Here is a 115,343-nt window from a genome sequence, read left to right on the forward strand (position 1 = left end):
TTCCGCCACGTAGGCCGCCACCGGATCGCCCCCACCGCCGCGGCGGCTCAGGAAATCACGGCCGATGTGGTCGGCGATCGTTTGCGCGGCGAGATTGTCCGAACCGAGCAGGGCCGAGGCCAGCGCGTCCCGCAGGCTGAGGCGGTCGCCCGGCTGGAGACGCATCGGGTTCGGGCCGCCGATGGTGGCCACGGAGTCCGGCACGGTGAGCATGACCGTGGCGATGTCGGTCTGGCTGGCATTCGCCCAGTCCACGGCGAGAGCGCCGGTGGCGATCTTGGTGAGGCTGGCGACCGGGCGCTTCGTGCCCGCGTTCGCGGCGACCAGGATTTTGCCCGACCACGCCTCCACGACCATCACGCTTTCAGGCGCTTGCGCGGCGACAAAGGAGGGGGCTGAGAGCATCAGCAATGGCACCAGACGGGAGAAAAAGGGCTTGAGCATGGCTGTCCGGCGCGAATCTATCGACCGCCGCCCCCGACTCAACCCCAAAGGCGACCGATTGGGAGGTTGAATATCAGGAAAGGCAAATTTCCACCCGATTGAGGGGGCATTTTGCATGCCAGCCCCCCTGCTCATCTTCTCGCGCGTGTTGTAGAAGGGCGGTTAATGCCTTGCCAATCTTTCTCGAAGCCTTAGCTTCCCGCGGCAGCAGGATCTTTCCCACCACCCCGGATGCCCGAAACCGGCCCCATGACCATCCTATTGGCCGCCCCGAGTGGAGCGCCCGCCGGTCGCCGCATCCTTGGAACTGGAAAGATTTCTGCCCACGGGCGGCGGCGCAAGCCGGCCGGCACGGATTCCCAGGAACGCCCATGTACTCCAGCGGCAGTTCCTCCCGGCACCAAAAAGCCGGACCATCCCTGCCTCGCCGGTCCGCACGCTGGACCCTCCCAACACCGCCGGGCCTCATCCGCCCGCCGCGCCGGTCCGCCCGCAACCCCGACCCACGCGACAACACCATGTCCAACGCAACACAAGACTCCCAGAATCCGGGACGCAAGCGTCGCCGCCGCAACCGCGGTGGCCAGAACCGCAACAACAACCAACAGAATCCCCAGAACCGCCAGGGCGGTCAGGGTGGCCCACGCCGTGAAGGCGGAAACCGCGAAGGTGGCAACCGTGACGGCGGCCGCCGCGAAGGTGGCACCCGCGATGGCGGCAACCGCGGCTTCCGCGAACGCCGCCCGATGCCCCAGCCAGCCAAGCTGACCTGGTGGCAGAAGATCCTGAAGGCCATCGGCCTCTACAAGGAGCCCGTCCGCCCCACCCGCCAGGAGCGCCAGCAGGACCGCACCAAGGATGCGCCGCAGCAGGAGCGCGCGGCCCAGCCGGTGAAGTCCAACATCCGCATCGCCCGCCCGCAGGAGCGCAAGGAACAAGGCCCGGTCGAATCCCCGCGCCTCTACCTCGGCAACCTCTCCTACGAGGTCACTGAAAGCGACCTGACCGACCTCTTCAAGGGCATCGGCGGCGTCCGCAACGTCGAAGTCGTCTACAACCGCAACACCCACCGCTCCAAGGGCTACGGGTTCGTTGAAATGCTCCACGTCGATGACGCCAAGCGCGCCATTGAGGTTCTCCACGACCAATTCTTCATGGGCCGCAAGCTCAGCGTCTCCGGCGCGAAGTCGAAGGGCTTCGACGAACGCGAGGACAAGGAAGAGCGTGAGGAACGCCAGGAGCGCCGCCAAGAGCGCCCGCAGAAGCCGACCGGTGCCGTCGTTTCCGCTGCCTCCGCCGTCGCCGCCGTGGCCGCCGCCCCGGCTGTCGTCGCTGCCGTCGAAACTCCCGCCGCCGAAGCTGCCGCTCCGGTGACCGAGCCCGCCCCCGCTCCGGTGACCGAAGCCGCCCCCGCCCCGGTGGTGGAGGAAGCCGCTCCGGTCGTGGCCGAGGTGACGGAAGCCGCTCCGGTGGAAACCGCCCCGGTGGTGGCCGAAGCCGCCCCTGCCGAGGAGGCCGCTCCCGCCGAGCAGAAGAACGAGATCGCCTGATCCCGATCGTTTCATTCAAAGCCCCCGCCCGGTTCGTCCGCGGCGGGGGTTTTTGTTTTTGAATCCGGAGCCCGGCACGGACCATGGTCGCTCGAGATTTGAGCGCCGCCCCACCAACCCCCATTTACGTCTGCGGCCCCACCGCCTCCGGAAAAACCGCGCTCGCGCTGGAACTCGCCGCACGCCACGACGGCGAGATCGTCAATGCCGACGCATTCCAGCTTTACCACGGGCTGGAGATCCTGACCGCCGCGCCCTCGGCGGAGGAGCGCGCGGTCGTGCCGCACCATTTGTTCAGCGTGCTCGACCCCGCCACTCCGAATGACGCGCAGTCCTACGTCCGGCTGGCCACTCCGGTGATCGCGGAAATCGCCTCGCGCGGCCGCACCCCGATCGTCACCGGCGGCTCCGGGCTTTATCTGAAATTCCTCACCCACGGTGCCTCGCCCCTCCCCACCGGCGACGCCGCGCTGCGGGCGGAACTGGACGCCCTGCCGCTGGAAGATCTGGTGGAGGAACTCCGGAGACTCGATCCCGTGGAAGCCTCCCGCACTCCTCTCCAGAACCGCCGCTACGTGAGCCGTGCCGTGGAGATCTGCCGCCTCACCGGCGGGAAGGCCTCGGAACTCCGCGACCAGTGGGAAACGGCCACCGCCTCGAAAACCGCCGCCCTTCACGGCTACGTCATCCATCGTAGCCGGCCGGACCTGCACGCCCGGATCGCCCGGCGGACGCGGGCTATGCTCGAGGGCGGAGCCATCGACGAAGTCGCCGCGCTGGAATCGGTTTCCACCACCTTTGAGAAAGCGATCGGCTTCCGCGAGATTCGCGCGCTGATCCGTGGCGAGATCGACCGCGCCACGTGCGAGGAACAGATCAATGCCGCCACCCGCCAGTATGCGAAGCGGCAGGAGACGTGGTTCAAGCGCGAGAGCTGGCTCACGCCTCACACGCCCGAGCTATGATCGGAGCTGGAGCTTTAATTTTCCATCCGTCAACCTGCGCGGGATGTCCTCCTCTCGTTTCCGCCGGGTAAAAGCCGTGCTGTGGCTCGCCGTGCTTCTCATGGCCCTCGCCCAATGCCTGCCGTGGGAACACGTGCCACTGAAGTTCTGGCGTAGTGAATCCATCGCGGAGGGAGAGACTGCCACCAAACAGGTTCTTCATCGCTGGAGATTCGTCCAATCTCCGATCCTCCCACCAAGCACCGGACACAGCGTCTGGTACGGAGTCATCGATTCCCGCATTGTCTCAGCACAAAAACATCCGAAGGCATTCCCCACCTATCAGATACCGGATCTCTGGTTCTACGCCCGCAGCCTGATTGACCAACGGCCCAATCTGGCGTGGCTGGTCTCAAGCCCCTTCCCCCTCATGTTGCTCGTCATCTGGCCCGTCGCCTTCATCGCCCTGATCGCGATGCCATTCCTCGCCGGTCCGCTCGGACACTCACGCGCCACACTCTGGCTCTTCCGCGCGCTCGCGGCAATCATGCTGGTCTGGCTCATCCGGAATCTTTTCATCGCCTTCACCGGCATCTCCGCCCTGCAGGAATACGAGCGCATCGGCTCCGGCTATTACCTGACCCTGGCGGCACTGGTGGTGGAAATCGTGGGACTCTTCCTCATCCCGGACTCCTCCGGAATGCATCCACCCGCACGCGATGACAATTTACTACATCTATAGTAGCCAAACCGCCCCCTCACCCCCTCCCCTCATGCCTGGCCCGGTATTCCTTCGTGGTCTGGCCGGTGTATTTCTTGAAGACCCGGTAGAAATGCAGCGCGTCCGGGAAGCCCACGCGCCCCGCCACCATCGCCGCGCTGTCGTCCTCCTCCCGCAGCAGCTTCGCCGCCCGGTCCATCTTGATCCGCAGGATCTCCCGCCCCACGCCGCGGCCGCACGCCTTCTCGAACCTCCGCTGCAGCGAGGCCCGTGACACCCCCACCGCCGCCGCGACCTCCTCCACCCCCAGTGGGCGGTGCATCTGGTTCTCGATGAAATGCACCGCCTGCACCACCACGCTGTCGCGGGACGAGTGCAGGCTCGTGCTGGCCCGCTCGATGACCCCCTTCACCGGTGAATACAGCGGTTCGGAGGACATCTCCCCTCCCGCCATCAGATAGCGCAGCAGGGCCGCCGCTTGATAGCCGCGGTCCTCCAGGCCCATGTCGATCGTCGAAAGCGGGATCTCGGCGAACACCGAATGCACCTCATGGTTGTAGCATCCCAGGATCGCCACGTCCTGCGGCACGGCCCATCCGGCATCGAGACACACCTCCAGCACTTGCTCCGAGTAGTGGTCGAAGGAGCAAAAGACCCCCAGCGGTTTCGGCAGCGCCTCCAGTTGCCGACGGATCTCCACCATCCGGGCCGCCTTGTGGTCGCGGATCTCCAGCAGTGTCCACGGAATCTCCCGGTCTTCCGCCACCTCGCGGAACCCCGCGATGCGGAGATCGTCGTGCCACGTCCGCCCCCAGCACACGTGCAGCCAGTGGCGGCGTTCCAAGCCAGCCAGGTACTCCCCCGCCAACCGCCCGGAAGCCCGCGCGTCCGGCAGCAACCGCAGTGCCGGCATTCCTGGTCGGCTCAAGCTCAGTTCCACCGTGGGCAACCCCAGCGACATCAGGTGGTCGGTCATTCCGCTGCCGGCATCCTCCTCCGGCTCCACCATCGATATGATCCCGTCCGCCTGAAGCATTTCCGCGTGCTGCCAGGAGTGCGGCAGCAGCAGCCGCACCCGCCAACCGTGCTGCCGACCGAAGCGCAGGATGCCGCGGTGCATGCGCTCATCATACACATACGTCCCGTAGAGGATCGTGGGGCGGCCCTTTTTCATGAGACGAATATGCATGAAATAAAGACGTAGGTCCATACTCCGCATGCAATTTCTGTGCGATGAACAGGCTCGCATGCATCAGACCCGCAGAATCCCCCTCACCGCCGTCGGCCTGCTCCTGACGGCACCCCTCACCGTTCACGCGAAAACGTGGACCGGCACCACTTCCGCCGCTTGGAACGTGGACACCAACTGGCTGGAAGGAACGCAACCCGCGTCCGGAGAAGCCGTCACCTTTGATTCCAATTCGACCGCGAACCTCTCCAACACCTTGGAAGGCGCGTTCACCGTCTCCGGTGTCTCCGTGGCCAGCCCCACCGGAAAGGTCACCATCGCCAATGGCACCGGAGGCACCCTTGCCATCGGCGCCAGCGGAATCGACCTAAGCGCCGCCACCCAGGATCTGGCGTTCAGCTTCACCGCGAACAGCCTGGTGTCCTTCGGGGCCGACCAGACCTTCAACGTCGCCGCGTCCCGGACGCTCTCGTTCACCGGCACCGCCAACAACCGCACCTTCGGCCTCGGCTCGCGCACGCTCACCAAGACCGGCACCGGCTCGCTGACCTTCGGCCCGGGCGTGAGCCTCGCCAGCGGCACCTTCGATCTCCAAGGCGGCACCACCACCCTTACCGCAGGGAACAACATCAGCACCACCACCGCCTCCACCGTATCCTACAAGGTGGGCAGCGGCGCGACCCTCGCCCTCATCTGGAACTCCGGCACGCTGACCTCCGCCAGTCCGATCACGCTGAATGGCGGGGCGATCGCCACCAGCGGCGGTTCCAGCCCGGTGCTCTCCGGCCAGATCACCGGCACCGGCGGCACCATCACCGCCACCCAAAGCTCCACCGGCACGATCACGGACACGTTTTCCGGCGGCTTCAGCGGCTCGGGCACCTTCGACCTGAAGTGCCACCTGACCAGCAGCACCACCCACGCGTTCGTCTTCTCCGGAAACAACAGCGGCTTCAGCGGCACCTTCAACCTCAACGGAACCACCGGCACCCGCACGGTGCGGCTCACCAACGCCAACGCGGGCAGCACCACCGCCACCTGGAACGTCCAGGCCGGAAACACCCTGCAGGTGAACAATGTCTCGGTGGGCCTCGGCAATCTCAGCATCCTTTCCGGCGGAACGGGCACGTTCCTCACCGGCAGCACCGTCGCCTTCGGCGCGACCAAGACCGTGCTGGTGGACGCCCAGGCCACCACCACCAACACCACGCTGACCGTGGCGGGCACGGTCAATCACGCCGGTGCCTTCACCGCTGGCCGGGCTTCCGTGGTGAATCTGAACTCCGGCGCGGCCTGGAACCATTCCGGGGATTTCACGGTCGCAGGAAACGGCGGCTTCGGGGCCAACACCACCGTGAACACCGGGGCTACCCTGACCTACACGGGAGCTAACACGATCAAGCTCAACCCCGGCACCTCCAGCAACGGCACGCTCACGGTGAACGGTGGAACACTTTCCACCCTCGCTCCCTTCCAGAGCACCGTGGCCTCGACCACCCCGGGCGCTTTCAATGGCGTGGTGGTGCTCCAGAACGCCGGCACGCTGAAACTCGGAGCGGACGTCGCGGACGTGACCACCGCTCCCACCGGCACCGCCACCAAGGTGCTCTTCCAGCTCGGCACCGGTGGCGGCACGATCGATACCAACGGGTTCACCGCCACCGTCAGCCAGAACATCACCGGCGCGGGCGCGCTCACCAAGGCGGGCACCGGCACCCTCTTCCTCACCGGCACCAACACCTACACCGGGGACACCACGGTGAGCGCCGGCACGCTGTCGCTCGGCACGGCCTCGCTGGCCAATGCCTCCAAGGTCAACCTCGCCGCCACGGCCACGCTCGACCTCACTCACGCCGCCACGGACACCATCGACCAGCTCTTCATCGATGGTGTCCAGCAGGTCGCGGGCATCTGGGGCAGCCCCACCTCCGGCGCGGCCCACACGTCACCGCGCATCACCGGCACCGGCCTGCTCAATGTCGCCACCGGCCCTCCGGGCTACGCTTCATGGGCGGCGGGCAAAGGGCTGACGACCGGTGTCAACGACGGCTTCGCGGACGATCCGGACGGCGACGGCCGGATCAACCTCGCGGAGTTCGCGCTCGATGGCTCGCCGCTTTCGGGAGCGTCCACCGGCAAGGTCGTGGGCAAGGTCGCCACGCTGACCATTTCGTCCGTTTCCCAAACGGTGCAAACCCTCACCCTCCCCGTGCGTGGCACTCCGGCCTTCAGCGGCAACCCGCAACTCGTGTCCGAAGCCGTCGATGGCGTGATCTACCAGATCGAGTCGGCGGTGGATCTCGTCCACTGGAACCTCGTTCCCGTGCAAGAAGTTCCCTCCGCGGATGCCTCCACCTTCCAAGGCACCTTGAATCTACCGGCGCTTTCCACCGGTTGGACCTACCGCACGTTCTACGTGCCCTCGTCCGACCCCGCTTCCAACTCCGCGCTCTTCATCCGAGCCAAGCTCAGCAGCACGCCCTGATCCCTTTCCCGGGTAATGCAATAAGACCTGGCGACCGGGGGGACGGCAGCTCTCCCGGTCGCCTTGCCCAACCGTTGCATTCCTGCTTGCAGGCACCTGCCGCGGACGCTCGACTGATCGCGTATGTTTGTCTCCTTTGGCCAGTTGTCTGGCGGTCGCTCCGGCCGCATTCTCGCCGCCGCCCTGTGCGGGCTCACGGCCTGTGGTTCCCTTCACGCCCAGGAACCGTCCCCGGTCTCCGGCAAGCACACCTTCGCCCTCGGAACGGAGGATTTCCTGCTCGATGGAAAGCCGATCCAGATCCGCAGCGGCGAGCTCCATCCCGGCCGCATCCCGAAGGAATACTGGCGCCACCGCCTCCAGATGGTGAAGGCCTCCGGCATGAACACCGTGGCCGTCTACCTGTTCTGGAACCAGTTCGAGGAAACCCAGGGCACGTTCGATTTCAAAACCGGCGAGCGCGACATCGCCGCCTTCCTGAAGATGGCCCAGGAGGAAGGCCTGTGGGTGCTGCTCCGCCCCGGTCCATACGTCTGCGGCGAGTGGGACCTGGGCGGCATCCCCGCCTACCTGATGCGGGATCCGAAGGTGCAGCTCCGCTCCTCCGCGGATCAGGCTTACATGAGCGCCGTCCAGCGCTACGTCGAGCACCTCGTTCCGGTGGTGAAGCCGTTCCTCGTCACCCAGGGCGGCCCGGTCGTGATGGTCCAGGTGGAGAACGAGTTCGGCAGCTACGGTGAAGACCGTAAATACCTCGAAACCCTCCACGGCCTGTGGAAGCAGAACGGCATCGATGTCCCCTTCTACACCGCGGACGGCCCCTCGGACAAGATGATGAAGAACGGCACCGTGCCCGGCTGCGCCGTGGGCCTGGACGCCGGCACCGATGAGAAGCACTGGGAGATCGCGCGGAAATACAACCCAGGGGTGCCCGTCTTCAGCAGCGAGACCTACCCCGGCTGGCTCACCCACTGGGGCGAGAAATGGCAGAACGTCCCCGCGCCGAAGGTCGTCGGCTACACCAAGTGGTACATGGAGAAGAAGAAGTCCTTCAACTTCTACGTCTTCCACGGCGGCACCAACTTCGGCTTCACCGCCGGGGCCAACGACGGCGGCAAGGGCAAGTACCAGGCGGACATCACCAGCTACGACTACGACGCCATCCTCACCGAGCAGGGCCGCCCGACGGAGAAGTTCAACGGCATCCGCGAGACCATCGCCGCCGCGCTGCCCGACCTGAAGCTCCCGCCCGTACCGGAACCGATCCCGGCCATCGACGTGCCGGAGTTCAAGCTCGAGGCCTACGCCACCCTCCAGGACAACGTCCCGCCGCTCAAGCCCACGTCCCTCGACCAACCGAAGTCCTTCGAGGAGCTCGGCGAGTTCCACCAGGGCCTGATGCTCTACGGCACCACCCTGCCCGGCAATCAGGGCGGCAAGCTCGACTTCGGTGCCACCGGCGTGCGCGACTACGGCCTCGTCTTCCTCGATGGCAAGTTCATCGGCAAGCTCGACCGCAACCTCGCCGAGACCACGATCGACCTCCCCGCCACCACCACCGACAAGCCACAGCTCACCGTGCTGGTCGAAGCCATGGGCCACATCAACTTCGGCCGCCAGATGTCCGGCGACCGCAAGGGCCTTCTCGGTCCCGTGAAGCTCGGTGACGCCGCCCTCACCGGTTGGACCGCCCGCCCGATCCCGCTCGCGGATTCCCACATCGCCGCGCTCAAGCCCGGCAAGGTGGAGGCCGATGCCAAGGGCGTGTTCTTCAAGGGCAGCTTCACGCTGGAGAAGCCCGCCGACACCTTCCTCGACCTCTCCGCCTACAAGAAAGGCGTCGTCTGGGTGAACGGCCACAACCTCGGCCGCTTCTGGGAAATCGGGCCGCAAAAACGCCTTTTCTGCCCGGCCCCGTGGCTGAAGGCCGGCAAGAACGAGGTGATCGTCCTCGACCTGCTCCAGGCCACGCCCGCCACGATCAGCGGCAAGACCACGCTGCGCTGAAGCCATTCACACGAAAGCCGCGGCCAGAACAGGCCGCGGCTTTCTTGTATCGCATGGTCTGTATCAAACCTCGTCCCCCGCGCTCTGCGGTTTGAAGATCAGGGTCAGCCCTAGGATGATGGCGAGATAAGGACGGCTACCCGCGAAATGGGTCGCCACGCCCCAGCCCACTCCGGAGAGCACGGCGATGATTCCCACGATCCGTGGCAGTTTCATCCCGGGCCGCCGGGAGCCGATCTCACGGCCCGCCCGTGCCTGATGGTAGATCCGCTCGATGTCGGACTGGGGAAGTTGGTTCTCGAGTCCCTTCGCCTTCAATTGCTCGCGGATGCCGAAAAGCGAGTCGCCTTTCAAAGTGAGGTTCTGGACCAGCTCGATGGTCTCCTTCTCACGGTTGTCGTCCACCAGCGGACCGGGAAATGATTGCATGCCCTCTCATCCTGCAACGGTCCGCTGGAGACGAGTCCAAAAGGCAACCGGACGCTTATCCGGCGGCCTCCATTTCATCCGCCGCGGTCTCCAGCACCACCGCCAGGCGGCGCAGGTCGCGGGAACGGCGGACATGCAGCACCTCCTCCGCGCCGATCGTCAGCGCGGCGTGGCCGCTCTTGCTGACCTCGACGCGGACCGGGGTATTCGTACCCACCGTTTCGCGGAAGGACACGAGGCGCTCGACGCCGCCGGAATCAACCGGGCCTCGTCCTTGATTCAAGCGCACGATCTCCGAGTCGAAGGGCGCGGCATAGTGGTTCGATTCAACCCGCCCGCCCGGGCGCAGCGAGGACGCCCACACGGTGGAATTCTCGTCCGCCACCCAGCCATCGAAGTGGCCGTTCGGATGCGGACGTTTGAAGGAACCTCCCCGGCCCAGATACACCGCCCCCGCGGGAAGCGGCGGCAGGAACGAAGGCACGGGTGGCAACTCGGGTGCAATGGTGGTTTCAGTCATGGTTCGATGGATGTTCAGGATTCAAGCCGCCACAGCGGCAGGAAGGGGTTGGACGCGGCAGGCCGGGCAGAACGAGCCCGCCTCCTCGCCGGCGATCGCCAGCTCCCGGGCGAGGGAGGCGCGGTCGGCCTCCACGTCGTGCTCGATCTCGGTTTCATGGAGCGCCCCGCAGCAGGAGCAGGCCTGTTTGAGGGAAAAGCCGTGGATGATGTAGAACGGGTTCATGATTGGGGTGTGGTGGATGGGATCGCTTCCAGTCGGATATGGGCGGTCCGCCGCTCCAGCAGCTGCTCCGCCACCCAGCGCTCCAGCAAGGCCGAGAGGCTGCAACCGCGCTCCCCGGCCTCCCGCCGCGCCGCGGCCAGGAGTTCACGGTCCAGCGACAAGGTGGTGGCGGTCTTCTTCGGGAGCTGGTTCATGGCGGGAGAGGGCGGGAAAGGCGGTCCGGGGACCCGGGTGATGTCGTCCGTCAAGCGGACATTGGTGTGATACACCAAATCCGATCGTCCGGGCGATGATTTTTCTTCGGTATTTTATAGGATGGTGTATTAGTCACCGCATGAGCAACGAATCGCGTCACGGCAAACGGGCGACGGGCAAGACCCAGACCAGCATCAGCATGCGGGAGGACCTGCTGGAGGCGGCGAAGCGTCAGGCCGAGACGGAGGGAAGATCGCTCTCGAACTGGATCGAGCAGATGCTCAAGGAGCGCTTCCCCGAGTCCGTCACGCCCCCACTCCCCACGTCAGCGAAGCGTGGTAAGAAGTGACTTCGGAACGCGCGGCATCCATGTATTCAATTGAACACCCGGAAGCCTCCGCGACCAGGCCGAAAAGGTAATAACTTCGGTAATACGCTTCGTACCGCCGAAGGATCGGCTACGCCACCAGCCGCGCCAGTTTCTCTGGATTCCGCACCACGTAGACCGAGCGGATCGCCCCCTCCTCGATCCCGAAGAGCAGGACATCCGTGGCCTTGCCGGCGGAGAAATAGGCGAAGCCGGGCAGGCCATTGAACACCACCTCCCGCGCCTCGTCCGGGAGCGCCTTCCGCCGCGTGAGGCTCTCGAACATCCGCGCGATCTTGTCGTGTCCGAAGATGCGCCTGCGGGCCGCCCGCACCGGGCCGCCATCGGAAAACAACACCGCACCCGGCTGGAGCAGCTTCTTCAGCCCCGCCAGATCGCCGTTCCGCGCCGCGTTCAGGAACGCCCGCGACAAGCGGCTCCCCTCCTCCGCCCCGACCTTGAAGCGCGGAGCCTCGTCCTTCAGATGCGAACGCGCCCGCGACGCCAGTTGCCGACAGGTCGCCTCCGGTTTCTCCAAAAAATCCGCCACCTGCGCGAAGCTCTCGCCGAACACATCGTGCAGCAGGAAGGCGGCACGCTCCAGGGGCGAAAGCCGCTCCATCGCGTGCAGGACCGCGTATCCCACGTCCTCCGTGGCCTCGCCACCCGCCGACCACAGATCGTCCGGCATGGGTTCCGGCAGCCATTCGCCGACGTACGTCTCACGCCTTACCCGCGCCGATTTCCGGTGGTCCAGGCACAACCGCGTGACGATCTTCGCCAGGAATGCCTTCGGAGACTCCACGCTGGTGTCGGCCGCCGACCACCGCAGCCACGCGTCCTGCACCACATCCTCGGCATCGCTGAGCGTGCCGAGCATGCGGTAGGCGAGCGACCGCAGGAACGGCCGGTGTTCTTCGAAGACGGCGGCTGGATCGGGCATCAGGCTTGCGCCGCAGGATGGATGGCGCGGAACGAGATCGCCAGTCGATTCCAGAGATTGATCATGCCGATCGCGATGGTGAGTTGAGCCTGCTGTCCATCGGAGAAATGGCGGGCCAGCTCCTCATACACGTCATCCGGCGCGTGGGTTTCGGAGATCAGCGTCACGGCCTCCGTCCACGCCAGCGCCGCGCGCTCGGCATCGGTGTAGAGCGGGGACTCGCGCCAAGCGCTGAGCAGGTAGATACGCTGTTCGGTCTCGCCCTTGGCACGGGCTTCCTTCGTGTGCATGTCGATGCAATAGGCGCAGCCATTGATCTGGGAGGCACGGATCTTGACCAGTTCCCACAGCGTGGGATCGATGCCGGAGTTGCGCACGTGCATCTCCAGCTTCAGCACGGCCTGGTATCCGGCCGGGTCGGCCTTCGAGTAGTCCAATCGAGGTTGCATGATCGTCGTCAGGTTCGCCATTCAGCGGCGTTCAAGGACAGGACGAGACAGCCTCCGAAAACGTGACACGCGGGATGAAAAAAATCTGCTGCTCAGGGTTTGATCCCGATCACCATCGAGTCCGGTCCCAGCAGCGGCTCCACCCGGCAATCGGTGAAACCCGCCTCCGTCAGCCAGCCGATGCAATCGGCCCCGGTGTAATCGAACCCGCCCTGGGTCTCGATCAGCATGTTCAGGCTCATCATCAGACCGAAGGCGTTGCGCGAGCGGTCGTCGTCGATGATCGAGTCGTAGATCACCACCGCTCCGCCGGACGGCAGGGCACGGTAGGCCTTTTCCAACAGCATCCGCTTCGTCGGCAGGTCCCAATCGTGGAGGATGTGGCCCATCAGGATCACGTCCGCCTGCGGCAGTTCATCGGTGAAGAAACTCCCGGCCTTGAATTCCACCCGGCCGACCAGATGGTTCTCCGCGATGTAGTCCTCGAAAATCGGTGCCACCTCCGGCAAGTCATAACCGATGCCGTGCATGTGGGGGTTCGCCAGCCCGATCTGGGTGACGAGATCGCCCTGAGCCGAGCCAATGTCCGCGCAGGTCCTGTAGCCGCTCCACGGGAACTGCCGCGCGATGGCCAGGTTCGCGCCGCGGCTCACCCCGGTCATCGCGCACAGGAACTCACGGAGCTTGAGCGGGTCCTCGTAAAGGGCGGGGAAGAGATCGACCTCCCCCTTCACCTCGTTCTGCGGCTCGCCGGTACGGAGCCCGGTGGTCAGGGCACCCCAGAACGGATACAGCCGGTTGTTCGCCATCTCCAGGATACCGCCGATGTAGGAAGGCTTCGCCTTGTCGAGGAACAGCTCGGTTTCCGGCGTGTTCGCATACACCCCGCCATCCCGCTTCAGGAAACCGAGCGCCACCAGCGTGTCGAAAAAATCACGCGCCCCGCGCGGATGCAGGCCATGTCGGCCCACCAGGGTTTCGAGCGTAGCCGGCTCCTTGGCCAGGCCAGTGAAGACTTCCAGTTCCACGGCACTGAGCAGCGTTTTCGCCGGCCAGAACGCGAAGCCGGTCTGCAGGATATGATCGGGAGAAAGGGACATGATTGCCCCTAACAAAAACCGACGCCGCGAGCAAGATACCCGTTTCCACCGCCGCACGCCCACATTCGCTTCGCCCTTCCGCAGGTGGACGGTAATATGACCACATGGATCCCTTGGAACGCGGACGCCTGCGGGTGGTGGTGGCGACGATCGTCCTCGATGTCGTCGCGGTGGCGCTGTTCACCCTGCTGCCGTGGTCGGACTGGCGCACGGGGGTCACGCTCAATCTGGTGGGAAACGCCATGCTCCTCGGATTCATCTGGCGCACCGGTGACAAGCTCCTGCCGCGGTTCATGCTCTACGGCCTCGTGGCCGGTCTCGTCGAACTCGCGGCGGACGCGTGGCTGGTCGGCGTCACCCGCACGCTCGATTACTCGGTCGGCGGCGGCCCGATGTTGTGGAAATCCCCGCTGTGGATGCCGCTGGCCTGGGAAGTGGTGGTCGTGCAGCTCGGCTACGTCGGTCTGCGTCTGTGGGAGCGGTTTGGCGCGAAGGGCCTGCTGGCCATCGGCGTGATGGGCGCGATCAATATTCCCTACTACGAGGAAATGGCCCGCCACATCCACTGGTGGACCTACAGCGGCTGCCGCATGATCGCTCATACGCCCTGGTATATCATCTTGGGAGAGTTCGGCATCGCCATCGGCCTGGCCGTGCTGGCGAAGCCCCTGCGGACCGGCAACGCTCGCACGGCCATCCTAGCCGGCATCGCGGGAGGCGCGGCGATCTTCCTCTGCTACGCGCTGGCCTTCCTCGCCATCGACGGCTGGCCGCGCTGAATCACCGGCCCGGATCCTTGTACACCGGTGGGGGAGCCACGGGTGGCTTCACCGGCTTTCGAACGGTGGGAGCCGGCATGGCGGGCGAGGGCGCCCCCGGGCTCGCGTCCTCCTCCGCCGCCTTCGGCGTGGCCAACCGCATCTGTGGACGCGTGAATCCGGGCAGTTCCTCCTGCGGCTTCAACGGCGGAAAAATAAGACTCCACAGCAGATAGGCCACGAAGAACAGCGCGAGCACGCCGAACAGGACCATCCCGAGTTTGGAGCCGGTGGATTTCAACACCCGGCGAAGGTGTCTGCCACCCGGCCCGTGGGGAAGCCCGAATCCACCGTGCCCCGATCGTTCTTCATCGCCGGAACATCCGGAATCGCGTAGCAGGACACCGATGCCTCAAGACCCCATCCCCGGGCCCTCGCGGCGCGCGTTCATGCTGGTGGCAGGACTCACCGGCCTGACCGGGCTGGTCATCCAAGCCCACGTCACCTGGCACCTCGCCTTTTTCCGCGGCTGGTCCACCGCCACCGTGGTGGCGAAGTATCTCAGCTACTTCACGATCCTCACAAACATCCTGCTCGCCGTCTCCTTCCTCATCGGAAGTCTCGCTCCACGGACCCGAGCCGGGACCTTCGCCAACCGCCCCGCCACCGCCTCCGCCTTGCTCGTTTACATCGCCATCGTCGGCATCGTTTACGTCCTCGTGCTGGCCGGGCTGTGGAAACCCCAGGGCTTGCAATGGTGGGCAGACATTCTCCTCCACTACGCCACTCCGGTCCTTTGTTTGATCCACTGGATCCTGTTCGTTCCCAAAACCCGGCTGCCCTGGACAGCACCGCTGCGCTGGTTGGGCTATCCGGCGCTCTATCTCGTCTGGGCGCTGATCCATGGCGGCCAGACTGGCCACTACGCCTATCCCTTCATCGACCTGAAGGCCCTCGGCGCGGGCCGCGTCTTGGTGAACTGCCTGGCCATGACCGGAGCGTTCCTGCTCGTCGGGCTCCTGCTCACCACCATCAGCCGGAAACTCTCCGACCGGAACTCCAGCTCCTGAAAACAAGAAAGGGCACCGTGAGGTGCCCTTTCCGTTCGAATTCGTTTCAAGGCGTCGTCGCCTGGATCGTGTACCCGCCGATCGAGCCGTAGTCGCTATAACCGGGACTCGTGGGATCGCCGATTCCATCCACATCGACCCGATAGGTGCCAGCCGCAAGCACGCCGGTCCATTTCACCTCACCGCCGTCATCGGTCCAGCCGGTTCCGCTTGGCACCGCGACTGCGCCCGCGCTGGTGTAGATCTTCATCCCCGGAGCCAGCGAATACGAGCCATCCTGATCGGAGTTCAACGTGATGGTCACCGTCTGGCTTGCATCGAGCACGAGGCGGTAGCTGTCGACATCCGTGCGGGAGGTGATGTTCGCGGTGATCGCGGGCAGCGCGCCGGTCGATTGGATCGGCAGATCGACGGCGATGTTCAGGGTGTCCCCCGCTTCATCCGCCCGCACCGGCAGGTAGCCACCGATGATCGCGAGGTCGTCCTCAGGGTTGGACGCTCCCGCGTAGTCGCCAATCGAAAACTGGCGGTAGAACTTGTAATACGGCGTCCCCATCCACGGGCCCCACGAGAAGCGCGCGCCACTGTGGCCCTCGTAGTACTCCTCCGTCTTCGTGCCATCGTGGCTGAGTCCCAGATTGTGGCCGAGTTCGTGAACCGCGATGGTGCCGTATGAATCGATCGTGTAGTCGCCCGTCGTGAATGCCAGGGCGGGCTGATACGCCGGCTCGCCAAAGACGCCCACGTAGCCGAGCCCCGCCGCGCTCGAGTTGAACTTCGCCGGTTCCGAGTTGAACAAGCACCACGTCCGGTTCGCCGACGGAGTCGCGTCGAACACGCTCTTGTCGGTGGTCACGTTCACATCGAACGCCCGATAGGCCTCCGCCACCATGATCCAGATGTCATGGCATCCCTGATCGCCGAATTTCGAATACACCGAGGCGGTCGTGATCGGCGCGCTGGTCTTGTTCCAAGCCGTGCCGGTCAGGGTCGTGCCATTGAACTCCAGATAAATCACCTTCGTGGCTCCCGGCTTGCTCTGCAGGGCCGGCACCGGAGAGGGCGGGCCCGTCGTCACCACCGGCGGCGCGCTGATCGTCACCGTGGCAGCCGGCGCGGTGACCATCACCGGCAGTTTGGAAAACTGGATCGAAAACGCCTCCTCGCCCTCCAACGTCGCATCCCCCAGGATGGAGACGGGCACCACGAAGGTTCCTTGCCCGGCCGCCAGCTTGATCGTACCCGAGGTGCCGGTGAAATCGGTGCCAGCCACGGCCGAGCCCGATACGAGCTTCCACGAAAAGCTGACTGCCTCCTGAACCGGCGGCGTCACCGTAAAGGGCACGGAGTACGTCGCCTTCTGCTTCGCCACGTCACCGCTTGGCTCGGACAACACCTGGGGTGCGTCCACCGACACCGTGGATGTCCACTCGTCATCGAAAATCGTGCCGGTCCCCTCCGCCTTGCCAACGGTCGCGTTCACCGGGCTGGAAAGCACCACCTTGAAAGTCTCGTCCCCCTCGGACACACGGTCCGGCATGGTGGTCACGGAGATCACCCCGGAGGTCTGGCCGCTGCGCAGCGTCAGCTTGCCGCTGGCCTTCTTGTAATCGGAGCCCCCCGTCGCGGTGACGTCCACCAGTGTCCACTGCACCGAGATCGCAGCCTTGCCCGAACCGGACGCCACGCCGCACACCACCGGAAACTTCATCACATTCCCCTTCGTCTGCCCTTCCGCCATGCTGACGTCTCCCACCGAGATAACCGCACTGCCAGCGGGCACATCCGGAGTCACCACCGAAGTGGGCGGCAAGACCGCCGCCGGAGTGGTCGCTTCCGCCGGGGTGAGCATCCCGTCCGGGCGCTCCACGCCATAGGAACACACCAGATCCGCGACCGGCATCCGGCTTACGGCGAGCTCATCCGAACCCGCCGCCACCTTCAGTCGGTAGACGTTCTCATCGCCGCGATAGCGGATGTGGCCTTGGAAGCCGCCATCCGGATCCAAGTTGCCGAAAAGTTCACCGGTCGATTCACCCGATTCCGCATCGGTGCCCAGGTCCAGACGGATGGCTCGCCCCCCATCCTCGCGCACCACATTCATCACCACTTCGCCGTCCACCGGAAGCATCCCCTTGCCAAGGGACAACGAAATCCGGTGTCCGGTTTCCCAAGACGCCACGCCCTGCTTGCCGGTAATCGGTAGTGCGGAAACCACACGCCGCGAGTCCGGCAGCCCGGCCTCCACCGGCCACAATCTGACCTCACGGGGACGTTCTTCCCGCCCCGATGGAACGTCGTCGCCAAGGTTTCCAGCAGCAAGCTTGGCATCGCCTCCGGAATGGACGCGGGCGCTCACCGGCGCGGACGGTGACGCGGACTGATGGGTGGTGATTTTCCAGACAGTGAGGCCAGTCGCCGCCAAGGCGACAAAACCGCACAGCCAGGCACGCAAGTGACTGGAGTGTTTCATAGGGACAGCAGCAAGGGTGAGGCACCCGAAGACAAAGCAACCGCTGGGTGGGCGGCCAAGGGGATGGATGCCACGGGAAAATAAACCATCCTAGATCACGTATAGCAAGACAGTTAGAAAGATTCCGTCTTGGCGAACTTATGGCCGTTTTTACTTCCTTGCACGCAAGTAGGGGCGGCCACCGCTGCTTGGAATGACACTCGCTCTCCCAAAGCAGGCCTTCTACGGTCCCGGCAATGCTTTCCCACCTCCCCGCTCTCCTTCAATTTCTCACCACCGGGGCCATCTGGCTGGTCGTCCTTGTCTGCCTGCTACGAGCCTGCAAGCGGATCGAATCCGCGGCCGCCCTCCGGCTTCTCACTCCAGCCCTGTGGCTGCTCGCCGCAGCGGGCGCGTGGGAAGTCCTCTCCCTTCTGATCGATTTGAAAAACGCGGTGGCCCACCGCGGCGGCAATGGATTGAAACTGCCGCCTCCTCATTCCAAAGGCGGCCCCGCGTGGTGGGAGTGGCTGCGTTTCGCCGCTCAAACCTCGGGTGTGTTGTTTTTCTGCCCGAAAATCCGGAAATCCCTGATCGCCGTGGCCATCCTTGGCACGCTGCTGTTCTGGTTCGAACATCAGGCGTTCCTCTCCGGGTTGGTTCGCTAGCAGGCCCGCGGCGGCCGGTCATTCCCACGGCCGCCGGTGCCCGGCCAAGAAGTGGCAGGAGACCCGTGCCTTCGTCCAGCTCGCCATCTTGTAGGCCAAGGTCAGCACGATGGCCGCCATCGCCGCCATCGCCGCGAAGCTCTGGCTGCCGCGGTCCATGAGCTGATTGATCAGGACAAAGACGAGGATCGTGATCACCCCCGCCGCGAGAAACCCCAAGCTCTCCGCGATCGCCCATTGGCACCGGGTCATCCGGGCGGGACACTCTTCACACCGTCGGCGCTCCAGACCGCCACCGTGTGCGGTGGCCATGGAATCCTTGAGGAAAGTTTCGCCGCGGGTGTCCGAAGTGTCGTTCGATGGACCGGTCATGTGATGCCTCCGTTTCCGATGAAACCGCGCCATGAAAAAAAGGCGCTCTAGTATCGGGAACTCTATGAATCCCGGGCATCACTTGCAAGAAGATGTCTGCCCCACACCGCAAAAAACGCGGATCGCACCCGCCCGATCACCCAGTCAATTGACCGGCGGCAAGGGCAAGCCGGCTTCCAGCAACTGCTCCACCGGACTCCAGCCCATGGGCGGCTTCACCGTGGCGCTCCACCACACCCCCTGCCGATCCACCAGCCACTGGCGGCGCAATTCGATCAGGCGATCTTCCTCGGTCTCCCCGCCATATTCATCTCCCGATTCCGCGCTGCACGAGGGGCAAACCTCGTGGGTCACGTCTCCCCTCTCCAGCACGTCAATGCCTGGATACCCGCAGACCGGACAGCCGTGGGACCGAATTTTCATCCGCCTTTCTAACCATTAGACAGCGGGATCCATTCTGGCGAGCCCTTTTCCGCTCAGCGCTTCTCGTCCCATTTCCGTCCCCACGCCCACCCTCCGCTGGAGGTCAGGGAATCCCGGTCCTTGGCTCCTTGGTCGCTACCCTTGGGAGGCAGGGACACGTCCTTGTCTTCGGGGAAGCCGTCGTTGGGACCTTCTGGAGGCGTCTGGAAGCGATCGGGCTCCCCCTCATACCAGTAGGGCAATCCGCTCATCTCCCACCCTTCCCTTGGATTCCAGCAATTGCAAATGACCAAAGGCCGCCACCGGGCGCATTTTGCAGCGCCCCATCTCTGGCAGGCCGATTAAACGCAAAATGCAACGCGTCCGATGCACTCCACAGCGCCCGTCATGGCGGCGGCCCAGAGCCCGCGATTGCAAGTGCTTGATCCGTCGACAACTGGATGAAATCGCCGCCGACTCCCACCGAGCGGCACGCGGTCTGCATTTTCACCATCGTCTGAATCCGCACTCCGTTGTCCGTCCCCCACACACTCCAGTGAAGGAGATGGGCACGCCGCGCGTCGAACATCTGGAAGCGCCCCTCGTGGGCCGCGCCATCCGCACCGCCAACCCAATCCCTTGCCATGAAACCCAAAACACGCCTCGGGCTCCCCTTCGAGGGAGCGGTCTTGTCCATGGTGAACCACGACTGGATCAGCATGGTCGCCTTCAACGGTGCGGACCTCTGTGTCCTCTGGACTCCGCATGGAGCCGAATGCGCCTCCACCCTCTACAAGGTGATGCAGCACTTCCGCATCCGCACGCTTTCCGACCTCGCCGAGTTCGACCGCTCGTGCCAAGGGTGCTCCTCCGCCAGGATTTCGATGAACATCGGTCCTCGCGTGCGCTCCTTCTGGAACCAGTGCAGTCAGGAACTCTCCTTCAGCGGAAACCTGCGCGGGCTCTGCGAAATGGTGCAGCTCGCGATGCTGGCCCGGGTGCCATAGCGGGTTACGGCACCCCGGACCGCGTGTGGGCCTCCAAAGCAGGAGCCGTCTCGCCGTCAGCGCGGCAAGACGAATCCGGGCGCAGGCCCACCACCCCGGACTGCCCCATGCCTCCATCCGGAGTTGGTGCCGGGAAGCTCGTTCCCATCACACAGACGGTAGCAAACCCGAGGATCAAAGAGCATTCATAGGCGAGTTCGCGAATTCGGGCGGTCAAACGCATGGAGGTCCCTTCGCAGGCGGCGGACCAGCCACAATCCCTTGGAATTGCAAGGAACATGGATCCAGCCGGAGGGTAATCTGCACTCGCACCGCGCAAATCGCCCCTCCCGTCCCGATGCCGGACGGCGGCCCGATGGACCACCGTCCGGCTTGAACGAGGTCAATTCGACGACGCCTTGATCTGGAGGAAACCCTTGCCCGCCAATCCTTCCGACTCATCGAGCCGGAAAGTCTGGAGTTCGTAACCGGGATCGCCCGAAGGAACCGTGTTCACGTGGCTCACCTGCCGGGTGAAGGTGACGAGATCGAGGCTCCCCCGAACCGTGTAGTGCACCCCATCCACCGTGGCGGTCTGGCTGCCATCGCCTGCCGCTGAAAATACCGCTCCCGCCCGCACCGCCACCGTGAGGGTCAATTCCTGATGGCTATCCGAGTTGGTATCGGTGAGCGAAGTCGTGATCAGACCACGGGACGAGGCATCGAGCGGCTCTCCCGCGAACGCGAATTCGTTGAAGTTGCTCACTCCATCATGATCCGCATCGCCGGCAGGATCGGCGAGGAGATTGCCGAACTTCGCAAGCTCCCACGAATCCAGCATTCCATCGTGGTCGGTGTCCGTGGTGGACGGAGTGGCGTCGTAGCAAACGGCACTGAAGCTATCCAGAATCGCCGTCTTCGCACCGTCCGAGAACAGATGGCAACCGTATACTCCCACCACCAGGTCCGTGAGCGGATCCAGGAAAGTCGGTTGCACCGTGGGAGTGGCATCCACCCCGTTCGCCGTGAGATGCCAGACACCGCCGATCCGGCTGATCTCCACCGTGAGGGAGATCCCGGCGCGCAATGCCCCGTTTCCTCCAATGAAGGCGGCATCGGAATCGTTCGCCCCGTTCGTGTTCACGCCGAGGGCCGTGTCGGTTCCGATCACCCCGCCACGCACCACGGCCGTGGAGCTGCCACCGGCGAAGATTCCGATCTGATCCGCACCCGCGGTGGCGGGCAGATTGATGAATTTCGCCCGAGCCTTGAAGTCCTGGGTTCCCGTGAAGCCGAGCGACGACAGCCGGATGCCAATCATCTCCGCTTCGCCCAGATTGTTCTGGCCGTTGAGGTCCGAGTTGGTGGTGGTCATCCGCAGGGTGCCATTCAGGGTGTCCAGCACGAGGTTCGGATCATTGGCGGCCAGCGTCGTTCCCGTTCCTGGAAGCCGGGTATCGAATCCGACACCGGTGCCGGCCGCATCCTTCAACCCGTTCTCCGCCGCGGTGAACCCGAGGAATTTCACCGTGTCCGGAGCCCCCGTACCGTTGACGTTCGTCGGGGTGGACTGGGTGTTCATCGGGTTCGAGTTCGCTTGGTATTCCGCCAGGTTGTTCGCGCCATCACCGTCCGGATCGCCGGTGGCCGATTGGGCCATCGCGCTGCCGAACATCGCCACCTCCCATTTGTCGTCGAGGCCGTCCTGATCATAGTCTCCGTTCGGCGCGCCCGGAGTGAGCGGGTCGGCAGGATCGGTGCCCATGTTGAACTCGGCGATGTTGGTCCAGCCATCGTGATCGAAATCCCCAAGCTTGCCGTCATCGCCCGCCGCGCTGTTCGGGTTCAACCCATGGAGTGTTTCCCACGCGTCCGGCAGGTCGTCGCCATCCTGGTCGTTGCTCCCCGCCACTCCCAGCAGGGCAGTGGGCGGCAGCGCCACGTTGCTGATGCGCACTTCATCGATCGAACCGATCCAGCGATCCCCGTGGTTGTCATTGGGATTCCGGCTCGTGCCGTAGCGGCCACGCCCCAGGGTCCATCCCCAGGCATCTCCGTTCACGTCCGTGCCCGGGTTCACCAACGCCGAATTGGTGCTGGAACTCACATCGGTGGATGCCACGAGCCGATAGGCGGCATCGGTGGCGTCCTTGCGGTAAAGCTTCAATGTGGTGCCATCGCAACTGGCCGCGAAACTGTGCCATGCTCCGAAGGTGATCGCGGTGGTATCCACCGCCTGCCAGAAATGACCGGCGACATCGGCATAGGCGATCCGCACCCGGTTCGATCCATCCCCCATTTTCTGGAAGTAAATCGGAGCGGCGGCGGGATCTGGGGAAACGGTGTTGCCCTCCCGGCCCACGAACGTCCTCCAGCCACCGAGATTCGTGCACTTGATGGACGCCTCGATGGTCCACGTCGAGGACGTCCAGGTATCGAGGTTGGTTCCGCCGGGGGAAGACTGCGCGGACCAGGTGAACATGGCGGGGTAGTCCCCGCTGTTGGTCACGCTGAAGGCATTCGCGGCACCGCTCTGCGGCACCGTGGCAAACGGCACATCCGCCGTGTAGACGTGGCCGGCCCACGGATGCTCCCACGCCCAGACGGTGTTGCCGTTGCCGGACACATCGATCACCTTGATTCCCTCGCCGGTGGCGGTGGTGGTCCTTCCATTGGTGTCTTCCACCTGGGTGGTTCCCCCGGCGTCCGGGACATTGGTGCCATCTCCTTCAAACCGCCAGTAGGCGATCGTGTTGGCGTCAACGCCAGCCGTCATCAGCCATAAACTGACAAGGGTGGCGCGCTTCAAGGGATTTGCGGGTAGGTTAGCGGTCATCTCTCAGGTTTTTGCAATGGCACCGCAGCCCCGTTCCGGTGGTTCATCCTTGGATGATTTTCCCCCGGCACGGACTCCACGGCGTGTAAGGGGAATTATCTAGGAAGCGCCCTCTTGTATGATTCCGATATCTTTGGGCATGAATCCGACTCGATGACTTCCGACTCACCCAGTTGCCTCCAACAACCTCGTCAGGCGACCGCGCCCCTGACCGAAATTGCAGTCAAATTCCCCGTTTCGAACCTGGATTCCAAAAGACCCGGACGATCCTTTCCGCCGCCCTCACCAGCGGCACAAACACCAACACAACCAATTGTTTTTCAATCCATTAAATCACCACCACCTCCTCCAAATCATTCTCCACCAAACCTCTCCACTCAGACGAAACATCCGGCCAAACCATCGCCATTTTTGCTGGAACGCGACTTTATCGACCTCCCTGCCTCTTCGGCACACCGTCTTCGAAACGACGATCCTCAAGGAGACGGAAAAAGAAGCTCCAACCAGATGTCCATTTTGTAGACATTCGGAATTCATGGCTGCTGGCTGACGTTCATTTCCTGGATACCGATCAAGGATTGCCGAAGTGAATTCCTTTGCTAGTGGTGTAGCTCCTCATTTCCGCCGTGGAGCCCCTTCCGTCACGAATCTCACTCCAGAAGCACCTCCTCACGGTGTTGAGGAACGGTATTCAATCGGGGCGATGGACCGGAGAACTTCCGCCCGAGTCGGATCTCTGCCGTGAACTCCACGTCAGCCGCATGACCCTGCGCAAGGCGCTGTCCGAACTCGCGCGCGAGCAATGGATCTCCCTCGGCGGACGCGGGCGGCTCCACCGCATCGAACAGGCGACCGTGAGAGCCCCCTCCGGCCAAGGCCGCACCATCCGGGTCCTGACTCCCTACACCTTCGCGGGCCTCGGCACCACCGGCCACGTTATCTTGGAAACCGTGGCGGAGCAGGTTTCCGCGTCGGGTTTCCGGCTTGAGATCGAGCATCATCCCGGCGTGTTCGAGGGCTTTCAAACGGGCAAGCTGGCCCGCTTGCACGCGCTCCCGGACACCGCCGCGTGGTTGCTGTTCTACACCACGTCCGAAATGCAGCGCTGGTTCGAGGAACGCGGCACACCGGCGCTGGTGGTCGGGCGCACCCACGAAGGCGTTTCCCTGCCCTCCGTCTATCCGGACCTGCCCGCGGCGGCCCGCCATGCCGCCGGGTTGTTCTGTGCACGGGGACACCGGGACCTCGTGTATCTGATCGCGTCCTTCACCAGCCTTGGCGACCGCATGGCTTCCGAAGCCTTCGCCGCGGAAGGACATCGGCTCGGAGCGAATGTCCGGATCGTGGAGCATGATCCGGATGTCCACTCGGTGGCCCGGGCAGTGGTGCGGACGCTCGCCGAACGACCGCGGCCCACCGCCTACTACTGCGCCTGCCCCGAACACGTGGTGACGGCGCTCTGCCGGTTGCAATCCGCGGGAATCCCGGTGCCGGACGCGGTCTCGATCATCTCGGGATGGGACGACCATTGCCTGGACTTCACCTATCCACCGGTTTCCCGTTACCGGGTCAGCGGTGGCCGGATGGGCCGCCGCATCGCCCGCAGCATCCTGAAGATGATCCACGGTGAACGGGAACCCTCGGCCGCACGCGCGATCCTGCCGGAGTTCCTCGAAGGAGCCACCTTGGGATACGCACCCCAATCCCTCCCGAGGAGGCTGCCGGTTCGCGCCGCCAACACGCTCGACTGAAATCAGAACGCGGTGCCTGCGGCGACCAGCGCCTCACGGGTGCGCCGCGTGATTTCCGCCCAATGGCCATCGTTCACGAGCTGCCTCTCGACGATCCACGAAGCGCCCACCGCCGCGACGGCTGGCACATCGAGATAGCTGCGGAGATTCGTCGTGGTGATGCCTCCCGTCGGGATGAACTTCACGCCAGTATGGCCATAGGGACCCGAGAGGGCCTTGAGCATCGGCACGCCACCCGCTGTTTCCGCGGGGAAAAATTTCAGGACCCCGCAACCGAGCGACAAAGCCATTTCGATCTCGCTCGGAGTCATAACACCGGGCGAGAACTGAAGGCCCACCTCAGCCGCCTTCACGATCGTCCGGGGATTCAATCCCGGAGCCAGTCCGAAGGATGCGCCCGCATCCTTCGCCTGCTGGACCTGATCGGCGTCCAGCAGCGTGCCCGCTCCCAACAGGATCTCGGGGAAGCGTTCCGAAATGCGCCGGATCGACCCGGCCGCCGCTGGAGTCCGGAAGGTGACCTCCATGATGTCCAGCCCACCGGCCAGCAAGGCTTCCGCCAGCGGCAAGGCATCGTCCACCCGGTCCAGGACCACGACCGGGACCACTCGTTTCGCTAGGATACGTTCCAACATGATTGAAAAGGTTTATACGGCCGGGCTCACAGCGAATGACGCAGGCCGAGCGCGAGGCCGCGCAGCTCGGACAGGCCGCGCATGCGGCCGAGGCAGGAATAGCCGGGCGTGATGCCAGGCGGCTTGCCCAGATCATCCATCATCGTGTGGCCGTGGTCGGGGCGGATGGAAAGCTGCCAATCCGCGCGCCCTTCCCCGCGGCGGCGGTCCTGTTCGCGGATCAAGTTCGCCATCACCGCCGGCATGTCGACCGAGCCCGCGAGGTGATCGGCTTCGTAAAAGGTGCCGTCGGGCAACAGCTTCGTGCTGCGCAGGTGGGCGGCATGGATGCGTGGAGCGAAGCGTTCCACCATCGCGGGCAGATCGTTGTCCGGGCGCGCGCTGAACGAACCGGTGCAGAAGCACAGGCCATTCACCGGGCTGTCCACCATCCGGAAGATCGTGTCGACATCGTCCGCGGTGGAAACGATCCGCGGCAAGCCCAGCACCGGAAACGGCGGGTCGTCCGGGTGAATGGCGAGCCGTATTCCCAAGGCTTCGGCCGCGGGCACCACCGCCTCCAGGAAACGGGCGAGATTCGCCCGCAACTCCGCGGCGTCGATGTCGCGATAGCGGGCAAGCATGGCCCGGATGTCATCGATGGTCAGCGACCACTTCACCCCAGGGAACACGTCGATGATCGTGCGGATGAACTCATCCCGCGCCCCGTCATCGAGGCCCCTCCACCACGCGGCCGCCTGCTCGCGCTGGGAATCCGTGTATTCCTCCGCGGCTTCGGGACGCTGGAGGGCATGAAGCTCGAACGCTGCGAACTTCACCGGATCATAGAGCAGGCACTCCGATCCATCCGGCAGGCGATGGCGCATGTCCGTTCTGACCCAATCGAGCACGGGCATGAAATTGTAGATCACGGTGGTGATCCCCTCGCCCGCCAGGTTCCGCAGGCTGTCCACGTAGTTGGCGAAGAGTGTCTTCAGGTCGCCGCTCGCGGTCTTGATGTCCTCGTGGACCGGCACCGATTCGACCACCGACCATGTCAGCCCCGCGGCCTCGATCTCCCGCTTGCGTTCGCGGATCGCCTCGACCGGCCAGCGTTCGCCATATGGGATCTGGTGGAGCGAGCTGAATACCGCGGTCGCCCCCGCTTGGCGGATGTAAGCCAGCGGCACCGGATCATTCGGCCCGAACCAGCGGAAGCATTCCTGGAACAGGAACAGATTGGGATTCTCCAAGTTCATCGCCGCTCAATCGCGTTTGTTGGGGATGATCACCACCGGTCCGAGTTGGGACGGTTTGAGATCCCCGAGGTCGACCACCACCTTGTCGAAGACCACACCCGGATCGAGCGGACGGAGAACCAGCGTGTGCTTGCCGGGTTTCGCAATCATGTGGTCGCTGACTCCGACGGTGATCTGGCTCACCACGTTCGTGGCCCATTCCCCGCCATTCACCTTGGCCGAAAGATCGACCTCCTGCTCCGAGCCGCCATCGATGGCTGCGGCGTAGCGGAGCTTGACGGTGCGGTTCAGCGGGAAGGTCGGAATGCAATCGACGCGGACCTTCCCGGGCCCATCCTTGACGGTGGTGAACTCATAGGTGAGCGAGGCCCCGGCCGGAGCCACGGTGGTGGGCAGCAGCGCGATGGAATCCCCGCTGCGACCAAGACCGGAGATGACTTTCCACGAGGTCCCTTTCCCCTCCTCCCTGCGGAGCGGTTGCTCCGCCTCGAAGGCCACGCTGGTCTTGTCTTCGGGTCCGCTGGCAGCCGCCGCCACGGCACGTTCCTGGATGTTCTTCTCCTCCGGCTTGCGGAGAGCCGGACGGTTACGCGGCGCGGAGGGCATCATGTAGCGCCATTTCCCGCCGGCGATCTTCTCGTTGAAGGTCGTGGTTTCCTTCTGGAGCTGGTCGTAGGCCTTCATCGCTCCGTTGAAGTCCCCGCTCCAGTTCATGTCGAAGGCCAACGCGGTGCCCCGCACCTGGTAGAGAACCATTTCGAAGAACGGGTCCTTCCTGGCAGCGGGCAGCTTCTCATACAGCGCGTTCGCCCGCTTCACCAGCCCGGCGAGCCGTTGCCGGCGGGCCTCGATCTCGCCGTAATTGTTGGAGAACTTCACCAGGTAAAGGTGCTCCGGCTTCGATTGCTGGTTCACCCGGTAGTATTCATCCATGATCGACGCGACCTCGACCGCGTCCGCCTCGCCGAATTCACGGGTGGCCCATTGCTTCAAGAACAGCGGCTGCGCGTTCTCATCGAAAGCGGTGATGTCATACGCCATCTTCAGGAAGAACTCCGTGCCGATCTCCATCGGCTTGATGTCGCCGACATTCACCACCCAGTAGTTCCGCGCGCCGTTCTCGTAGGCCTTGTGCATTTCCTCCCACGTCAGGGACAGCGGTGAGGTGCCGATCCACAGATAGTCGGCAGGATCCCCCCAGTAGGAATGGTGGTAGTAAACGCCCGCGCCGCCCCTGCGCTTCTGCTCCTCGGGGGTGGAGAGCTGGCGGATGTATCCGAAGTTGTCATCCACCCATACCAGCGTGACATCGTCGGGGACCTTCAGCCCGTTCTGGTAGTAGGGCAGCACCTCCTTGTAGGGCACGAACACCTGCGGCACCTGCTCCACCTTCGGATTCACATGGCGGGCGATGAGCTCGCGCTGGTCGGCGAAGACCCGCTCGATGCGCTCCTTGCGTTCCGTCATCGTCCCACCGCCTTGCATCGGGCTGTCATGAATCCCGCGGATGCCGAGCGTGTAGGCATACTCATACTTCCCCAGCCCCTGAACGCGCTTTTCCCAGGCGGCCTTGACCTCGTCCGCGTGGGTCACGTAGTTCCAGTGGTCCTTCGGCAAGGTCCACTCGGAAGCATTGTTGTACAACATCGGCTCCGCATGGGAGCTGCCCACAACGATGCCGTAATCATCCGCGACTCCGACGTTCGCCGGATCGGAGAAAAAGGCGGCGGTGCCTTCATGCATCGCGGGCCACAGCAAGTTCGCCTTGAGGCGCAGCAGCAACTCGCCAACCCGTGCGTAGGTCTTCGGGCCGATGTTCTTCTTCTCGGGCTCCAGGGTCTTGGCCGCCCACGGACGGAGACCAAAGTCCTCGTCATTGATGAAAATGCCGCGGTATTTCACGGACGGAGGACCTTGGACGGTCCGCTGCTCCTTCACCGCGATGGTGCTTCGCGGAGCCGGTGCCACATCGGCCCACCATACCCAGGGAGACACTCCGATGGCTTCGGAAAGGCTGAAGGCACCATAGGCCGTTCCACGCCGGTCGCTGCCCGCGATCACCAATCCTCTCTTCACTCCGGGCAAGGGATCGGTAACGGTGGCCACCACGTAGGACTCCCACTTGCCCGCAACCTCCGTCACGGAGAGCTTCCGATCCTTCACCAGTTTGTCGATGAGCCGACTCTTGCCGATGGTGCCGATGAGCACCGCGTTTTCCGACACGCCTTGGGCACTGCCGAGCACCCGGGGCTTTTTCCCCACAACGCGGTTGATGTCCTCCGACAGGCAGTCCGAAGCGATGCGGACCACCTTGAAGTCCGCGTCGTCCACCACCACATCCGCCACTCCACCCGGACCAGCCAGCGGGAAATCGCTGGCACCGGCCTGCGGGGAGATCGCGATCGGTGCCGCCGCCAGAGAACCGGCGAGCGAACAAAAGAGAAGCACCACCTGGGTGAGTTGTTTTCTCATAGGTAAAGCGGTTGGATGGGAAACGCGGGATCTCTCAGTCTCCACCTTGGCAGAAAATCACACGCCCGAAAAGGCCACGAATCCGCCGTCCACCGGCAGGATGGTGCCGGTGACGAACTTCGAGGCATCCGCGAGCAGATAGTGGATCACTCCGTGAAGTTCATCGGCCTGGCCGAATCGGCCGAAGGGCGTGTTGTTGACCACGAGACTGCCGCGCTCGGTCAGGCTGCCATCCTCGTTCGTGAGGAGGCGGCGGTTCTGGTCTCCGAGGAAGAAGCCGGGCAACACCGCATTGACGCGCACCTTGCCACCGGTGCGGCGGGCCATGTCGACCGCGAGCCAACTCGTGAAGTTCTCGACCCCGGCCTTGGCCGCGGAGTAGCCCACAACGCGGGTGACCGCCTGCGGAGCGGAGACGGATGAAAAGTTCACGATCGATCCGCGGCCGCTGTCGATGAGAGCCTGGGCGAACACGAGAGACGGCAGCACCGTGCCATTCAGGTTCAGATCGACAACCTGCCGGAAGGCTTCGAAATCGAGATCCACGAAGGTCTTGTCCGGCGAGATGGTCGCGCCGGGCATATTGCCGCCCGCTCCATTCACCAGGCCATCAATCCGCCCCCAGCGGCGAAGCGTTTCTTCACACGCCGCCTCGAGCGCCGGACGGTCGAGCACGTCCGCGATCAGGCCGATGCACTGCGCATCGGGAGTTTTCTCACGGCACTTCGCCAGCGCGGCATCCAGCTTGTCCTGGCTGCGACCGAGGTAGACCACGCGGGCTCCTTGGGAGGCGAGGTAATCGGCGGCGGAACCGGCAAGCGCACCCGTGGCACCGGTAACAACATAGACGCGATCGGACAGATCGAAGAGGGGTTTCATGGATGGTATCGGAAACAACGTTGGAGAACTGGAAGGCGTGTCATCGCGTGGCTTCGCCGGAATCGAAGGCGACGGCATCGAACCTGGGCGCGAGCACGTGGTTTACGATGAACGCGAGGATGTAGGCCCCGGAGCAGACGCCGAAGATAATCGCGTAGCCGTTCGTGAAGCGGTCCAGCACCATCCCGGTCAGCAACGGAAAGCCCATCCCGCCGAGCGAACCGGCCATGCTGCCGATCCCGATCAATGAGGCGACGGCCCGCTTCGGGAACATGTCGGACACAGTGGTGTAGAGGCTCGCCGACCACGCCTGATGCGCGGCACCCGCGAGACCGATCAACAACACCGCCGTCCAGTCATCGACCCGGGTGACGATCACGATCGGCACGGCGCAGAGGGCGAAGACCAGCATGCTGAGCTTGCGGGCGCGGTTCAGGCTCCAGCCGCTCCGGTTCAGGCGGCCCGTGAACCAACTCCCGAACACGCTGAGCACCGTGATGATCGCGTAGATGCTGGCAAGGTGGACCCAACTGTTCTTGATATCGAGATGGCGGGTCTTCTTGAAGTAATCCGGCAGCCAGATCAGGAAAAACCACCAGACCGGATCGGTCAGGAATTTCGCGAGGACGAACGACCACGCCTGCCGGTGCTTGAGAATCCGCGCGTAGCTGGTCTTCCCCTTCTCGGGTTCGGCGATGCCATCCTCATCCTGCTCGATGTAGGCCAGCTCGCCCGGGGACACGCGGCGGCACTCACGTGGCGTGCTGAACAACGGCCACCACGCGAAGATCCAGAGGAAGCCCGCCAGGCCCGCGAAGATGAAGGTCCAGTGCCACCCGAGCGCATAGGCGATGGGTGGCACGATCATCGGGGCCACAATCGCGCCGACATTCGCTCCGGAATTGAAAAGGCTGGTCGCGAACGCCCGCTCGCTTTTCGGGAACCACTGCGCGACCGCCTTGACAGCCGCCGGGAAGTTCCCGCCCTCACCCAATCCGAGGGCGATGCGGGCACCGAAGAATCCGCCGATGGTGTTCACCAGCGCGTGACCGAGGGCGGCAATGCTCCATGCGCCGATCGACAGGGCGTATCCGAGCTTGGTGCCGTACTTGTCGATGAGCCAGCCGAAGACGAGCAGGCTCACCCCGTAGGAGGCCTGGAAGGCGGAATTGATCGCGCCGAACTGGGTGCTCGTCCACCCGAGTTGTTCATCAAGCATCGGCTTCAGCAGCGACAGGATCTGCCGGTCGATGTAGTTGATCGTGGTGGCGAAGTAGAGCAGGGAACAGATCACCCAGCGGTAATTGCTGATCGGGGATTCCTTCATTGGAGCGGGATGGGACGGGCGCAACTCGGGTACATGGTGGGTCGAGCGCGTGGGATCCAAGCTCGCTCCATGGAGCCACTCGCGGGTCGTTTCACCATACCGGAAACGCGGAACCCTACAAGCAGGCACATGCGCATAATGAGTTTCGTTTTGCGCAAGCGGCTTTCCCCTGCTATCCCTACCGCCGCGTGGCCACCCTCCTGAAACTGGCAGTCGTGTATCCCACCTCCATTCCTTGGATGGCGGAGATCATCGACGGCATCCGGCGCTATGGCCTCCAGTATGGCGGCTGGCAGATCCTCACCTGCCCGCCGACGCTCGAGGCCTCGGGCGAGCGCTCCCGCTCGCTGAGCTCGCTGGTGGGCTGGAAAGGCGATGCCGCGATCGCCGCGGTGCGCAACGCGGAGGATCGCAAGATCGTTCGCAAACTCGGAATCCCGGTGGTGAATCTCTCGCAATGGGAGTCCGAAGCCCACGGAGTTCCCCGGGTCAGCGTCGACAACTATCTCGCCGGCCGCCTCGCCGCCGAACACCTTCTGGAACGTGGGATCAGGGAACTCGCCTACCTCGGTTGGAAGAACGTCCACTATTCGAACGAGCGTCTCCGCGGCTTCGCGAGCCGGGCGAAGGAGGCCGGTCTCCATTGCGTGACCAAGCTCGATGCAGCCGAAGGCACCAGCGCGCGCACCTTGGCGGATGAACTTCATGAGCTGGGGGCCTGGCTGTCTGCCCTGCCCCGCCCCTGCGGGATCTTCGCGGTACAGGACTATCGCGCCCAACTTGTCGTGGAAGCATGCGCCAGCGTGGGACTGCGGGTGCCGCGGGACGTTGCCATCATCGGCATGGACGACGATGCGATCGTGTGCGGGCATTCCACGCCCACGCTCACGAGCGTCCGCCGGAACTCCGGCCAGGTGGGTTGGGAAATGGCCGCCTTGATCGACCGGATGATCCGGGGAGATCGCCCGGACACCATGGAGATCCTCGTTCCTCCGGAAGGAATCGTCGAACGGCAGAGCACGGACATGTTCCATCACGGGGACGAAGTCGTCCAACTTGCCGTCAGCTTCATGCTGCGGAATCTCAAGGACGCGCCCAAGGTGCAAACGATCGCCGACCATGCCGGGGTTTCGAAACGCACCTTGGAAACCCGCTTCCGCTCCGCCACTGGCAAGTCGCCCCACGAATATCTCACGACGGCCCGCATCGAACGCGCGATGAAGTTGATGCAGCGCCCCACTCAAACCAATCTCCGGAATGTCGCGGCCGCCTGCGGCTTCGCCAGCTACCCGGCCTTTGTCGCCGCGTTCCAAGGAGCCTGTGGCAAGACGCCGGGCGACTATCAGCGACAGTTCCGGCAAGCACGCGGAAGCTAGGCATCGAAGCCCTTCCATGCGGCCTGCGAAAGCGATCACGCCGCCTCACGGCCACATTCTCCGTGTCATGCTGCCGGAAACCCGCTTCCATTCGACCAGCATCATGTCGTCCCTCGATGAATCCCAGGCCTACCCGGTGGAATCGCTGCTGTCCGCGATCATCGCATCGTCCGATGACTGCATCGTCAGCAAGGATCTCAATGGCTTCGTCACCAGTTGGAACGACGGTGCAGCCCGGCTCTTCGGATACAGCCGTGAGGAAATGATCGGGCGGCCGATTTCCGTCCTCATCCCCACCGAACTGCTCTCCGAGGAAGACGAGATCCTCCGGAAAATCCGGAGTGGGCAGCGGGTCGACCACTTCGAGACGGTCCGCATTCGGAAGGATGGCAGGAAGGTCGATGTCTCGCTGACAATCTCTCCGATCCGCGACTCCACCGGGCGGGTGATGGGCGCCTCGAAGATCGCGCGTGACATCACCGAACGGAAAGCCGCCGTGGCCGCACTGGACCGCCAGAGCAAAAAACTCGCGATCCTCAACCGCGTGTCCCTCGCCTTCTCCGGGGAACTCGACCTGCAACGGCTGGTACAGGCGGTGACGGATGCCGGACGCGAACTTTCCGGAGCCGCGTTCGGAGCGTTCTTCTACAATGTCACCAGCGAGACCGGCGAATCCTACCGGCTGTTCACCCTCTCGGGAGCGCCCAGGGAAGCCTTCGAGAAATTCGGCATGCCCCGGAACACGCCGATCTTCGCCCCCACCTTCGCAGGTGAAGGCGTGGTGCGCATCGCCGATGTGACTCGCGATCCGCGCTACGGCACAATGAGCCCGCACCACGGGATGCCCGAAGGCCATCTCCCCGTGCGCAGCCACCTTGCGGTTCCGGTCGTGTCGCGGCGTGGCCATGTCCTGGGAGGCCTCTTTTTCGGGCACCCGGATCCTGACGTGTTTCAACAGGAGTCGGAGGAGCTGATCACCGCCCTTGCAGCCAACGCGTCCGTGGCGATCGACAACGCCCAGTTATACTCCGATCTTGAAAACGAACTGGAACATCACCGGACCCTCGAGCGGGCGCTGAAGGAAAGCGAAACCCTGAGCACGAGCATTTTCGACAGCACGCCGGATTGCATCATGGTCATGGACCCGGATGGCTCCATCCAGCGGATGAACAATCCCGGGCTCAAGCTGTTCGGCCTAGCGGAGACCGGTGGCCGCTACTGGCAGGACATCTGGCCCCGGTATCTGAGACCGGTGATTGAACGCTCGATCGAGTTGGCGTTGAGGGGTTCCGTGGAACGCTTCCAAAGCCAGTTCGAAGTCCACGGGGAGCTGAAATGGTGGGACGTGATCATCTCGCCGCTGCGGGACGACTCGGATTCGATCACACGGCTGATCGCCACCTCCCGTGACATCACCGCCCTCAAGATCGCCGAAAGCGAAGCGCAGAGCGCGAAGGAGGAAGCGATCCGCCAGAGCCGGATGAAGGACGAATTCCTCGCGACCTTGTCCCATGAATTGCGGACCCCGTTGCAGGCCATCCTCGGCTGGACCCATTTGCTGAAGTCCGGAAGGATGTCCCAGGCCCAGCATCAAGAGGGCTTGGAAGTCATCGTCCGGAACACACAGGGACAGACGAGGATCATCGAAGACCTCCTGGACATGAACCGGATCGTTTCCGGCAAGGTCCGCCTCGACATCCAGCCGGTCTGTCTGGCCGGGATCCTGCAGGAGGCGGTCGAAACGGTCCGCCCATCCGCCCAGGCCAAACAAATCGAACTCATCCTCACCATCGACACGCCATCGGAAACGGTGGGCGGGGATCCCGACCGACTCCAACAGGTGTTCTGGAACCTGCTGAGCAACGCGATCAAGTTCACGCCAGCCGGTGGCCGGGTGACGATCCGCCTGGAGAAGACCGGCCACCATCTGCAGGTCTCCGTCACCGACAACGGGGCCGGCATCGACCCCGCCTTCCTGCCATTCGTCTTCGAGCGGTTCCGTCAGGCCGATCCGACCATCACCCGCAAACACGGTGGCCTCGGCCTGGGATTGTCGATCGTGAAAAATCTCACGGAGCTGCATGGCGGCGCAGTCCGCGCCACGAGTCCGGGCAGTGGTAAAGGGGCCACCTTCGAGGTGACGTTCCCCATTCAAGATTCACCAGAGCAACAGGAAGCCACCCCACCCCGCCCCTTCCGAGCCGAAGCGCTCCAGCCACCCGGCCAGCTCCAAGACATCAAGGTCCTGGTGGTGGATGACGAGCAGGACGGACGCCAGCTCGTGGCGCACCTCCTGACCAACGCCGGCGCAAAGGTTTCGCTCGCCCGATCGTCCGACGAAGCATTCGAGTCCATCACCCATGATTGTCCGGATCTGCTCATCAGCGACATCGGAATGCCGGGTCGGGACGGCTACTCGTTGATCCGTCAGGTCCGGGGAACACCGGGCGAGCCGGGCAGAATTCCCGCCCTGGCATTGACCGCCTACACCCGTACGGAGGACCGGCAGCGGGCGATCTCGGAGGGCTTTCATATGCACCTCGCGAAACCCGCCGATCCACACGAATTGCTGGAAATCGTCGCACGTCTGGTCCACGCGCGGACGGGACCCGCCTCTGACTGAGCAAGCCGCAGATGGAGAGCGATCCGAGTTACCGAACCGCCTTCAATTCACCATCAAGCACCAGCGGTCGATCCGCTTTCAGCGGCACGGAGACCACACCGCTGCCGTACCGCACTTTCACGGTGGTCGCGGCCTTCGATCGCAACGTCACCCTGGCGAGCGTTCCGGCCTTCCACTCGATGTCCACCTCGCAGCCGCCGCGGGCGCGGAGGCCCGTGATGGTGCCATTCGGCCACTTGCCAGCCGGCAAGGCGGGCAGCAGGTGGATCTCCCCATTCTGACTCTGGAGCAGCATTTCGGCGATGCCGGCGGTGGAGCCGAAATTACCATCGAGCTGGACGGAGGGTTTGTCGAACAGGTTGCCCTCGGTCCACTTGGAGATCATCAGCTCAACGAATTCATACGCCTTCGCGCTGTCGAGCAGGCGCGCCCAGATGCCAATGCGCCAGGCATTCGCCCAACCCATGCCGCTGGACGCACGCATCTCGACGAGCTTGCGCGCGGCGGCGAAGGTTTTCGCGTCGGCTGGGGTGATGTCGTTGCCGGGGTAGATGCCGTAGAGCGGTGACATGTGGCGGTGCTGGATGTCCTCGGCGGTGGTGTCCCAGTCCTTGATCCACTCCTGGAGCTGGCCGGCCTGGCCGATCTGGTTCGGCGGAAGCTGATCACGGAGTTGTTTCCACCTCGCACGCAGGCCGGGGTCTTGGCCGAGCACCGTGGAAGAGGCGATGCAGGCATCGAAGAGCTCGCGCAGGATGGCATTGTCCATGGTGGTGCCATAGCTGGCGGTCAGCCCCTTTTGGATCTCGTGCTCAGGGGAGTTCGACGGCAGGACGACGAGCCAGCCGTGCTCCGGCTCCTTCACCAGGGTGTCCTCGAAGAAAGCGGCGCTGCCCTTGAGGATGGGATAGAGCTTCCCGAGGTAGGCCTTGTCCCCGCTGAACAAGTACGACTGGTAGAGTTGGTTGGCGAGCCACGCGCCGCCGGTCTGCCACTGGCCCCAGAAGGCGGTGTCGATCGGAGCGGCGGGGCGCCATAGGTCGGTATTGTGGTGGAGCACCCAGCCGCGCGCGCCGTAGGTCCTGCGGGCGACCTGAGCGCCGGAGCCTTCCGCCACTTCCGAAAGCATGCGGAACAGCGGCTCCTCGGTCTCGGCCAGGTTCGTGACCTGGGCGGGCCAGTAGTTCATCTCGGTGTTGATGTTCACCGTGTACTTCCCGCCCCACGGAGCCATGAGCTTGTCATTCCAGATGCCCTGGAGATTCGCGGGCTGCGAGCCGGGGCGGGAGGAACTGAGGAGGAGATAGCGTCCGAACTGGAAGTAGAGCGCCACCAGCGCGGGATCGTCCTGCTTGCTAAAATCGCGCAGACGCTGGTCGGTGGCCTGCTTCGCTGCCTCGGTGGTGCCGAGGTCGAACGTGATCCGGCCGAACAGACGCTGGTGTTCGGCGACGTGGGCCCTGCGGAGGGCGACCCAGGGCTTCTTCGCTGCATCGAGATACTGCGTGCATCGTACCGCCGGATCGGCGGAAATGTCCTTGTAGGTCTTGTAGCTGGTGGCGGCGGCGATGAAGACGGTGGCGGCGTCCGCACCGGTAACGGTGACCTTATCCCCTTCCGCCGTGACCTGTCCGCCCTCGGCGACGACCTTGACGCGGGACTCGAATTTCAGCGCGCCCTTCACCACCGGAGTCTTCTTGTCCCGTGCGTAGATGTCGCCATTCATGCCGGTCATGGAAACCTCGTTGCCATTGCCAGCCTTCACCATGACCGGGAGCGGCGAGGTTTCCGTGGCGCTGAAGGAGATCTTCCCGTTGCGGTCGGCGGTGAGGCGTATGGCGATCACTTGGTCGACCGGGCTGGAGAGCGCCTCGCGGGTGAACCTCACGCCATCCACGGTGTAGGTCACGGAGGCGATGGCGGTGTTCAGGTCGAGATCGCGGCGGTAGTCCTTCACCTGGTCGTGGCCGGGGAAATCGAGCACCAGTTCGCCGACGGTCTGGTAGGAGGACTGGGAGTTCGGGGTGCCCTGGAGCTTCTCGGCGAGGTTCTGTGCGCCCTTGTAATCGCCCGCGAACATCAGGCGCTGGATCTCCTGGCGGATTTCCGCGGAGACCTCGAAGGACGGCTCATAGGGCGCTCCGGACCAGAGGGTGTCCTCGTTCAGGCCGATGCGCTCCCGCGCGGTGCCGCCGAAAACCATCGCGCCGAGGCGACCATTGCCGAGCGCGAGCGCGCCGGTCCAATTGCCCGCGGGCTTGTCATACCAGAGGACCAGCGGGGTTTCGGCAGCGGCGGGCGCGGCGAAGGACAACCCCGAGCCGAAAGCGAGGGCCGCGAAGGCGGATAGGCGAAGGGATTCGCGGCGAGTGAGGGAGAAATTCGTCATGACGATTAGTGACCAAATCGAAACACAGAAAGCAACCCGGAAGCAATGAATCCAGGTTCAACCCCAGGAGTGAAACCGAAACCAAAAACCTCGAAAAAACAGCAACTCATCGGTGAATTTCCGTGGTAACCAGCACTCCACAGAATCTAAAAACAGCCCCGAACATTACAACAATATAGCATTTCTTGATCCGATCACTGAGACACCTTGCACCCGCACCGGCATACATCCCATACCACGCCTCTCCGTTACAGCAGGCGACCGCGCCAGTGAGACCTTTGTGCTGAAAGGTCTTCTGATGGAACGATCGGAAACCGGATCCGGCTCGTGGGGTTCACTTATTGAGAACCTCCAGTGAGTTCAGGCGCTTCGCTGCTGACTCATTGGACCACCACACGGTAGAATCGCTTTGGTCGATTGCCTCCACCGGTATCGCTCACCGCCATCGTCCCGCCGGTGCCCGCGATGTGATCCTGCACGGCGGTCCATGAATCGACCTCGAGCGTTTCGGAGTATTCCACACGATAGGTCTTCCCTATCACTGTGGTAAAGAGAATGACGGCGTCCTGGGCTCCAGTTTCCAGCGACGAAATCGCCAAATGGCTCGCGGGATTGTTGGGATCAGTGCTGGCGGCGAACTCCTGTGCGTTGTTCCAACCGTCGCCATCCGGATCGGCCTGATCGGCGGCGGTGCCAGCGTTGGCAGCAGTGCCAAAGCATCCGAAGCGCCAGCTCTCCAGCGGGGTGAACGTGGTCGCCGAAACCGGTGCGGAAGCGGGGCCCGCGCCACCGATGCCGTGCGAGATGACCGTGTAGTAAAACCCCGCGGCTGCGGGCAGGCCGGAGTCGGTGAAATTCGGCGATGGAGCCAGGCCGACCGGGAACCATGGCCCGCCGGCGGAAACCGCGCGCATCACCTGATAGGCCGAGGCTCCGGCGGAGGCGTCCCAGGTGAGCGCGATGCCGCCCGGTTCATCCGGCGCGGCGGCGAGGCCGGTGGGCGTGGAGGGTGGCCGGGCGACGATCTGGAGTCCATTGACCGGGGCGCGTGGACCGGGGTAGCTCTGGTCGCCGCGCGCGCCCAGGGTGAAGGACGCGGTGCCCAGGCCGGAGAACTTCACGTGGTTGCCCGCGGAGTTCTCGGCTTGGACGTAGGTTCCCGAGAAGTGGGTGGCCGCGTTGTCCAGCGCGTCGAGGGTCGTGGCACCGATCGTGTATTTGCCGCCCTTGGTGGTGGCGGTGTCGCCGTCGCAATAGACATACACGTCGTAGCCCGCCGGGAGCCAGGCGGCGGGAATGCCGGTGAGGCTCACGGAAGTAGTGGAGGTGTTGGTGGTATCGAGATAGCCCTTCATCATCCGGTATCCCCCGGTGGATTCGGTGATCGGGGTGCTCCAGGTGTTGTTGCTGCTCCAGGTGACGGTGGCCGCGGCGGAGTGACCGAGGTTGTCCACCAGCCCGGACAGCGAGCCTGCCGCGCCGGTGGCCGAGTTCCAATTCGCCACGGCCACCGCGCCCGCCACTTCGCCAGCGGCCATGGCGGCCGGGTTGCCATTTCCTCCTCCGCCGATGAAGTCGATGCTGATGGCGGCGGGCGGAGCGGTGGGGACGATGCCGGTCTCCGGCGAAGGCGTTCCTTCCCCGGCGCCATTCACCGCACTGACCACGTAGTAGTAGAGTGTCTGAGTGGAAGCGGTGGGATCGTTGTAGGCGGTGGTGGTGACATTCGTGGCGAGCGTGACGTAGGGCCCGCCGGGAACGGTGGCGCGCTTGAGGTTGTAGCTCGTCGCCCCGGCGGCCGCGATCCACGAGAGATCGATGCCCAGACCCGGGGCGGACATGGCGGTGAGGGCGGTGGGCGCGGCGGGGGTGGTGGCGGCGCTCGCCGGGATCACGATCTGGATGCCATTCACCGGTGCGCGCGGGCCGGAGTAGGTTTGATCACCCGTGGCGGAGAGCGTGAAGGTGGACGATGTGAGGCCGGTGAAGCGGATGTGGTTTCCGGCGGTCCCATCCGCCTGGACATAGGTGCCGGAGAAATGCGAGCCGCCGGTATCGAGCGCCTTGATGGTCCGCGCGCCGAGGGTGTAGTCGCCCGCCTTGGTCGAGCCGGTGTCGCCATCGGTATAGACGTAGACGTCGTAGCCCGCGCCGGTGAAGGCGGAGGGCAGGCCGGAGACCGTCACCGTGGTGGTGGAGGTGTTGTTGGTGTCGAGGTAGCCCTTCATCATCCGTCGGTCGCCGGCGGTGTCCGGAATGTTCGTGCTCCAGGTGTTGTTGGAGGTCCACGCGACGTTGGCGGAGGTCGTGGCCCCGGAGTAGTCCTTGAGGCTGTTGACCGTGCCACTGGCACCGCCTGAGGCATTCCAGTTTGCCAAGCTCACGGCCCCTGCCGTTTCCGCCGCTCCCATCGGGGCGGGGGTGCCGCTGGAGCCGCCGCCTTGGAAATCGATGCTGATGGCAGACCGGCCCGCGCCCAGGGTGGTCACGGTGGCCGCGCTGGATTGCGGGCTGGTGCCGAAGTCATTGCTGCTCGTCACCGCGTAGTAGTAAGTGCCCGCGGCCGATGCGGCGGTGTCGATGTAGCCGGTGCCGAAAACGGTGGCGACGAGCGTGTAGCCTCCGCCGCTGGTGGTGGAGCGCCAGACGTTGTAGGTGGCGGCATACGGGACGGCGCTCCAGCCGATGGCCACCTGGCCATTGACGATGGAGGCGGTGAGCTCCGCGGGGGCGACGGGCAGCGGCAGCGAGGTGATCGCCAGCGAGAGCTTGCCATTGCTGTTGGCCAGCGTGCCGCTCACTCCGGCGGGCAACTGGAGTTGCAGGTTGGCGAGGGAACCTTGGAAGGAGCCGCTGTAGCTGATCAATGGGTAGGTGCCCAGACCGAGCGTGCCGGAAATCTGGGCGATCTTCACCGTGCATCCGCCCCCCACCGTCACGCCGCCGCAGGTCACCAGCGGGACCGTGGTGCTGGTGGGATTGCCGATTTCCAGCGTGCTGCCGCCGGCAAGCGTGAGATTCGCCACCGCGGCCGGGCCCGGGCTGGTGTTGTTCACCGCCAGCACCGCTCCATTCGCCACCTGGAAACTGCTGTTGCTCGCGAAGGTGGTGGCCAGAGCCAGCCTGCCCGCGCTCACGGTGGTCGCGCCCGAGTAGTCGCTCGCTCCGGTCAGCGTCAGCGTGCCATTGCCGGTCTTCGTCAGGCCGATCGGGCCGGTGCCGAGGCGGTTGTCGCGGAGGATGCCGGAGAAGGTGGTGGAATGATGGTTGGCTCCCACCTCGAGGACGACGTTCATCGAATTGGTCCCGCTGCGGTTGCCTTGGATCAGGCCATTGCCCGCGAGCGATCCCAGGGAAAGGGTGCCGCTGGAGAACTCCAGCGCGGTGCGGCCCGCGGTGGTGTTGTTGAACACCCAGTCGACGTTTGGATTGCCCGCCGCGGCAGTGGTGAAGCGAACGGCGTTCGCGTTGTTGGCCACCGTGACGGAGCCACCGGTCATGGTGTTCGTGCCGGAAAGGTAGAGCGACGAGGGATTCTCGTCGTTACCCAGCGTCAGCGCGCCATTGCCGGAGAGGGCGCCGGTCAGGGTGAGGTTCGCGTTGCTGGCGAGCTGGAGTCCGCCGCTGCCCGAGATCACGATGACGTTGCCGAGCGTGAGGCTGCCCCAGGTGCTCAAGGTTCCGCCACCGAGGGTGATCGGGCCGGTGCCGAGCGACCCCGCGTTCTGGATCGTCACCTCGCCGCCGCCGAGGTTGGCGCTCGGGAAGCTGTTGGCAGCGGAGAGGAACAGGGGGCCGCCGCCGGTCTTGGTGAACGGGCCGGGGCTGTTGATCGCATTGCCATCGAGGCGCAGGCTCCTCCAACCGTTGTTGAACACCACCGACGAGGGAGTCACCGGCGCGGCGACATTGATGGTGGTGGCGCTGCCGGAGGAATCATCGAACAGCACCGCGGTGCCGGGGGCGAAGGCGACCTGTGCGCCGCCGGTTTGCCAGTTGAGGGTGGCGGTGTCCCAATTCGCGGTCAGGGCTCCGGACCAGGTGATGCGGTCGGTGGGGGCACCTGCCGATGGCGTCACCGCGATCTCCGCGGAGTTGGCACTCTCTCCCGTGGCATTGGACGCGGAGACCACATAGTAATGGGTCGCGCCATTGGTGGCGGTGGTGTCGACGAAAGACGCGCCTGTCACTGGCCCCGGGAGGGAAACATACGGACCACCCGGCACCGTGGCGCGCTTTACGGTGAAACCGGTGGCGGTGGCGGGCGGGGTCCAGGCCAGCGTCACCTTCGCGTTGCCCGCGGTGGCGGCCAGGCCGGTGGGAGCGGCGGGCACGATGGCCGGGTTCGGATAACCGTGGAACTGGAGTTCGGCCACGTTGCAGTAGCCGTTGTTCGGGCCGAGGTAGCGGACGTAGCGGAAGGCGCCGGGGTTGGAAATGTTCTGGGAAGACATCCCGGCCGGGGGCGTGCCGCCGATCGTGGAGAGCGTGACCACACCGCTGCTGAAGTCCGGCGTGTTCGAGCCCTGGAACAGCCCGCCGGTCATGCGGCCTGCGTAGCCGATGCGCGGCTGGTAATTCACCTGCGTGATGACATGTGGGGCCCCCAGATCGAGGCCCGCCCAACTGCCGCTCGCGGTGCTCGAATCGAAGAAGGTGACGTTCGCGTCGTCGAAGGCCTGTTCCCGCCACATGCCGTAGAGGTAGGCGTCGCCGGTGCCGATGATGGTTCCCTTCAGCCGCTGGTTGGTGGTCACGGTGACGGGGGCGCTGTCCGGTGTTTCCACGCCATTTCCCAGCACCGCGGAGATCGCGTAGAGGTAGGTCGTGTTCTGGCCGAGCCCGGCATCGTGGTAGGTGAATTTGTCACCGGGCAGGCCGCTGGCCACCACGGTGTACGGACCGCCGGCGGTGGTCGCGCGCTTCACCTTGTAGGTCGCGGCATTGGCGCTGCCCCACCAGGAAAGGACGACCGTGTTGTTGCGCGGGTCCGCGGTCACGCCGCGCGGGGCGGGCACGCTGGCGGGAGCGATCGGATCGAGCGAATGGGTCAGCGTGGTGAACCCGATCTGGTCGAAGCCGCCGCTGGTCTGCCCGTAATCGCCGCCGCCGCCCTCCGGTCGGCCGGTGAGGGCCATGCGCATCGTGTAAGGAGCGGCGATCCCCCGGCGGTTGGCGTAGTGGTTGTAGATCAGCTCGTAGCCCGGCCGGTAGATGCCGCGGCTCGCGTCGGAGATGGCGGGCATGCCCACCCGGTTGCTGAGGCTGTCGCAATTGATGGCGGTCACGTAGGGGACGTCGTTGCCCAGGTTGTATCGGGCGACGTACTCGCTGATGGCCAGCAGGGTGTTGTCGTTGTAGCCGTAGAGGTCGTCACCCTGGCTCCACGCCATCTCGCAGAAGGAACCCAGCAGCACGGGGCCCATCGAGTTGTGGCCCTGGTCGCGTCCCGATTCCTGCGCCTGCCCGAGGTTCCCGGGGTGGCGGAACCACATGACCTTGTCCGCGGCTCCGTTGCCGATACCGGATTTGTAGTAATTGACCGCCTTGTTGTAGATCGTCCGGTCATCGCAGACCACGCCGATGGCGAGCACGGCGTTCATCGCGAGCAGGTCCCAGTTCGCCCAGTAGTGGGTGTCGCAGGTGCCGTTGTGGTGTTCCAGGAATGGCCCGATCCCGTTGCCGGTGTTCGGGTCCTGGTAGAACTTCGTGAGCAGGAAGACCTGGAAATTGACGAGTCCGCCCGAATCCACCCATGGCTGGTAGCCTCTCATCAGCTCCGCCGCGCACGCCCACTGGAAGGCCTGCGCGGCCAGCAGCAGCGCGTCGGTGCTGCCGGTGATCTGTTGCACGGTGGAGGAATAGCCGTCCATGTTGCGGATGGCGGCGTCAGCGTAGGCGGTGTCTCCGGTGATGTGGTAGCGCAGCGCGCATTGGTAAGCCGCGGACGCGTCACGGGCCATGGTGATGTAGTCCTGTGACAGGCCCATGCTGGCGCAGTTGCCGCCGCGGCAGATGATCGGGTGCGGATACGCGGTGTAGTTCGCGCTGGAGTATCCGTTGGCGGCCAGCTTGTCGTAGCCTGCCTTCCACGGCTGTTCACCGGCGGCGACTTTCGCCTTGATGCGGTTCAGGTCCGCCTGGGTGCTGAGCAGGCCGGGATGGACGAAGGCCTGGGCGGTGGCCGGTCGTTGCAATCCGCCGAACAACAGGGCGGGGACGAGCAGGGCGAGATGGAGAATGGGTTTCATGGAACGGGCAAGGGATGCAAGGGTGGGAAAGGGCGCGGGCCGGGATTCAATCGATCCGCTCCAGCGGGGCGGGACGCAGTCCCGCGAGTTCGCCCAGGGCCCGCTCGCGCAGGGCTCCGGCGGTGATGCTTTCCGCCCAGCGGGCGGCGGCCACGGCATCGGTCAGCGCCCATTGATGGAGGACGGAAATCACCGCCTCGTCCTGCAAGGGACCGGGGGCGATGGCCTCCGCCACCTGGCAGGCGGCGGCGCGGGGATCGGACTTGGAGAGGATGAAGGCCACGCGGGCCATCAGGCGGTCATGCCATTCGCCGGGCGGCTGGGTCTTCACCCATTCCAAGGCCGGTGCGGACTCGCGGTCCGCCCATTGCATCGCCAGGTTTTCCAACAGCCCGCCGGTCTCATTGGCGGCACCGTGGCGGATCGCCAGATCGAGGGCCCCGCAGGGATCGGTTTCCGCCAGGGTGATGGCGATCGTCGAGCGCGCGGAGCGACGCGCGGCCTCGTCCGGCAAACCGTCCGACCACACCATCGCGGCCTCCGGATCGTGGCGGGCCCATGTGGTCAACAACAGGCGGAGCAACCGCGTCCGGGTTTCGGCATCGGCCAACTGGCGGGCGAACGCCAGCGCCTCCTCCGGGTTCGCGGCCGTCCATTGGGTGGCGATGGCGGAGAGGTCCCGCTCACGCCGGAGGTCGTCCTTGGCGTGGAATGCCTGCTGAAACCGATCTTGGAAATCCCGCGGATGGACTGGCTGGCGTCCGGGCCGGGTATGGGTCGAGGGAACCGGCTCCGGGAGCGGAGTGATGTCCCCGTGGTGCGTGATCCCGCCGATCGCGATCGCCGTCCCGACGAGTCCCCATCGGGCGCGTGATGAAATCCGTTTCATCGTTCTTCGAGGAATGAAGAGGAAAGGCCGCGTGCGGTTTCCACGCACGCGGCCCGTGAAACGGCTCAGGGAGCGGGCGAGACCCACCACTGCTGGTTGGTCCCGGTGTTGTTCGGCCATTGGATGACAGCCGCGCCATTGGCGGTGCTGCCACCGCTCACGTCGGCGCTCTTGCCCGTGTGCACGGCGGCGAACCGGAAGTAACCGTCTCCCACCGGGACGGCGGTCCACTTCTGGTGGTTGCCGCCGTTCCACTGGCGGATGACCAGCGCCGCGCCATCGCTGGTGCTGCCGCCGTTCACCTCGAGCGTCTTGCCGCTGGCCACGCTGTCCACGCGGTACTGGCCGCCGCCCTGGTCGGCGAAGGTCCACTTCTGGTTGTCGCCGCTGCCGCCGCTCCACTGGATGATCGGCGTGCCATCGGTTGTCGCGCCGTTCTGCACGTCCATCGCCTTGTTGCTCTTCCGGTTGAACAAGCGGTAGGTGTCGGCCGGGATCAGGGTGCCTTCGTCACTGAGAAACGAGAGATCGCCGATCTGCGTGCTGTTCTCGCCGCCGGTGGCGGTGATGTTGAGCCGGTGGTAACGGTAGGACGCCGGGCTCGCGACTGCAAAGAACAGCTCCCAGTGGCGATAGGGGAAGGAGACATTGCTGCGACTGTCGAGCGTGGTCCAGTTCGTGCCATCGTTCGATCCTTGGAACTGCCAGTCCTTCGGATCGCGCGCGGGCACGTCGTTCGCGCTGGTGATTGAGTAGCGCTTGATCTTCGCGGTGCGGCCCGCGCCCTGGTCGTATTGGATCGCGCCGAGACCGGCGTTCGATCCGGCATACCACTTCGCTCCTGAATTGCCGTCGAAGGCCGAGGCGGAGGTGCTCGTGTTGCTGTAGGAGCTCGCCGTTCCACCGAAAGCGACGTTGGCCATCGGGCTGACCGGGGTCACGGCATCCTCGGGGGAGTTCGCGCCTTCGCCCGTGGAGTTCACCGCGCTGACGACGTAGTAATAAGGCGTGCCGTTGGTGACCGCGGTGTCGATGTAGCTGGTGCCGGAAACGGTGGCGATGGTGGTGTAGCCGCTGCCACTGGTGGTGGAGCGCTTCACCTTGTAGCTGGTCGCCCCGGCCGAGGACAGCCAGCGCAGCGGCACCTTGCCAGCGCCGGGCGCCCCCAGCACGCCGCGCGGGGCCTCTGGCGCCCAGACGGGAGCCACACCATTGCCGCCGGTCATCGAGACGTTGCTGAAGGTCGCCGTGTTCGGAGTGCCATTCGCCATCGAGCACACCACCAGGCCGATGTAATTGGTGCTGCCGAGGTTGGAGAAATCGCCCTCGCCCACGCCGGCCCAACTGGTGCCGTCGGCGGAGACATAGAGGGCGACGATCCGGCCCACACGCTGGATCTTCACCCAGAATTTCGAGTCGGGGAAGCTGCGGCTGCCCTTGTCCCAGTTCGTGCCGCCGAGGACGTTGGTCCAGCCGCGCATGTGGTACTCGAGGTTCTGGCCGGGCTTGATGGCGACCCACGCCCGCTGGCCCGCGTTGGCGGCGAGCGAATCGCGGAACATCACCCCGATCTTCGCCGCGCCGGAGGTGTTTTGCAGCGACTCGACCTTGGCGGTGATCGAGAAATCACCGGTGACCTGCCGGTAGGCGAAATGGCAACTGTCGTTGCCGTAGGTCCAGATCTCCGAACCTCCGCCGGTGACCGTCCAGATCCCGTTGGCGTAGCTGCTGCTTCCCGCGGGCGTCGCACCGCCGATGTCCAGGCTAGTGAGGCCGGTGCTCGTCAGCGCGGACGCCGGATAGGTGACGGCCGCGGGCGGCGTGGCCACCGAGGTGTCCGCGGCCTTGCAGAACATGAACGAATCCGAATCCACCGGCAGCGACTGGCGACGGAGCTGGATGTAGGGTGCGGAGAGTCCCTTCCGCACGACGTAGGCGCTGTTCAGGATTTCCAGCCCCCGGCGCGTGGCGGTCCAGCCGAGGCCGGGCTGGTTCGTCCAGTAGAGGTAGTAGTCGGTCGAGCCGTAGGTGACGTAGGGCGGGGTCACGCCCAGGTTGTTACGGGAATCATAGTCGCCGATGGCCAGCAGGCGGTTGTCGAGCTCGGAGTAGACGTCGACGCCTTGCTTCCAGAAGAACTCGGCCGCCAGTGACAGCGAGCGCCACTGGCCGTAGGCGTGGCCGAAGTCCCGCCCGGTCTCGCCGATCTGCCCGGAGGAAAGCGTGTTCGGCAGCCCCGAGGACGCGCTGGCGCGGAACAGGTCGACGACGTGGTCGAACTTCGCCTGGTCATCGCCGAAGGCCGCCATTCCCGCGGCGGCGGCCATGCTCAGCGCGCCCTTGTTCGCCGGGCCCAGCACGTTCCCACCGGCGGCGGTGGACGGGAAATAGACGTTCAGAAACAGGTTCTTCACCTTGTCGGTGTCGGTCTGTGTCCAGCCCGGCCAGGTGCCGCGCAGGATGTCCGCGCCTGCGACGTAGCAGATCGCGTAGTCGCCGAGATCGAGGTTCGCCTCGCCGCCGGTGAACGACGTCTGGGTGTCGGCCCAGGCGATGAGGATGTCATGGGCCTTTTGCGCGTAGGCCGCGTTGCCGGTGAACCACCACATGCGCGCGAGGTTGTAGACCGCGCTCATGTCGTTCCGCCATTGGTTGAGGTTCACGTCCGGGGCGCGGCTCACGTTCGCATACGGTCCCTGCATCGTGTAGGTGAGCTGGGATTGGCCTTGGCTGGCGAGCGAGTCGTAGCCGGTCTTCCATGGCTCGCGCGTGATGTTCGACTTGAGCAAAGTCAGGTCATCGAGCGTGAACGGTGCGCTGGGGTGGTTGAAGCCATGGGCCGCTGGACAGCAGGCGAACGTGACAACGGCGGCAATCGTCCCGAGGGACGACAGCAGGTTTTTATTCATCGTGGGTTGGGTTGGGTTTTCCGGAGGATGCCGGGGCATTCTCCACCCATTCACCGGGAGAAAAATTCTCCCACGGATGATTGGGTTGTGCCACTGCTGACGACTTCCCACCCCCTCCGCCACCTTCGCGACATCTTCCTTGGTAGATCCCGCCAGCGGCACCTGCTTTGATGCCCCAGAGGATTCCTTCCAGCACATTGCGATCGGCACGCAGCCGCAGCAGGTCATGGCGGATGGCTCACAAGGTAAGCGTTACGCCAATAGCCAAAAATCCCACGATAACAATTCAGCTATCCGACACCACGTCAGCTCGGCCAGTAACAGGTCAATTCCCCCAGATCGCCTCCTTGCTGGTCGGCACCTGCAGCGGCGGGTTCTCGGATTCCAGTTCGAGCACGATCACCTCGTTGTCCTTCTCCTCGTTCAGCCAGCAGCCGGGCACGAAGATGGATTGTGCGGGACCAACCTTCCAGTAGCGCCCGAGGTTGCGGCCATTGCCGCGGCCGAATCCGCGAATGATTTCATGGATCAGACGCTGCCCAAAACTGCCAGAAATGGCGAAAACTTCCGATTTTCGTGAAATTCGACCATTGATTCTCAACGACAACTGGCAGTCTCGTAAGGACTCGAACCTTAACAAACAGAGTCAGAATCTGTTGTGCTACCATTACACCACGAGACTTTTTTGAAGAAAGCCTGGAGGCCAGTTGTTGGATGCCGGCTGTGGGAGCAGCCTCGCTAGGACTCGAACCTAGAAATACGGAATCAAAATCCGGTGTGTTACCATTACACTACGAGGCTATTGACCCGTCGGCGGGGCCGGAAAGTACCGGTCCGATTCGCCGTTGGCAACAGGGAAATCGTTTATTTGAGCAGGTATTTCGCGGCCTGCTCCACGTCCTTGTCACCGCGGCCCGAAAGGTTCGCGATGATGATGGTGTCCTTCGACAAGGTGGGGGCGATTTTCCGCACGTGGGCCATCGCGTGGGAGCTTTCCAGCGCCGGGAGAATCCCCTCGGTATGGGCGAGTTCCTTGAAGGCTGCCAGAGCCTCGTCATCGGTGGCGTAGGAGTATTCCACGCGGCCGATGTCCTGGAGATACGCGTGCTCCGGACCCACGGCAGCGTAGTCGAGACCGGCGGAAACCGAGTGCGTGAGCTCGATCTGGCCGTCCTCGTTCGCGAGCAACCAGGTCTTCGTGCCCTGCAGGACGCCGAGCTTGCCGCCTTGGAAACGGGCGGCGTGGCGTTCCGGGATGATCCCCTCCCCGCCCGCCTCGACGCCGATCATCAGGACCTCGTCATCGCCGAGGAAGGGATGGAACAGGCCGATCGCATTCGAACCGCCACCGACACAGGCAACGAGAATGTCCGGCAGGCGACCTTCCTTTTCGAGGATCTGACGGCGGGCCTCGACACCGATCACGCGATGGAAATCGCGGACCATCATCGGGAACGGGTGCGAGCCGAGCGCGGAACCGAGAATGTAGTGGGTGTGGTCGACGGTGGCCACCCAGTCGCGCATGGCCTCGTTGACGGCCTCCTTGAGCGTGGCCTGGCCGGCGGTCACCGCGCGGACCTCGGCGCCCATCAGGCGCATGCGGGCGACATTGAGCGCCTGGCGCTCCATGTCCACGGCGCCCATGTAAACAACGCACTCCATGCCGAAGCGGGCACAGACGGTGGCGGTGGCCACACCGTGCTGGCCGGCACCGGTTTCCGCGATGATGCGCTTCTTGCCGAGGCGCTTCGCCAGCAGGATCTGGCCGATGGCGTTGTTGATCTTATGGGCTCCGGTGTGGAGCAGGTCCTCGCGCTTCAGGTAGATTTTCGCGCCGCCGAGCACCTCGGTCCATCGCTCCGCGAAATACAGCGGGGTTGGACGGCCGACGTAATCGGCGAGGAGGTGGTCCAGCTCCTTCTGGAAGGCCGGATCGCGGCGGGCCTCGTCATAGGCCACCGTGAGCTCCTGGAGCGGAGCCATCAGGGTCTCCGGGACGAACATGCCGCCGAATTTGCCGAAATGACCGGTGGCGTCGGGAAGATTGGTAAGGGACATGGTGCGGAAACCGGAAAGGACTGGGGCGAACAAGGCGGACGATGGCCCGGAAATCAAGCGGGAAGACCGGGGAGGAAGTTTGCGGGTTTTCAGTTTTCAGTTTTCAGGAAGAGGAAGAAGAGCAACGGAGCCTTTCAACGCCGTCCGTTTTTTCTTCCTGAAAACTGAATGCGACGGGAGCGAAAGCGACCTGCCAGAAGCGAGCGCAGCTCGTAACCTGCATGCCCCAACGGGCAAAACCGAACACCAACAAACGCCTCCTCAGAGTCCAAAATCCTCCAGATCGAGGAAGTCCTGGCCGTGGATGATGTGGGCCAGCAGCGGCACGCCGGTGATATCCTCCAGCACGCCCTTGTTGGTGATCTTGGCGGTGTCGAGTTCGTCCTCGAGTTCGTTCAGGACGACGCCGGCGCAGGTCAGGCCACGGGCCTGGATCGCGGCCACGGTGAGGGCCACGTGGTTCAGCACGCCAAGCTTGTTCGCCGCCACCACGATCACCGGCAGCGCGAGGTCGGTGGCGAGGTCGGAAATGCGGTAGCCGGGCGCGAGCGGGACTTCCCAGCCCCCCGCCCCCTCCACGAGCACCAACTCGTGCTCCGCGGCGAGCGCGCGGTAACCCGCGACCAGCGCGGCGGGATCGACCGGATTGTTTTCCAGCATCCCGGCCACGTAGGGAGCCACGGCGGTTTGGAAATACACCGGGTTCACCGCATCCAGCTTGGCCTCGTCCAGGCCGGACGCCTCCAGCAGCAGCGCGGCGTCCTCGCGGTCACCCGAGGCCACCGGCTTGTAGCCCACGGCATCACGGCGCTCGCCCCGCAGGGCCGCCAGGAGGAGACAGGTGACGCGGGTTTTGCCCACGCCGGTATCGGTGCCGGTGATGAAGAAACTCACGCGGGAGGCGTGAAGGTTCGCGGGGGGCAGGTCAAGACACGGCCGAGAAAAATCGCCCCTTCCCGGTCACGATGCCTCCTCGTCCAGGAACGCCATTCCCAGTCCCGCCGCAAAGAAGAAAAGACATCCCCACAAGGAAGTCAGAGAACGCCCCACATGCCATGCATCGTAGCCGGGATACGCGGCAAGCTCCTGGTGACGGGCCAGGCACAAACCGGCGACAACGGCAGCATAAAGCAGCGTGCCTGGGAACGCGGCGCGCATGCCCCGCCGCCGGACCAGAATGGCGTGAAGGAGAATCGGAACCGTAAGGTAATAAAGGATGGCGATGTCATCGGTGGGGCCGCCGTTCCACGAGGCCAATCCAGCGAGAATCCAGTATCCACGCCCAGCGGCAAACGTGAGCGCACTGAATAGCAGCGAAATGGAAAATGGTTTCATGCAGCGGGAGTCCCTTATTTCAACGCGAGATTCCCATCCCAGCCGGTGGTGGGGAAGGTAGACTGCGGGACCACAGGCTGGCGGCGCACACGCGCCTCGGCGGCGGAGCAGCGGAGCTTCTTGAGCGCTGCGTGAACCGGGTGGCAGCCTTCCGGATTCCGGACGGAGCCGCAGGCGCTGCGGCAAGCGGCCACCACCGCCACGGAGGCCGAGACAAGGACGCCGGCGACGATCCAGCGGACGGTGGTGCGGGAAACGGGTGCGGGTTTCATGGGGTATGCGCGCAGCATACCTCGGAACATCAGATTCACAAAATCGATAGAACCACCATCATCATCGATGGAATCAATCCCCCTGCGATCACTCGCTGAAGGAGAACCGCACCCAGCCCTTGATGGCAGCGCCGGTCTCGAGATCGAGTTCAATCGTTTCCACCCCATTGGCGGCGCCCTTGCTCCAGACATGGCACCACTCCGGCACCACTCCGGCACCTCACGGGTCCAGTGGATCAGGTCGGAGCTGAATTCGGGGTGAACCGGCCACCCGTAGGAGGGGTCGATCCGGCGATAGGTCATGGCGAGCCACTCCCCGTTCTTGAACAGGAACGGAGATCGGCTGCTGCCCATGCCGGGAGAGGTGCCGAGCAGGAACTCCTGCCAATTGGCCAACCCGTCGCCATCCGGATCGGCAGCGGGCAGGCGGGCGGCATCCGTGGAGGAGGTGAGGCTGTTCACGGCCCAATCGCTGAAGCCAGCGGGAAAGGGCGAGGGCTGCGGTGGCTCGGGAGGAACGGGCGGCGTTGGATACACCGGCAACGCGCGGCGATAGACCGTCGATCCCACCCAGTAGAGCCAGCCGCTCTCGATGGCGAGGCTTGTATTCCACATCCCGCCGGAGGCGTCCTGGCCGAAATTCCACGAACCGAGCAACCGTTTGGTGGAGAGATCGTAGAACGTCTGCGGATAACCATAGGCGAGGACATTCCCGCCAAGGGCGAAGGGCTGGTAGCTGAAATCGTTCGTGCCCGCGAGCGCAGCCAAGCTGAGATCAAGCGACTGGTCCGGGACGGTGTAAACATGGAGGGAACCGGAACCCGATCCGCTGGTCAGTGAGCCCCAGGACTGGATCACCACAAGCCTGCCATTGGCAATCGCGATGCGGCTGCCGAAGTTGCCGCTTTGTACCGGCACCGGCGGCAGGATCAATGGCAGGGCGGTCCCCTTCGGAATGACGAAGCCCTGGACATTCCCCGCATTCAGGAGCTTCGAGCCTCCCTTGGGCGTGACGCTGGCACCGGGTGCTCCGACGTAGACACGATCCTCGTGGAGGGCGATGGCCCGGCCGAAGTCGATGACCGTTGAGGTCTTCAAGAGCACGCGCTTGAGCGTGGTCATGTCAAAGATCGAGACCGTGCCGCCATTCGTCGCCCAGGTGCCAGTGGTGAGATGGGTGGAACCGCCCACGGCGAGCCAACGATCCGAAACGGCGAGGGATACCCCGAAGTGTTCCCGGGGGTTGTTGTTCGAGAGCGTCGCGACGCGCTGCCCGGTGATGAGATCATGGACATACACCGCCCCCACTCCCGGGTAGCTGCGGGTCCCCACCTGGACGGATGCCGAGGAGCAGGCGACGAACACACGGTTTCCGCGGATAGCGAGCGCATTGTAGGCCGCTGGGCCGGGGTTGTCCGGGAGGGATCGGAGATAGGCTCCGGTGGCGGCGGAAAAGACGTGGGTCTTCCATCCGTTGCTGGTGACGATCCAATCCGGAGAGACGGCGAAGAATTCCGGTCTGGAGGCGGGATCGGAGGTGGGATAGGCGGCAAAGGGCTGGAGTTCCACCGCCTCGTCATCCTCGGTGACGGTGCCGGTACCGGTGCCGATGATCTCGCGCGGGTGAGCGGTGGCGGTGAAGGTGAGGACTGCGGTGCGATTGTCAGTGCGGACCACGCGGTCGTTGACCGGGATGATGGACAGGTTGGTGGTGGCGTTCGCCGGCTGGACAGTGGCGGTGCCAGCGAGAAACTCGGAGGGCAGCTCGCCATACCAGTAGCGCGGGGCTTCCGTCCACGTGATGGAGCGCGCACCCAGGAAGCGCTCGTTCGGCACCAGCGAAGCGGTCGCCGGAACGTTTTCCCGGGTGGTGAAAACCGCCGAAGCGAAACGTGGCTCATTGGGCGTGGCGAGGAGACGGTGGACCTTCTTCGAACCCGCGCCGGTGAGGCCGCCCGGACTCGGCGCCAGCGCGACGTTCTCGCCAGGCGCGTAGAGATCGAGGAGGCCGCCGTTGCGAAGATCCCGCACCTGATACGATCCGGTGCCAGGATCGTTGCGGACGAGGAAATCCCCCCGGATCCACATGCGGGCAATCGTATTCGAGTAGGTGAAAGCCAGGGCTTCAGTCCAGAGCGGAGCACCGGTGGCGAGATCGAGCACCGTGATGACCCCGTCCCCGGTGACCGCGGCGAGATCGCTGGAGAGGCACACGGCTCCCGCGTTATAGCCACGGTCCCGCGGCAGGGGAATCCTCCGCAGCGGCGCGAGGGTGGCCGGATCGTAGAGCGCCAGATACCACCCTCCGGTCCGGTAAAACGCGGTGGGATCATCCTCGACGTAAATCACCGCCGCGAGGTAGCGGGCATCGGCGAAGAACGAGGAGGTGGCGGTGTGGGCCACGCCTTGATCAATAACCCGGGTGGCGGAGAAGTCCTGGATGTCATGAAGCGTCCAGGTGGCGGCGGAGGCCGTGCGGACAAGAAGATGCCGGTTGTCCAGCCAGGCGCGGGGAAAATCCCCATACGTGCTGCTGAGGACGACGGGGATGGAACCGGTGGCCAGAAGCGTGCCCGTCTCCAGATCGATGATGGTGCACTGGGTGCCGCTGGAACCCGGGGTGAGGATGCGGAGGACACCCCCATCCAGGTCATAGGTCGAGCCGGTGCCGCCGATGGAGACGGTGAGGAGCTTGAGCAGCCGGAGGGTCTCCATCTCGAAGACCGCGAGCTTCCCGGCATTCGGCGCACCGTATGGGACGATGGCGGCGAGACGGGTCTCGGTGGCAGCCACCACGGTCCCGAGTGTAGTGCCCACCTGCGCCGTGTCCGCGGGATTGGTCAGCGCCTCGTAGGGACGCTCCCACCGACCCATGCCGGTGCCGAGAATGACCGCGGAGCTGGTGCCGGTGGCGGCGCGCAGGCCGATGGGATCGACGAGCCCGAGGGAAAAGGACTCGTGGGGCTCGATCACGTCATCCTCAATCAGCGGAATATCCGCGGTGGCGGAAAGGGCACCAGCCGGGATGCTGACCCGGCGATCGACGGCGCTGTAGTCCTGCCCGGCGTGGGCGGAGGCATCCGAGGTTACCAGACGCACGGACGTCGTCACCGGCGAGGGCTTGTCCAAGGTGATGGTGGCCGTGATGACCCGGCCCTGTTCACGGGCCGGAGCGGCGGACACCCGCGCGATGGGCAGGTGGTTGTAGGCGTTTTCCGAGAGATCGTAGAAATCCACGGTGGCGGGCACCGCCGCATCGAAGCGGGAACCGGGGTGAAAGCGGGCGAACCAGTCCGGTCCGTAGAGCGGGACGTAGCGCAGGACGGAATCCGTGTCCGGCAGAAAGGAAAGGTCGTCCACGACCACGGGATGCATCAGGTTCGAGAGATCGAAACGCCGGTAGCGAGTGGCATTCGACGTGCCGGGGGAGCTGAGCCAGAAGTGATCGCCACGGAAGGCCCCGCCCACATCATAGCTGCTGATCGTGTTGCCGCCCACGGAGATGACGGACGAGGTGGCGAGATTGGCGGAGGTGATGCGGTAGGAGCCGTCGTAGAGGAAGAGATACTCATCCGACATGGCGATGACACGGGCGTAGGAAGGGACGCTGGAGCGTCCGGTGCGCAGGCCGTTGGAGCGGTCGTAGAGCCGGAGCTCGAAGTTGTTCCCGGACGCGCGTACGATTGCCGCGACGCGGGTGGAGCTGATCTTGAGCTCGGTGACGTAGGTGACCATCCCGGCCGGGGCCAGGCCGAGATTGATTACACGGGGAATGCTGCCATCGGATAGATCGATGAGGGCGCAGCCGATCTCGCGGCGGGTGGGCTCGGTGGTGGAAATGCGGCTGACCATCCGTGCCACGATATTGTCGCCGGTGGCCTCCGCCCGCAGAGCGGCCTCAAGACCACCCCAGACCCAACCGTCCGGCAGGGTAACCGGGCCGATGAGCGAGTAGTCCGCAGCATTGCGGAGCTCCACCGGGCTCGGGCCGGACGGAGCACTGCGGGCATACAAGAGGCGCGTCGGCGTGGCGGCGATGAGATAGAGACCAGTGAACGCTCCCTCCGGAGCGGAGTGCGCCTCGCCGGTCAACGCCGGAATGGAGGGATCCAGAATGAGCCGCTTCCCCGTGCCCACCCGCTGCAGCGGTCCATCGTAGAACGACCAATCGTCATAGACCGACGAGCCCAGCGGCGAAACCAATGTCCGGGGCTGGAGCCCGGGCACGACATCCGCCCCGGCCGAACCACAAGCGATGGCGAAAAACACGACGAGGCGGCGCAACAACAATCCGGGGCGGAACATCGCGGCGGAAATGCAGGATTTCCAGCCGTTAGGCAAGTGGAATGTTGTTACATCGGAGTCATGCAGGATGCAATTTTCCACCGCGAAATGATAACGGATCGACGCGGGGAGTTGAGGCGTGGGGCATGAAATGATGGATCCGCGGCGGCACCCAAAGGAGTGGCGGATTTCGATCCGCCATGCTCGGAAGGACACCCTTTCGCCCAGCGACCTCCGGCACCCGGAAGCCTCCGAACGCAAAGGGAAAAGGATCATCGCCCGGAAACGTGGCTCCCCGAAAAGAAGCCACTCCTTGATCGCTGGCAACGGAGCGAGGCCCAAACAAAAAGCCGCACCTGTTTCCGGGTGCGGCTTTTTGAAAAATGGCGGACGCCTCGTGACGTGGCATCCCCCGCCCTGCTTAGCGCAGGACCTTGAGCTTGTGGACGCCGTAGATGGCGTCGTCGCCCAACTGCTCCTCGATGCGGAGGAGCTGGTTGTACTTCGCGATTCTGTCCGAGCGGCTCATGGAGCCGGTCTTGATCTGGCCGCAGTTGGTGGCGACGGCGAGGTCGGCGATGGTCGCGTCCTCGGTCTCACCGGAGCGGTGGCTGAGCACGGCGGTGTAGGCGTTCTCCTTGGCCATTTCGACGGCGTCGAAGGTCTCGGTGAGCGAACCGATCTGGTTCACCTTCACGAGGATGGAGTTGGCGACGCCCTGGGCGATGCCCTTGGAGAGGAACTCGGTGTTGGTGACGAAGAGGTCGTCGCCGACGAGCTGGGTGGAGCCACCGAGCTTGTCGGTGAGCACCTTCCAACCGGCCCAATCGTTTTCGGCGCAGCCGTCCTCGATCGAGATGATCGGGTAGCGCTTCTGGAGGTCGGCGTAGAAGGCGACGAGTTCCTCGGCGGACTTCACGGAGCCATCGGACTTCTTGAACACGTAGGCGTTCTTGGAAGCATCGAAGAACTCGGAGGAAGCGACGTCGAGGGCGATGGAGATGTCCGAGCCGAGCTTGTAGCCAGCTTTCTCGATGGCCTGGGCGATCACGCCGAGGGCGTCTTCCGCGCCACCGAGGTTCGGGGCGAAGCCACCTTCGTCACCGACGGCGGTGGAGAGACCGCGGTCGTGGAGGACCTTCTTGAGGGAGTGGAACACTTCCGCGCCGTAGCGGAGCGCTTCGCGGAAGGTCGGGGCGCCGACCGGCACGATCATGAACTCCTGGAAGTCGATCGGGGCGTCCGAGTGGGCACCGCCGTTGATGATGTTCATCATCGGCACCGGGAGGACCTTGGCGTTCGGGCCACCGAGGTACTTGTAGAGCGGGAGGCCGATCTGCTGCGCGGCGGCCTTGGCGACAGCCATCGAAACGCCGAGGATGGCGTTGGCGCCGATCTCCTTCTTGGTGGAGGTGCCGTCGATGGCGAGCATGGCGGCGTCGATGGCGGCCTGTTCGGTGGCGTCGAAGCCGAGGAGCGCGGGGGCGAGGCGGTTGTTGACGTTCTCGACGGCCTTCAGCACGCCCTTGCCGAGGTAGCGGCTCTTGTCGCCGTCGCGGAGTTCGACAGCTTCGTGCTCGCCGGTGGAGGCGCCGCTGGGCACGGCGGCACGGCCGACAGCGCCGCCGTCCAGGACGACGTCAACTTCGACGGTGGGATTGCCGCGCGAGTCGATGACCTCGCGGCCGCGGATTTCAACGATGGTGGTGTAGTCCATGAGTGGTGGTGAGGAAGAGAAATGACTAATGACTAAATCCTAATGACTAAATGAAGAAGAGGGCTCCATGCTGGCTCCCCTCTTCCATTAGTCATTAGGGCTTAGGAATTAGTCATTTCTTCAATTAGGGATTGAACGGAGCGATGGAACGGACCGTGAGCGTCCGTTTCTCATCGGTGACAGGATCGCGTGCCTCGACGGTATCACCCGGCTTGAGGCCGAGGAACGAGGCACCGAGTTCGGACAAATAGGAAAGCTGGCTCTTCTCCGGATCGGAGTCCCAGGCACCGAGCACGGTGTAGACGATCTCCTTGCCGGCGGCATCGGCGAAGGTGACGATCGTGCCGATGTTCACGGCGCTGGCGTCGGAGCCCTTGAAGTCGGTGCCGCGGGCGCGGCTGATGTCCTTCTGGAGCTCCGCCTTGCGGTTGCCGAGGAACTTCTGGTACTCCTTCGCGGACTTGTACTCGAAGTTCTCGCGCAGGTCGCCGTATTCGCGGGCGATGGAGATGTCCTTGGTGTTCTGCGGGATGCGGACGCGGATGATGTCATCCAGCTCCGCCTTCTTGCGCTCCAGGCTATCCCAGGAAACGACGAGTTCCTCCTCGCGCTTCTTGTTCTCACCGGAGACAAGCTCGGCGGTGTCGGGCTTCGCCTTGATCACGCGGGCCATCAGCGACTTCTTCTCGAGGTCGCCGAAGACCGGGCACTCCAGCATGCGGCGGGCGAAATTGCGGGCCTCGTTGATGTCCATCAGCGTGACCAGATCGTTGAGCAGTTGCTTGTCCTCCGTGAGGAGCGTCTGCAGACGGGAGGTCTTGCGCGGGCCGTCGGAAAGGTGGTCGTTCTCCAGCAGGTTGAGGACGGAGGCACCGACCTCCGGGCTGAAGACCTCGATGGCGGAGCCATTGCGCTCACGGCAGATCCAAATCAGCGCGTCCGGGCCGAGGGCGCGGCGGGCGATGGCGGACCGCAGGTGGCGGCCCAGCGCGAGAAGCTCCTTCCGCTCGACGAGCAGGCGGGCGATTTCCGTGACACCGCGGGCACCCACGCGATCGAAGACCTGCACGATGCGGTCCACCCAGGCCTCGCCATAGGCGGCCGGGAAGGCTTCATAAATGGCGCGCTGGCGGTTGGACGGCAGCGGACCGACTTCATCGGACAGACGCTGGGCGTCCACCGTTTGGAGCAGGTCGGAGATACGGACCGCGCTCGGATCGAGTTCGAGAGCCTTAGCGGTGCCGACGACTTCATCGCGGGCAGCGAGGAGCTGGAGCGAGAGGCCAAGCTGGACGCGGGACGACTTGCGCGCGCCTTCGTCGATGTCGACGAGAAGCTGGCGGAGCGAATCCTGGTCGTTGGCGAAGGCGCCGATGTCGGCGGCGATCGCCTCGAGCGCCTTGATCATGCCCTTCAGGTCGCGGGCGGCTTCGAAATCCGCCACCAGCTCCTGGGCCGGAGTGCGTTCGCCACCGCGCAGGACGAGGGACTCGTTGCGCTTCTGCGGGACCACCACCCGGCGGCTTTCGCGCAGGGCTTTCTTGGCGGAATCCCACCATTTCTTGAAATCATCGGGAGCGATCACGGCCCCGGAGAGCTCTTTCTCCAGCGCGTCCCCGGTCATGGAGCCGCCGTGGCTGTCCAGCAGGTGGATCACCAGTTCGACCGGGTCCTTCTTCGCCAGCGCGCGCAGCTCCTCGAGCTGCTCCACCTTCTTCGCGCGGAAGTCTTCTGCGGGGATCCATTCGGTCTTCTGGAACGCGAACTGGAGCTCCATCGTCTGGGCGGCGGAACGTTCGAAATCGATCACCACCTTCTTCGCCGGGAGATCCCACTCGATCACCTTTCCGGCACCCCAGGACTTATGGATACAGAAACTTCCGGGCGAGAGTTGGGTAAGGCGCTCTCCCACCGGTTTTGGGATGCGTCCGGCTTCAACCAACTTTGCCACATCGGGATGCATGCGGCGGAAGATGGAAAGCGACCGCCGAAAACGCAAGCATTCACGGGTTAAAATGCCATGGGTGGGGAAATGGGGGCCGCCCAAGGCACCGCCGCAGGCGAAGTAGCGTGAGTTTCCAAACTTGCGCGTGGGAAGATCCACGAACGCCGATGCAGGCCCAGTCCGCCGACGGGTGATCAGTGATTGGAGGTCAGTGCCCAGAGAAGAGGGGGAGCGCTCCGGGGGACTGCCCTCTCTTCACCGACCACCGGCAGCTGGCCACTCAAAGGCAGACACGACCTGCACGCGACTTCGCGAGCGCCCCCACCCACAAGCAAGAATGCTTGTGCTACCTGAAGGCTCACTCCTCCGGACGATCCGGCGGCGGCACCACGCGCGGGCGCGGCGGGCGGACGCTTTCCATGCGGCCATCGAGGGCCACATCCAGGCCGCGGCGCAGGGCTTTTACCCGACCACGCCAGGCTTCCGGAACGGCAGTCACATCGCAGTTCGGAGGCAGGTTGCCATTGAAAATCAATTCGCCCGTGGCATCGGTGATCTCCAGCTCGTAGCCCTTCCCATCCGGGATGCGCTTGAGGGAGGCCTTGCCGTCCTCCACCGCCAGGCTGGCGGTGCGGTTCTCGCGGTTGATGATGCGGGTGATCACCCCGTCATCCTCCCGCAGCATGGCGTTCTCCACCGGGCCCATCGGCAGCGGACGGTTCACTGGGAAGGCCCCCACGGTGAGCGGGATGTCCATTGCCTTGCCGCTGCGGAAGACCGCGAGTGAAACGACGTCCCCGGCGTGCTTCTGGCGGAGCAGCACCGCGAGCTGGCCCTCGTTGACCAGAAACTGGTCGCCAAACTTCCACACCACATCGAGCGCGCGCAGGCCGGCCTTTTCGGCAGGCCCCTTTGCCTCCACGGACTGGATCACGAAGCCCATCCCGGCTGGCAGGTCCGGCAGGTGGGCGCGGGTGCTATCATCCGGCTTGGAGACATTGAAGCCCAGCCACGCCGGACCCTCCATCAGCTTCTGGGCGCGCACCGCATCCCGCTCCACGCCCGGAAAGGGGGCGGTGCTCGGCGGCAGGGCGACACCACCCTGCGGATCCTCGGCATGGGCGCCGCCGAGAAACATCATCAGGGGAATGAAACGGGCGATTTTCATCAGAACGAGCTGACTGGCATCAAAATGGTCTCTTCCCGCGGCTCGGACACCCGCACGGTGTAGCCGGTCTCGCGGTCCTTCAGGGTGTTTTCCCCCACCACTCGCACGCGCACGGCCTGCATGGCGGAGCCATCGGGATTCGCCACCCAGCCCTCGTCGGACATGGATTCCACCCGGTCGGATTCCTCCACCAGTTGGATGCCATCGGCCCCGCGGGTGGTGGCCAGCGCCGGGCGGCCGGTGACCGGGGCGGAGGCGGGATTGAAAAGCACGGGCACGGCCACCAGTCCGGCGATCACGGCGGCGGCGGCCAAGCCGATGAGCGGGCCACGCGCCCGGCGGACCGGGGAGGCGGGCAGCTCGGCGGCCAGACCGTCCAGCATCTCCTCGATCGAGCGCTGGCCGGACACGCTCATGGCGGTCGGCATCAGGCGAGCCAGGGCGGCTTCGATGGGATCAGGCGTTTGCATGTCGTTCCTCCTTGAGGCGGCGAAGTTCGTGGGAAAGTTGGTCGAGCGCGTAGCGGTAGCGGGACGCGGCGGTGTTCGGGGAGATCGCCAAGGTTTCGGAGATCTCGGCGAAGGTCAGGCCGCCCCAGGTCTTCATCACCACCACCTCGCGCAGTTTCGGGCTCAGCCGCTGGACGGCATCGCGCAGGAACACCGCTTCCTCGTCCTCCTCGAGCGCCGGGTCGAGCCAGACGTCTTGGAAGTCATTGAGGTAGATTACGGACTCCTCGCGGTTGCGGCGTCGGGTCTCGGAGCGGTGGTGGTTCAGGCCGCAGAAGCGGATGGTGGAGAAGGCGAGCGGCAGGTCCGGCGGGGTCGCCCCCTTGTCGGCCTGGTAGTTCCAGAGACGCAGGATCGCCTCCTGGACCAGGTCCTCGGCGTCCTGACGGCACTGGCTCCAGCCGCGGGCGAACAGAAGCAAACGGGGGCCGTTGTCGGCCAACCATTGTTTCCATTCGGTAGCGAGAGCGTGCGCCATTCATGGGGAAAATGCCGCGAGGTCCCCCGTTTGTCTGCAAAATCTTCCAGAAATCCCAAACCGCTGGGAATGAGGGGATGGTCTCCGTCTCTGAATATGGAGTGCGGCGAGCAATCGCCGCTTTGGGTGCCGGAGAGTCATCGACGGGGATGCGGGGGAATCCAGAGCAAGGGCTTGAACCAGAGCAGGAGCTGTTCTGGAACGAGGGAGCGATCTGACAATAGCACGCTCCCACCCGGCGATGGCTCACCTCCGCCCATAGCGGCGATCGCTCACCGCACTCCACATCAGAATCCCCCACCCCGCCCGCTCAGGAATCTCTTCCCATTTCCAAACATCCGTTGTTAGCCTCATCGAGTGGCTGGACATGAGGAAACACCGGTGACCGTGGACGATTTCGAGAGCCCCGCCTCGTGGATGGCGGTGGCCTCCGGTCTGGCGGAATTGAAGATCGACGCGAAAAAGAACAGCCACGGCCAGGCGCTGCGGATGGGCTTCGATTTCAAGGGCGGCGGCGGTTTCGTGGTCGCCCGCAAGGAGATCCCGATGAAGCTCTCGGAAACTTGGGAGTTCCGGTTCCGCCTGCGCGGCGAGGTGCCGCCGAACCGCTTCGAGTTCAAGATCGTGGACCCCACCGGCGCGAACGTCTGGCGCTGGACCGAGGAACCGCTGGAAACCAACCACCGCTGGCGGGAAATCGTGATCCCGGCCAGCCACATGCCCTTCGCCTGGGGCCCGGCCGGTGGCGGCGTGCCGAAGGAGATCGGTGCGATCGAGTTCGTGATCTCGGCGGGCAGCGGCGGCGCGGGCCAATTGCTGATCGACCGCTTCGAGTGGGTCGATACCGGCGCGCTGGTGCCGGTGGCCTGCCAGGCGTCCTCGGGCGACCCAAAGGCGCTGCGCGATCCTTCCAGCCGGAATCCCTGGCACAGCTCGCCGGAGGACCCCGCGCCATGGGTGGAGCTGGACTTCGGCCGCACCCGCGAGCTGGGCGGGCTGATCCTGCACTGGGTGCCCGGCCATGCCCGCGATGTGCTGGTGGAGAGTTTCCACGGCGATTCCTGGCGGCCGTTGCTCGATCTGCAGGGCGTTCATGGCCGTCTGACGCCGGTCCCCCTCCCCGCTCCGGAAACGCGGCGTATCCGTCTGAAACTCGGGGCCGGGGCCGCGCTTTCGTGGATCGAGTGGAAGGGCGCGGAGTTTTCCCGCTCCGATGACGAGTTCCTGCACGCGGTGGCGGCGGAGTCCGCGCCGGGCGCGTTCCCGAAGTACTGGCAGCGCCGGCAAACGCTGCTCACCCCGGTCGGCTCGCCGCAGGGCGGCCCGAGGTCGATGATGAACGAGGAGGGCTTGGTGGAAACCGATACCGCCGGTCCCTCGCTGGAACCTTTCCTCCACGATGGCGAGCGGCTGTGGACCTGGGCGGACACCCGGCCGGTGCAGACCTTGGACCACGGCTGGATGCCGATGCCGCGGGTGACGTGGGAATGCGGCGACCTCACTCTGGAAACCTTCGCCACGCCCTGCGATTTCGGAAACCTGTGCCGCGGCACCGTGGTGGACTACACCGTGGAGAACACCGGCAGCCGCCCGCGGCGCGCGCGTCTGCACGTGGCGATCCGCCCGTTCCAAGCCACCCCGCCGTGGCAGCACTACCAGAAACTCGGCGGAAAGAGTCCGATCCACGCCGTGGAGATCGAGGATCGGGTATGCCGCCTGAATGGCGAGCGCCAGATCCTCGCGCTGGATCCGCCGGATGCCTCCGGTTGCCAGCCCTTCGTTTCCGGCCGCCTCGTCACCCTGCTCGGCGAGAACCAAGTGCCCGCCGCCAGCCGCACCACCGACCCACTCGGCTGGGCGGAGGCCGTGTTCAGTTTCGATCTCGAGCTGGCCCCGGGCGAAAAGGTCGTCCGCCGGATGGGGATTCCGTTTTCCCCGCTGGCCGATCTCCCGAACGTGCCGTGCCGGGAAGCCTGCTCGCGGAAAACCTGGAAGGATGAACTCGGCTCGGTCGAGTTCGACGTGCCGCCGGATTGGGAGGACGCGGTGGACGCCTGGCGCACCGCCGCCGCCCACATCTTGGTGAACCGCCAGGGCCCCGCCCTCCATCCCGGCCCGCGCCGCTACAACCGCGCGTGGATCCGCGATGGCGTGGTGATGGGCGGCGCGCTCGCCCGCGCCGGAGCCGCCCACGCCTATTTCGATTTCATCCGCTGGTATGCCCCGTTCCTGCGCGACGATGGCTTCGTGCCGTGCTGCGTGGATGAAAACGGCGCGGACTGGCTCATCGAGTACGACAGCCAGGGCCAGTGGCTCCACGGCATCGCGGAGTGCCACCGCTTCGGCGCGGGCAATGCATTCGCCGAAACCCTGTGGCCGACGGTGAAGAAGTGCATTGCGCTGACCCGCGCCCTGCGCGAGCGTCGACCGGACGAGGGCTACCGAGACCCGCAGAAGCGCCCGTTCCGCGGCCTGCTGCCGGAATCCGCCAGCCATGAGGGCTACCTCGCCCACCCGGTCCATTCCTACTGGGATGACTTCTGGGCAATCCGCGGCCTGCTCGACATCGCCCGCCTCGCGGAGAAACTCGACCGCCCGGAGCGCGAGGTGAAGGCCATCCGCTCGCTCGGCGAGGCGATGGTGGACGCGGTGACGAAATCGCTGCGCGCCACCATGGAACTACGGGACATTCCCTACGTCCCCGGCTCGGTGGAGTGGGCGGACTTCGATCCCTCCGCCACCGCCGTGGCCGTGATGCTGCTCGATGGCCTCGGCGTGCTGCCCTGCGAGGGGCTGGCCGCCACCTTCGACAAATACCTGGAAGGCTTCCGCAAGAAGGTCTCCGGCGAGACCCTGTGGACGAACTACTCCGCGTATGAAATGCGCATCGTCTCCGCGCTGGTCCGACTGGGCCGCCGCGAGGACGCCCACGAGCTGCTCGGATTCCTGCTGGCGGACCGCCGGCCGCGCGCATGGAACCAGTGGCCCGAGATCACCTGGAAGGACCCGGAAAGCCCCGGCCACTTCGGCGACATCCCGCACTCGTGGATCGGCGCGGAGTATGTCTACGGCTTCGCCGCCCTCTTCGCCTACGAGCGCGCGTCCGATGACACGCTGGTGCTGGCCGCCGGCCTGCCGCTGGAATGGTTCGCCCACGCCCGCACCAATGGCGTGGAGAACCTCGCCACCTACTACGGCTCCCTCACTTACTCGCTGCGCATCACCGGCGGCGAGTGGAAGCTGGAGATCGCCCCGCTCGCCATGCCCCCGCACGGCGGCATCGAGATCCGCCTGCCCGCAGCCCCGCACCTCAAGCGCATCCTCGTCAACGGCAAGCCCCACCCCGTCCCGGCGGATGGAGTGGTGAAGGTGAAGTAGCGCAAGTTTCCAACTTGCGTGTGGGAAACCCGCGGACACCCGTGCAGGCCCGGGCGCCCCTTGAGGGGCTGGGGGGCTCTGGATATGGAGTGCGGCGAGGCATCGCCGCTTTGGGTGCTGGAGAGAATCGACCGGATTTGCAGCGGAGTAGTGGAATAGGAGCGGGCGCTAGAGAGGAGGTGGTTCTGGAACGAGGGAGCGGGTTGGCGAATGCAAGTGTTGCCCCCGGCGATGACTCGCCTCCGCTCAAAGCGGCGATAGCTCGCCGCACTCCAAATCAGAGACACCGATCGCCTCTTTGAATGTCGATCAACTTAGCCCTTCAAAGGCGAACTGGACCCGCGAGGTACTCCGCTGATCAACCAGCACGCAAGGCAGGAGCCTCGCGCTACTACCCCCGCGCCGCCCTGTCCAGCGGCACCACGTGCACGGGCTCCTCCTCCTCATCCTCCACCGCGCGGATCTGCGGGGCGTAGGTCCAGGTGCCATCGGTGTTGATCTTCAGCACCGCGTCGAAGACCTCGTAGGCCTCGCCGGTGCCGCCGAAGGTCACGCTACCCTGGCCCATTTTCCGGAAGGCAGTGAGCACGCGGGCCAGCTCATCCTTCTTCAAGGTCGTGCCGGGGCGATCGAAGATGATGAAGTCCGGGTTCGCGGCGATCGCGCGGACGCACGAGAAAAGCTGCTGTTCCTCCAGCGAAAGCACCTCGCCCCACTCGCGGACGGTATCGATGCCGCCGACGCGCGCCAGCGTCTCGCCGAGTCCCAGCAAACGGATCGCCTGGTTCGTGCGCAGGTCATTGATCCGGAAATCGCCGCCCTCCACGTGCAGGATCTGGCGCAGCGTGCCGGTGGGCAGATACGGGCGCTCCGGCAGCAGCATCATCCGGTTCACCTCCGGCATCACCACCGCGCCCTCGCCGCGCTCCCAATCCCCCGCGAGGAGGTGGAACAAGGCGTGGCGGGCGGGCCCGTTGCTGCCGTTCACCAGCATGTTCGCCCGCTCCGGCACCACCAGCTCCAGACCGCGGATCAGCGGCGCGCCGGTGTCGGCGGCCAGCAGGTCGAGCGCCTCGAAGCGCAGCCTGCGGGGCTCGTGGCGGATCTCGATCGGAGCCCGCTTCGGGCGCTCCGCCGCGTTCTCGATGGAGGTGGCCAGCTCGCTCAGGCGGGTGATGACCGCCGCGAAGGTGGAGATCGATTGGAACTGGGTGACGATCAGAGAGAACGCCCCGAGCAGGGTGGTGAACGCCATCGCCGACTGCGTGATCACGCCGAACTCCACCTTTCCGGCGAAGAACATCGGCGCGACGATCAGCGCCGGCAGCAACTGGATGCCGTAGTTGTAGCCGGTGGTGAAGAACGAGAGGTTCCGGTTCACCGCGATGATGCGGCGTGCGTTCGCGGCCCAGTCCGTGATGCGCTGGGACAGGCGGTTTTCAAACAGCGGCTCGTTGTGCGTCAGCGCCACCTCGTCCGCGTGCTCGCGCAGGTGCACCAGCTCGGAGCGAAAGTTCGCCTCCTTGTCGGACTGGCGGAAATTCAGCCCGATGAGCGGCTTGCCCAGGCGGATCGCCATGAACGTGCCCACCGAGGCGTAGAGCACCGCCACGAAGAACAGCAGGGCGCTGATCGACCACAGGACGCTGGAAAACGCGATCACCGTGAAGGTGCCATTGAGCAGCAGCAGCACGAAGCTGAGCGTGGTGGTGGTGAAGGACTTCACGTCCTCCGCGATGCGCTGGTCCGGGTTCGCCACCTTTTCCGAACCGTGGCTGCGCAGCGAGTGCGTCAGGTAGGCGCGGGTCAAATGGCGGGTGAGCGATTCCCGCCACAGCAGGCCGAGCCGTTCCTCGCAGAAGCGGAACCACACCGCGGCTACCGTGGTGAACGCGAACACCAGGATGTAAAGGATCGCCTGCTGGGTGAAATCCTCCGGCTGGCGCTGTTCGATGGCGGACATGAAATTCCGCCCCACGTAGCTGTTCAGTACGTTCAATCCCCCGATCACCACCATCAGGGTCAGCAGCAGGAAAAATAGCCGCTGCCCCTTCCCGCCAACGTCGGACTGGCGGAAACTCCGGACCACTTGCATGAAGCGTTTCCGGGTGAGGCGGTCGATTCTAACCTTTCCCAGACTCATGGCTGTATCTGTTATGGACGAAAGAAATCCCTCTGCCAAGGCATTTGCAGAGAAAGTTCTTAAGTTTTCCTTACGTCCTTTCATGGACGTTTCTTTCAAAAGATGGAAGCCTTTTTCGGCTTTATTTCCGTGTCCAGCGAACACCCCGCCCGCCTAACTTACAACCCACGCGATCAAGGGTGGGATTCCCATGAAGGCGGAACCCACCTCGCCCCCATCTGGCGCAAGGTTCCGAAAGCCCCGACCCTCTCCCCGGAAGAGCGGCAGCGCCATGCGGCATAAAAAAACCGGGCGGGCGCGCTGGGCACCCTCCCGGTGGTCATGACGGATTCCGCGCGGTCTTGCGTCACGCGCGGACTTCCTGGAGCTCGATCTCAAACCGGTCCCCGCCCAGCGGAGCTTTCAGCGTGAGCATCGAATCGCGAGCGAGGGTCGTCGATCCCTGTTCATGGGAGATTTTCGTGCCTTTCGGAATCAATTGATCGAAGGCATAGGGAAAATCCCCCGAAATCCGGAACCGCTGCGACCCTGCGGGTTGTGGCATGTTCATGGTCTTGCAACCAAGCGCCGGATCGGTGCGTTTGCAACCGATTCGTTTCGACAAAAAACGCCGGTCCTGTTGGCCGGAATGCCAACCGGTCTACCGGGTGGAAAGCGGCATCACCCGGACGCCTCCAGCGGAAGACGGCTGCGGGGAGGAGGGCGGCGGAGAGGGAGGAGAAGGCGGCGGCGAGGATGGTTCCGGGGGCTTCGGCCGGTCGGTGGTGGCACAGGGATTCACCGGCGGGCGCGGCTGCGGGTAGTCGTTGGTCGCGCAGGGCGTGTAAGGCTTGCAGGGCGGTGGCGGTGGCGGCGGGCAGGAGGGCTCGCAGGATGAGGTGGACGAGACTGGATTGGACACCACCACGGTCACTGTCTCAGGCGTGTAGGTTCCGTAGCTATTCCCCGAGGTGGATACCGACGCGGTGGTCAGCGGCCGCGGCGGCAGGTGGAGCGGATTGACCCAGGTGGAGTCGGATGTCGTCTCCTGCCGGGCCATCTCCTGCTTCTGTTTCCGCCACGATTCCCGCAGCCGGGCGAGGGCATCCCGGAAACGGCGGTCCCCTTCCCGCTCCGCCCGAGCCTGGTCCAGTCGATCGGCGGATCGGAAGGCGAGCGCCTTGTCCTCCTCAAAGCCGCCGAGCTGGCGGGCCAGATCGGCGGGAAGCTGTTCGTAAGGGATGCGGGCGGCTCCTTCGGAGTGAAGGATGCTCACTCCATCCGGACGCTTCGAAAGAATGCTCACCGTGTGGAAAGTCCGGTGATTGAGGGTGGTGAGCTGAGGCACCTTCACCAAATAACCCCGGCCGTCGATCTCCGCGGACGCGATGGGAGCCACTGCCAAAATACCCGGTACGATCCAGCCCATCGGTCTCATGAACGATGGACGGAAGTATTCGGGAATTTATTCGGAGATCCTGCTGGAATTTTTTCGCGCCAGTTCCGTCCCTCAGTGGGCGTTCACGAAGCTGGTGTCCTCGTTCGAGTTCTCCGGCACCGGATCGGAGATCACGGCGGAGGTGATGATCTTCTTCCCATCGGTATCGATCACCTCGGCCACGAAGATGAAGAAGCGGTAGTTGGACGGTGCCGCGGCCTCCGCGTTTTCCGCCAGCTTCCAAGCATCGGCCGTGGTGCCACGGATGGCGATCTGGTAGGCGGCGGAGCCATAGGCCACGGCTTCGAATGGAACGACGCCATTGCCCCCCACCTCAAGCTGGAGCGTGCCCTTCTGGCCGCTGCGGAAAAGGATCTCCTTCGGCGAGACATTGAACACCCGCGCGGTGCGGCCGCCGTGGCTCTGGTAGCTGTCCTTGTAGGAACGGCCCTGGATCTTCTCCTTGGTGATGTCCTGCGGCGGCACCAGCACGACGAGCAGCTTGGTGCCCTCGGTGATCTCCACGGCCCCCACTTCCTGGCGCTGCGGCTTCGCCCCCGCGGGCGCGTTCGGCGGTGGCGGGATCTCGCGGAAGAGGTGCAGCGCCTTGTCCTTCGGCAGCGGCAGCGGCTGGGAGAAGCACCCGGCGGAGGCGAACACCGGCACCTTCTGGCCACCGGCCTCGTAGAACACGTCGCCGCTGACAGACTTCCCGAGGGCGGTGAAACGGAGGTAGCGCTTCGGGGATGCCTCGGGCGACGAGGCAGGTGCGGCGTCTTGGGAGAATGCAGGAGCGACCATGCCGAGCAGGACGGCGGCGCAGGCGATGAGTGCGGGGATTTTCATGGGACGGGTTAAACTTCCTTGGGAGACAACCAGCGGAACGAGACCAGCTCGAAGCGGCGGCCAAAAGTCTTGTTGAGGGAATCGGAGAGGTTCTTCGGAGCCACGGAGGCGGCATCGGAGGGGCTGACGAAATCGGGCACGCGCTGGACCACCACCTCGCACCAAGCGCGGGCGGTCACGGTCTTGCCATCGCTGGAGCGGGCCTCGCCGTAGCCGCGCACGGAAAAGGTATCCGAGCGGGCGCTGAGCTGCGGGCCGAGAGTCGAGAGCAGGTCGCCCTGGGTCAGGCTTTTCGGAGCCCCGGCGTCGTTGCTGCTCGCGGGGCCGGTGGCGGCTTCGGACAGCGGGCAACCGGCGAAATGCTCCTTGTACCAGGACGGGATAGCGCAATTCAGGTGCGCGCCGGTGGACATGAGGTCGATGCCGCCGAAGAGGCTGGCCTTGTTCACCGGATCGGCGGTGGTGGCGGTCTTGTCGATCGCGGCTTGGAGGGCACCGCGGATGCCGGTGGCGCTCTTCTCCGAGCTGCTCGAGGTGGGCGGCGTGGCATTGCTGCTGTCGTCCGCCACCAGTCGGCGGTTCACGAAGTCCGAGACCGACAGGAACGGGCCGCGCAGGCGGATCTCCGCCACGATCTTCTCGGCGAGGTTCTGCGCCACGCGGTGCAGGCGGGCCTGGGCATCGGCCGGACTCTCGCCGCTGGAGGATTCACGGAACAGGGCGAGCTCGCGGTTGCCGCGGTAGAGGTTGTTATAGGATCCGCTGCTGCCCCACATGTTGGTGGTGCCCTTGGCATCACTGGCGTCGCTCACCCGCACGTCACGGGAGAAGCGGGCGATCGGCGCGTTGAGCGGCGTGGTTTGGTAGGTCGGGTTCGCCAGCTCCGCCGGCACGGTCAGTTTGTTGGTGCCGGTGAGCACCGCGCGCCAGGCGTCCACGGAAGTGGAGTTGATGTTGAAGCCGCCATTGACCATGAGGTGGGCCGCCGCTTCCACAATGGCATTGGCGCTGGAGGACTGGACCGTGGCGGGGGTCGGGTGCTCGCCACCGGTGTAATAGGTCATGCGGGCGTTCGGCAGGACGCGGCCCGCGTCGATCTCCGCCTGGCTGATTGTGGCCGGAGTGGCGGAAACGAAGTAACGGTCCCACAGCGCGCGGTTCAGGTGCCATGGCAGGTCGTAGAGCGGGTCCTCGTAGTTGGTCGGGCTGTTGCCGGGGCGTGCGACTTGGACCGGCACCATCTGCTGGAGGCGCGGGATGCCCACCGCCGCCGCGGAGTTTCCGAAGGTGTAGGTGGGCGAGAAGACATAGGCGGAAAGCTGGGCGTGCTGGAGCTGGCCCAGCGACATCAGCAGCGGCGCGGAGGAGCTGGATGGCGTGGGCGGCAGCACGTCGAGGATGATGCCGGGCGAGCGAGTCGACTCCTCCGCCCCGACCCCGGCGAGGTGGGCCTGGCCCGCGCCGCCGATGCTGGTGATGCCGGAATACATCCGCACGATGTTGGTGGAGTTTCCTTCATACTCGGATGAGTAGATGCAGCCGTGCGAGAACACGCCGCGCTGGCAGGTCTTCTCGACCGCGGTGCGCTTCACATACGGGGCCAGCGGGTTCTGGCTGGCCAGCCAACGGTTCGCCTGCTGGCCCTTCGCCTGACCGGGCTGGTTCATCGCGCCGATGATGCCCCACTGCGAGTTGATCGCGCCGTTCCCGCGCATGATCAGCACCGAGCGGATGCCCCAATAGGGCTGGGAGGAGAGAGTGGTGAGCGAGGCCAGGGACTTGCCCGCGGCAGTGCCGTAATTGTAATTCCCCAGCCCCTGATCGAGCAGGGCCTGGTAGACCGGCGTGGTCGCGCTGAAGCCGGTGGCCAGCTCGCCGGGCTTGGTGAGGACCACCTCGAAGCGGTCGCCCGCGGTCAGGTCGCCGATGACCACCGCACCATTGAAACGGAACAAGCTGCCCGCGGGATACTGGAGGGGATCGTAGTTGAAGGTGCGGGTGGTGTTGAAACAGCGCGTGGCATGGCCGATCGGCTGGGTGTCCGGCGCGCGGACCAGGCGGGAGGAGCCGGCCGCATACGGGGTGGTGCCACCGCCACCGTCATCCGCGAGGTAAAGATGGCTCTCCCCCGCGGGGATCTCGCTGCCTTTCACGACGAAGCGGAAGAACGCGGTGCTGCTGGAGCCGCTGGTCAGCCCGGCATCGGCACCGGTCAGCGAGAAACTCCCGATCGAGCTGAAGGTGCCGGGCGAGGAGGCCTTCGAAAGCTCCAGGTTGATCAGACCGGAGCCGCCGCGGCGGACGCCGAAACCGATCTCGAAGTCCTTTTCCGGAATGGTGACGGAGTAGGGATTCCACAGCACCACCATCGGATAGAGCTTCACCCGCAGCACTCCCGGTGAATCCTGGGCAAGGCCGACGGCCAGCGAGGCGCACATGACGACGGGGCCGAAACGGGATTGGGTGGGCGTGTAAGGCTGGACGCCGGAGGCGGGCATGGCGGCCAGGGTGGTGGACAGCGGCACGGTGCGCTTCGCCCAACTGCGGACATGCCCCCAGGTCGGCAGGCCGAATTCACCGGACGATTGCGGGGTGAACAGCGGATCGGAGTCGGACGGGCCGGAGCCGCTGTTGATGATGGCGCTGACGTCCTGCTTCAAGCCGCCGGCGTAGCTGTCCGCGATCACGCTGCGGGACCAGGCGGTGACATCGTGGAAGCGGTATTTGAGGACATTCGCGTCGGCGAGCCCGGCATCAAGCAAGGGGAGCTGGCGGGTGGTGACGACCTTCGGCAACGCCAGACTGGCGGGGTCGTAGGAATCCCCGATCTTGCCATCCGGGCTGGCATCCCTCCGCATCATTTCGATGCCGGAGCGCTGGGAAGTCACCAGGCTGTAGGCCTTCGCCTTCTCGACCTCGGAGTTCGCCGTCTGCTGGCGGTGGTTGTCGCGCAGGTCGACACGGGCCTTGATGCCCTCGTCACCCACCCACCAGGCGTAGCCGCCACGCGGCGTGGCCGAGGAAGCATCGGCAAGGTCCACGATCGGCGCGGCCACGTAGTCCGCGGCGGCACTCGAGACGTTGGTGGAGCCCCCGCCGACCAACAGGGCCGCCTTGCTGCCACCAATGCCGAGATCACCGGAGCCGGTGAGGTTCGAAACCCCGGCGTCGGGCGCGAAACGGATGGCGGAGGGCGGCTGGGTGATCTGGCCGAAGCTCGTGGTATCGGTGGAGGCAGTGAACGAGGAGGCTTCATTGCCGCTGACCAACCAGTTCAGCAGCACCGGATCGCAAGTCTTCGCGGGCAGCGCGCCGGGGGCCTGGGAATAGTCCGCCTTCACCTGGTTGCCATACACGCCGACCCACTTCGGCGAGGCGGCGGCGGGGAGTTTGAGATCGGCGGGAGCGGTGACCCGCTGGTCCGGGCCGAGGCTCTTCTGAAGCTCGCCCACCGCGATCATCACCGCCAGGCGCGCGTTCGCGCGGGCGGTGGCCATGTCCGCGCTGGCAGCGCTGGTACGCAGACTGATGCTCGCGAGCGAAAGCAGGCCGAGCGCAAGGATCGAAAGCAAGATCATCATCGTCAGGACGATGATCAGGGAGAAGCCACGCCGGCGGCGGCGGGCAGGCAAGGGCAGGAAATGGGCTTTCATGGCTTCGCACCGCGGGAGACGGGAATCGCCGCGGACTGGGGGTTCATCCCTGCCACACGCGGACCGGCACCCGGTTCGCAACTCGGGAAGGGATGGGTAGCATTCATGAGAGCATGTAGGTGCAATGTGAGTATTTCATCCACTCACGGCCCAGTTAACCTGTTAAGCACCCGGTTAACATGGTGACTATTGGGGGCCGGTGCCGCGTTTGGGAGGAATGTAGCCGGAAGCTCCACTTTCGGATCGTATCCGCCAGCTCCATTGGCGGGGGCTGTTAGACCAAGGGATATCCACCCCCGAAGAGGGAAAGCTGGAGCTTCCCACTACATTCTGAAAGAGGAGCTTTCAGCTACGTTGCGAACGAAAAAGGGGCGTGCCGCGATCCGCAACACGCCCCGTTTCCAAGTCATCCCGCGGATGACCGTTGGATCACTTCACCTTCACCGCGTCCGGCGGGCAGAGGTTGGTCTTCACGTCGGCGGCGGTCCATTTCACCGGCTTGCCATCGCGAGTCACCGTGTTGTTGGCGATGTCCACTTTGTCGCAGCGGTTCAGAATGAACGGCGGCTTCTTCCACGACGGGAACTTGTCGTTGTAGGTGACCTTGTTGCCACGGAAGCTGATACCCTGGGTCGAGATCGCGAAGACCAGCGGCACATCGAAGGTTTCAAAAGTGTTGTCCTCGATGCGCACGTTGCGGTGGTAGTACTCGGTCTGCCCCTTCAGATCGGGCAGTTCCGGGTAGCACGAGATCAGGGCCTCGGTGAACTGAAAGCGGGAGGTGAGATTGTCCTTAAAGACGTTCTTGCGGATCACCACGTCATGGCAGGCACCGCTCTCGTACCAGCCGTTGGCATCGCCCGCGAGCAGGATGGCGGAACCGGCGATGTCCTCGAAGCGGTTGTTCTCCACCAGCACCGGCTTCGGGGTGGTGAAGAGCGAGCCGCGGGCACGGTTGTTGTGGACGAGGTTGCCGCGGAAAATGACGGACGGGAACCAGTCTAGGTTTTCGATCGCGTCGCCCTTGCCAATGTCCGAGGGAGCATCCGAGTCCAACGTGATGACGAGGCTGTCCTCGCCGGTGCGGCGGACGGTCTTCACCTTCCGCGGATCACGTGGAGTGAGCCACTTCGCCTGGATGAACTGGAGCGTTTCGCCGGGCAGGAAGGTTTCGAAACCGAAGGCCTGGTTGTGGATGAACTTGCAGCGCAGCGTGCGGGCATCGACCTTTTCCTCGATGCGCAGGCAGGTGGCGTGGACGTTGATGGCATCGTCCATCATGCCCTCGTAGTGGCCGTTTTCCGCGATCACCGCGCCCTTGCAGTTCGAGAAGTGGGTGGCGTCGGCATTGGTGCTGAAGTAGCGGCCGGTTTCCTTGCGCGGGAACACGCCGCCGCCGGTGAGGTGGATGTTCTCACTGCGCTGGGCGAGCAGGCCCATGCCCTGCGCGGAGTGAATCGCCACCTCATCAAGGGTGGTGTCCTTCGCGCGGTAGAGGGTGACCGCGGGATGCGGACGGCTGACCCAGATGTTCTGTCGGAAGGTGATGACATCCCCGGCCTTGATGCCGGATTTGCCGACGTTCTTCTCGACGCGGTAGTGGCCGGGCGAGAGTTCGGTGAGCTTGCCCTTGTAACCGTAATCACTGGTGCCCGCGACGATGCCGCGGGTCTTGCCGTCGAAGATGATGCCCGTGCCGGCGTCGGCCTTGCCCCAGCCCTCGCCGGTGAAGAAGAACCACCCGTTGCGGATCTCGTGAGGGTATTTCTTCTGGTCCACCTCGACCTCATAGGCCTCGCCATCCACCTTGGTGATGACGCCCTGCGAGTGATGCGGGATCGAGTAATCGAGGCCGATGCCCTTCACGGTGACCTTGGTGCTGTCCTGGATGAGCATCGGCAGGAGATCGCCGTGGAAAATGAACGTCGAGCCCTGGCCATCGAGGGTGATGCCCTGGAGGTCCACCAGCGGGATGCTGACGGAATGCCACTCGGGCTGCTCGTGGTTCGAAATATGGAAATGGCGCTGGAGCGCGCCGGTGGCGTGGAAGTGGTATTCTCCCTTCGCCAGCTTCAAGGTCGAGCCGGGAGCCTCGCGCAGCGCCTGGATGGCCGTGCGCATGGCGGCGGTCTGGTCGTCCTCGGTGCCGGGCTTCAGCCCGAACGCCGTGCCATCGAGCACGGCACCTTGCTTGAGCGCGGAGCCCTCCCCCGCCACCCAGGCGAGATCGACCCAATCGGCATGGTCGAAGTCGTGGTCGCCGAGGTCATCGGCCTGGAGGTAGATCTTGCGGTGCAGCGTGGCTGGCACCGCGATGTCGAAGGCCGCGGGAGCATCGCCGGACTTCATTTCCGAAGACTCCCACAGCACGGCATTGCCGGAAAGGATGCGGAATTTCACCGATCCCTTGCCCGCTCCCGCGGAGTCATCGACTCCGGCGGCGCCGGTGAAGCGGGCCGTACCCGCAGGTACGGAAACGGGGATCTCCGAGGTGGCGTGGGTACCGAGGCCGGTGGCGTGCGTCTTCCCGACGATGGTGAGCGGTTTCCCCTCCACGGAGGCATCGCGGTGGAGCTCCCCGTGGGATTGGGAGCCCATCACGATGTCATCGTCCGTGACCGGCACGGCGGCGAAGGTGGTGGTGGTCAAGCTGGCGAATAATGCAATCGAACGAATCATGCGGATCGGGTTTACGTGAAGGGCACCGCCGTTGCGACAAGCAAGCGACGAAAGCCGACAAAAAAGCCCGCGACCGGGGAATCCGGACGCGGGCCGGGAAAGCGGATCGAACCGCCGGGCCCATTCGATGATTTCGCGAAAAGAAAGGGTGTTCCTATCTTTCGTGACTGGTCTCAGTTGTAGACCGGCTTCTTGTGCTGGCTGAAATAGCCGTCACCCGTGTACATCGAGCCCGCGTAGTCCGGCAGCGGACCGGAATCCGGCGGCAGGGAAATGTTGCCGAGGGTGGAATCCTCGGGCTGCGAGTAGGAGATGTTCACCGGGGTGCCGACCTTCACGAGGCGGAAGAACTTCGGCGCGAGGTTCTCGTGCATGCGCACGCAACCGTGAGTGCAGGGGTGATGCTTCAGCCAGCCGGTGTGGAAGCCGTAGTTCGCCTTGAACTCGCACCAGTAGGGCATCGGCGTGCCCTTGAACGACCAGCCGGCGGGCTTCTTCGCGAGGAAGGTCTGCTTCACCTGGTTGCCGCTGTAGGCGTAGCCATGGCTGCTGGCGCGGTGGAACTGCTCCTTGTTGTAGATGGTGAAGGAACCGGAAGGCGTGGAGGTGCCGGGCGCGCCGACGGAAACCGGCATCACGAGCAGCGGGTCATTGCCCTCCATCACGTAGGCCATCTGCTTGCTGAGGGACACCTTCACCTTCACGGCGGAGGGGTTCTTCGGCAGCTTCGTCGGGCGGTCGTAGGCATGATAAGCCGCCAGACCGCCGCCACCGGTGGTGGTGGAACAGGACGTGAACAGGGCCATGGTGGAGGCGAGGCCCGCCAGCGCGAGAATGCGGAGTGATTTCATGGTATCGATCGCCCGCAGTCTGGCGCATCTCCGGCCGATTGCAAGCCGCGCCTCCTGCTAGATTCGAGAGACCAGAATCCAGAGAAGAGAGCAGAGGCACCACCGGTAATTTACGCTTCTCTAACCACCGGCCACTCCAAGGCCGACTGGATCCGCCAGGGCTGGCGCGAACCTTCCCGCCCACAAGCAGGAATGCTTGTGCTACTTAACGTCTCCGCTCCCAGGAATCGACCTTGCGGTTCACGAACACCACCGTCGCGCTGGTGCGGGGGACGTAGGCAATTTCCGGGCCAAAGCCGTAGCCGTAGCTGCGGGAGCGGTAGGGGCCATACGAGCCGATGCCCACGCCGCCGAAGAAATTGGTGGTGTAGACCGGTTCGGAGGAGGTGTAGATCCAGCGTTCCAACGGCTGGGCGCCCTTCGCGCCGTAGAACTTCGACGCCGGTTCCCCCCACGCCAGCCACACCGCGTCCATGCTCATGCCGCGGTCGATCGTGCCGTGTTGGACGAGCTGCTTGTCCTTCGCGCTCAGGGTGGCGTAGAGCCCGGGATGGCGCTCGATCCGGCCCTGGGGCGTGACATTGGCGCAGGATACCAGCAGGGCGGCCGGGGCGAGGACGGCTAGCAGCGTTTTCATCCCTAACTCCTAGCGCGGGAACGGGCACCTTGCAACGTACCGGAATCGTTTTCCCCGGCCGCCTGAAATCCTCTTGCCAAGGCGAAACGCGAAGCGCCAATCTCGCCGCCGAAACCACTCCCCTTTCCGATGTCAGACTTGCTCGAAGACGAAGACCTTACCGTCGCCCTCAAGAAGTGCCCCGAGTGGGAGCACGAGAAAAACGCGATCACCCGCACCGTCGAGTTCGAGGAATTCATGGACGCGATCGACTTCGTGAACGACCTCGCGGAGATCGCCGAGGAGGCCCAGCACCACCCGGACATCGTCATCCGCTACACCAAGGTCTCCCTGAAACTCACCACTCACGACGCCGGTGGCCTGACCGATCTCGACATCGAGCTCGCCCAGCGCATCGACAACCTGGTGGACTGAGGTTTCTCCCCTGATTTTCGAAAACACCCGCAGCCGGAAACGGCCGCGGGTTTTTTCGTGCCCGGAAGCCGCGACCAGACCGCACGAATATCCATTCCTCTCCTCCATCTCACCCACCGGAAGCCCGGACACCTAAATTTTTCACTGGAACATAGCGATTTTTGGACATGTTTTAGCTGAAACTCGGAACACGGATCACCTCGGGCAAATCTCCTCATGACGATTTTCCTCCATGACTCCATCCATCGCATGAAACCATCCCTCACTGCCACGCTGCTGGCGCTTTCCCTCTCCCGCCTGGCCGCTGGCGACGTCGCGCCGGTTCAGGACCCCGCCCCGCTGATGCCCCGCCATGGCACCGTGATCCTCCAGCCCGCGAAGACCTGGGAGGGCGGGCTCGCCGCGGGCAATGGCACGCTGGGCGCGATGCTCTACGGCGATCCCGAAAAGGACACGCTGCTGGTGAACCACTCGAAGCTCTGGCTGCCCGCGGGCTCCCGCGAGGTGCTACCGAATGGCGGTGACATCCTCGGCGAAATGCGCCGCATCATCGGTGAAAAGGGTTACGGCGAGGGGCAGAAGTTTTTCCTGCAGAAGGCCGAGGAAGGCGGCTGGGGCGGGAAACTGGTGTGGACGGACGTATTCCATCCCGGCTTTTTCCTGGATCTGAACCAGAAGCCGTCCGGCGCGGTGAAGGATTACGCGCGGGTCGAGGACTTTTCCAAGGGCGAAACCTGGGCCCAGTGGACGAACGACGACGGGGCCTTCGCCCGCCGGATGTTCGTCTCGAAAACCGACAACACGCTGGTCACCACCACCACCGGACCGAAGGGCAAGGTCTCGCTGACCGTGCGGATGCAGAAGGTGAACAGCCCGCTCATCGAATCCACCATCGAGCACACCGCGGACTGGATCACCTGCCACAACGTCTACGTGAAGGGCAAAGGCGGCTACGAGGGCGCGGTCCGCGTGGTCAGCGAAGGCGGCACCCGCACCAGCGATGGCAGCTCGGTGACCATCACCGGTGCGGACTCGGTGACGTTGCTGGTCCGCATCCTCCCCTGGCGCACGCCACTGCCGGACAGCCATGCGTGGCCGAACGATCCGAAGAACCCGGACTTCACCGGACCGGAAAAGCCGGTTAAGCGCGGCACCGTCCAGATCCCCGGCAAGGCCTACAAGCCGGAGTGGCTGACGGCGCTGAAGGCCGACCTGGCCTCGATGTCCGGTGACTACGCCACCCTGTTCAAGCCCCACACCGCGGCGTGGAGCAGCCTCTTCAACCGGGTATCGATCGATCTCGGTGGTAGCACTGAGGAGCGCGGGATGGCATCCGGTCCGCTGCTCGACAAGGCCAAGGACGAACAGCGCCTGTCCCCCGCCCTGCTCGAGCGGATGTATGACTCCGGCCGCTACGTCTTCATGTGTTCCGCCGGACCGGAAACCCCGCCGAATCTCTTCGGCATCTGGAGCGGCACCTGGCAGCCCGCATGGTCCGGCGACTACACCACCGACACCAATCTCCAGCTCGATACCGAGATTGCCTACAGCGGCAACCTCGCCGAGTGCATGACCGGCTACTACCAACTCTGGGACAGCTACATGCCGGACCTGCGCCGCAACGCGAAGTCCCTCTACAATTGCAACGGCATCCTCATCGGCAGCCGCTCGTCCAACAACGGCCTCGCCCTGCATTGGGACAAGGGCTGGCCGGGCAACCTGTGGACGCCGGGCACGAGCTGGATGGCGCATTGGTACTACGACCACTTCCTCTACACCGGCGACCGCGAGTTCCTGCGCCGTACCGCCATTCCCTTCATGAAGGATTGCGCGCTGTTCTGGGAAGATTTCCTGAAGAGCACCGAGGACAAGGACGGCCTCTACACCTTCCGCCCGTCCTATTCCGCGGAAAACGGCTGGGGCGACAACACCAGCCAGGACATCGAGATCACCCAGGAACTGCTCACCAACCTGATCGCGGGCTGCGAGTTGCTCGGCATCGAGAAGGAAGGCGTGGTCCGCTGGAAGGCGCTGCTCGCGAAACTGCCGCCCCTGTTGGTCAACAACGAGGGCGCGCTCAAGGAGTGGTCGAACCCGAAGCAGGGCGAGCAAAACAACCACCGCCACCTGATGCACCTCTACGGTGCCTTCGAAAGCCTCCAGTTCAGCCCGGACAGCGATCCGAAGCTGTTCGAGGCCGCGAAGGTCGCGCTGATGAACCGCGTGAAGGCCAGCCAGGAGGACGCCACCCACGGCTACATGCACACCGGTCTGGCCGCCGCGGGTCTGGGCATGGGCGACCTCGCCTTCGCCCGCATCGAGGAGATGGCGAAACACCGCTCGACCTACAACAATATGGTCGCCGCCCACTACGGCGGGCCGCGCATCCTGTGCGTGGATGGAAACGGCGCGACGCCCGAGATCGTGAACCGGATGTTCATCCAGTCGCGCGTCGGCGACCTCACGCTGCTGCCCGCGGTTCCCAAGGCGCTGCCGAAGGGATCGCTTAAAGGAACCCGTGCGCGTGGCAATATCACGGTGGAGGAGATCCAGTGGGACCTGGGCGCGGGAACGTGCGAGGTCACGCTTTCCTCCGCCGCGAAACAGGAGGTGGTGATCGCCCTGCCGAACGAGCTGGGGGTTACGAAGATGAGCGTTGGAGACAAGGAGGTCGCGGTGGCGGCGCAAGGTGTAGCCCGCAGCGGCGCGAAGGTGATGCTGCCGAAGGGCTCCCCGGTGAAGATCGCCGTGGCGTTCAAAAAGTAGTAACAAGCATTGCTGCTTGTGAGTGGGACGGCTCGCGGCGTCCCTGGCATGACCAGTCCGCCCTGGTGGTCACTCACAGGGGGACTGGACCTGCACGGGTGTTCGCGGATACTCCCACGCGCAAGTTTGGAAACTTACGCTACTTCGCCTGCGGCGGAGAATAGCTACACTGCGTTACCGTGCCGCCTGGGTCTTGTCCTCGTCGTCCTCTTCATCGCCGCCGTAGCCGATGACCTCCACGACGATGATCGAGGGCAGGTTCTCCGTCGCGGCTGCGGCTTCCGTTTGGGCTCCGGTGCCGGTTGGAACCGCCGCCGAGGTGGCCGCCGCGGTGTTCGATGCCGCAATGCCTCCGAGATTCGCGGATGGCGCGGTCACCGACGGAGTCCCGCCGCTGTTCCCGCCCACCGAGATGTTCCCGGCGTTGAGCACCTGCGGTGCGGAGATATTGAGATTCCCGGTCACCCGGATTCCGGCGTCGCCGGCATCGATGAAGCCCTCCGGCGCGATGAGGTCGACATTCCCCGGCTCCACGCCCTTCACGGTCGCCAGCACTCCGATGCCGCCGCCGGTCGCGAGCCCCGCCAGGTCGGTCTTCACCGCGCCGCTCTGCGGATCGATCAGCACGCGGGTGGGCGGTGCGGATTTCACTGTCTTCGACGACGAACCGGCCGCGATGTTGCCCTTCGACGACCACAGGATCTCATCGCCACCGCGCAGGGTGAAGATGCGGCCGATGCCGATGCTGATGTCATTGTTGGCGAAAATCGAGATGTTGCCGCCGCTTTCGGTCACGATACCCGGAGGCGAGAGTGGATTGCCGATGGCGGTATTCGCCATCGCCAGACCACCGCCCGGGATGAAGATTCCGATGTCACCGCCGTTGGTGGTGCGGATGTCGCGGCCGCGGGTCAGGATGTCGCCGTCCCAGGTGGTGCCCGGGAAAAGCGTGGCGATGGCTTCCTTGCCTGTATCGTAGCTGGCATAACCGGGCGACTCCGGGTTGTTGTGGTCGCGTCCGGTATTGCGAAGGATGACGTAGAACACGCGCAGGGCCGCGAGGTTCTGGTCCTCGGTGGAAAGCCCGTCGAACTCCGCCGGGGTCAGCCCGATGGCTTTCAGATACTCCGTGCCGGAGGGGCCATCGATGTACTTCGTAATGAACGCCCCGAAGTTGGCGCTGCTGCCATCGAGCGCGGAGGCCGAACCCAGGCCCGCCGCCACCACTAGATCCGCGCCTTCGAAGGGAAGCCATGGATTGCGGGTGTTGCCGATGCTGGTGATACCCGTGCCGGTACCATCGGCGTTCGCGGTGCCCAGACCGAGATCGAGATTCCGCCCGGCAATCACCTCCAGCGTTCCGGGGCCGCTGATCTGGATGTCCCCCGCCAACGGACCGCTGCCATCGTTCACCGTATTGCCAGTGGCAAGGGCCGACACCCGGAGCTGCGAGGACGAGCTGTAGGGCAGGATGTCCCGGCCGCTGGTGACCACGCTGATGTCACCCGCGTTCACGTTCTGGATGTAGAACGCCACATCGGCGATGTCCCGGCCCGCGGTGATCCGCGCGGCCTTCGGCGAGTAGAGCGTGAAGCCGGAGATGTCCCCGCTGCCCGCATACAGGCGCAGCGGCGAGGTGTCATCCTTGTGCAGCGGACCCGCGCCGTGCAACGCCTGTTTGGTCTGAAGCACGACGTTGGTGCCATTGGTCGCGCCGGATTCCTTGAACAAGCGGTCGAGGAAATCGAGGTAGCCGACGGTGGTATCGGTGGTGCTGGCGCTGCCCGAACTATCGGTGCCGACCACCGCCTGATAGGCGAAGGGTGAGGCAATGCCGGGGATCGAGGCCGGATCGGCGTCGGAGACATTCACCGTCGCCACTCCCCATGGCGTCTTGGTCACACCGCCGGGAGCGACCTGGCCGTTCGGTTGCAGGCCGTTGATCGAGCCGCCCGCCAGCAGCTCCAATGTGCCGGTGGCGGAGGGCGAGAGGATCAGGTTGCCCACCAGGTTGATGTCGCCGCTGTAGGAGGTCGCCAGCACCGTGCCGGGGAGCAGCGACGACAGCGTCCCGAAGGGTTGCACACTGGTTTCATTCAGACGCAGCCACGGCTTCGTGTAGGAGGCGGAGGTGGTGGAAAGCAGTAGCTTGTTCGTGTACCACGCCAGCAATAGGGACGACGCGGAGCCCTGCGTGTCACCGCTGACGACGGTGCCGCTTTCGCGCAGCGTGACCGAGCCGCCGAGCGACGAAACATGCACGTAGCTGTCCGAGGCGTAGGTGGAGAAGTAGCTCTTGTTCCAATACGAGTTGTTCAGGCCGCCGGGCAGCAGGAACGGATTCGCCACCGGACCGAGCAGGACGTTGCCGCGCGCATCGACGTCGAAGCCACCCTTGCCGAGGAACAGGGTGGTCGGGAGCTGGGTGTAGACCGAGGCCGCGGAGGCGAGGCTCTGGCTGAGCACCGAGCGGGTCGCGTTGGTGTGGATGTCACCGCCCGCGCTGAGCTGGCCGTGGCCGCGCTCGACGTAGTAAACACCCGCATCGATATCACGACCGGCGCGCACGACCAGATCGCCACCGCCCAGCTCCACCAACCGCGAGGCCACCGCCGTGCCCTTCGGCATGCGGGCATTGGTGGCCACCACGGCATCCACGTTGTGGATGTCGCGTCCAGCCTCCAGCGTCACATCGCCGCCGCCGAGCGTGCCCACACCCTGGAAGAAGTTACTGAAATCCACCCACCAGGTGGTGGTGGTGACGTCGCTGAAACGACCGGTGCCGTAAGTACCGGTCGTCGGATCAATGTAGCCACGCCGGTAGAGCCAGTTGTCCGGCATCTGGAACTGCGAGTCAGCCACCAACTGGTTCGCCGCGTTGCGCGTCAGGCGCTCGATGTCCTGCTGCGCCTTCACCACCACGTCGCCGCCCGCCATGCTGTATTGCACCGCGTAGGACTGCTGGGCGGAACCGAGCGCACCGGAGGTGGTCTGGCTGATGTTCGGCAGGTCGAAGGTGCCGCCCAGCGTGGCATCCAGCACGCGGGTGCCCGCGGTGTAGATGGTGGCGAACTGGTTCATCAGCTGCACGCTGCGACCGGCGTGGATCTCGATATTGCCGCTGCCGGTACGGATCGTCTGGAAACGGTTCGCGATCACCGAGGCGGTCGTCGCGGAGTTTGAACCGGTGGCCGCCGCATTGGTGGACGTGCGGCCGAGAATGAGATTGCCGCTGGTGACGTCCAACGCACTGAGCGCCTTGACCTGGCCGAAGTCGGCGGCCGTGAGGTCAGCTCCCGAGGCCAGACGGTAGGACCACGATTGCTCGTTCACCGGCAGCAGCGTGTTCTGCGCGGACAAGCGCGCCGTCCACAGCCAGTTCGTATCGGTGCTGGCCAGCGTCGGCGTGAAGCCATCGCTGAGCGCGGTGTTGAAGACGAGGTTGCCGGTGGAACGGATCGTCAGCACGCCAGGCGCGCTCTTCGCACCGAAACGGAAGTCGGTGGACGCGAGGTTCCAATCGTCCGCGGTGGTCGAGTTCGGCGTGCCGAGCTGGATGTCGCGGGACGGCGGCGTGATCGTGGTCGCGCCGGTGGTGGTGAAGCTGCCGGAGGCCAGCGCCACGGTGACCGGGCCGCCGGTGCCGCCGCTGGCGAAGGTGATGGCACCCGCACCCGAAAGAGTGACCGTGCTGCCGGGATCGATGGCCGTCGCGGTGTTCGCCGACAGCGTGGTGACCACGCCGCTGGCCGAGGTGATCGTCCCTGCCACGGAAGCGGTGATCTTGTTGGTGGTGCTGACCACGGTGGTCGCGCCCGCCTTGGTGCCCACCGGGAAAGTGATCTTCGTGCCTGCGGCCAGGGTGAGCTTGCTGGTGCCCGCGGTATTCAGCGTCACCACCGTGCCACGGGTATTGACCGTGGCGACGCTGTTGGTCGCGCCGGTGGTGTAGGACGAACCCGTCACCAGGCTCACCGCCAGCGCGCCGGAGCCGCTGGCGTAGGTGATCGTGCCGCCATTCGCCAGCGTGATGGTGCTGCCCGCCGCCAAGGTAGTGGTGGCATTCGCGGCCAGCGTGGTGACCACGCCCGAGGCCGAGGTGACGGTCGCCGCGCTGCTGACGCGGATGAGGCTCGCGCCGGTGCCGGATGGGAACAGCACACTGCCGCCGGTGGTGGCCACCACCAGCGTGCTGTTCGCCGCCGCGAGGCTGGAGGTGACGTTGGAGGGCGTGAGCGAATTGACCAGCTCCACACCCGCGGCGAGCACGAGATTGTTCGCCAGCCCGGCATTGTTCGCGGTGAGGCGGCCGAGGATCGCGGTGTAGCCCGCGGTAGTGGTGCCCGCCGCGCCGAGGAAACTCTTGCCATCTGCGCTGATGGTTCCGGTCACGCCATTGACGATCCCTCCGAAGTCGGCGAGGTCATACACCTTGTAGCCTTCCACCAGGATGCTCGAGGCCTCGGTGAGGGTGCCATTGATGGCGCGGACATTGAGATCGGTCCCGGCACTGGCGCGCGGCGCTCGGAGGTGGAGCTTGCCGCTGAACTGGCCGTTGTAGGCGCTGCTGCCCACGGTCGAGGCATCGCCCGCGACTTTCGCCGCCACCGAGAGATCGAGCGCTGAACCGGTCTGGATGTCCACCCAGCCGGTTCCGGCCACGCCATTCAAGGATGTGCCCGCTTCCAGCGTGATGTCGCCGCCCTTGCCCGCGTCGCTGAACTTCTGGCCCGCCACCGTGAGTCGTGATCCATTGGAAAGCGTGACATCACCGTGCGCGGCGAGACGAATCGAACCACCAGTGGTACCGCTGGCATCGATGGTGCCGGTGACGTTGATCGATCCCTGGTCGACCGAGAGCAGGAAATCGGCGGCCTTGGTGATGCCATCGACAGTCACGTCGCCATTGCGAACGCGGATCGCCTGACCGCCGGTGAAGGACGCCTGGGTGAGCGAGGCACTGAGCGATGCCAGCGACGAGAGCGTGGCGGTATCCAGCACGAAGGTGCCGTTCGCGCCACCGCTGCCGCCCTTCGCGGCCAGCGTGCCATTCGAAGTGAACGCGCCGTGCGGCGTGGACACCGTCAGCGATCCGGCATTTCCTCCGCCGGTGGGCGCGGAGACGTCGATGCGGCCGCCGTTCGAGACGGTGACATTGCCATTGTCCGCTGTCAGCACGACATCGCCGCCGCCGGTGAACTTCGCGGTGTCGCCGAAAACCTGGCGCGTACCGGAAACATCGAGGGTGCCGCCGATGGTGACATTCCCCGAGGTGGCGTGGAGCGAGAGCAAGCCGCTGCGAAGCTGCACCGCCGTGTTCACGTCCACCGTGGAACCGGTGAGCGTGAGACTCGATCCGAGCCCGCCGCTGATCGCATTGGCGAGGCTGCCCGAGGACACCAGCGAGAGGGAGCCACCCGCGGCGATGGTGCGCACCGCTCCCGCCGCACCGGTGACACGCGGGGTGGAGATCGTGAGATTGCCCGGCGTCGAGAAGCCGCCGCTCCCCGTGCCCGTCACGCCGCGGGTCGCGGCGAGCGTGACATTGGTGTAGCCGTTCACCGCGAGCTGGTTCGCACCGAGCTGGATCGTGTCGGCGCGGAACTCGACCGCACCGGTGGCAGTAGCCGCTGCCGTGTTGGCGGCATTGGCGGTGTTTTCCAACACCAGCGTGCCCGCGCGGATCACCGCCGTACCAGCACCCTGGCCGATGCCACGGATCGAACCCGCGCTGAGTTCGAGCTGCGCGAGGTTGTTTCCGCCGAGCTGGCCCGAGCCGTAAAGATCGAGCGTGGAATAGCTGAGCAGCTTCAACGACGACGCGCCTTGGAAATCGGCCAGCGCCGCATTCGACAGCGTGAGCCCGCTGTCCGCCGGGAGCACCGCCGCGCCATCGAGCTGGAGGCTGATCCGGCCGCTGCCAAGCACATAGGTGGAGGCCGCGAGATCCGCCGTGCCATCGAGCAAGGTCCGCGCGGTGGAATCGAGAATCAGGCTGCCGCCGGAGAGTTTCGCTCTCGCGCCTACGGTGAGCACGGGGAGCAGCGAGGTGGTCGCGCCGGTGCGGGTGATTTCAGCGCCTTTGCCCGCGGACACGCGGACCAGCGCGCCATCGCCGCTGAGTGAGAAATTCGTGGGCGTGGTGTTAGTGGTCGCGGTGGAACGGATCTCCGCATCCGCTGCCAGCGTGAGCGCGCCGGTGGCGGAAAGGATCAGGTCGTTTGCCACCAGCGCGGCCCCGGCGTTGTCCACCGTCACACTGGAACCGGTGGTGGTGATCACGGAACCATTGCGGATGCCCCCGATGAGCAGGCTTTCCGCACCGAAACTGTTGAGCACCGCGGCCGAAAGTTTCACCGTGCCACTACCCGTTCCATTCGCGGTGATGGTGGTGTCCTGCCGCGTGCCGATGTCGATGATCGAGCCATGCCCTCCGGAAACGGTGGAGGCCGAGAGCACCGATCCCGCGAGCACGAGCGTATTCGTGGCCTGGAACACCAGGTGGCCGGAGTCCGAGGTCAGCGTCGGCACGGGCAGGTTCAGCGACAGCGCGCTGGCCTTCAGGAAATCGCTGGCCTTGAAGTCCTCATACTGCGCACGCGCCCGCACCACCGACGAGGTGGCGACTTCGAAGCGCGATTGGATCGTTGGCACCGTGCGCTCGCTGTTGAGGTCGTTGTAGCGGTAGCCGGAGACGATGTTCGATTTGTCGGCATTGGTGATGGTCGTCGATCCGCCGTCCTTGACCGGTGTGACCAGTACCGCTCCGGGGAGCAAGGCATAGCGCGCGGGCAGCAGCGTGTAATAGCCCGCGGGTAAGGAAGCACTGCCGCTGAGATAGATGCGGTCGCCTGCCTTCAAGGTCCCGTTGGTGTAGCCATCGACGCCCGCGATCAGGCTCGTGCTGTCGCTGGAGCTGTTGAACTCCGCATACGGCGCGTAGTCCGCCTGGTAGGACGGGATCACCGCGAAGCTCGTCAGCGAGGCGAGGATGTCCACCGGCCCGCCAAGGCCCGAGACCCAGCGGTAGGCATACAGCTCGCCGCCGCCGCGGAGATCGACGGTCGCGCCCTGCTCCATCGTCAGGCCGTTCCCGGCGAGCACGATCTTCTTCTCGGGCAGGCCGCCCGCGGTGATGTCGGAGCCATGGGGATCGATCCACTTGCTGCCGTCCGGGCTGTAGCCATACGGAATCGTGATCCCCTTCCCCGTCAGCGGATCGACCGCCGAGACGGAAGTGACGCTGCCCGCGCCGAGCGTGAGCGACTTCGTCACCGGCAACGACAGCGTCGCGCCCGCAAGGTAATCCTTCGGCGCGGTGCCGGCGCCATCCCAGCCCAGCGTGATCGAGCCGAAGGGAGCACGCAGCACGCCGCTCTGCTGGATGTGCGAGGCGTAGAGCGAAAGGTCGCCGCCACCGGAAAGCGGAAGCTGGCGGCGGCCGAAGGCCTGCACCGTGATCGAGCCCTCCTTCAACACCGCGCCTTCGAGGTGATCGTAGGCGACGATGGTGAAATCGGAGGCGGTGGTCGGATAGATCTGGCCCGCGCGCAGCGTGAGGTCGCCCGCGAGGTTGAGCGTGCCATTGCCACGGATGTCGCCATTGTCCGCCGCGAGCACGGCGCTGCCGGTTCCCTGGAGCGAGAGATTGCCGACATCGATCAGTTTCGCCGAAACGGACAGGCTGCCCGTTCCCCACGTGGGCGCGTAGCCCGTGCCGAAGACATTCGTCTTCGCATCCGGGAGCACCGGGGTCTGGAATGCTTGGCCGAGCGAGACATGGGCCGCGTTGAGGATCGTCTCACCGGTGGTGTAGAGCACCCCGCTGTTAGACACGGTGACTTCCCCGCGCGCGTTGATCGTGACCGGCCCCTGGAACTTCACCGTGCCGCCGAGTGTCAGCGAATCGAAGCCGCCCGCCGTGAAGGCATCCACCGCGAACACACCCGCGCCGTTCGCCGCGGAAACCGTATGACCGATCCCCACCACACCGGTCGCGAATTGCCCACCTTGTGTCACTGTGAGATTCACATCCCCGGTGGCGGGCAGCACACCCGCAGGATAGTAGTGGCCGGAGGAAACCGACAGAGTGCCACCGAGCGCGGTGCCGCCACCTGCATTGGCATGCAGCGTGGCATCGGACGCCAGCAACGCCCCCCCCGCGAGGACGATCGTGCCGCCGTTGCTATCCAAACGCGTGGCCACGGTGTTCAAGCCACCCGGGATGCCGGTGGTCGCCTTCGTTCCTGTCGAAACCGTGTTCGCATCCAGATCAAGGATCGCGCTGGCACCGGAAACATCGATCACCGAGCCGGAAACCGCGGCGAGGTTGCCGCTGATCTTCACCGTGCCACCATCGAACACCTTCCCAATCCGGCGGCCATACGGATCAGGAGTGTAAACGGTGGTCCCCGCCGCGGAGATCACACTGTGCGTTCCCAGATAGGTGGTCACCAGTGCCTGCGAATCATCGCCGAACAAACCGGTGGAGTTCGAAGCCCCGCCGACCGTGATCGTGCCGCCCGCCGCGAAGATCGAACCAAGCACCGTGACGGTGTTGCCGGTGACGGAGACATTGCCACCCGCCTCGGTGCGGATCACCGCCCCCTCGCCGATCACCACATCCCCCGCCAGCAACCGACCGCCTTCACGCGCATCCACGCCCGGAGCGGAAAGCGAAAGACTCACCGCCTGACGCAGGCCATCGGGATTCTCACCCACTGCCAGTGACAGCGATCCGGGATTACCCGGCAGCACCAGGAAGCTCTTCGCACGCGGCGCGATCACGGCACCATCCGCCACCCACACCTCGGGCACGGCATTCGCGCCCTGGTTCGTCACCGAGCCGAGCCCCGCAAGAGAGAATTTGGTGAATCCACCCTGGCTGAAGAACTCCGGCAGCAACATCAGCGAACCCGCGGTGAGAGCGCCGCCGCCGATCTGCACGAACGGCGCGGTGATGGAAAGCGAGCCGCCCTGCGCGCCGGAGAAACCTTTCAAGGTGGAACCCAGCGACAACGAGCCGCCGAGCACCGACTTCAGCCCCGGGTCCTGTCCTGCGGTGATCGAGATGCTACCCGCATTCCCGTACTTACCGGTGCCCTTTGCGGTCATGACATAGCCGCCGGACACGTCGATCGCGCTTCCGGTGGCGAGATTCACCTCGTAGCCGGTGATCTTCACCGAGCCGCCATTGGCCGCGATCGGATTGGAGTTGGCGATGCGGTCATCGGTCACTAGTCCCGCAGTGCTCAGAGTCGATTCCGCACCCAGCGTGAAGATGCCGCGTCCCGCATTTGGTGCCGGGTCCGGAGTCCCTGACGGCAGTGTGGCCGCCACATCCGGCGCGATGGTGTAAGTGGTGAAGGTCAGCGATCCGCCCGGCGCGATGATCGAAGCCGCAATGTTGATGTTCGCCCCCGCGAACGTCAGCGAACCTTTCGCCGTGGTGTGCAACGTGACGCTTTCCGGCACACGGATGGCGCCGTTGGGATTATTCACCGTGAGCGATCCGAATTCCAACGCCAGCTCCGGCGAGAGATACACGTTCGAGATCCGGTCCGCGGCCAGCGCTGCTGGATTACCGTTCGCGTCGACATTGAAAGCCGCCACCGCGTCCTGCACCACGCCATCCTGGAAGGTGATGTCCGGCAAAGTCGGGTAGGTGGTGAGGACGGTGTTGTTCGAGTAAGTCTGTGACTGGAATTTCAGCGTCAACGACGCGCCCTGCGGCAGCGCGCTGGTGGTGGCGGAATTCCGGACCTGGCTCGTGCCTACGATGGTGCTGCCTGTGAGCGTGCCATCCAACGCCATCGAGGGCGCGCTCACGGTAATGCTGCCGCCCGCCGCGCCCTGCACGTAACCTTCCTTGTAATAGGTGCCGGTGGGGGCCAGCGGATTGACGTATTTCTCGGTCACGCCCCACTTCGTGTGCACCACCGTCGCGCCACCGGTGTAGATCCCCTGATAAACTTGGTCCGGCGATGCCTTGCCGATCTCCACGATCTTGCCGTTCGCGTCGACCAGGCGCGTGGTTTTCAAGGTCGCACCGGCGTAGTTCGTCGAGCCACCGGAAACGTCCAGCACCGATCCATTCTGAAGAACCACCGATCCGCCCGCGGAAATATCGAGCGTACCGCCCGCGGCGGTGAGTTGACCGACCGTTCGCTCCACCAGCCCGGCATAACCGATGAGATCCGCCAGCGGCGTGCCGATCCAATCGCGGCCCTCATAGGTGCCGCTCACGCCGAGATCGACCGTGATGGTGTCGCCGCGCAATTCACCATCGCGCTGCACCGGCGCCACCGAAAGCTCAGAACCACGGAGCTGGAGCGTGATGAGATTGTCCGCCACCGAGGCCGCCACATCCTGTGAACCCGCGAGGTTGATGGTCCCGCCGCTGTCGAGATAGACTTGGCCGCCCGTGGCCAGGAAGGTGGAGGATGGCGGCGAGGTCGCGCCATTGAAAACCCACGTGCCCGCCTTGATCGTGGCCAGCGCGTTCGGAGCGAGGATGATCGAGTCCGTTTCGAGATGAACGGTGAGGCCTTGGAGGTTGATCTGCGAACGCAGCGCCAGTTCAGTGCCCGCCACCTTGTCGGTGCTGGCCCACTCCGGCAGGATGCGGGTGACGCTTCCCTCGCCCAGGGTGACGCTGCCGGTGTTCTTGTAAAGGAAGGGATTGCCGGTGGTGCTGTTGCTGGCGTCGTAGCCGGTGTTCGCCACCGCACCGTAGTTCGCCAGCAGGTCGATGCGGCCGTTCAGCGAAACCGAGGTCGTGCTGTCGATCACGCCGTTCTGGCGCACGTCTTTGCCGGTGACCGTCGCGCTGCCACGCGCCACGGAAATGATGCCGTCGTTGGTCGCCACGCCCGCGTATGGAGAAAGCGCGGACAATGAATCGGTGACCGCGCCGACATAGACGTCGAGACCGCGCAGCGAGGCGTCGTTGCTGTTGTGCGCCGCCACTCCGACCTGGAGACCCGCCGCGAGCACGACCTGACCGGCGGTGGATTCGAGCGATCCCGAATTCGTCACGTTCGCACCAACGAGCATGATTCGGCCGCCATTGCCATCCGCGCTCACGGAGGTGGCGATCTTCGCGCCCGCCTGCACGGTGACATCGCCGATGCGCGTGTTCGCATCGATCTCATCGTCCGCCCCTTGGTCGAGGCCATTGAAGAGGAACTGCTGGTCCAAGTTGTTTAGCAGGCCGCGCTGGATGAGCAGTTCGTTGACCGGCAGCGCCGTGGCCACCAACGCGCCGACATTCACCTGCGAGCTGCCGCCGAAGATGATGCCATTGCGGTTGATGATGTACACCTGCCCCGGCGCATCAATGGTGCCGAGGATCTGGGTCGGATTCGCGAGCGGATCGTTGACCTTGTTAAAGGCGATCCACTGGCTGGCGCTGCTGCCGCCCGCGCTCTGGTCGAACTTCAGCTCGGTGTTCTTGCCGACATTGAACGTCTTCCAGTTCAGGATCGCCTGCTGGGCGGTCTGTTTCACCGTCACCTGGGTCTTGCCCGCGGTGGTGGTGGATTGGACGGGAAGGTTCGCACCCTGCCACAGGGCAGAGTTGGTGGGAACGCGTGGATCCACCTCCAAGCCACCCGCGGCCAGGCCATCGGGCACGTCCGGCAGGAGCTGGCCGGGTTTGGTCGGATTCTGGCCGAGGTTGTTCGAACCGTTGTTCTTCGACAGGTTCCGGGCCGCCGTCTGCATCGCCTGCACGGCCTGGATCGCCTGGGTCGTTTTCGCCAGCGTGTCATTGGCGCTTCCCGTCGCGCGTGGGGTGATCGCCGCCGGAGTGTTGGTGGTGCCGGTCGTTGCCGTGGTGGCGGGTCGCACAGCCCCCCCGCGAAGGATGTCCGCGCCTTGTACAACGATCGTCGTGGCAAGGGTGCACACGAGCCCGAGAGACAGATGCTTCCGGGCAAAACGTCGCGGCAGGAAATAACGGCGGGGTTTCATGGCAAGGGAAAAGCGTGTGACCGATCAGGGCTTCTTCTGCGACTGGTCCTTCTTCGCCGGGGCGGGCTCGGGCTTGAGGCGGTTGTCCTCGATCTTGTCCGAGTAGTCCTGCACCAGCGCCTCCAGACGCGCGCGGGTGATGCCGGTGAACGGCTCGCGCGCCGACAGCGCTTCGCCCACGCCGAACTTGGAATAGCGGTCGAGGATCTCGTTCGCGGTCTTGGCCAGCGCCACGTTCTTGGCACGCTGGTCCTCGACCTTGCGGCGCAGGATCGCGTTCTGGTCGCTGAGCTTCGAGCGTTCGGCTTCCTTGGCGTTGGCGACTCCGCTGGCCTTGGCGTAGCCTTCCTTCCACTTTTCCAGCGCTTCCTTGAACTTGCCGATGAGCTGTTCCTGCGCGGCGTTCTTGCCGGTGAGGTCCTCGATCTGTTTCTTCGCGGTGGTTTGGTCGGCGGCGGCCTGCTTGGTGAGCTTGTCGACCTGCGCGGCGAGTTCCTTCACCTTGGCGTCGTTGACGTCCTTTTCCGCCTGCAGGTTGGCCTTGTCGGCCTCGGCGGTGCGGAGCTGGAGCATGGTCGCCTTGAGCGTTTCACGCAGCTTGGTTTCAGCGGGGCTGGGGCCTTCGGCGGGGGCCGCGGCCAGCGGCAGCGCGAGGGCGAGGAGAAGGAGGAACGGGCGCATCGGTTTGAAAGGTGGAGTCGTTGGGGAAGCGGCTAGGCCTAGAGCCCAGAACCCAGAGTCCAGATTCAAGAGAAGAGGCAGAGGAAGAGCGGACGATCGGAGTCTTCCTCTTGTCTGGGTTCTGGGTTCTGGGCTCTGGGTTCTCCCGGCTTCGCCGGGCTTAGAATTTGGCGTTGAGGTCGATTTGAAGGATGTCGTTGCGGTAGGTCGGCCCGGCGATCTGGTCGGCGCTCATCCAGCGCGCGCCGAGGCGCACCGCCTTGCTCAAGGCGAAGTTCGCGCCGAGCGTGAAGCCCTTGAGGTTGGTGCCACCGCCGCCGAAGTCCGAGTCGGTCAGGCCGTCGACCACCGAGTCGCTCTCGACGTGGCGGTAGCCGAGGTAGGTCTGCCAGTCGCCGAACTTCTCCAGCGCCGCGTCGCCCACGATCAGGTTGACCATCCACGCGGTGTCGCCGCCTTCATAGACGCCGCCCGGGCCCTTGTTGTTGACCGCGAACTGCGCGACGGACGCCTCGTCGAAACCGAGGTTCTTGACGTATTCGCCGACCAGCGAGACACGCACCGGTTCGTAGCCGTCGTAGTCGAGGCGGCCGGTGGCGGTGAGTTCGCGGAACGGCGAGGCCAGGCCGAAGTACTGCCACTGGTTGGTGGTGCCGTTGCCGTTGGAGGGATCGGGCAGGATGTTGCGCAGCGCCATGTAGGTGTTGCCCTTCTGCGCGAAGGACGGGCGCAGGCCATCGGTGTCGCCCGCGTCGCTGCTGGTGAGCGGGACGTAGGGGGTCGAGAGCTTGCCCTTCACGCCGTCGAAGTCGTAGAAGGCCACGCCGAACTTGCCGGTGAGCTTCTCGGCGATCTTCCACTCCACGCCGATCTGGCCGCCGTAGATGTACTTGTCCGTGCTCTCGAACTTGTCGGGCCGGTTCGAGGAGAAGTTGAAGTCGGTGTTGAAGATCGGGAAGGCACCGGCGGTGGCGAAGACCTTGATGTCGTCGTTGAAGCGGAACTTGCCCTTGGCCGCAAAGCCGTCGAAGCCGAGGTCGTCGTCCCAGACGATGTCGGTGTTGAAGAACGGGTTGTCGAAGCGGCCGGCGTAGAGGTTGACGTCGTAGCAGCCGTCCTCGCCGAAGTGGTAGCTGAGGAAGGCGCGGTCGATCCAGATGGCATACTTGCTGAAGTTGCCGCCCTGGCCGTTGCCCGCGGCGCCGAGGCTCTGGTTGGGCGAGGTCGGCGAGTTGTTCTCGCCGGTGGCGAGGCGCAGGCCGGCCGTGAAGCCGTCGTCCAGGTCGATCTCGGCACCCACGCGCGCGCGCAGGCGGAAGCGCTGGCGATCCTGGTCGACGTTGTACTGCGGCGAGAACTGGGTGCCCATCGTGTCGAAGGGCGCGCCGGTGTTGATGGCGTTGAAATTCGGGAACGCGCCGGTGTTGTCGTTGCCGGAGGGGAACAGGCTGTTTTCCGAGCGGACGCGGATGTCGCCGAAGACCTTGTAGCGGCGCACCCATTCCGGGGTGCCGGCGGGCGCGGCCCAGTTCTGCGGACGCGGCGCGGTGAGGATCTCGTGCTTGATCTCCTCGCGCATCTGCGCCTTGACCGTTTCCGGGATGTAGGTGACGCCGACCTCGCCTTCCTGCACGGGTGCAAGCGCCTCCTGCTGGACGGCCGCCTGGATCTCGGCGCGCTGGTGGGCGCGCACGCGGGTGGCATCGGCCTCGGCCTGGCGGATCATGCCCTGGGCCTCGTCCTTCGAAAGGATGCCCTTCTCCACCAGCCGCTGGATCAGGTTGATCGTCACGCTGTCGGACGGGGCCTCGCCGTTTCCTACGGGAGACTCAGTAGCTTCACCCTCCGCGGGGGTGACGCCTTCGGCGGGGAGCTGGTCGAGCGAGGGGATCGCGAGGGACTCGTCCTCGGCGAGCGCCGGATGGAGGGCGAGCGCGAGCAGCGGCGCGAGACGGAGGGGGATGGAACGGACGGACATGGGAACGTGGAAGAAAGACGGATGGGGAAAAACTCAGCGCGAGGCGGTGGCGGGCTTGGTGGCCGAGACCTTGAACGAGATCGGCATCGGGGTGCCCGGCTGCGGGGCTTCGGACATCTGGTAGCCGTTGAGAACGGCCGTGGCGTTGTTGTCGGGACCCTTGGCCCGGGTGACGCGACCGGTGGCGTCCACCCACACGCGGAAGATGCCGCTGAAGGTCGCCGTGCGGGTCCGCGGATCGTTGCGCAGCGCGGTGGCCAGCTCGCGGTTCACCATCCGCGAGTAGGCGTCATACTTGCCGCCGCGGCCACCGCCGAGGGTGCCGGTGCCATTGCCGCCGGGGCCGATGGGCCCCTTGCCGCTGCCGTGGCTGAGGTTGAAGCCGTCGTTGCCGGGGCCTTCGAGGTTCGTGCTCAACGCGGGGGCGGGCTCGGGCTCCGCCTGTGGTGGCGGCGGGGTGTCCTCGATGGCCTCTTGCTTGACCATCTCCTGTTTGACCTCCTCCTGCTTCGGCGGCTCTTCTTTCGGTTTCGGCGGAGGCGGCAGCGGCGGCGGCGGGGCCAGCGTGATGACCACGTTGTCCACCTTCCGCGGCTTCGGCTTTTCCTCGGCCTTCGGGGCCAGCAGGAACGCGCCGCCCGCAAGGACGACGACAGCCGCCCCGGCGATCAGCAGCCAGGGCTTCTTCTTCGGTTCGTCTGGAAGTTCGGTGCTCATAAGAGAGTGATCGGTTGGCAGTGGGCAGTGATCAGAGAAGAGGGAGAGGGCCTGGAACTACTGGATGGGTCGTAACAACGGATCCGCGGTTCTTCTCTTCGTCTTGGATTTTGGATTTAGTGCTTCGTGCTTTCTTCACTTCGCTTGCGTCGCGAGGCCGATCTGGGTGATCCCCAGCCGCCCGAGGACATCCAGCACGTCCATCACCCCCTGGTACTGCACGGCGCGGTCGCCGCGCACGACGACGGGGAACTCGGGCGTGGTCGACTTAAGCGTGCCGAGGCGGCTTTCCAGGTCCGCCAGCGTCACCGGCGTGGTGTTGAGCAGGATCTTGCCGTCCGGCGTCACGGTGATCGCCTGGGTCTTCGGACCGCCCAGCTTCGGCTGGCTCTTGCTGCCGCGAGGCAGGTCGATCTTCGTCCCCTTCACGCCCGCGGTGGTCATGATGATGAAGATCAACAGCAGCACGAGGTAGAGGTCCACCATCGGCGTGACGTTGATGTCGTCGTAGCTTTTTCCGTCGTCGGCTTGCATGGCGTGGGTCGGCGTTGTTTAGGACAGAATTGACAGAATTTTCAGAATTGACGGGAAGAGTCCGGCGTCGGCCTGGGAGGCAATGAGAAGCTCTTCCTTCTGATGTTAATTTTGAAAATTCCGTTAATTCTGTCTGATGAGGCAGGGAGGGTCTGACGATTTGTTTCAGACGGGTTCGAGCGTCTTGGGAACCGGGTGCGCGTTGGCGTGCGCCTGGCTGGCGGTCGCGGGCACCGGCGCGTGCGGCGAGGACTCGCCCGCGGGCGGGTAGAACTCGGCCATCTTCGCGATGAACTCGTCGATGAAGACCTGCATCGTCCCCATGTTCTCTTTGATCCGGCTGTTGAGGTAGCTGTAGATGAAGAGCGCCGGGATCGCGACGATCAGGCCCGCCACGGTGGCGAGCAGCGCGCTGGCGATGCCGGGCGCGATCGAGTTGACGTCCACCTCGCCGCTCTTCGCGATGATGGCGAAGGTGATCATCACGCCCACCACCGTGCCGAGCAGGCCGACGTACGGGCCACCCGCGATGCTCATGGTGAGGAACACCAGGCCCTTGCCGAGGTGGTGGTTCTCATGGACCAGACCGGCGTCCAGGCTGGCGCGGATCGCCTCGATCGAGCGACCGGACAGGCCCTTGGTGCGCGTCTTGTCCCGCTCCAGGCGGTGGCGGATTTCCTCCGAGCCGATGTGGTAGAGGTGGTAGAGCGGCGATTGCTTCACCAGCGCCAGCGTCTTCGCGTCGGCCAGGCCGCCGAAGCTGCTGACGTTGTCCTGGTCGCCGTGGTCCAACGCGGTGAGGTCGCCGGAGAGCTTCTTCCACTGCGACAGGAACGCCTTGCCGCCCTTCTGGATCGAGTTGAGGTAAAAGAATTTCTGCACCGCCACGGTCCAGCCGACGGCGATCATGAGCACGCACACGCCGATGGCCATCCAGCCGTCGAACATCATGTTCTTCGCGATGTCGCCGAAGAGCATGATGTGCTCGAGCGCCGCGCTGTGCTTGCCGCCGCCTTCCGAGCCCTCGACCTCGCCGACGGCCACCGCCTTGGTCGCCGCCTCGCTGGTGCCCTGGGTGAGCGCCGCGAGCTTCAGCCAGCCTTCGGGGCGGGCCACCTTCGAGATCTCCAGTTCGTCGAGTTCGCCGGTGGCGCGGTCCGCGGCCGAGGCACCGCCGATGAGCAAGGGTGCCGTGCTGGCGGGCAGGCCCGCGCCGAGCGACCCGGCGGCCACGCCGTTGACATAGGTCTTGATGACCGCGCCCTCCGCGATGAAGGCAACGTGGCTCCAGGCTCCGGCCGCGATGGGGGCTCCGGCGCTACTACGGGTGCCGTTGTTCTCGACCACCAGCTTGCCGTCGTCGAGCAGCACGCGGAAGCTGTCGCGGCTGAAGAGCACGGCGTTCGGGCGCAGCGCGGCGGGCTTCACCCATGCCGACCAGGTCAGCGCCTGGTTGGCCGTCCACTCGAGCGTCGCCGTGTTCGGAACGCTCACCGGCTCCCCGGCCGCGAGCCGCAGGCCGCCGCCCACCACCGCCCCGTCCGAGGCTTGGCCGGGCTTTTCCGCGTTGTTCTTCGCCGGCGACGAGTCGGCCGGGGCCGCGCCGCGGTCGGCGAAGTGGTAGACCAGCACCGTGTCCGCGTCGTAGGCCGGGGCGCTTTCCGCCGCGGCTTTCGGATTGCCGTAGTAGAGCGTGAACTTCGCCGCGCCACCCTTCACCGCGGGCACCTTCACCCACACGAAGGCCTCGTTCATCACGCAGTCGTATTTCTCGATCTGGTAGGCGAGCTCCTTGCCGTCCTCGCCGATGAAGCGCAGGTCGCTGCCGTCCTCCTTCGCCGAGCCGAACTGGAAGTTGCCGTCGTGCAGGCGCACCAGCACCGTGGCGGATCCGGCGTCGCCCGCGTCCTTCGCGTCGACGGTCACCGGCTGGCGCTGCGTCCACTCTTTGTTCCACCAGTCATTCGCGGCCTGGAGCGGCGAAGCGGCGGTCAAGAGGATCAGAAAGCTGGAGGGGAGGAGGCGCATGTTGAGAGTTGAGGGCTGAGAGTTGAGAGTCGGAGGAAGAGAAGAAGGATCGGGCCGGTTTAGAAATCGCCCCAGACGCGGAAGGTGTAGAGCGGCTGTCGGTCCTGGCCGTTGGAGCGGCGCAGCAGCGGCAGGCCGACATCGAGCGAGCCGTTGTAGTGGTCGAGGAAGCGGCCGCGCGTGCCGAGGCCCACGCTCAGCAGGCTGCTGCCGGGGTCCTGGCCGGGCAGCGGCGACTGGATCGAGGTGAACCCGGCGTCGCCGAAGACGTAGAAGCGCCAGTCGTTCTCCGCGTCGTCCTTGCCGCTGCCGAGCAACGACGGACTCCGTAGTTCGAGCGTCGCCGAGATCGCGTCGTCGCCCAGCGCCTCGCTTTCGAGGTAGCCGCGCACCGTGCCCAGGCCGCCCGCCGCGAACTGCTCGCTGTTGATCAGCGGCTGGCTCGACATCTGGCCCTGCACGCGCGCGAAGCCCTGCAAACCGTATGGCAGGTCCTGCGTCCGCGACAGATCGCCGCGGAAGTAAAGGAAGCTGCCCTCGCTCTTGTAGCGCTTGTTGTCGAACTCATCGGCCGAGGCCCCGAGCCCGCGCAGGTGCAGCGTCACCCCGCCGTTGAAATCCGTCTTACCGCTCTTGCCCTTCAGCGACGCGGTGTAGAGCGCCGTCAGCGGGTAGTAGGTGATCGGCGTCTGCACCGTCGAGCTGCCCGACGTCAGGTTCTCGTCGAAGTGCTTGTAGTCGAAGCCGAAGCTCAGCGACTGGAAGAAGTCCTTGCCCTGAGGCAGCGTCTTGAGCGCGCGCAGCCCGACGATCTCGCCGCGACCCGCCACCGCGAGGCCACCGAGCGTCGAGACGTTGCTGTCCTGCTTCGTGCCCTGCAGCATCAGGCTCCAGCCGTCCGAGTTCGGCAGCGGCGCCATGTAGTAACCCGAGAACACTTTCGCGTCGTCGATGTTCATCGGCGCCACCTGGAAGCTCAGCCCCATCGCGTGGCCGAGTTGCCACAGGTTGTCATACGAGATCGCGCCGTTGAGCCGCAGCTCGGTGGTGTCCGCGCTGTAGCGGTTGTTGAGCTCCACACTGCCGTGCAGCGGCAGCTCGTCCTTCACCTTCAGGTCGATGTCCACCGTCCCCGGCTCCACGCCCGGCCGCAGCTCCGGCGTCACCGTGCGGCCCGCCAGTTGGTTCATTGAGACGAGGTTCTTCGTCACCTCGTTGAAATTGACCACCTTCCCTTCCGCCAGCGCCGGGGCCATCCCCTTGAGCTGCGACGGCGAGGTGTATTGACCGCCCTTCACCCGCAACCGGCCGACCGGGTTTTCCGACACCTCCAGGATCACCGTCCCGCGCTTGATCTGCTGCACCGGGATGCCCACCGACACCGCCTGGTAGCCCTTGTCATGATAGAGCTTTTCCACTGCCGCCCGCGCGCGGTCCACGTCCGCCGGCATCTGCCCCGGCCCGAGGAACGGATACACCGCCTCGCCCACCTCCGCGCTCCCCACCACCCCGCTCTTCACCCCGCGAACCCGATACTCACGGATGTACATGGGGCGGGCCTCACCCTGGGAGCGCGCTTCCTGGACGGTCCAGGCAAAGGCGGCGGCGAAGGCAAGGCGGAAGCTGTATTTGAAATCAAACATGAGGACGGCTCTGGCTAAGAGGAGATCCGGAAAGACTGAAGGCATCCGGGGGGGACGCCGATAGAGACGGGCGGGTCAATCGGCGCTGGTTTCGAGGGCGGTCTGGCGGACATCGGCAAAAGCGGTCCACCCCCACTTGGTGCGGAACAACTCGTCCTCGTAACTGAGGCCGCGTCGCGGATGGCGGGAGGCGACCGGAGCAACCAACGCCTCGTCCTCACCGCCATCCGCGGTCTTTTCGACACTCACGGCGAGCGCCACGCCCGACGTGCCGGACACGGGACGGAAGCCGCGGACCAAAACCGATCCGCGGTTCACGCGCAGCGTGTTTCCAGGCAGGGAGGCTTCGACCGGTGTGAATTCTTCCACGTCATCCACCGGAACCCCGGCCACCTCCGCGGAGGCGACGGGAGCATTCGAAGCCACCCTGCCCGAAGGCGCGTCCGACCCAGCGGACGCCTGCGGACGCGAATCCCCTTCCCGCTTCCGGGATTCCTTTTCCTCCACCACTCCGCCCATCTGTTCCAGCGGACGCTGGCGACCGATCGAGCGCTGGTCGAGTTCACGACGCAACGGCGCGACCGAGCGGTCATGGCTGCGCACGAACAAACTGATCGTGAGCAGGACCGCGAAGACGGCGATGAGGTGGAGGGGTTTCATGGCGGGAAGGAGACTCGCGGATACCGCGGGATTACTTCGGCACCACCAGACCGCCGTCGGTGAAGCGCTGGACCTTGAAGGTACTGTCGTTGAAGAGGCCACCGCCGGAGGGCGCGTCCACGTTCTTGATCTGATCGCGCAGGGCGTTGGCGAAGGTCAGCTTCAGGCCGGTGAGACCGCTCTGCGGCTTGAGGATGCGATTGTAGAGCCAGGCGGTGTAGCGGCCGTTCTGGACGTTCGAACTGGTGAGGTCGACGCCGTTGTATTTCAGCGCCACGCCGCGGTTGCCCACCGGCACCACGCCGTTGCCGCCGAGGATGCGATCGGTGGCGTCGCCCGGGGTCACGTAACCGATGTAGTAACCGGCGGTGGCGTTCGGGTAGAGGAACTGGTTCGTCTGCGTGTCCTCGTCGAAGTACTTCCCCTTGTAGGCATCGGAGCCGAGCGTGACGGTCAGGTTCTGGGCAACGAGGGCACCGGAGCTGAAGCCGCCGTTTCCGAGCGCACTGAAGATGCCGCTGACGGTTTCCGCCGGCCACAGCGCGTGGGAGTTCACGGTGCCGCCGTAGGTGATGCCGCTGGCGGTGGTGGTGCCTGTGACGGACGGCTGCCACACCGAGACGCCGGTGGTGGTGCCCAGGCCGATCTCGGTGTAGGCACCGAAGCGCTGGCCCGCGTCCGTGTTACGGCCGATGGCGTAGACGATCTTGTTCTGGTCGGCGGAGAAGTCGCCGGTGAACTGGGCGAGCGACACCGATCCGGAGGTGTAGAGGAGTTGCGCCAGTTGTGTGGTGATGTTCGCGCCGGCGGTCGGGAAACCCGGGCTGGCATAGAAGCCGAGCGGCGAAACGCCGACGATCTCCTCGACCACGGGATTGTAGGTCACGTTTTCGAACACGCCGTTGAACGGCGAGGTCGACTGGAAGTTCGTGGAGAAACCGAAGTCGGCCTTCCCGATCTCATAGTCCACGTTGAGGTTGGTGGCGGTGAGCGGGTTCGGCACGGAGCCGGTGCCGGTGCCATTGCTCACCACGAAGCGCTGGTCGGTATTGCCCGCCACCGCGGCCACCCCGGCGAGCGCTCCGGAGTAGGAGACCTTGATGATGACCGCGTTGCCGTTGTAGGTGCCGTTCCAGGCACCGAAGTTCGCGCCGGTGGCGGTGCTCAGCGAGCCGGAGGACGAGGTGTTGCCGTTGATGCCCTGGAAGGTCCAGCCGGAGGCGAGGATGTGGGAGATCGCGGTCTGGGTGGCGACGCGGTCGCCGTTCGAGGCCACGATGCGGATGACGGTCTGGCCGGAGGCCGTGCCGCCGAGGGCGAGAACGAGGGCGGCGAGGGCCGCGCTTTTGAACGGTTTCATGGAATGTGGGTTGGGAAGGAGGTTGATATTACGAGGAATGCAGTAGGATTCAGGCGGAGGGACGGCGGCGGCGGGAAACACCGAGCAGCAGACCCGCCGCGGCGATCACGGTGACGGTGGGCTCCGGCACCGGGGTGACGGTGGAGGTGAAGCTCAGCACGCCGGTGTCGCTGATGGTGAAGTAGCCGGGCGTGGTGACGCCGGTGGAGCCGATGCGGTAGAGATCGAGCGCGGTGCCGGCGGTGCCATCGCCGAAGTTGCCCTCGATGCTGTTCCAGCCGCTGAGCGTGCCGAAGTCGGAGGTGCCCGCGGTTCCCACCTGCTTGAAGTAGCTGGAGGCGCTGGACGAATTCGTCTGGAGCACGCCGAAGTTGCTGTTGTCCGTGGACGTGCTGCCCTGGTAGCCGCCGATGCCCTGGAGCACCGGGGTGATCTGGTTGGCGGTGCTGGTGCGGTTCGCGGCGCTCAGGCCGATCCATGGATCGCTCTGCACGCCGACGGTTGCCTGCTCCTTGGACGCGTAGAGCGTGGGGCTGGCTCCCGGGCTGACGCCGAAGATGCCCCACGAGACATCGCCACGGGTATTCCAATCCTCACCGTAGGTGGCCACGAGGTCGGCGCCGACGTTGCCGACGTTCAGGGTGATGGTGGAGCCCGGCGTGGCATCGCGGAACTGCGAATACTGGCCGACATTGACGATGTAGGAGGTGGAGCTGCCCTGGCCGTCGGTGGCGCGGAAGGCGACGAAGATGTCGCCGGAAGCCGGTGCCGCGACGACGACGGAGCCCCGCGCCGTGACAGCCCCGAGGGCCACGCCGGCGATGGCGAAGAGGATCGCCCGCAGTGTTTTGGATTGAAGTTTCATCTGTCTTTCGAAGTGTTCGGGAATGGCTGGCCCGCGCGTGGCGGAGCCGGGGGATGCGGGAATCGACCGCCGCGTGCGCTTGTGGTCGGACCCGGGTCTCGGGTGGGGAAAAGGCCTCCGGGAGTGCCGGTCGGTGGGAAATCTCGCGTGCCGCGCGCGGCGACACGCCAACGCTCATCGACAGCAACAGGTGGAGCAGGTCATCGGACAAATGAGGGGATGGGAGGAACGATCACTGCGAAACGCGCACGCGGTAAAACCCGGTGGGTCTGGCGCGGCGGACAACGTCGGTATCCAGGAAAGTGTGGAGCGCGACGCCGGTGGAGGCATAGGTGCCGACCGTCTGCCACGATCCGGTGGCAAGCGTCTGCGAGTACTCCACCGTGTAGGTGCGGGAGGAGATCACGTTGAAGTTCACGTGGACGCCATCCCCGGCCGGAGCCACGGACTGGAGGCGGAAGAAGTCCGAGGCATCGTTCGGGTTCGTGCCCGCGAGCGTCTCGTTGTCATCGGTGATGCCGTCGCCATCGGTATCCGAGGAAGGCGCGCTCGGCACCACGTTGGTGAAATGGACCGTGCCGGAGCTGTTGATGCTGAAGCTGCCCACCGTGGTCACGCCGGAGGCGGCGATGCGGTGGAGATCGAGGATGGTGCCCGAAGCGCCATTGGCGAAGCTGCCCTCAATGCTGCTCCACTGGCTGAGCGACCCGAAGTCGCTGGTGCCCGCGGTGGCCACCTGCTTGTTGTAGCTGGAGGCATCGGCCGAATTCGTCTGGAAGGTGGCCACCAGGCTGTTGTCGGTGGAGAGGCGGCTCTTGTATCCGCCGATGCCCTGGATCACCGGGCTGATGTTGTTCGCGGTGGTGGTGCGGGCGTTCGAGGCCAGCGCGGCCCACGCGGTGCTGCGGACATTCAACTGGGTGCGCTCGCGAGAACCGTAGACGATCGGGTTGCCGTTGTTCGGGCGGAAGGAGAAGATGCCCCAGAAAAGATCGGCGCGGGTATTCCACTCATCGCCGTAGGTCGCCTTCAGGTCCTCGCCGAGATCGCCGAGGTTCGCCACATCGAAGGAGCTGTTCGTGGCCGCGAGGGTGAACTGGGTGTCGACGCCGAGCTTCACCAGGTAGGAAGTCGCGGCTCCCTGGCCATCGCTGGCCCGGAACGCGAGGAACACATCGCCCGTCACCGGGTCCGGCACGGCGGGATTGACGGCCCGCGCGGCGGGGGCAATGGCCAATACCAGGCTCGTCAGCGCGTAGAGGGCATGTCGTGTGGAAAGGGCACTCATGGTGGCGGAAATTTTTAATCCGGATAATTTAAACCAGACTTTTTGGTATGCTTTAAAAGCGTGGAAAAGGGGGCGGAGGATGGTGGTGGGGGCCACGGCAGGACCGTGGAATATCCAGGCATCTCCGACGGAATCATCGGAGCATGGGAGCCGATCGCTTCCCCAGGCGGGGGATCGCGGGCGATTCTGGCCTATTTCCCGAGGATGATCGGGTCAACAGACGGTCTGGAGCGGGCCGACAGTTCCCACGGAGGTGGGTCACTGGCTCGGACTTGAATCACCGCACATCAATCTCATCATTTTAGTGTAGATTAGAAGTGCGGCTGCCGACTTCTTAGACCCCGTATTCCACCTGTCAAACTTATTTCGATCAAAAAGAGGGGGATTCACCGAGATCTTTGATTCCACGTTCGCCAGCGAAAGCCGAGCTCGCCCGCGGATTCCCCGCGGCGTGCGATTCACCCGTAGGAATCCGGCATGGTCTGGTAGGATGGCGTCATGCCGCCCCGCCTTCGCGAAACATCCCCTGCTCCACGGCGTAGCCAGCGGATGTTGAAATCGGGACGTTCGTTCGCACTGCTCACCGGATGCCTGCTGGCCCAGGCCGCCATCGCCGCACCACCGGCGGGCAAGGTCCACGACCCCTCCTCCATCGTCCGCAACACGAAGCTCTCGTGGTTCTTCAGCACCGGTCCCGGAATCAAGTCCTTCAGTTCTTCCGACCTCACCAACTGGTCGCCCGGCCCGCCGGTCTTCAAGACCTTCCCCGCCTGGCACAACGAGCAGGTACCCGGCAACAACGGCTACCTGTGGGCTCCCGATCTCATCTGGCGCGATGGCCGCTACTGGCTCTACTACTCCGTCTCCACCTTCGGCAAGAACCACTCAGCCATCGGGCTGGCCACCTCCCCCACCCTCGATCCACAGGACCGTCTCTATGGCTGGAAGGACGAAGGCTTGGTGATCCAATCGAAACGCGGCAACGACTACAACGCCATCGACCCCGCGATCTTCCAGGGCGCGGACAAGCGGCTGTGGATGGTCTTCGGTTCCTTCTGGTCCGGCATCCAGCTCGTGCCGCTCGATCCCGTGACCGGTCTTCTGAAAAAGGACGCCAAGCCGCAGCGCATCGCGTGGAGCGAACAGATCGAGGCCCCCGCCCTCATACAGCACGGAAAATTCCACTACCTCTTCGTGAACCACGGCCTGTGCTGCCGCGGGGTCGACAGCACCTACGAGATCCGGGTCGGCCGCAGCAAGACGGTGACCGGCCCCTACCTCGACAAGGACGGCCGCGAAATGACCACCGGTGGCGGCACCCTTTTCCTCGGCACCGAGAAGCCGTTCATCGGCCCCGGCCACTTCGCCACCATTGAAGGCTACCCCGGCACCCGTTTCAGCTTCCACTACTACGATGGCAATGCGAACGGCTTCTCGAAGCTGGGCATCCGCGAGCTGGAGTGGACCGAAGACGGCTGGCCCCGCGCGGGCAAATGGGTGATGCCCGAGGCGAAGTAGCGCGTTTACTTCTCCGGCCTCTGCTGCGAGTACGCCAGCGGCGAGACCTTGTCGCGGTAAACGATGCCCGCCGGGGAGAGCGTGCCGTCCTTCGCCTTCACCTCGCGGACGGCCTCCACCCAGTTGTAGATGGCGTAGCGTTCCACGTAGGGCGTCTGATCGAGCATCTCGATCATCTTCTCCACCGCCGCGGCCTGCTGTTTGGGATTCGGATCGGGGGCCGTGGTCCAGTTCGCGCCGTTGTTCCACTCGGTGATCCACAGCGGACGCTTCACGCGCTTGTGGATGCCATCGAGGAAGGCGCGGAACTGCTCGGCGGCGGCGCGCGGATCGTTCGGGTCGGCGACGGCCCGGTAATAGTGCACCGGCACGAAATCGACGCGCAGCCCCTTCTGATCCGCCTTGTCGATGAATTGGTAGAGCCAGTTCAGCCCGCCATCGGAAGGGGCGGGCGCACCGAGGCGCAACCCGGTGGCCATCAGCTCGGGCCACGACGCGATCGCCTCGTCCACGGTGAGCTTCGCCTGATCCGGTCGGTCCGGCTCATTGTAGCCGAGCAGGTGCAGCGAACCGCGCGCCTTCCAGTCCTGGTTCAGCCCGGGCCACCAGCGCTTCTGACGGATCGGCACGTATTCGAGGTCCGGTGTCGAGTTGGTGCTGATGTTCCAATCATAGAACCAGCCGAGATTGAGATCCTGCCAGATGCCGCCGGCCACGCCTTTCTTGCTCGTCCATCGCCACGGGAAGATCCGCACGAACTTCAACGAGTTCTCCAGACCTGCGGGCAGCGACGACACCTCAACATCGTGGTCCTGTGCGACGTAGTTCCGGCTCACGCCGCTGCCATCCGCATTCGAGGCGATGGTGGCCATGTAACCGCGCTTCAGCCGGAACGATCCGAAGTTCGACGTCAGCACGCCCAACTTCAGGACATCATAGTTCACGTAGCTCTGGAGCGGTATCGCCGGCCCGGAAAGCCCCTTCGAGGTGAAGGCGGTCAGCGCCGGGTAGTCCGGCCCCTGCGGAATCACCACCGAGCCGTTTCCATACGCGGTCACCCGCACGTTCTGGCCTACCACCGCCGGCGCGCCGTAGACCTTCATCGATTTCACGGCACCGTCGATCACCTTGGAAGCGGGCGTGTTGTCGAACACCAGCCACGCGTCCGGCGATCCGAAATTCACCGTCCCCCGACCCGCCGCGGACTTGTCGGTCACGTGCAGTTCGGACGCTCCGGTGAGCGTTAGCGGGCGATCGCCCAGCGCGGGAACCGTCTGCGAGGCATAGCCCTTCCCGGTCTGCGGCCCCGGCTCCGCCGGAAACGCGAACGGCCGACCGTCCTCGTCCGCCGTGCGGAACAAGTAGACCTGATCCTCCGGGCTGAACTTGTCGAAGGAGAATTCCCGCATACGGTTGCCCGCGGCCTTCAAGGTGACCATGCCCTTCTGGATCGAAAGCAGCTCCGCCTCCACCGGCTCCTGCCCGCTGATGAAGCACCATTTCCGCATTGGACCCGCCGACACCGTGGATGCCAGCGCGAGCAGCATCCCCGCCACGACACAGGATCCGGCAGACGAGAGGCGGAGGGATCGAGAAAGCGACTTCGGGGCGTTTCGCATGAGGGTATCGATCACTGTCGCTCCCCGCGTCCCCGGCGCAATCTCCAAGATGCCAACCACCCGTTCGGGGGGGCTTTGTAGCACAAGCCTTCGTGCTTGTGAATGTGCGCGGCGGAATGGCTCCCCCACTCCCCACGCCACTCCCGGGGCATATCTATTTCTCGTCCTTGAACATCGAGAGCAGGTGCGGGCAGGCGTTTTCCTCCTCCAATCCGCGGCGCACCCCGCGGCGATCCGCTTCCGAGCGGTTCTGGCTCATCTTCCATTTCCCCTCGAGGCGCTCGATCGGGATCTCGATGCCCGCGATGGCCGGCAGCAGCGCGGCGATGAACTCCGCGGGCGCGTCCTCGACCTCCCATGGCACATTACGCCCCTGCTCGTGGGCGAGCGTCAGTTCATCGATCTGCTGGCGCAGCCAGCCCTCGTCCTCGATCACGCGCGACGTGCCATAGGCATGGACGACCACGTAGTTCCAAGTCGGCACCACCTTGCCGTGCTCCTGCTTCGCCGCATACCACGAGGGCGTGATGTAGGCCTCGGGCCCTTGGAAAATCACCAGCGCCTCCGTGCCAGCGCGGAGATCGGCAAGCTGGCCGTTGGCCTTCGCCAGATGCGCTTTCAGTATCCCCTTGCCGGTGGAGGTATCCACCGTGAAGGGAAGATGGCTCGCCTGGAGTCCATGCTCCCCGCTCGTGACCAGCGTCGCGAGCGGATGTTCCTTCATCAGGGCATGAAGCACGTCCAGGCGCTCCTCGCGGAATGCTTGGGGATTGTACATGGAACGAACACGGCAACCACCGTGCGGAGGAGAATGTAGAGGGAAACGCCCCGCTGTCGATCCAGAGTGCAAGCCGATCCCGGACGCTCAACCGCACTCTTCCACCAACAGACCGATATTCCTCAATTGCTCCGCGAACACCTGCGGATCCGCCACTTCCGTGAGCCATTCCCGACGCTCCACGTCCCATAGCTTCTAGAGACCATTCTCCACCATTTCAAAATATCCCAACCCATACTGGCAGCCGCAACAGGGACAAATATCGAACGAGAATCCGAGGCATTCTCCGCCCGTCACCGGCCACTGGTCCGACTCAAAAGCCACCCCGCACACCGGACACGCCGTCACCGCCGGCTCGGATGCCAAGCACCGAATTGTCCCGAATTCGATTCCCCAGGCCACGATCTTGTTTTCGATCCACTCCAATTTCTCCACACTCCTTTCAAGACAGGGCACTCGGAGCTGACAAGGAGGAACCTCTCCTCCCTTCACCACTCCGGTAGATACCCCTTGCTCCACGCCGGCCGGTCCCCGGGCTTCTCCCGGGAACTGACTGCCTCGACCACCTCACCGGAACGGAGGTCGAACTTCACGGCCCACATCAGGCTGTGCTCGTTGCTGCTGACGATCACCAGCGTGGAGTCGTGGTCGGCAAAACACCACTTTTCGATGATGAACCGCTCAAAGGCAGCGTCGAAATCGCGGAGCGTCCCATCCGGCAAGCGCACGCGGACGCTTGCCTTGCGAAGCGCCAGGCGCACCGGGTCAATCTCCTGGTAACGACACCAGCCGACATGCCCGGCGGCCGACACCTTCGGATCATGGCACTGCCCGAGCTTCGTCCACCGCTCGGTATGACCATCGGAGAAACGGACACGCACGTTTCCCACCGTGATGGAACCCTCACCCGCCAGCGTCTTCCCTTCAATAAAAGCGGAAACCGGTTGAGGTGCCGCGAACAAGCCGGAGCAGGAAAGGAGGGCCGCGACGATGACCTGGAAGTGGAACATGGATGACATCCGGACGAGCTGGACCGGGCGATTCTTTCACCACCCCGCCACCGCCGGTTCGAGGACTTCGCATCCTTCCGGCACGGCCCAATCACCGCTGCGGAGTTGGCCCCAAGTGGCGTATTCCTTAAACCAGGCGCGTTCCTTTTTCTTCGGCTTGTTCTCCACGCTGGCATCCCACCACGGCTTCGGGCCTCCGGTGTAGTGGAGGATCCCGTAGTTCTCGTACCACTCGCGCTCCGGCCGCACGACCTCCGGGAACAGGCGTTGGTAGCACTTGTCCAGATCGCCGTTGTAAACAATACGGTTCCAGCGGTCGTCCATCACCTTCAGGCGGCCGCGGGTCGCGGCAACGAGCGATTTCTGCTCATCGCGGCCGATGCGGGCGTGGAGGTCGAGAAGACGGCTCCAGGTGTCGTCCCGCATTTCCTGGAGATGGAGAAGCGGGCCCATCTTGTAGAAGTCATAGTCCCCGAGTGCGGCGAGATCCTCCGGAAGCGGACACGCGTTCCGCAGCTTGTAGCCGAAGGCGCAGGCCTGCACGAGCTGCCCCTCGAAGGGTTCGAAATAGGCGCGGGCGAGATCGGTGGTGGCGATCTGGTCGTGGTCCATGATCCAGCAGCGGTCCCAATGAGCCGGATGATCGTGGATGACCTGAAGGCGATCGAAGGAACAGGCGTGGGACCACCAAGGATAATAGCCACCACGGTCGACATCCACCCGGATGAATTCCACCAACAGATTCCTGACATGGAAGCTCTCCGGTTCGAACCCGCGGCAGTAACAGCGGAGATGGACGGGATGAACGGTGCGCCGCACGATGCTGTGCAGCAGGGTGGCGTTGACGCCGAGGCCCTTTTCATCGCTGCTGATGGCGAGATTGATCGATGGCAGCTCCGTCCCGGCCAAGCCCTGCTCCACCATGGAATCCCGCCATGTGGCGTGAAGCGGGGTCAACCGTGGAGCCCATGCAAAGTCCTCCTCCATCCGCGGCACCACCTCCGGTGGCGGGGCGGGCACGGGAGTTTCCGGGCAAAGGCGCAGCCACCGCTCCGGCAGGATCTCCCAGGGACGCCCGCGCAGGAAACGATCTGGCCCGATGACAAGATGGGACTCCCCGCCACGGACATGCTCCGCCAACCATGCCGCCCACCATCCGAAGGTGCTGTTGGAAATGACATGTGCCGCACAGCCGAGGAGGATTTCAAAATCCGTGAACAGGTCCGCCGGGGCCATCACCTGCACGTCCGCCGCGGCGGCGAGATGTTCGCGGCACCAACTGGGATCGTCCGAGACCACGAGGAACCATGGCCGCTCGACCAGCCCGCGCATCCGCTCCAGGGCGGCGAGGTAGTAGCCAGGGCCGCACAGGTCGTGCAGTGGATGGTTCACGAAGTCCCCCCGCCGCACGTGCACCCCCACTGGAGTGTAGCCATCCGGCACGGCGGTGGCGCGCGGAACAAACGTGGCAAGGAAGAACTCCGCCACTTCTCCGGCCGCGTCCGCGAAAAGGCGCTCGTTTTGGAAATGACCGTCCATGAACACCACCCCGCCATTCATTCGGGCGGCGTGATGCCTCAGGTGGCCTTCCGCCCCCTCCACGTAGTCGTCCACCAGGAACGTTTCACAGTCCCCTGCCGCGGGCGAGGGAACCAGGGCCACCCCGAATCGCTCCAATGCGAACCCGCGGCTGACCTCGTGCCAGCAAGCCTCCAGCGGCAGACCACACCGGCGCGCCAGCGAGAGTCCGGCGGCATACTGGAACATCTGGTTGCCCAGACCACCCTGGAGCCGGACGACGATCCGTTCCGGTCCGGAGCGGGGTTCACCGAGGTCGATCTTGTCCGCCGGGTAGTCGAACCAGCGGAGATGCACGTTGCCGTGCGCATCCACATCCCAGGTCCCGCCGTCGTCACACGACAACCGCGCGAAAGTTCCATCCTCGTGGAGTTCCACCTGATCCTGCCAGTGCGCGTGGCTGATGGTCATCACGTGCCACGGCTCGGCACGACAGAGAGCATGCACCGCGCGCATCCGCCGTGGATCGAGCCAGTGGGACGTCACCACGTCGTTGTCGCGGCGCGGATAGCGCTTCGCATGATGGCACAGCCTCGGTGTCGCGAGGAAGCGGCCGCCACACAGAACGGCCGCAGCCCCGCTGATGATGAGATCTTCCGCACCGGTCGCCGGCAGCGTTTCATCAGCGACCAGACATTCCACCAACCGGCGGGAGAGCAGATAGCCCGCTCCGCCGCTGGCCGCACGCCGGCCTGGCATGAAGGCCGCGTCGCCCACGTGATCGTAACCCTTTCCGGCCAAGTCCCGCAAGCGGTCCAGCGCCACGTAGGTGTCGTCGTCACACTTGAACAGCCACCCGAAATCATCCTCCGCAAGCATCTGGCGGAAGAATCCCAGCACCTTCGCCGGGAGATGGGCGTAGTCATCCGGCACACCGCGGACCACCACCACATCATCCTCCACCGGCTCCTCCCCCTCGCCGACGAAAAACACCACGCGCATGTTCCCCGGCATTCCACGCATCCACGTTTCCCGCACCGCAACGCGCTTCTCGGCATACCTGCGGCAACTACACACGCCCACCAGGATCGGCTTATCTCCACCCCACGGCGGAACGATCGGATCGAGGACACAAACGGCTGACTTCTCCATATGCAAATCGGACAGAAAACCTGTCATGGGTGAGACATAAACAATGACTCACCCACCCTCCATGGCGGATTGCGGATAGGGAATCAAAATCCATCCGAGCCGCCATTTCACAGATGGCGGGGCCTGTCCGCCCCCCCGAGCAAGGAAGCCTTCGATCCAGCCTCTGCCCGGCCGGATCATCCCGGACCAGGCAGTTCCAAACTCTCTGGACCCCGCCCTCAATGCCCCGCTCCGCCGCCCGCGTCGATGTCCGGGCTGGCGGTTTTCACGCGGCGGTATTCCACGCTGCCCTCGTTTTCGGGCAGCGCCGGTCCGGCGTAGTTGACCGCCAGTTCCGCCACCGAGGCGGACTCGTCCGAGCCGAAGCCCGAAAGCGCCGTGAGCCGCAGTTGCTTCGCGGTCACCCTCTTGCCGAACGCCACCGTCTGCGGGTCGAAGGTCGAGGCAAGCTGCCCCTGTGCCACCGTCTGCCAAGCCGCGCCGTCGTCGCTGGTCTCCAGCTTGTACTCGCGGATGTCCCCCTGATGCTCGCGGTGGTTCTGGCGCGGCATCACCACCAGACCGGTCATCGCCACCGGCTGTGGGAAGGTCACCACGATCTCGTGCGGCGGCTTCGGATGCGGGTTGTTCTTCACGTCCGCGCTGCACCAGTAGGTGTTCGGGTCGCCATCGACGATGCCGTTCGCCGGTTGGCCGTCGGCGGTCGCGGTGGCGTTGAGTTTCTTCATGACGAGGTTGTCGAAGAACAGCCCGCCGAACTCCGCCGGGGTCACCGCGGTCTTTGGCTGGAACTTGTCGCCCGCCATGTAGTCGAGCAGCGAGCGGTGCAATTGCAGGCCCACCGGGGCGGCGGTCAGGTTCGCCGAACAAACGAGCAGCTTGCCGGTGCCGACCGTCGCCTCGAAGACCACGCCCAACTTGTAGTTGCGGTTCCAATCGTCCACCGCGGACACGATCGGCTTCAGCCCTCGCGGCATCTTGTCGAGGTTCACGGCGCGGGTTTTCGAGACAATCTCGGACCACTGCCAGCCGCAGGATTCATCGGTCGGGAATCCGGCGAGCGCGGGCGATTTCGTATCGCACCACAGCCCGAGCATGCGGCCCCAGTTCGGCCCCATCAGCGCGTTCCAAAAAATCGGCACGCGCGCCAGCGGCGGGCTCGTCCAGCCGAGATCCGCGAGGCGCGGCGTGAACAGCACCTTCTTGCCCTCAGCCAAGGCCTTCGTCGCCTCGACGGGAGAACTCGTCTCCACCACCCCGGCCGACACCGCGGCCTCCTTGTCCGCCGGATAGAGCCAGAAGTCCCAGGTATTCTCATACCCGCCCACCTTCACGGCGAGCGTGTAACGCTCCGGCGCAGCGAGCTTGGAGAGATCCGTGGTGATCTTGCCCAGCGGCTGGTTCTTCCCGAGCGTCAGCGTGCCCGCCTTGAACTTGCCCTCGGCATTCACCGCCCCCGCTGCATCGCTGATCCGCCACGCGGCATCGCCCGCCTCCAGCGGCGCGACCCCGAAATTCGCCACCTCCACCGGCACCTCGAACTTGTCGGCCGTCGTGAACGTCCGTTGCTTCAGGCGGGCCAGCGGCACCACCGTGTTGCAGAACTTCTTGAAGCCCTCGGGCGTCGAGTAGCCCTTGCCATTCCACATCGGATCGAGCACCCCGATCAACGCCGTGCCCTGGCCGGTGTAGTCGTGGAGGTCCAACAACTGGAACCCGCCGAGCCCCGGCGTGCGCAGCGCCGCCTCGATCTCCTCCTTGTAGCACGCCAGTTGCAGCGCGCCGGACGCCCGCGCGAACGCCGCGTTGTCCTCCAGCAGCCCGTGCTTCGCCGCGGAATCACGGAAAATCTCGTAGTTCCCCGGACGCATGAAGCCCTTGAACTTCTCGATCACCCGGAAATCCGGATACGCGCACCACTGACCGACCTCGTGGGAAACCACCGGCACGCCCAGGCCATCGATCGACTTCTGGAAATCGCGACCGAACCACCCGCTGTCACCGCGCACGCGGTTGTTGCCGACCCGGCCCACCGCGAGATAATCCGCGCCGTCGTTGAGCGGTTCGGACACCGCCTCGATCAGCGACCAGCCGGTGTCCGGGGTGTAGAGCCTCCGCGGGTCCGCTCCGCGGAAATGCTGCACCCACTCCGGCAGCACCTGCTTCCAGCGCCCCGCCGCCTCGTTGCTCGCGGACAGGCACAGGAACGACGGGTGGTTGCCGTAGCTCGCGATGATCCGTTCGGTTTCGGTGTAGAGCTGTTTGGTGATCTCGCTGCCCGGCGAGAACGGGTTCCACATCCCCGGCTCCGGCTGGAGATAGAAGCCGAGTTCATCCGCCGCCTCGAATGCCGCCTCCGGCGGGCACCACGAGTGGAAGCGCATGTGGTTCAGGCCATGATCCTGGCAGATCTTGAAAATCCGTTTCCACTCCGCCGTGTCGGTCGGCGGATAGCCGGTCAGCGGAAAGTCGCCGCCGAAGTGCGTGCCGCGCAGGAAAGCCGGACGACCGTTGAGCATGAACCGCGGTCCATCGGCCCGGAAGTCCCGGAAGCCGAAAGTCGTTTCCAGGTTCTGCTCGATGGACTTGCCCGCCACCTCGCCCCGCACCGCCACCCGCAGCTTGTAGAGCGCGGGCGTGAACTCGTCCCACATCTTTACGCCCTCGCACGGCAGCACCGTTTCCAGCGCCGTGCTCTTGTCGGCGCTGTCGAAGTCCACGCTCACCGGAGCCATCTTGAACGGCGCGGCATTCGGGCCAGCCTCGATCAGGAACGATACCTTCCCCGCCGCCTTTCCACCGGTGGCATTGTTCACGTGGACCCGCACCCGGGCGCTCTTCGCATCAGCCGCGGGAAACACCTGCACGTCCTCCGCCCACACCGCGGGCGTCGCGCGCAGTTCGGTCTTGCCCACGATCCCGTTCCACGCGTTGGTCAGCGAATCGGAAACCCCGTGCGAGTCCGGGCGGTAGGGCAGGATCATCCGGTTGTCCACGCGCACCGTGAGGCGATGCTTGCCGGGAGCCAGCAGGCCGAAGTCGAACTCATGCGGCGTGCACAGGCTGAGGCACGACCCGATCTCCTTGTCATCCAGCCACACCGTCGCCTTCCACTTCGGACGTTCCAGGAACAAGGTCGTCCGCTTGCCGCTCCAGCCTTTTGGAATCTCGATCTCGCGCTGGTACCACGCCGCGCCGAGATAGTGCCGCGGTGGCTGGCACAGGAACGGCACCTTCACGTCGCCCGCCTTGGTGTAGGGCGCGTAGTCCGCGCGCTGGTGCCAGGTGCGGTCGTAGAGCGAAAGCACCCAGGGCGTCGTCGTCGAAATTTCATCGCCGTATCCCTGCGCCTCCAGGATGCCGGGGACCTGAATCTTGTCCGGCAGTTCCTTCTTCGGCCACGCCTCGTTGATTCCTACATCCGAGCGGTCGAGCGCGAAACGCCACGCACCGGCGAGGCCGACGGTTTCATCGGGCGCGGCCGCCGCGCACATCATCGGGAGCAGCGCCTGAGCGCACAAAAGGAGCTTTCGCATGGGAATCAGAAGACTGGGTTTCGATCAACAACCGGACCATTCGCGGAATCCATCCCCCACTCCACCATGCAGCGGACGGAGGTT

The 115,343-nt window shown here is 64.8% G+C and carries 75 protein-coding genes and 2 tRNA genes (1 of these 77 only partly in view); 17 read left to right on the forward strand and 60 right to left on the reverse strand.

The features are described 5' to 3' along the window. On the reverse strand, nucleotides 1–444 hold the start of the coding sequence (locus llg_RS20685) for a serine hydrolase (RefSeq protein ID WP_338286947.1). 525 nt of this gene lie to the left of the window's left edge; the window shows 444 of its 969 coding nt (coding positions 1–444); the start codon lies at nucleotides 442–444; its stop codon lies off the left edge, out of view. A 518-nt stretch (nucleotides 445–962) separates the two neighbouring features. On the opposite strand from llg_RS20685, the gene llg_RS20690 reads away from it, so the two are divergent. The 3 genes from llg_RS20690 to llg_RS20700 all read left to right on the forward strand — a co-directional run bounded on the left by llg_RS20690 (nucleotide 963) and on the right by llg_RS20700 (nucleotide 3,680). Then, on the forward strand, nucleotides 963–1,994 hold the full coding sequence (locus llg_RS20690; RefSeq protein WP_338286948.1) for an RNA-binding protein: 1,032 nt from the start codon (nucleotides 963–965) through the stop codon (nucleotides 1,992–1,994). 83 nt (nucleotides 1,995–2,077) lie between these two features. After that, nucleotides 2,078–2,959 carry a tRNA (adenosine(37)-N6)-dimethylallyltransferase MiaA gene (gene miaA, locus llg_RS20695; RefSeq protein ID WP_338286950.1) on the forward strand — a complete coding sequence of 294 codons (882 nt, stop codon included), beginning with the start codon at nucleotides 2,078–2,080 and terminating at the stop codon, nucleotides 2,957–2,959. Between the two features lie 76 nt (nucleotides 2,960–3,035). After that, complete coding sequence (locus tag llg_RS20700) at nucleotides 3,036–3,680, forward strand: hypothetical protein (RefSeq protein WP_338286951.1); 645 nt, start codon at nucleotides 3,036–3,038, stop codon at nucleotides 3,678–3,680. 16 nt (nucleotides 3,681–3,696) lie between these two features. Here the strand turns inward: llg_RS20700 and llg_RS20705 are convergent, their stop codons facing one another. After that, nucleotides 3,697–4,833 (reverse strand): substrate-binding domain-containing protein, encoded by a 1,137-nt coding sequence (locus tag llg_RS20705; protein ID WP_338286952.1) that lies wholly within the window; start codon nucleotides 4,831–4,833, stop codon nucleotides 3,697–3,699. Nucleotides 4,834–4,906: 73 nt separating this feature from the next. Between llg_RS20705 and llg_RS20710 the strand changes: the two genes are divergently transcribed. Continuing rightward, nucleotides 4,907–7,333, forward strand: coding sequence for an autotransporter-associated beta strand repeat-containing protein (locus llg_RS20710; protein WP_338286953.1), 2,427 nt, complete (start codon nucleotides 4,907–4,909; stop codon nucleotides 7,331–7,333). A 123-nt stretch (nucleotides 7,334–7,456) separates the two neighbouring features. Further along, entirely contained in the window at nucleotides 7,457–9,340 is a 1,884-nt protein-coding gene (locus tag llg_RS20715; protein ID WP_338286954.1) for a beta-galactosidase family protein, read from the forward strand. 63 nt (nucleotides 9,341–9,403) lie between these two features. Here llg_RS20715 and llg_RS20720 read toward each other — a convergent pair whose 3' ends face one another. Genes llg_RS20720 through llg_RS20735 form a run of 4 tightly spaced genes read right to left on the reverse strand, consistent with a single transcriptional unit; the run spans nucleotide 9,404 to nucleotide 10,708 of the window. After that, on the reverse strand, nucleotides 9,404–9,769 hold the full coding sequence (locus llg_RS20720) for a hypothetical protein (RefSeq protein ID WP_338286955.1): 366 nt from the start codon (nucleotides 9,767–9,769) through the stop codon (nucleotides 9,404–9,406). Between the two features lie 55 nt (nucleotides 9,770–9,824). Next, the gene (locus llg_RS20725; protein ID WP_338286956.1) at nucleotides 9,825–10,289 is read right to left on the reverse strand and encodes a hypothetical protein; all 465 of its coding nucleotides are present in this window, start codon (nucleotides 10,287–10,289) and stop codon (nucleotides 9,825–9,827) included. A gap of 21 nt (nucleotides 10,290–10,310) precedes the next feature. Next, nucleotides 10,311–10,514, reverse strand: a complete 204-nt coding sequence (locus llg_RS20730; RefSeq protein ID WP_338286957.1) for a hypothetical protein — start codon at nucleotides 10,512–10,514, stop codon at nucleotides 10,311–10,313. Next, entirely contained in the window at nucleotides 10,511–10,708 is a 198-nt protein-coding gene (locus llg_RS20735) for a hypothetical protein (RefSeq protein ID WP_338286958.1), read from the reverse strand. Before llg_RS20735 ends, llg_RS20730 begins: the two co-directional genes overlap by 4 nt. Nucleotides 10,709–10,848: 140 nt before the next feature. Between llg_RS20735 and llg_RS20740 the strand changes: the two genes are divergently transcribed. Beyond that, nucleotides 10,849–11,058: a DUF6364 family protein gene (locus tag llg_RS20740; RefSeq protein ID WP_338286959.1), complete on the forward strand. Its 210-nt coding sequence runs from the start codon at nucleotides 10,849–10,851 to the stop codon at nucleotides 11,056–11,058. A 109-nt stretch (nucleotides 11,059–11,167) separates the two neighbouring features. Here llg_RS20740 and sigJ read toward each other — a convergent pair whose 3' ends face one another. The 3 genes from sigJ to llg_RS20755 form a co-directional block, all read right to left on the reverse strand. Next, a complete protein-coding gene (gene sigJ / locus llg_RS20745) occupies nucleotides 11,168–12,019 on the reverse strand; it encodes an RNA polymerase sigma factor SigJ (RefSeq protein WP_338286960.1) in 852 nt (283 codons plus the stop codon). Then, on the reverse strand, nucleotides 12,019–12,468 hold the full coding sequence (locus llg_RS20750) for a carboxymuconolactone decarboxylase family protein (protein WP_338286961.1): 450 nt from the start codon (nucleotides 12,466–12,468) through the stop codon (nucleotides 12,019–12,021). The genes sigJ and llg_RS20750 overlap by 1 nt, the downstream gene beginning before the upstream one ends. A gap of 92 nt (nucleotides 12,469–12,560) precedes the next feature. Beyond that, nucleotides 12,561–13,568 (reverse strand): methyltransferase, encoded by a 1,008-nt coding sequence (locus llg_RS20755; RefSeq protein ID WP_338286962.1) that lies wholly within the window; start codon nucleotides 13,566–13,568, stop codon nucleotides 12,561–12,563. Between the two features lie 104 nt (nucleotides 13,569–13,672). On the opposite strand from llg_RS20755, the gene llg_RS20760 reads away from it, so the two are divergent. Next, entirely contained in the window at nucleotides 13,673–14,347 is a 675-nt protein-coding gene (locus tag llg_RS20760; protein WP_338286963.1) for a hypothetical protein, read from the forward strand. Nucleotide 14,348: 1 nt separating this feature from the next. Here llg_RS20760 and llg_RS20765 read toward each other — a convergent pair whose 3' ends face one another. Next, on the reverse strand, nucleotides 14,349–14,630 hold the full coding sequence (locus llg_RS20765; RefSeq protein WP_338286964.1) for a hypothetical protein: 282 nt from the start codon (nucleotides 14,628–14,630) through the stop codon (nucleotides 14,349–14,351). Between the two features lie 103 nt (nucleotides 14,631–14,733). Between llg_RS20765 and llg_RS20770 the strand changes: the two genes are divergently transcribed. Next, on the forward strand, nucleotides 14,734–15,396 hold the full coding sequence (locus llg_RS20770) for a Pr6Pr family membrane protein (protein WP_338286965.1): 663 nt from the start codon (nucleotides 14,734–14,736) through the stop codon (nucleotides 15,394–15,396). A 46-nt stretch (nucleotides 15,397–15,442) separates the two neighbouring features. Here llg_RS20770 and llg_RS20775 read toward each other — a convergent pair whose 3' ends face one another. After that, a complete protein-coding gene (locus llg_RS20775; RefSeq protein ID WP_338286966.1) occupies nucleotides 15,443–17,869 on the reverse strand; it encodes a Calx-beta domain-containing protein in 2,427 nt (808 codons plus the stop codon). Nucleotides 17,870–18,105: 236 nt separating this feature from the next. Between llg_RS20775 and llg_RS20780 the strand changes: the two genes are divergently transcribed. Further along, nucleotides 18,106–18,516: a hypothetical protein gene (locus llg_RS20780; RefSeq protein WP_338286967.1), complete on the forward strand. Its 411-nt coding sequence runs from the start codon at nucleotides 18,106–18,108 to the stop codon at nucleotides 18,514–18,516. Nucleotides 18,517–18,534: 18 nt separating this feature from the next. Here llg_RS20780 and llg_RS20785 read toward each other — a convergent pair whose 3' ends face one another. The 3 genes from llg_RS20785 to llg_RS20795 all read right to left on the reverse strand — a co-directional run bounded on the left by llg_RS20785 (nucleotide 18,535) and on the right by llg_RS20795 (nucleotide 19,562). Continuing rightward, nucleotides 18,535–18,888 (reverse strand): hypothetical protein, encoded by a 354-nt coding sequence (locus llg_RS20785; RefSeq protein WP_338286968.1) that lies wholly within the window; start codon nucleotides 18,886–18,888, stop codon nucleotides 18,535–18,537. 144 nt (nucleotides 18,889–19,032) lie between these two features. Continuing rightward, entirely contained in the window at nucleotides 19,033–19,311 is a 279-nt protein-coding gene (locus llg_RS20790) for a hypothetical protein (RefSeq protein ID WP_338286969.1), read from the reverse strand. Between the two features lie 53 nt (nucleotides 19,312–19,364). After that, nucleotides 19,365–19,562, reverse strand: coding sequence for a hypothetical protein (locus llg_RS20795; RefSeq protein WP_338286970.1), 198 nt, complete (start codon nucleotides 19,560–19,562; stop codon nucleotides 19,365–19,367). Nucleotides 19,563–19,934: 372 nt separating this feature from the next. Between llg_RS20795 and llg_RS20800 the strand changes: the two genes are divergently transcribed. Next, nucleotides 19,935–20,297 (forward strand): hypothetical protein, encoded by a 363-nt coding sequence (locus llg_RS20800; protein WP_338286971.1) that lies wholly within the window; start codon nucleotides 19,935–19,937, stop codon nucleotides 20,295–20,297. A gap of 382 nt (nucleotides 20,298–20,679) precedes the next feature. Here llg_RS20800 and llg_RS20805 read toward each other — a convergent pair whose 3' ends face one another. Further along, a complete protein-coding gene (locus tag llg_RS20805; RefSeq protein ID WP_338286972.1) occupies nucleotides 20,680–23,085 on the reverse strand; it encodes a hypothetical protein in 2,406 nt (801 codons plus the stop codon). Between the two features lie 788 nt (nucleotides 23,086–23,873). Here llg_RS20805 and llg_RS20810 point away from each other — a divergent pair. After that, nucleotides 23,874–24,863: a substrate-binding domain-containing protein gene (locus llg_RS20810; RefSeq protein ID WP_338286973.1), complete on the forward strand. Its 990-nt coding sequence runs from the start codon at nucleotides 23,874–23,876 to the stop codon at nucleotides 24,861–24,863. A gap of 2 nt (nucleotides 24,864–24,865) precedes the next feature. Here llg_RS20810 and eda read toward each other — a convergent pair whose 3' ends face one another. Genes eda through llg_RS20835 form a run of 5 tightly spaced genes read right to left on the reverse strand, consistent with a single transcriptional unit; the run spans nucleotide 24,866 to nucleotide 31,414 of the window. Then, nucleotides 24,866–25,498, reverse strand: a complete 633-nt coding sequence (gene eda, locus llg_RS20815; protein WP_338286974.1) for a bifunctional 4-hydroxy-2-oxoglutarate aldolase/2-dehydro-3-deoxy-phosphogluconate aldolase — start codon at nucleotides 25,496–25,498, stop codon at nucleotides 24,866–24,868. A gap of 26 nt (nucleotides 25,499–25,524) precedes the next feature. After that, nucleotides 25,525–26,736 (reverse strand): mannonate dehydratase, encoded by a 1,212-nt coding sequence (gene uxuA / locus llg_RS20820; protein ID WP_338286976.1) that lies wholly within the window; start codon nucleotides 26,734–26,736, stop codon nucleotides 25,525–25,527. Between the two features lie 6 nt (nucleotides 26,737–26,742). After that, nucleotides 26,743–29,208 carry a glycosyl hydrolase 115 family protein gene (locus llg_RS20825; protein ID WP_338286978.1) on the reverse strand — a complete coding sequence of 822 codons (2,466 nt, stop codon included), beginning with the start codon at nucleotides 29,206–29,208 and terminating at the stop codon, nucleotides 26,743–26,745. A 57-nt stretch (nucleotides 29,209–29,265) separates the two neighbouring features. Continuing rightward, nucleotides 29,266–30,087: an SDR family oxidoreductase gene (locus llg_RS20830; protein ID WP_338286979.1), complete on the reverse strand. Its 822-nt coding sequence runs from the start codon at nucleotides 30,085–30,087 to the stop codon at nucleotides 29,266–29,268. 40 nt (nucleotides 30,088–30,127) lie between these two features. Then, nucleotides 30,128–31,414 (reverse strand): MFS transporter, encoded by a 1,287-nt coding sequence (locus tag llg_RS20835; RefSeq protein ID WP_338286980.1) that lies wholly within the window; start codon nucleotides 31,412–31,414, stop codon nucleotides 30,128–30,130. Nucleotides 31,415–31,602: 188 nt separating this feature from the next. On the opposite strand from llg_RS20835, the gene llg_RS20840 reads away from it, so the two are divergent. Further along, on the forward strand, nucleotides 31,603–32,790 hold the full coding sequence (locus llg_RS20840) for a DNA-binding transcriptional regulator (RefSeq protein WP_338286981.1): 1,188 nt from the start codon (nucleotides 31,603–31,605) through the stop codon (nucleotides 32,788–32,790). Nucleotides 32,791–32,806: 16 nt separating this feature from the next. Beyond that, a complete protein-coding gene (locus llg_RS20845) occupies nucleotides 32,807–35,413 on the forward strand; it encodes a PAS domain S-box protein (RefSeq protein ID WP_338286982.1) in 2,607 nt (868 codons plus the stop codon). Between the two features lie 28 nt (nucleotides 35,414–35,441). On the opposite strand, the gene llg_RS20850 is transcribed toward llg_RS20845, so the two are convergent. The 16 genes from llg_RS20850 to llg_RS20925 form a co-directional block, all read right to left on the reverse strand. After that, complete coding sequence (locus llg_RS20850; RefSeq protein WP_338286983.1) at nucleotides 35,442–37,802, reverse strand: glycoside hydrolase family 95 protein; 2,361 nt, start codon at nucleotides 37,800–37,802, stop codon at nucleotides 35,442–35,444. A 380-nt stretch (nucleotides 37,803–38,182) separates the two neighbouring features. After that, nucleotides 38,183–44,053, reverse strand: a complete 5,871-nt coding sequence (locus llg_RS20855; protein WP_338286984.1) for an autotransporter-associated beta strand repeat-containing protein — start codon at nucleotides 44,051–44,053, stop codon at nucleotides 38,183–38,185. A 46-nt stretch (nucleotides 44,054–44,099) separates the two neighbouring features. Next, nucleotides 44,100–44,942: a hypothetical protein gene (locus llg_RS20860; RefSeq protein WP_338286985.1), complete on the reverse strand. Its 843-nt coding sequence runs from the start codon at nucleotides 44,940–44,942 to the stop codon at nucleotides 44,100–44,102. A 65-nt stretch (nucleotides 44,943–45,007) separates the two neighbouring features. Beyond that, nucleotides 45,008–47,851, reverse strand: a complete 2,844-nt coding sequence (locus llg_RS20865; protein WP_338286986.1) for an RICIN domain-containing protein — start codon at nucleotides 47,849–47,851, stop codon at nucleotides 45,008–45,010. 325 nt (nucleotides 47,852–48,176) lie between these two features. After that, nucleotides 48,177–48,458, reverse strand: a complete 282-nt coding sequence (locus tag llg_RS20870; RefSeq protein ID WP_338286987.1) for a hypothetical protein — start codon at nucleotides 48,456–48,458, stop codon at nucleotides 48,177–48,179. A 1-nt stretch (nucleotide 48,459) separates the two neighbouring features. Beyond that, nucleotides 48,460–48,533: transfer RNA gene (locus llg_RS20875), tRNA-Gln, on the reverse strand. Nucleotides 48,534–48,581: 48 nt separating this feature from the next. Further along, nucleotides 48,582–48,652 (reverse strand) — tRNA-Gln (locus tag llg_RS20880). Between the two features lie 63 nt (nucleotides 48,653–48,715). Beyond that, nucleotides 48,716–49,909, reverse strand: coding sequence for a tryptophan synthase subunit beta (trpB, locus tag llg_RS20885; protein ID WP_338286988.1), 1,194 nt, complete (start codon nucleotides 49,907–49,909; stop codon nucleotides 48,716–48,718). Nucleotides 49,910–50,170: 261 nt separating this feature from the next. Continuing rightward, a complete protein-coding gene (gene bioD, locus llg_RS20890; RefSeq protein ID WP_338286989.1) occupies nucleotides 50,171–50,803 on the reverse strand; it encodes a dethiobiotin synthase in 633 nt (210 codons plus the stop codon). A 66-nt stretch (nucleotides 50,804–50,869) separates the two neighbouring features. Continuing rightward, the gene (locus tag llg_RS20895) at nucleotides 50,870–51,244 is read right to left on the reverse strand and encodes a hypothetical protein (RefSeq protein ID WP_338286990.1); all 375 of its coding nucleotides are present in this window, start codon (nucleotides 51,242–51,244) and stop codon (nucleotides 50,870–50,872) included. 14 nt (nucleotides 51,245–51,258) lie between these two features. Continuing rightward, nucleotides 51,259–55,821, reverse strand: a complete 4,563-nt coding sequence (locus llg_RS20900) for a Calx-beta domain-containing protein (protein ID WP_338286991.1) — start codon at nucleotides 55,819–55,821, stop codon at nucleotides 51,259–51,261. A 400-nt stretch (nucleotides 55,822–56,221) separates the two neighbouring features. Continuing rightward, nucleotides 56,222–57,517: a phosphopyruvate hydratase gene (gene eno / locus llg_RS20905; RefSeq protein WP_338286992.1), complete on the reverse strand. Its 1,296-nt coding sequence runs from the start codon at nucleotides 57,515–57,517 to the stop codon at nucleotides 56,222–56,224. 124 nt (nucleotides 57,518–57,641) lie between these two features. Continuing rightward, nucleotides 57,642–59,360, reverse strand: coding sequence for a GreA/GreB family elongation factor (locus tag llg_RS20910; RefSeq protein ID WP_338286993.1), 1,719 nt, complete (start codon nucleotides 59,358–59,360; stop codon nucleotides 57,642–57,644). 460 nt (nucleotides 59,361–59,820) lie between these two features. Next, nucleotides 59,821–60,630, reverse strand: a complete 810-nt coding sequence (locus llg_RS20915; protein WP_338286994.1) for a PDZ domain-containing protein — start codon at nucleotides 60,628–60,630, stop codon at nucleotides 59,821–59,823. Further along, the gene (locus tag llg_RS20920; RefSeq protein WP_338286995.1) at nucleotides 60,630–61,100 is read right to left on the reverse strand and encodes a hypothetical protein; all 471 of its coding nucleotides are present in this window, start codon (nucleotides 61,098–61,100) and stop codon (nucleotides 60,630–60,632) included. The genes llg_RS20915 and llg_RS20920 overlap by 1 nt, the downstream gene beginning before the upstream one ends. Continuing rightward, nucleotides 61,087–61,617: an RNA polymerase sigma factor gene (locus llg_RS20925; protein ID WP_338286996.1), complete on the reverse strand. Its 531-nt coding sequence runs from the start codon at nucleotides 61,615–61,617 to the stop codon at nucleotides 61,087–61,089. The genes llg_RS20920 and llg_RS20925 overlap by 14 nt, the downstream gene beginning before the upstream one ends. A 357-nt stretch (nucleotides 61,618–61,974) precedes the next feature. Here llg_RS20925 and llg_RS20930 point away from each other — a divergent pair, with 357 nt between their 5' ends. After that, the gene (locus llg_RS20930) at nucleotides 61,975–64,995 is read left to right on the forward strand and encodes a discoidin domain-containing protein (protein ID WP_338286997.1); all 3,021 of its coding nucleotides are present in this window, start codon (nucleotides 61,975–61,977) and stop codon (nucleotides 64,993–64,995) included. Between the two features lie 391 nt (nucleotides 64,996–65,386). Here the strand turns inward: llg_RS20930 and llg_RS20935 are convergent, their stop codons facing one another. The 8 genes from llg_RS20935 to llg_RS20970 form a co-directional block, all read right to left on the reverse strand. Further along, complete coding sequence (locus llg_RS20935) at nucleotides 65,387–67,138, reverse strand: SbmA/BacA-like family transporter (protein ID WP_338286998.1); 1,752 nt, start codon at nucleotides 67,136–67,138, stop codon at nucleotides 65,387–65,389. Nucleotides 67,139–67,484: 346 nt separating this feature from the next. Further along, nucleotides 67,485–67,682 carry a hypothetical protein gene (locus tag llg_RS20940; RefSeq protein WP_338286999.1) on the reverse strand — a complete coding sequence of 66 codons (198 nt, stop codon included), beginning with the start codon at nucleotides 67,680–67,682 and terminating at the stop codon, nucleotides 67,485–67,487. A gap of 96 nt (nucleotides 67,683–67,778) precedes the next feature. Next, the gene (locus llg_RS20945; protein ID WP_338287000.1) at nucleotides 67,779–68,555 is read right to left on the reverse strand and encodes a hypothetical protein; all 777 of its coding nucleotides are present in this window, start codon (nucleotides 68,553–68,555) and stop codon (nucleotides 67,779–67,781) included. A 72-nt stretch (nucleotides 68,556–68,627) separates the two neighbouring features. Beyond that, complete coding sequence (locus llg_RS20950) at nucleotides 68,628–69,401, reverse strand: hypothetical protein (RefSeq protein ID WP_338287001.1); 774 nt, start codon at nucleotides 69,399–69,401, stop codon at nucleotides 68,628–68,630. 8 nt (nucleotides 69,402–69,409) lie between these two features. Then, nucleotides 69,410–73,054, reverse strand: a complete 3,645-nt coding sequence (locus llg_RS20955) for a hypothetical protein (RefSeq protein WP_338287002.1) — start codon at nucleotides 73,052–73,054, stop codon at nucleotides 69,410–69,412. Between the two features lie 429 nt (nucleotides 73,055–73,483). Beyond that, entirely contained in the window at nucleotides 73,484–75,733 is a 2,250-nt protein-coding gene (locus tag llg_RS20960; protein WP_338287003.1) for an NPCBM/NEW2 domain-containing protein, read from the reverse strand. Nucleotides 75,734–75,906: 173 nt separating this feature from the next. Beyond that, nucleotides 75,907–76,584: a L,D-transpeptidase gene (locus tag llg_RS20965; RefSeq protein WP_338287004.1), complete on the reverse strand. Its 678-nt coding sequence runs from the start codon at nucleotides 76,582–76,584 to the stop codon at nucleotides 75,907–75,909. Nucleotides 76,585–76,789: 205 nt separating this feature from the next. Then, nucleotides 76,790–77,221 carry a hypothetical protein gene (locus llg_RS20970; RefSeq protein ID WP_338287005.1) on the reverse strand — a complete coding sequence of 144 codons (432 nt, stop codon included), beginning with the start codon at nucleotides 77,219–77,221 and terminating at the stop codon, nucleotides 76,790–76,792. A 129-nt stretch (nucleotides 77,222–77,350) separates the two neighbouring features. On the opposite strand from llg_RS20970, the gene llg_RS20975 reads away from it, so the two are divergent. Beyond that, on the forward strand, nucleotides 77,351–77,635 hold the full coding sequence (locus tag llg_RS20975) for a 4a-hydroxytetrahydrobiopterin dehydratase (protein WP_338287006.1): 285 nt from the start codon (nucleotides 77,351–77,353) through the stop codon (nucleotides 77,633–77,635). A gap of 249 nt (nucleotides 77,636–77,884) precedes the next feature. Next, nucleotides 77,885–80,401, forward strand: coding sequence for a glycoside hydrolase N-terminal domain-containing protein (locus llg_RS20980; RefSeq protein WP_338287008.1), 2,517 nt, complete (start codon nucleotides 77,885–77,887; stop codon nucleotides 80,399–80,401). 174 nt (nucleotides 80,402–80,575) lie between these two features. Here llg_RS20980 and llg_RS20985 read toward each other — a convergent pair whose 3' ends face one another. The 11 genes from llg_RS20985 to llg_RS21035 form a co-directional block, all read right to left on the reverse strand. Beyond that, nucleotides 80,576–92,374 (reverse strand): filamentous haemagglutinin family protein, encoded by an 11,799-nt coding sequence (locus tag llg_RS20985; RefSeq protein WP_338287009.1) that lies wholly within the window; start codon nucleotides 92,372–92,374, stop codon nucleotides 80,576–80,578. A 24-nt stretch (nucleotides 92,375–92,398) separates the two neighbouring features. Beyond that, complete coding sequence (locus tag llg_RS20990) at nucleotides 92,399–93,055, reverse strand: hypothetical protein (RefSeq protein WP_338287010.1); 657 nt, start codon at nucleotides 93,053–93,055, stop codon at nucleotides 92,399–92,401. A 160-nt stretch (nucleotides 93,056–93,215) separates the two neighbouring features. Further along, the gene (locus llg_RS20995; RefSeq protein WP_338287011.1) at nucleotides 93,216–95,033 is read right to left on the reverse strand and encodes a putative porin; all 1,818 of its coding nucleotides are present in this window, start codon (nucleotides 95,031–95,033) and stop codon (nucleotides 93,216–93,218) included. A gap of 33 nt (nucleotides 95,034–95,066) precedes the next feature. After that, entirely contained in the window at nucleotides 95,067–95,750 is a 684-nt protein-coding gene (locus llg_RS21000; RefSeq protein ID WP_338287012.1) for a hypothetical protein, read from the reverse strand. 135 nt (nucleotides 95,751–95,885) lie between these two features. Next, a complete protein-coding gene (locus llg_RS21005) occupies nucleotides 95,886–96,284 on the reverse strand; it encodes a biopolymer transporter ExbD (protein WP_338287013.1) in 399 nt (132 codons plus the stop codon). 165 nt (nucleotides 96,285–96,449) lie between these two features. Next, nucleotides 96,450–98,312: a DUF2341 domain-containing protein gene (locus llg_RS21010; RefSeq protein WP_338287014.1), complete on the reverse strand. Its 1,863-nt coding sequence runs from the start codon at nucleotides 98,310–98,312 to the stop codon at nucleotides 96,450–96,452. A 59-nt stretch (nucleotides 98,313–98,371) separates the two neighbouring features. Then, nucleotides 98,372–99,955 (reverse strand): ShlB/FhaC/HecB family hemolysin secretion/activation protein, encoded by a 1,584-nt coding sequence (locus llg_RS21015; protein ID WP_338287015.1) that lies wholly within the window; start codon nucleotides 99,953–99,955, stop codon nucleotides 98,372–98,374. 75 nt (nucleotides 99,956–100,030) lie between these two features. Next, a complete protein-coding gene (locus llg_RS21020; RefSeq protein WP_338287016.1) occupies nucleotides 100,031–100,615 on the reverse strand; it encodes a hypothetical protein in 585 nt (194 codons plus the stop codon). Nucleotides 100,616–100,646: 31 nt separating this feature from the next. Then, complete coding sequence (locus llg_RS21025; RefSeq protein ID WP_338287017.1) at nucleotides 100,647–101,975, reverse strand: hypothetical protein; 1,329 nt, start codon at nucleotides 101,973–101,975, stop codon at nucleotides 100,647–100,649. A gap of 49 nt (nucleotides 101,976–102,024) precedes the next feature. Then, nucleotides 102,025–102,840, reverse strand: coding sequence for a hypothetical protein (locus tag llg_RS21030; protein WP_338287018.1), 816 nt, complete (start codon nucleotides 102,838–102,840; stop codon nucleotides 102,025–102,027). Nucleotides 102,841–103,072: 232 nt separating this feature from the next. Then, nucleotides 103,073–104,128: a hypothetical protein gene (locus llg_RS21035; RefSeq protein ID WP_338287019.1), complete on the reverse strand. Its 1,056-nt coding sequence runs from the start codon at nucleotides 104,126–104,128 to the stop codon at nucleotides 103,073–103,075. A gap of 549 nt (nucleotides 104,129–104,677) precedes the next feature. Here llg_RS21035 and llg_RS21040 point away from each other — a divergent pair. Beyond that, nucleotides 104,678–105,646, forward strand: coding sequence for an arabinan endo-1,5-alpha-L-arabinosidase (locus llg_RS21040; protein ID WP_338287020.1), 969 nt, complete (start codon nucleotides 104,678–104,680; stop codon nucleotides 105,644–105,646). A 5-nt stretch (nucleotides 105,647–105,651) separates the two neighbouring features. Here the strand turns inward: llg_RS21040 and llg_RS21045 are convergent, their stop codons facing one another. From llg_RS21045 to llg_RS21065, 5 genes are all read right to left on the reverse strand, one after another. Continuing rightward, complete coding sequence (locus llg_RS21045) at nucleotides 105,652–107,265, reverse strand: glycosyl hydrolase (RefSeq protein WP_338287021.1); 1,614 nt, start codon at nucleotides 107,263–107,265, stop codon at nucleotides 105,652–105,654. Nucleotides 107,266–107,419: 154 nt separating this feature from the next. Beyond that, entirely contained in the window at nucleotides 107,420–108,043 is a 624-nt protein-coding gene (locus llg_RS21050) for an FMN-binding negative transcriptional regulator (protein ID WP_338287022.1), read from the reverse strand. A 488-nt stretch (nucleotides 108,044–108,531) separates the two neighbouring features. Then, nucleotides 108,532–109,062: a hypothetical protein gene (locus tag llg_RS21055; protein WP_338287023.1), complete on the reverse strand. Its 531-nt coding sequence runs from the start codon at nucleotides 109,060–109,062 to the stop codon at nucleotides 108,532–108,534. A 27-nt stretch (nucleotides 109,063–109,089) separates the two neighbouring features. Continuing rightward, complete coding sequence (locus llg_RS21060; protein ID WP_338287024.1) at nucleotides 109,090–111,573, reverse strand: alpha-1,2-fucosyltransferase; 2,484 nt, start codon at nucleotides 111,571–111,573, stop codon at nucleotides 109,090–109,092. A 368-nt stretch (nucleotides 111,574–111,941) separates the two neighbouring features. Then, nucleotides 111,942–115,259, reverse strand: coding sequence for a discoidin domain-containing protein (locus llg_RS21065; RefSeq protein ID WP_338287025.1), 3,318 nt, complete (start codon nucleotides 115,257–115,259; stop codon nucleotides 111,942–111,944). Nucleotides 115,260–115,343 lie beyond the last annotated feature (84 nt).

It is taken from the genome of Luteolibacter sp. LG18, assembly GCF_036322585.1.
Taxonomy (GTDB): Bacteria; Verrucomicrobiota; Verrucomicrobiia; order Verrucomicrobiales; family Akkermansiaceae; genus Luteolibacter.

Coding starts and splice junctions, on each gene's coding strand:
- llg_RS20690 (WP_338286948.1), top strand. CDS start 963: ATGTCCAACGCAACACAAGACTCCCAGAATCCGGGACGCAAGCGTCGC.
- miaA (WP_338286950.1), top strand. CDS start 2,078: ATGGTCGCTCGAGATTTGAGCGCCGCCCCACCAACCCCCATTTACGTC.
- llg_RS20705 (WP_338286952.1), bottom strand. CDS start 4,833: ATGAAAAAGGGCCGCCCCACGATCCTCTACGGGACGTATGTGTATGAT.
- llg_RS20710 (WP_338286953.1), top strand. CDS start 4,907: ATGCATCAGACCCGCAGAATCCCCCTCACCGCCGTCGGCCTGCTCCTG.
- llg_RS20715 (WP_338286954.1), top strand. CDS start 7,457: ATGTTTGTCTCCTTTGGCCAGTTGTCTGGCGGTCGCTCCGGCCGCATT.
- llg_RS20720 (WP_338286955.1), bottom strand. CDS start 9,769: ATGCAATCATTTCCCGGTCCGCTGGTGGACGACAACCGTGAGAAGGAG.
- llg_RS20725 (WP_338286956.1), bottom strand. CDS start 10,289: ATGACTGAAACCACCATTGCACCCGAGTTGCCACCCGTGCCTTCGTTC.
- llg_RS20730 (WP_338286957.1), bottom strand. CDS start 10,514: ATGAACCCGTTCTACATCATCCACGGCTTTTCCCTCAAACAGGCCTGC.
- llg_RS20735 (WP_338286958.1), bottom strand. CDS start 10,708: ATGAACCAGCTCCCGAAGAAGACCGCCACCACCTTGTCGCTGGACCGT.
- llg_RS20740 (WP_338286959.1), top strand. CDS start 10,849: ATGAGCAACGAATCGCGTCACGGCAAACGGGCGACGGGCAAGACCCAG.
- sigJ (WP_338286960.1), bottom strand. CDS start 12,019: ATGCCCGATCCAGCCGCCGTCTTCGAAGAACACCGGCCGTTCCTGCGG.
- llg_RS20750 (WP_338286961.1), bottom strand. CDS start 12,468: ATGCAACCTCGATTGGACTACTCGAAGGCCGACCCGGCCGGATACCAG.
- llg_RS20755 (WP_338286962.1), bottom strand. CDS start 13,568: ATGTCCCTTTCTCCCGATCATATCCTGCAGACCGGCTTCGCGTTCTGG.
- llg_RS20760 (WP_338286963.1), top strand. CDS start 13,673: ATGGATCCCTTGGAACGCGGACGCCTGCGGGTGGTGGTGGCGACGATC.
- llg_RS20770 (WP_338286965.1), top strand. CDS start 14,734: ATGCCTCAAGACCCCATCCCCGGGCCCTCGCGGCGCGCGTTCATGCTG.
- llg_RS20775 (WP_338286966.1), bottom strand. CDS start 17,869: ATGAAACACTCCAGTCACTTGCGTGCCTGGCTGTGCGGTTTTGTCGCC.
- llg_RS20780 (WP_338286967.1), top strand. CDS start 18,106: ATGCTTTCCCACCTCCCCGCTCTCCTTCAATTTCTCACCACCGGGGCC.
- llg_RS20785 (WP_338286968.1), bottom strand. CDS start 18,888: ATGACCGGTCCATCGAACGACACTTCGGACACCCGCGGCGAAACTTTC.
- llg_RS20790 (WP_338286969.1), bottom strand. CDS start 19,311: ATGAAAATTCGGTCCCACGGCTGTCCGGTCTGCGGGTATCCAGGCATT.
- llg_RS20795 (WP_338286970.1), bottom strand. CDS start 19,562: ATGAGCGGATTGCCCTACTGGTATGAGGGGGAGCCCGATCGCTTCCAG.
- llg_RS20800 (WP_338286971.1), top strand. CDS start 19,935: ATGAAACCCAAAACACGCCTCGGGCTCCCCTTCGAGGGAGCGGTCTTG.
- llg_RS20810 (WP_338286973.1), top strand. CDS start 23,874: ATGACCCTGCGCAAGGCGCTGTCCGAACTCGCGCGCGAGCAATGGATC.
- eda (WP_338286974.1), bottom strand. CDS start 25,498: ATGTTGGAACGTATCCTAGCGAAACGAGTGGTCCCGGTCGTGGTCCTG.
- uxuA (WP_338286976.1), bottom strand. CDS start 26,736: ATGAACTTGGAGAATCCCAATCTGTTCCTGTTCCAGGAATGCTTCCGC.
- llg_RS20825 (WP_338286978.1), bottom strand. CDS start 29,208: ATGAGAAAACAACTCACCCAGGTGGTGCTTCTCTTTTGTTCGCTCGCC.
- llg_RS20830 (WP_338286979.1), bottom strand. CDS start 30,087: ATGAAACCCCTCTTCGATCTGTCCGATCGCGTCTATGTTGTTACCGGT.
- llg_RS20835 (WP_338286980.1), bottom strand. CDS start 31,414: ATGAAGGAATCCCCGATCAGCAATTACCGCTGGGTGATCTGTTCCCTG.
- llg_RS20845 (WP_338286982.1), top strand. CDS start 32,807: ATGCGGCCTGCGAAAGCGATCACGCCGCCTCACGGCCACATTCTCCGT.
- llg_RS20850 (WP_338286983.1), bottom strand. CDS start 37,802: ATGACGAATTTCTCCCTCACTCGCCGCGAATCCCTTCGCCTATCCGCC.
- llg_RS20855 (WP_338286984.1), bottom strand. CDS start 44,053: ATGAAACCCATTCTCCATCTCGCCCTGCTCGTCCCCGCCCTGTTGTTC.
- llg_RS20860 (WP_338286985.1), bottom strand. CDS start 44,942: ATGAAACGGATTTCATCACGCGCCCGATGGGGACTCGTCGGGACGGCG.
- llg_RS20865 (WP_338286986.1), bottom strand. CDS start 47,851: ATGAATAAAAACCTGCTGTCGTCCCTCGGGACGATTGCCGCCGTTGTC.
- trpB (WP_338286988.1), bottom strand. CDS start 49,909: ATGTCCCTTACCAATCTTCCCGACGCCACCGGTCATTTCGGCAAATTC.
- llg_RS20895 (WP_338286990.1), bottom strand. CDS start 51,244: ATGAAACCATTTTCCATTTCGCTGCTATTCAGTGCGCTCACGTTTGCC.
- llg_RS20900 (WP_338286991.1), bottom strand. CDS start 55,821: ATGTTCCGCCCCGGATTGTTGTTGCGCCGCCTCGTCGTGTTTTTCGCC.
- eno (WP_338286992.1), bottom strand. CDS start 57,517: ATGGACTACACCACCATCGTTGAAATCCGCGGCCGCGAGGTCATCGAC.
- llg_RS20915 (WP_338286994.1), bottom strand. CDS start 60,630: ATGAAAATCGCCCGTTTCATTCCCCTGATGATGTTTCTCGGCGGCGCC.
- llg_RS20920 (WP_338286995.1), bottom strand. CDS start 61,100: ATGCAAACGCCTGATCCCATCGAAGCCGCCCTGGCTCGCCTGATGCCG.
- llg_RS20925 (WP_338286996.1), bottom strand. CDS start 61,617: ATGGCGCACGCTCTCGCTACCGAATGGAAACAATGGTTGGCCGACAAC.
- llg_RS20935 (WP_338286998.1), bottom strand. CDS start 67,138: ATGAGTCTGGGAAAGGTTAGAATCGACCGCCTCACCCGGAAACGCTTC.
- llg_RS20940 (WP_338286999.1), bottom strand. CDS start 67,682: ATGCCACAACCCGCAGGGTCGCAGCGGTTCCGGATTTCGGGGGATTTT.
- llg_RS20945 (WP_338287000.1), bottom strand. CDS start 68,555: ATGAGACCGATGGGCTGGATCGTACCGGGTATTTTGGCAGTGGCTCCC.
- llg_RS20950 (WP_338287001.1), bottom strand. CDS start 69,401: ATGAAAATCCCCGCACTCATCGCCTGCGCCGCCGTCCTGCTCGGCATG.
- llg_RS20955 (WP_338287002.1), bottom strand. CDS start 73,054: ATGAAAGCCCATTTCCTGCCCTTGCCTGCCCGCCGCCGCCGGCGTGGC.
- llg_RS20960 (WP_338287003.1), bottom strand. CDS start 75,733: ATGATTCGTTCGATTGCATTATTCGCCAGCTTGACCACCACCACCTTC.
- llg_RS20965 (WP_338287004.1), bottom strand. CDS start 76,584: ATGAAATCACTCCGCATTCTCGCGCTGGCGGGCCTCGCCTCCACCATG.
- llg_RS20970 (WP_338287005.1), bottom strand. CDS start 77,221: ATGAAAACGCTGCTAGCCGTCCTCGCCCCGGCCGCCCTGCTGGTATCC.
- llg_RS20975 (WP_338287006.1), top strand. CDS start 77,351: ATGTCAGACTTGCTCGAAGACGAAGACCTTACCGTCGCCCTCAAGAAG.
- llg_RS20980 (WP_338287008.1), top strand. CDS start 77,885: ATGAAACCATCCCTCACTGCCACGCTGCTGGCGCTTTCCCTCTCCCGC.
- llg_RS20985 (WP_338287009.1), bottom strand. CDS start 92,374: ATGAAACCCCGCCGTTATTTCCTGCCGCGACGTTTTGCCCGGAAGCAT.
- llg_RS20990 (WP_338287010.1), bottom strand. CDS start 93,055: ATGCGCCCGTTCCTCCTTCTCCTCGCCCTCGCGCTGCCGCTGGCCGCG.
- llg_RS20995 (WP_338287011.1), bottom strand. CDS start 95,033: ATGTCCGTCCGTTCCATCCCCCTCCGTCTCGCGCCGCTGCTCGCGCTC.
- llg_RS21000 (WP_338287012.1), bottom strand. CDS start 95,750: ATGAGCACCGAACTTCCAGACGAACCGAAGAAGAAGCCCTGGCTGCTG.
- llg_RS21005 (WP_338287013.1), bottom strand. CDS start 96,284: ATGCAAGCCGACGACGGAAAAAGCTACGACGACATCAACGTCACGCCG.
- llg_RS21010 (WP_338287014.1), bottom strand. CDS start 98,312: ATGCGCCTCCTCCCCTCCAGCTTTCTGATCCTCTTGACCGCCGCTTCG.
- llg_RS21015 (WP_338287015.1), bottom strand. CDS start 99,955: ATGTTTGATTTCAAATACAGCTTCCGCCTTGCCTTCGCCGCCGCCTTT.
- llg_RS21020 (WP_338287016.1), bottom strand. CDS start 100,615: ATGAAACCCCTCCACCTCATCGCCGTCTTCGCGGTCCTGCTCACGATC.
- llg_RS21025 (WP_338287017.1), bottom strand. CDS start 101,975: ATGAAACCGTTCAAAAGCGCGGCCCTCGCCGCCCTCGTTCTCGCCCTC.
- llg_RS21030 (WP_338287018.1), bottom strand. CDS start 102,840: ATGAAACTTCAATCCAAAACACTGCGGGCGATCCTCTTCGCCATCGCC.
- llg_RS21035 (WP_338287019.1), bottom strand. CDS start 104,128: ATGAGTGCCCTTTCCACACGACATGCCCTCTACGCGCTGACGAGCCTG.
- llg_RS21040 (WP_338287020.1), top strand. CDS start 104,678: ATGTTGAAATCGGGACGTTCGTTCGCACTGCTCACCGGATGCCTGCTG.
- llg_RS21045 (WP_338287021.1), bottom strand. CDS start 107,265: ATGCGAAACGCCCCGAAGTCGCTTTCTCGATCCCTCCGCCTCTCGTCT.
- llg_RS21050 (WP_338287022.1), bottom strand. CDS start 108,043: ATGTACAATCCCCAAGCATTCCGCGAGGAGCGCCTGGACGTGCTTCAT.
- llg_RS21055 (WP_338287023.1), bottom strand. CDS start 109,062: ATGTCATCCATGTTCCACTTCCAGGTCATCGTCGCGGCCCTCCTTTCC.
- llg_RS21060 (WP_338287024.1), bottom strand. CDS start 111,573: ATGCGCGTGGTGTTTTTCGTCGGCGAGGGGGAGGAGCCGGTGGAGGAT.
- llg_RS21065 (WP_338287025.1), bottom strand. CDS start 115,259: ATGCGAAAGCTCCTTTTGTGCGCTCAGGCGCTGCTCCCGATGATGTGC.